Below are 115343 nucleotides of genomic sequence, written 5' to 3'. Positions count from 1 at the left end.
ACCTTTATGGGGGAAATATTGGGATGATATCTTTACCGAGGTAATATCAGCATTTATGTACCTGGAAGCTAATAAAATATTGCATAGAGACATACGGGCTGCAAATATCTTGATAGATAATGAAGAGAATGTTAAGGTTATTGACTTTGGATTTGGAAAGAAACTTGAGCCAACAGAACAAGATGGAAGAAGTGTTTTTTTAAATTGGCCTGTATCACAATTGCCTAACGAAACAGCGATAGAAGGAATATACAATCACAAGACTGAAATATATTTCATAGGTAAACTTTTTCAAAACATACTAGGGGATGAATTAGGACAATTTAAATTCAGGCATATTATTGAGAAGATGATCAAAGTAAATCCAGAAGAAAGATTTCAATCATTTAATATAGTTTCACAAGAAATCTCTAAAGGTGTTCTTGGTGAAATAGATTTTTCAGAAAAAGATAAAGGTATATATCAAAGGTTTGCTGAAGCTTTGTGCTGGAGAATTACCAGCTATATAGACAAGTATGAACCAATTAATGACACAGGTACAACGCTAAGTCGATTATCTGCAGTTATTAGGAGTAGTTCTCTTGAGGAACACGTTCAAGATAATAGTCAACTTATAAGATGCTTCATTAAAGGCGCATATACATATAAGAACAAAGTTGATATTGAAGTTGTTTATGTAATTGAATTTTATCAATTGCTACAAAGCCTCTCGCAGAATAAGCAAAAAATCGTTTTCGACAATATATATACAAGGTTAGCTAAAATAAAAGTTGTAACAGAGGAAGATGATTTACCTTTTTAACTTCTTCTTTAGAATTAGCAGATATAAAGCATTTCCTTGTGTTAGACAGTCGAAGCCTTGTAAGAAACATGGCTGGATAATGTAACATAACCGCAGCAGGTTGTGCCTGCCGGCGGCGGCGATCATCAGCGCTCGCTTGGCATGATGCTGACCGAATACGTCGGCATAGTCCGGAGCTGCTGCTCCTTCGCCGCTGGAGCCAGGTTCGCAAGCCGTCGGGTTTCCGGCTGAAGGATGCCAAGCAAGCCGCTCCCAGCCATCGCCACTCCCTCCGCAGAGCGCCAAAGAAGACAGGTCGGCCGCCGAAAAGATGTCCATGCCGCCTACAAGCGCGGCTTCGAGGGCGTTGTCCGGAGGCAGCAGCACGCGCCGCAAGCCGCGTGTCCGCGCTTCCTCGACCATGGGAAGCACGCCGGGCACGGGGCGCAGCCCGCCGTTGAGGGCGAGCTCGCCGATGACGAGCATGCCGTCGAAGGCATCGGCATCCATCTGCCCGCTGGCCGTCAGGATGGCAGCCGCGATAGCTAGATCGAAGGCGGTTCCTTCCTTGCGCAGATCGGCGGGCGCGAGGTTCACCGTCACTCGTTCCAGCGGGAATTTGAAGCCGGAATTCCGCATGGCGGCGCGGACGCGTTCCACCGATTCGCGGACGGATGGATCGGGAAGGCCGACCAGATTCACTTGAGGCAGTCCGCTGGACAGATCGACCTCCACGGTAATGCTTTTGCCGTCGACGCCGAGCACGCTCGCGCTTATGCATTTGCTGTAGGGCATGACAAAGAAACACCTCCCGAAATAAGACGGCGAAGGTGCTTCCTCACATTCCATCTGTAAACAAACTTGTTAGCTACAGGATAGGCATGCCGGCGGAATTTGTCAACATTTGGATTCATTGCCGCAAAGAGCGGCAAAATCAAAAAATATTTTACATGATAAAGATTATTTTGCAGGAAGGCTTGCTTCGATTGTGTTATAATGACAGATGTTTGTTTGATAGTTTCCCAGCTGTTCCACCTGAGTCAGAGGATTGGAGGATGTCGTGAATGAATATTCATGAGTATCAAGGCAAAGAAGTCTTGAAACAATACGGGGTAGCCGTACCTGAAGGCAAAGTGGCCTTCACGGTAGACGAGGCTGTCGAAGCCGCCAAGGAACTTGGCACTTCCGTCGTAGTTGTCAAGGCACAGATCCATGCGGGCGGCCGCGGCAAGGCAGGCGGCGTCAAGGTTGCGAAAAACCTGGACGAGGTCCGCGCATACGCGTCCGAGATTCTCGGCAAGACGCTCGTTACCCACCAGACCGGTCCGGAAGGCAAGGAAGTCAAGCGCCTCTTGATCGAGCAAGGCTGCGACATCAAGAAAGAATATTATGTCGGCGTCGTTGTCGACCGCGCTACGGGCCGCGTCGTCATGATGGCATCCGAAGAGGGCGGCACGGAGATTGAAGAAGTCGCCGAGCACTCCCCGGAGAAAATCATCAAGGAAGTCATCGATCCGGCTGTAGGCCTGCTGCCTTTCCAGGCGCAACGCCTCGCTTATGCAATCAATATCCCGAAGGAACTGGTCCGGAAGGCGGTTAAGTTCATGACAGCGCTTTATACCGCTTTCGTGGACAAGGACTGCTCCATCGCCGAGATCAATCCGCTCGTCGTTACGGGTGACGGCAACGTCATGGCCCTCGACGCCAAGCTGAACTTCGATTCCAACGCCCTGTTCCGCCACAAGGACATCCTGGCGCTGCGCGACCTCGAAGAGGAAGACGCGAAAGAAATCGAAGCTTCCAAATACGACCTGAGCTACATCGCTCTGGACGGCAACATCGGCTGCATGGTCAACGGCGCAGGCCTTGCCATGGCGACGATGGACATCATCAAGCACTACGGCGGCGACCCTGCGAACTTCCTGGACGTAGGCGGCGGCGCGACGAAGGAGAAAGTAACGGAAGCCTTCAAAATCCTGCTTTCCGACGCCAACGTCAAAGGCATCTTCGTCAATATCTTTGGCGGCATCATGCGCTGCGACGTCATCGCCGAAGGCGTTGTCGCGGCTGCGCGCGAGCTCGGTCTGGAGCGTCCGCTTGTCGTACGCCTGGAAGGCACGAACGTAGAGCTCGGCAAGAAGATTCTGAACGAATCGGGCCTGAATCTGGTCGCGGCGGACAGCATGTCCGACGGCGCTCAAAAAATCGTTGCGCTCGTAAAATAATGCCCTTGGGGCTGCAGATACGAATTCTGTTAGGGGATGTGAATTTGCGATGAGCATTTTGATCAACAAAGACACCAAAGTGATCACCCAGGGCATTACCGGCCAAACCGGTCTGTTCCATACGAAGGGCGCTCTTGAATACGGCACCCAGATGGTTGGCGGGGTAACTCCTGGCAAAGGCGGCACGACCGTCGACATCACGCTTGAAAACGGCGAGACGAAATCGCTGCCGGTCTACAATTCGGTTCGCGAAGCGGTTGCCGACACGGGCGCGACGGTATCCGTCATCTACGTGCCGCCGGCATTCGCGGCCGACTCCATCCTGGAGGCGGTAGAAGCGGAGCTGGATCTCGTCATCTGCATCACGGAAGGCATTCCGGTTCTGGACATGGTGCGCGTGAAGCGTTACATGGAAGGCAAGAAAACCCGCCTGATCGGACCTAACTGCCCAGGCGTCATTACGCCGGACGAGATCAAAATCGGCATCATGCCTGGATATATCCACAGAAAAGGCCATGTAGGCGTCGTTTCCCGTTCGGGGACGCTGACTTACGAAGCGGTTCATCAGCTGACGACCCGCGGCATCGGCCAATCGACGGCTGTAGGCATCGGCGGCGACCCGGTCAAAGGATCCGAGTTCATCGACATCCTGAACCTGTTCAATGAAGATCCGGACACCTATGCAGTCATCATGATCGGCGAGATCGGCGGCACGGCTGAGGAAGAAGCGGCCGAGTGGGTCAAAGCCAACATGAAGAAGCCGGTAGTCGGCTTCATCGGCGGCGCTACGGCTCCTCCGGGAAAACGCATGGGCCATGCAGGCGCCATCATTTCCGGCGGCAAAGGAACGGCTGCGGAAAAAATCGCGACGCTGGAAGCTTGCGGCATCAAGGTTGCTCCGACTCCGTCCGACATGGGTTCGACTCTCGTCGGCGTTCTGGAAGAGCAAGGCCTTCTGGAGAAATGCAAAACCCACTGAATCCAATCAAACTAGTTAGCTGAAGGCAGGCAGCCTTCTTCGACCCGTCAGGGGTTGGGGAAGGCTGCCTTTTGTTTTGCCGGCCCGGCTGCGCTTGCAATCTCCATTCTTGTGCCCCACAATAGGAAGGAGCGCGGAGCCGGCCGATCCTTATCGCGAGAGGACGAATCCGCCAGATGGTGACTTGGCTCCCTAATCATGACAACGAACAGGTTATCCGAACATTCATCGTAACGCTGAGCGAGACTCCAGGCATCGGCTGGGCGTCGGTCAACAAGGTTCTGATGTCCGGCATGAGCTTGAAGGAGACGATAACGGCCGACAAGCTGATCCGGCTTGGCATCAGGGCGCAGCCGGCCGAGGAATTTTGCCGGCGCTGGACCGGAAATATCAAGCCGGCATGGGAAGACGCCCTGGCCGGCCAAGGAGGCTGGAGGCTGACGCCACTCGATTCGGAATATCCGGAGCTGCTGAGACAGATCCCGCAGCCGCCATGGGTGTTGTACGGAATCGGAGATCGACGTCTGCTGAGCACTCCTTGCCTATCGGTTGTAGGCACCCGCAACCCGAGCGTCTACGGCAGGCAGGCCGCTTCAGCGCTTGCCGGAGGAATCGCGCGGCAGGGCTTTACCGTCGTCAGCGGCATGGCCAAGGGCATTGACGGCATCGTCCATCAGGCCGCCCTTGATGCCGGCTGCGGTACGATCGCCGTCCTGGGGACGCCGGTCGATACGGCATATCCGCCGGAGAACCGGCCGCTGTACAGACGGATCGCCCGCGACGGCCTGCTGCTCTCGGAATATCCGATCGGAACTCCGGTTCATCCCGGCATGTTCCCGCAGCGCAACCGCATCATTGCCGGATTGAGTCTCGGAACCGTCGTTGTGGAGGCCGCTTCGCGGAGCGGTTCCCTGATTACGGCGGAGCAGGCGCTCGAGATGAACCGGGATGTATTCGCGGTTCCGGGCCCGCTCGGCTCGACACGCAGCGTGGGCTGCAACGAGCTCATCCGCTGCGGTTATGCCCGTCTTCTCAGCGATGCGCGCCAGATCGGCGAGGAATATCCGGACAGCTGCAGACGCATGCCCGAACCGGAGCGGGACGGCGCCGCGTTGACGGCTGAAGAGGAGGCGGTTCTCCGCCTCCTGCAGGATGGACCGCGATCTGCAGACGGGTTGCTGGAAGCCTTGAACATGCCTTTTGGACTTTTGCAGGCAGTTCTGATAAATTTATCTTTAAAACATAAGATTGAACAGCAAAGCGGTTCCATATATATGGCATTGTAATTACAGCTGTGAAAGGAGGACGCCAGAATGGCCGATTCACTTGTCATTGTCGAATCACCGGCAAAAGCAAAGACGATTGGCAAATATTTGGGAAGCAAATTCATTGTGAAAGCCTCCATGGGCCACATCCGCGATTTGCCGAAAAGCCAGATCGGCGTCGAAGTCGAGAACGATTTCAACCCCAAATATATTACGATTCGCGGCAAAGGCTCCGTCCTCAAGGAACTCAAGGACGCGAGCAAAAAAGTCAAAAAAGTTTATCTGGCGGCTGACCCCGATCGCGAAGGGGAAGCGATCGCCTGGCATTTGGCGCATTATCTGGACATCAGCGAGACGGACACCTGCCGCGTCGTTTTCAACGAGATTACGAAGCAGGCCGTCAAGGACGCCTTCAAGACTCCGCGCAAAATCGATATGGATCTGGTCAACGCGCAGCAGGCGCGCCGTATTCTCGACCGTCTCGTCGGCTACAAGATCAGCCCCCTATTATGGAAGAAAGTCAAAAAAGGACTTTCCGCAGGCCGCGTCCAATCGGTAGCGGTGAAGCTGATCATCGACCGGGAGCATGAGATCGATGCCTTCATTCCCGAAGAGTACTGGTCGATTACAGCGGGCCTCGCCAAGGGCAAATCCGAATTCGAAGCGAAGTTCCACAGCCTTGCCGGCGAAAAAGGAGAGCTGCGGAGCGAAGCAGAAATGCAGCGCGTTCTGGATGCCATCGGCAGCAAGTCCTTCACGGTAGCCGAAGTGAAAGAGAAGGAGCGCCAGCGCAATCCGGCTCCGCCGTTCATTACAAGCTCGCTCCAGCAGGAAGCCGCGCGCAAGCTGAACTTCCGCGCCTCCAAGACGATGAGCGTCGCCCAGCAGCTGTACGAGGGCGTCGATCTCGGCAAGGAAGGCACAGCGGGTCTTATCACGTATATGAGAACCGATTCGACCCGGATTTCCCCGATAGCCCAAGAGGAAGCCAAGGAATATATCACATCGAAATACGGCGCGGAGTATTATCCCGAGCAGCCCAGGGTTTATCTCAAAAAGAACAGCAATGCGCAGGATGCGCATGAAGCGATTCGCCCGACTTCGATGGCCTGGGAGCCGGATGCGGTCAAAGAGTTTTTGAGCCGGGATCAGTATCGCCTGTACAAGCTTGTCTGGGAGCGCTTCGTTGCCAGCCAGATGAGCTCGGCCGTGCTGGATACGATGACGGTGGATCTCGCTGCAGGAGAAGTCGTCTTCCGGGCGGCGGGCTCCAAGGTGAAATTCCCGGGATTCATGAAGGTGTACGTCGAAGGCAACGACGATGGCACGACGGAAGAGGACAAATTCCTCCCCGCACTGTCGGTCGGAGACGCGGTGAAGACGGATTCCATGGTTCCCAAGCAGCATTTCACGCAGCCGCCTCCCCGCTACACAGAAGCGCGTCTCGTAAAAACGCTGGAAGAGCTCGGCATCGGCCGTCCGTCCACCTACGCTCCGACGCTGGAGACGATCCAGAAGCGCGGTTACGTCGCGATCGAAGAGAAGAAATTCATGCCGACCGAGCTTGGCGACCTCGTCATCCAGCTCATGGAAGAGTTTTTCCCCGAAATTCTGGATGCGGAGTTCACCGCCCATATGGAAGGCGACCTTGACCATGTCGAGGAAGGCAAGGAGGACTGGGTCAAGGTGCTCGCCCAGTTCTACGATTCCTTCGAGAAGCGTCTGGAAGTAGCCGAGGAAGAGATGAAGGAAGTCGAGCTCCAAGACGAGGTTTCGGATGAAACCTGCGAGAAATGCGGCATGCCGATGGTCTACAAAATGGGCCGCTTCGGCAAATTCCTGGCCTGCTCGGGATTCCCGGACTGCCGGAATACGAAGCCGATCGTCAAAAGCATCGGAGTCGTGTGCCCGAAATGCGAGAAAGGCCACATCATTGAACGCCGCAGCAAAAAAGGAAGAATCTTTTTCGGCTGCGATCAATATCCTGAATGTGACTATGTCTCCTGGGACCGGCCGTCCGGCAAGCCATGTCCCCAGTGCGACAGCATGCTCGTCGTGAAGCGGAACAAGACCGGAGCCCGTCTCCAATGCCCTTCCTGCGATTATACGGAAGAGCTTCCCGAAGACCAGGATCTCGATCAGCTGTAACCTATACCCACGTGGAAGCGGAAAGCCGTCTCGACATGCTTTCCGCTTCCCTGCGGTTATGAAGTCCTTTGAATGAAAGAAAGCGAGGAATAGCAAGTGTCCACACCACAGCACGTTACCGTCATTGGAGCCGGTCTGGCCGGCAGCGAAGCCGCCTGGCAGATCGCTTCCCAGGGAGTTCCGGTCCATCTGTACGAAATGCGTCCGGTTACCCGCACGCCTGCGCATCATACCGACAAATTCGCCGAGCTTGTATGCAGCAACAGCTTGCGCGCCAACGGCCTCACCAATGCCGTCGGCGTCTTGAAGGAAGAAATGAGAAGGCTCGGCTCTCTCGTTCTCGAATCGGCCGATCGCAATGCGGTGCCAGCCGGCGGCGCGCTAGCCGTTGACCGCGACGGATTCTCGGGAGATATTACGCAAACGCTGCGCAATCATCCTTTGATTACGGTAAGCAACGAAGAGATCACCTCGATTCCGGAGGACGGAATTACGGTCATCGCTACCGGCCCTCTGACGGCGCCAGCGCTCTCCGGAGCGATCAAGGACCTGATGGGAGAGGAGTATTTCTACTTCTACGACGCCGCCGCTCCGATTGTGGAGAAGGACTCCATCGACATGGAGAAGGTTTATCTGGCTTCGCGTTATGACAAAGGCGAAGCGGCCTACCTGAACTGCCCGATGACGGAAGAGGAATTCAACATCTTCCATGAAGCCTTGATTACCGCAGAGACGGCCGCCTTAAAGGAATTCGAGAAGGAAGTCTATTTCGAAGGCTGCATGCCGATCGAGGTCATGGCCCAGCGCGGCAAGCAGACGGTGCTGTTCGGTCCGATGAAGCCGGTCGGGCTCATCGATCCCCGTACGGGCAAGCTGCCGCATGCGGTCATCCAGCTGCGCCAGGACAACGCCGCCGGCACGCTCTACAATCTGGTCGGCTTCCAGACGCATCTGAAGTGGGGAGAGCAGAAGCGGGTATTCTCTCTCATCCCGGGGCTTGAAAATGCGGAATTCGTCCGTTACGGAGTCATGCACCGCAATACGTTCATCAACTCGCCGAAGCTGCTGGAGTCGACGTACCAGTTCAAGGGCCGCGAGAACCTCTTCTTTGCCGGCCAGATGACCGGGGTCGAGGGCTATGTGGAATCGGCCGCCTCCGGCCTGCTGGCGGGCCTCAACGCCGGACGGCTGGCCAAAGGGCTGGAGCCGCTCGTCCTGCCTGCAGAGACGGCTCTCGGCAGCATGGCGGGATATATAACGACGGCCGACTTCCGCCACTTCCAGCCGATGAACGCCAATTTCGGCCTATTCCCTCCGCTGGAGAAGCGGATCCGCAACAAGAAGGAAAAGAACGAGATGATCGCGGCAAGAGCGATCGAAGCGGTTGAATCCTTCAAGCGCGATGTTCTAGGAGCGGTTCCGTCCGTTTAGGAGCCAGACACGAAGGGAGACATGTTCATGGAAATGCAGTTCCACGCGACGACGATATGCGCCGTCCGCCATAATGGAAAAGGCGCCATAGCGGGCGACGGTCAAGTGACCTTCGGCAACAGCATGATCATGAAAGGCTCCGCCAAAAAAGTCCGGCGTCTGTACCGCGGCCAAGTAGCCGCGGGCTTTGCCGGCTCGGTTGCGGATGCGATTACCTTGTTCGAGAAGTTCGAAAGCAAGCTCGAGGAGCATCACGGGAACTTGCAGCGAGCTGCCGTCGAACTCGCCAAGGAGTGGAGGTCGGACCGGGTGCTTCGCCGGCTCGAGGCGATGCTTCTCGTCATGGACACCACCGGACTGCTGCTGATTTCGGGCAACGGGGAAGTCATTGAGCCGGATGACGGCATTTTGGCCATCGGCTCCGGTGGCAGCTTCGCCCTTGCTGCCGCGAGGGCATTGAAGCGGCACGCGCCTAATCTCAGCGCCAGGGAAATGGCTCAGGCAGCGCTTGAGACGGCAGCGGAGATTTGCGTATTCACCAATCACAGCATCATCGTGGAAGAAGTCTGAAGATTCCTGCCCTTAACGCGATAGCGATTATTAGTATGCAGAGGGAGTGAGCCTGTGAAGGAAGATTTGACGCCAAGGCAAATCGTTGCTGAACTGGACAAATATATCGTAGGCCAGAAGCAGGCCAAGCGCTCGGTCGCGGTCGCCTTGCGCAACCGTTACCGCCGCAGCAAGCTCGACGAAGCCTTGAGGGACGAAATCGTTCCGAAAAACATGCTGATGATCGGTCCGACCGGCGTCGGCAAAACGGAAATTGCCAGGCGTCTGGCCAAGCTTGTGGGAGCGCCGTTCGTCAAGATCGAAGCGACGAAATTCACCGAGGTCGGTTATGTCGGCCGGGACGTGGAATCGATGATCCGCGATCTCGTGGAAGTGTCGATTCGCATGGTCAAGGCCGAACGGACCGAACGGGTGAAGGACAGGGCGGAAGAGCAGGCCAACGAACGGCTCGTCGAGCTTCTTGTTCCGTCTCCGGTCAAGTCCAAGGGCGGCAAAAATCCTCTTGAAATGCTCTTCGGCAATCAAGGGTCCAAGGACGATGAGGAAGAGAAGGTGAACGATCCCGATATTCTGGGCAAAAGGCAGGCTGTCCGCGCAAAGCTTAAAGCCGGAGAGCTGGAAAACGATCTGCTGGAGCTTGATGTCGAGGATACTTCGCCGACGATGATGGATATGATGTCGGGGCAGGGCAATGAAATGATGGGCATGAACATGCAGGAGATGCTGGGACAGTTCATGCCGAAGCGGACCAAGCGCCGCAAGCTTACGGTCAAGGAAGCCCGCAAGGTATTGACGCAGGAAGAGGCGGCCAAGCTGATTGATATGGACGAGGTCATCGGCGAATCGGTGAGAAGGGCGGAGCAGTCCGGAATCGTCTTCCTGGACGAGATCGACAAGATCGCGAGTCCTTCCAAGGGGTCGGGTCCTGACGTGTCTCGTGAAGGCGTACAGCGCGACATTCTGCCGATCGTCGAAGGCTCTACCATCATGACGAAATATGGAGCGGTCAAAACCGACTACATCCTGTTCATCGCCGCAGGAGCGTTCCACGTTTCCAAACCGTCCGATCTCATCCCTGAGCTTCAGGGAAGATTCCCGATTCGGGTGGAATTGACATCGCTGACGCTGGAGGACTTCGTGCAGATTCTCAAGGAGCCCAAAAACGCTCTGACCAAACAATACACCGCGCTGTTGGCGACGGAAGGAATCGCAATCGAATTTTCGGATGAGGCGATTGCGGAGCTTGCGTCCATCGCGGCTGACGTCAACCGCAATACAGAAAACATAGGCGCGCGCAGGCTCCATACGATTCTGGAGAAGCTGCTCGAGGACTTGTCTTTCGAGGCGCCGGACCTAACGCTGGAAAGTCTGCTCATCACGCCGGAGTATGTGAAGGAAAAGCTATCCTCCATTGCGCAAGACCGGGATTTGAGCCAATATATATTGTAGGGTAGTTCGGGGGGCAAGCAGAAAGATGACATTATTGACCAAAACAAGATCGCTGAACCGGCTGCTGCAAAAAGCGGCGGGCAAGGCACTCAGCTTCAGGGAGATGGCGGAAGTTCTCAGCTCCGTCATTCAAGCCAACATTTTCGTTGTCAGCCGCAGAGGCAAGATTTTGGGCTGCGCCGCAGTCGACCGTTTCGACCATGATCAGTTCCGGAGCCTGGCAGCGGAAGCCGAGCTGCGCTTTCCTCAGGAGACAAACGGCCGATTCCTGCAAATGAGGGAGCCGGAGACCAATGTCGTTCCCGATCCCGGCATCGCGGATGTATTCCGCTTCATGAACGCCCAGGAGATGATGTGCGTCGTTCCGATCACCGGCGGCGGAGACCGGCTCGGTACCGTCGTCCTCACGCGTCTGAGCGGAGTATTCGACGATGAGGATCTCATCCTCGCCGAATACGGGTCCACGATCGTAGGCATGGAAATCCTGCGGGAGAGAGCCGAAGAAATCGCGCTTGAGGCGCGCAGCAGAGCTGTCGTCGCAGTCGCGATCGGCTCGCTGTCCTTCAGCGAGCTGGAAGCTGTCGAGCATATTTTCGAGGAGCTGGAAGGCAAGGAAGGGTTGCTCGTTGCGTCGAAGATCGCCGACCGGGTCGGTATAACCAGATCCGTGATTGTGAACGCGCTCCGCAAACTCGAGAGCGCTGGAGTTATCGAAACGCGATCTTTAGGAATGAAAGGCACTTACATCCGCATCCTGAACCATCAACTTTTGGAAGAATTAGGCAAGATGAAGAAGTAAAAGAGGTTCTTTATACCCAGGAAAGCCCTATCTTTATATAAAGATAGGGCTTTTTTCTCATTGTAATAAATATGAAATTTTAGGAAGATTATCGTACTCGGCAAATCTCGACATCGATCTCTCATTTTTTTAATTATTTTATGTCGAAGATGCAGGAATGCCTGAAGATTTGTTGAATAAGTGATAAACCATTAAGGAAGAAAGTGGTGAAACAGCATTGAATGTCTTGAACGGCGCGGATTTCAGCAGACTTGTAGGGGCAATGAGAGCCGCTGAAGCAAGGCAGCAGGTAATCTCGGATAATATTTCCAATGCTGACACGCCGCACTTCAAACGTTCGGAACTGGTATTCGAGGAGCTGCTGAATGACCAGCTGAACGGCCAGAAAAACCACGATTTAGCAGGTATAAAGACCCAAAAAATGCATATGGACATAGGTCGAAATGACCAGATTCCAACCATGCAGCTTGTCACGGATGAAAAATCTGTCATGAATAATAATGGAAACAACGTGGATCCTGATCGCGAAATGGCATTGCTTGCCAAAAATCAGCTCCGCTACAATTCCTACATTCAACAGATCAATCACGAGATCAAGATGATGCGGACTGCCATCGACGGGAGAGGGTAAGAAATGAAGCTGACCAACGGATTTGACATCAGTGCTTCCGCATTGACCGCCCAGCGGCTCCGAATGGATGTGATCTCATCCAATATCGCGAATGCCGAGACGACTCGAGCCTCCTATGTAAATGGCGAGTTCCAGCCCTATAAGCGCAAAATGGTCGTGTTGGAGCCCATGAAGGAAGGCAGCTTCGCATCGATGCTTCAAAATGAGATGGGAGAGGCGTCCAAAGGGGTTAAAGTAAGCCGGATCCAGGAGGATCGCACTCCGGACAAGCTGGTCTACAATCCGTCTCATCCCGATGCGGACAAGAACGGGTATGTGAAGATGCCGAACGTGGACGTTACGAAGGAAATGGTGGATATGATCTCGGCGTCCCGTTCCTACGAGGCGAACGTGACCGCATTGAATGCAACGAAGACGATGTTCGTCAAAGCTCTTGAAATCGGAAAATAAAAGCCGAAAGGATAGTCCACAATGATCCAGCCTATAACGCTTGCACAGGTCTCTCCTCTGAACACACCGGCTATTACGGCCAAGACGCAAGCCGCATCGCCGAGCGAAGTGACCGAAAGCTTCGGGACGATGCTCAAAAACGCCCTGGACAGTGTCAGCGCGCAAGAAAAAACCGTGCATCAGGTCAACAACCAGTACTTGGTTGGCCAAGCGGATATTTCACAAGTCATGATTGTCTCGCAGCAGGCTGAGCTCAGCCTTCAGCTGGTGACGCAGGTCCGGAACAAGGCGGTAGAGGCCTATCAGGACATCATGCGCATGCAAATTTAAAGCTGACTGCATTGCAATAGCATTCTGCGGGGTGAAGATGTGAACGAAAAGATGGCCCGCCTGCGCGATTCCGCCAAAAATTACTGGGGAGCGATGGGCAAGAAGCAAAAGATTTGGCTGGGAGCGACGATCGGGGTATTGCTGCTGACGATCATTCTGCTTACTTCGATCCTGACCAAAACGCAATACGAAACGGTGTTCAAGGATCTCGACAGCACCGATGCCCAGGCAATCATGAATTATCTGGACAGCAGCAGCATTTCTTACCGGCTTGGAGACGGCGGCAATTCAATTTCCGTTCCGAGCAGCGAAGCAGATCGCGTGCGGGTCGCAGCGGGATCGCAAGGTCTGGTCCAGAATGGATCGATCGGCTTCGCCGCGTTCAATACGGGTTCTTCACAGTTCGGCATGACCGACAACGAATTCAACGTCAAATACCGCAGCGCCCTGAACGGAGAGATCCAGCAGCTGCTCAACGGGATGCAGGGAGTCGCTTCCAGCAAAGTCGTCGTCAATCTTCCGAAGGAAAGCGTATTTGCCCAAACGGAAGAAGCCAGCGGCGCGTCGGCTTCCATCGTCATGAAATTCAAGCCGGGATTCCGGCCCAGCCAGGATGAGATCGACGGTTACTTCAATCTCGTCAAAACTTCGGTGCCGAATCTTAAAATCGCGGATATCACGATTACGAGCCCTCAAGGCGAGCTGACAGCCTCCTCCAAAATCGGCGGGACGCTGAACAACTCGGGCAGCGCGAACTCTCAATTCCAGATCCAAAAGAAATACGAGAGCGATTTGAAGAGGAATATCGAGCAGTTCCTTGGAACGATGGTAGGCGGCGATAATCTTGCCGTCAGCGTGCTGAGCAGCCTGAACTTCGATCAGGTCAGCCGCGAGGAAAGCCTGGTCAAGCCTCTCGATAACAACAACAACAACGGTCTCGTGATCAGCCAGCAGCAATCGAGCGAAAGCTCGGAAGGAACGGAAGGGAACGCCGGCGGCGTTGCCGGCACTGGAGAAACCGATGTACCCGGGTATTCCTCGACATCGAGCGGGGGCAGCAGCACGGCGGAAAAAACCTCCAGCACAACCAACTATGAGCCGAACCGCTACAAAAATACGATCATTGGCGGCCCTTACTCCGTCAAAGACCTCAGCATCAGCGTCGGCATTCCTACTTCATTATTAAACCAGGAAACAAAGGATCAAATCACCCAATATCTAACTTCTTTCGTCCGTTCCCAGCTGGTGGAATCCGGACAGGATGTTAGTAATGACGCGCTCATAGCCAAAAAGGTTTCTGTCATCGGTCAAAATTTTGCCGCAGCAGGAGCATCCGCTTCCGGCAAAGGCCTTACCGCCGGATGGATCGCCGCCATCGCTGTCGCAGCTGCCGCGCTTATCGGCGGAATCGTGCTCGCCGTTCGCCGCCGCCGCGCCAAGGAAGAGGAAATCATTGAGGAAATGGCGCCGAGAGTCGAATATCCTTCGATCAACCTGGAGAGCGTCACGAATGAGAATCAAGTGCGCAAGAATTTGGAAACACTCGCCAAGCGGAAGCCGGATGATTTCGTCAACCTTCTTCGCACCTGGCTAGTAGAGGAATAGAGGTGGCAACTCATGGTTAAAGCGCTGCAAAGCTTGAGCGGGCGCCAAAAGGCTGCCATTCTGCTGATTACGCTTGGCCCGGATGTATCGGCCCAGATCTTCAAGCATCTGAGGGAAGAGGAAATCGAGCAGCTGACTCTGGAAATCGCCAACGTGAGGAAGGTCGACAGCTCGGAGCGGGACACGATCATGAGCGAATTCTATCAGATCTGCCTTGCTCAAGAGTATATCTCCCAAGGCGGCATCGCGTACGCGAAGGATATCCTCGAGAAGGCGCTCGGCTCGCAAAAGGCTTTGGAAGTCATCAGCAGGCTTACGGCGACGCTGCAGGTGAGGCCTTTCGATTTTGCCCGCAAGGCGGAACCGACCCAGATCCTGAACTTCATCCAGAACGAAAATACCCAGACGATTGCTCTCGTGCTTTCTTACCTCCAGCCGGAGCAGGCTTCTCATATTCTGTCCTCGCTTCCCCAAGAGAAGCAGGCGGAAGTCGCCCGCAGGGTCGCGCTAATGGACAGCACCTCTCCTGAGGTCATCTCCCAGGTGGAGAGGGTGCTGGAACAGAAGCTGAGCGCTACGGTGACCCAGGACTACACGAACGCGGGAGGCATCGACTCCATCGTTCAGATTCTGAACGGCGTCGATCGCGGCACCGAGCGGACGATTCTGGATTCCCTGGAAATTCAGGACCCGGAGCTGGCGGAAGAGATCAAGAAGCGGATGTTCGTCTTCGAAGACATCGTCAGCATCGACAACCGTTCCATCCAGCGCATCATCCGCGATATCGAGAGCGCCGACCTTCAGCTTGCGCTCAAGGTGGCAAGCGAGGAAGTGCGCGAGGCGATCTTCCGGAACATGTCCAAGCGGATGGCCGAGACGTTCAAGGAAGAAATGGAATTCATGGGTCCCGTGCGGCTGCGTGACGTCGAGGAAGCCCAGACTCGCATCGTAGGAACGATCCGCAGGCTGGAGGAATCCGGCGACATCATCATCGCCCGCGGCGGAGGAGATGACATCATTGTCTAATCTGTTCAAATCCTCGCAGGTAGTCCCTCAGGAACAGCTTCAGCGGCTGGAAAGATTTTACCGGAAACCTGCCGCAGCCAGCGGTGCCGACACCGCTTCGGACGGCTTCGGCGAGCTGGCCTACCGCGGCGAGATCCGCCCGGATGCCGCTACGGAAGCTCTGCGCAGCCAGATTCTCGGCGACGCCCAGAGCGTCGCCGAGGATACGTTGGCGGATGCGGCCAGGCAGGCCCAGGAGCTGCTGGAACAGGCCCGTCAGGAAGCCGAGGATTGGTGGCATGCCAGACGGGCGGACGATGAACGAATCGCAGAAGAAGCCCGCCAGGCCGGATATGGCGAGGGCTTCAGCCAAGGCAGCCGGGATGCCGAAGCCGCGCTGCGGAAGGAATGGGAGCAAAGAATCGAGGAATCCTCCTCCATTCTTGAATCCTCCTTCCGAATGAAGGAGCAGATCATCCAGGAGGCGGAGCCGTTCCTCGTGGAGCTGAGCTGCGCCATTGCAGAGAAGCTGGTCGGCAAGCAGCTGGATCTTGAGCCCGAAATCGCCATCGAGCTTATCCGGAGCATGCTTTCCCGGCGAAGAGAGAATGGAAGCATCGTTCTGTGCGTCAGTCCCGCGCAGCTTTCATCGGTTCTCGCCGCCAGGGACGAGCTGGAGCTGTCGATCGATTCTCAGGCCGAGCTGCAGATCCTGCCCGACGCATCGGTCAAGGATCACGGCTGCGTGATCCGGACGGCATTCGGCAGCATCGACGCCCGCATCGACACGCAGCTGTCCGAAATCAAGCGGGAGCTGATGGGAATCGCTTCCCAGCGCGAAGGTCAGGAGGCGCCTGCTTCATGAGCTCCAGGGTTCCCAAGGCTTCGAGATATACGGAGCAGCTCGCCGGCATCGATCCCGTGCGCATCAACGGCAAAGTAACCCAGGTCATCGGACTTACCGTCGAAAGCGAAGGACCCGATGCCGGCATCGGGGATGTCTGCCAGATCTATCCCGGAAAAGGGGCGCCCCCGCTCCTTGCCGAAGTCGTCGGTTTCCGGGACAACAGACTGATTCTCATGCCGCTCGGAGATCTCAATGCGATCGCGCCCGGATGCGACGTTGTTGGCACAGGCAAGCCGCTTACGGTCCAGGTCGGGGCGGAGCTGCTCGGTAAAGTGCTGGACGGCCTGGGGCGGCCTCTTGACGGCAGCTTCATTCCCAGCCGCATGATCCGCTATCCGACGACCGCTCCTCCGAGCAATCCGCTCTTCAGACCGCGCGTCCAGCAGCCGCTGGGCATCGGGGTTCGCGCGATCGACGGTCTGCTTACCGTAGGACAGGGCCAGCGCGTCGGCATTTTTGCCGGATCGGGGGTCGGAAAGAGCACGCTGCTGGGCATGATCGCCCGCAATACGGCAGCCGACGTCAACGTCATTGCTCTCATCGGCGAACGGGGACGCGAGGTGCTCGAGTTCATCGAGAAGGATCTGGGACCGGAAGGACTGGCCCGTTCCGTCGTAATCGTGGCGACATCCGATCAGCCGGCTTTGATCCGCATCAAGGGCGCGGTGATCGCAACGACGATAGCGGAGTACTTCCGGGACCGGGGGATGAACGTCATGCTGATGATGGATTCCGTCACCCGGTATGCGATGGCGCAGCGGGAAGTCGGGCTGGCGGTCGGAGAGCCTCCGGCGACGAGAGGGTATACGCCGTCTGTGTTCGCCGGCCTTCCCAAGCTGCTTGAAAGAGCGGGAACGGGGCCGACGGGGTCCATAACGGCTTTTTATACCGTTCTCGTGGATGGGGACGACATGAATGAGCCGGTGGCGGATGCCGTGAGAGGCATCCTCGACGGACATATCGTCTTAAGCCGGGACTTGGCTCAGAAAGGCCATTTTCCGGCGATCGACGTGCTCGCCTCGGTGAGCCGGGTCATGAAGGAGATCATAGAGCCCGAGCATCAGGAGGCGGCTTCCGCTCTCAAAAAGATGCTCGCTGTCTATAAAGATTCGGAGGACTTGATCAATATCGGGGCGTATCAGCCCGGATCGAACAAGGAAATCGACCAGGCGATGAGCCAAATGGACGGAATTCTGGATTTCACGCAGCAACGAACGAATGAAAAAGCCCATTTTGACGAGACGCTGGACCATCTGATCCGGCAATTCAACGGGAGCTGAACAGAGACGTGACTTCATTCCGCTATGCCTATCAAAGCATTGTCAACTTGAAGCAAAGCGAGACGACGCAAGCCAAATGGGGACTCACGGCCGCGCTTGATCTGCTGCATGCGGAGGAGATGTCCCTGTCCGAGCTGAACGCGGAGCGTCTGCGCTGGGAAGGGAAGCTTGAAGAGCTCGGCATGCTAGGCAGTCCGCTCATGGAGCTGCAAGCGATCCAGCGGTTCCTCTCCCATCTGGATGCCTGCATCGGAAGCAAGCAGCAAGTCGTACAGGCGGCAGAGAACGAAGTCGAATCCTCCAGGCATCGTCTGGCCGAACGCAAGATCCAGGAGAAGATCTGGCTGAAATCCAAAGAAAAAGCCTTGAACCGATTTAAGGCTGCACAGCTTGCCGGAGAGCAGGCGGAACTCGATGAAATCGCGGTCCAACGCCATTCGCGCGCAGCGCTTTAGCAGAAGGCAAGATGAAGCAGTCGGGGACGACTCATGCCCCCGGGAGGGATGAAATGTTGGCAGAAGAACGTGAGAAACAAAGCTACAGCGGAATGGAACGCTTCCTGTTTTTTGTTACGCCGCTGCTGTTCACGCTGGTGCTTGTGCTTGTGCTTCTAGTGGTGTTCAATCCGTCGCTGCGCTCGCGGCTGATGGATACCGGCCGCAGCATACCGGTAGTCGGGTCGCTCATTCCGGAGAGCCGGAGCGCATCCGGCGCCCCTGCTCCGGACAACGGGGCTGCTCAGCGCAAGCAGATCGCCGGCCTGCAGGGAGACCTGCAGGCAGCCAAAGGGAAGCTTCAGGCCGCCGAGGCGGAGAAGGCATCCCTTGAGAAGGAAATCAACGACCTGCAGGACAAGCTCGACCAGCTGATCAAAAGCGACGAGCAGAAAAAGCTGAGCAGCAGCGAATATCAAGCCAAAATTGCGGAGCTTGGGGGAATGTTCGCCTCGATGACGCCAAGCAAAGCGGCTCCGATCATTCAGAATATGACCTTGGATGAAGCCGTTCTCGTGCTGAACTCGATGGACAGCCGAGCCCAAGGAGCGATCTTGGCCAAGATGGATCCAAAGCGGGCAGCCGAAACGGCAGCGAGACTGAAGGATTCCGTTCCGGTCCAGGATCAGCAGATTGCTGCCCTGCAATCGAGAATCCAGCAGGCTTCAAGCGCAGCTCCTGCATCCGGCTCCGCACTGCTCAGCGAAGATCAGCTCAGCAAAACGTTTGAATCGATGGATCCGGCGAAGGCGGCGCAGCTGCTGCTGTCGATGTCGGATGTGAGCCCGAGCAAAGTGCTTCGGATTCTTGGCTCGGTCAGCGATTCCAAACGCTCGTCCATCGTTCAGGAGATGTCGGGACTGGACAAAAAGCTGACGTCTCAGCTCGTGAGCAAGCTCATGGCGGGAAAATAGAATAGGAGGTGAACCATGGAGATCACGACGACTCAACCGGCTGCTGCGACCGGCTCGGGGACATCTGTCCAAGCGGCCGGAGGCAAGGCGGCCGGCGTGGCTCCGTTCAGCCAAGCCATGGCTGGAGCCTTGCAGACGGGCGTTCAGGGTCAAGCGTCCCCGAACGCGGGAACGGCGGCTCCGCAGGACGCCGTAGCGGCTGCTGCGGCATTGGCAGCCGCTATGGCGCTGAGCGCAACCGCCGCCCAGCCTGACGGCGCGGAGCCGAGCGTCCCTGCTCTGGCAGACGGAGCGCTCCCGGAAGCTCTGCAGCCAGCAGAAGCCGATCCTGCCGCTGCTTCCTCCGAGGAGCAGGCAGCCGAGCCGCTGCTTGCCAAATTGGAGGAGCTGCTGGATCAGCTATACGAAGGCAAGGAAGAGGATGGCTCCATTCCGCTCGAGGATTGGCAGCAAGCGGCCTCCGAGCTGGGAGCGCTGCTTGCGCTGCTCGGCATTCAGCCGCCTCCTGCAGGGAAGCTTGCAGGCGGCGGCCAGCAGGAGCGGGATGAGCCCGCAGCCGCTTCCGCAGCGACAGCTGCCAAAGGGGAAGTAGGAGAGCTGCTGCTGGCGCTGAGGCAGCAATTGCCCGACATTCTCGCCAAGCCATCCGGAAAGGTCGATTCCCAGTCGCTGACCCAGGCGCAGCTGACCAAGCTGCAAAGCCTGCTCGAAGCGCCCCAACCAGCCAAATCCGCTCCAGGCGGAACGATCCCGGCCGGCCGGCCTGAAGGGACTCCTTTGACAGGAATTCCGGCTTCCGGCACAACGCTGCTGGCGAAGCTTGAAGCTTCTTCAGCCCACATCCGAGCGGCGGTAAGCGCCTCTGCCGGAAGCGCTCAGGCGGACGATGCCGTGCAGCCGGCCATGCTCATGGCGGAAAGCAATGAACAGCCGTCGTCAGCCGCTGCGGTCTCAACAGGAAATGTCCAGCCGGGAGCTGCGGTTCCGGACAGTGCGGAAACGGTCGTGAAGGTGCCCGTTCATCGGTTTGCCCAGGAGGTGGCCGGGCTTGTCTTGAAAAAGCTTGATGTCTCGTCTTCATCCGGCATGACCGAAGCAAGACTGACGCTGACTCCGGAAAACTTGGGACAGGTGGACGTCAAGCTCCAAATCCACAATGGCCAATTGACGGCGCTGTTCGCAGCGGATTCGCCGGCGGCGAGGGAAGCGATCGAGAACCAGCTGGGCCAGCTCCGAATGTCCTTGCAGAACCAAGGCTTCCAGGTTGACCGGCTTGATGTATCGGCCTCGAGCCAGCTTCAGACCTCGCTTTCATTCGGCCAGCAGAGCCGGGGCGGAGGCGGGCAGGGCGGCCAGTTTGCGCGAAACGGCTCCGACCGCCTTGAAGATCAGGGCGTGCAGGAGGCTGAAGTCATCCAAACCGCCATTCGTGAGCTTGGATACGGCAGGGCAATTAACGAGACGGCATAAGCCGGCTTCAAGGGGGATCAACGATGGCAGCATCCGTGAACGCCAATTCCATTTATCCGTTCGTGAGCCAAAAGAATTCCAAGGCAGCGTCGACAAGCATGGACAACTCCACGCTCGGCAAGGATGCTTTCCTGCAGCTTCTGGTCGCACAGCTGAAATATCAGGACCCGATGAATCCGTCCGACAACACGACTTACATCGCCCAGCTCGCTCAATTCTCCTCTGTCGAGCAGCTGTCGAACATTTCCGGACAGCTCAACGTCCAGGGACAGAATCTTGGACTTACATCCGATCTCATCGGGAAGCAGGCGGAATGGGACATCTTTGATGCTGCCGGCAAGCTGACGACCGAAAGCGGCCTCGTCGATTCGGTCGTGCTCAAGGACGGCATCCAGTATATCGTCTCCAGCGGCAACTATGTTCCGATCGACGCGCTGAAGTCCATTCGATCCGATGCGGCGGAAGAGACTCCGGAACAGTTGCCGGAAGAGTCTTCCGGAGAACAGCCGGCAGGAGCCTGAACGAGCAGTATCCATCCATTTAGGAGGTTGATAGATTATGTTGAGATCTATGTATTCGGGCGTTTCCGGCATGCGGGGCTTCCAAACCAAGCTTGATGTCATCGGCAACAATATTGCGAACGTGAACACCGTCGGCTTCAAAGCGGGACGGGTCATGTTCCAGGATATTCTGAGCCAGACTGTCGCAGGAGCGACGCAGCCGGAAGACGGAGCGCGAGGCGGCAAAAACGCGCAGCAGATCGGTCTTGGCGTGACGGTGGCATCCATCGACACGGTGCACACGGCGGGCAGCGCCATGACGACCAACGTGCCGACGGATCTGCGCATCGACGGAGACGGATTTTTCGCCGTCCGTCCTGCGGGAATGGAGGACGGCTTCTACCTGACGCGTGCCGGCAATTTCTCGGTCGATGCCGCGGGACAGCTGGTCAACGCTGACGGCGCTCTCGTGCTGAGCTCCGACGGCGAACCGATTTCGCTGGCTGGAGTCAGCGCCTTCACGATCGGCAAAGACGGTTCGGTGACAGGTGTCAATGCAGACGGAACGACAGGAGATGTCATTGCCACCATAGGCGTCGTGAAAGTGACCAATCCGAACGGACTGGAAAAAATCGGCGGCAACCTTTACCGCTCTACGGTGAATTCCAATGCCGAGGAGCTGGCTATCGGAGCTCCCGGAGATCCGGAGACCGGAACAGGGAACATCGTGGCCGGCCAACTGGAGATGTCCAACGTCGACCTTACGAGCGAGTTCACGGAAATGATCGTTGCGCAGCGCGGTTTCCAGGCCAACTCCCGAATCATTACGACATCGGATGAAATTCTTCAAGAGCTCGTCAATCTGAAGAGATAATTGATCTAGCCCTGTAGAGTCTGGATCCGCCGGCCGAGCTCCGCTCGGCCGCATCGGTTCCGCCAACGGGCAGCCGCGGGAGGGTTCACATGATTGAAGTAACAAGGCTCAACGGCAGCAAGCTGATGATCAATGCCCTGCTGATCGAGCTCCTGGAAGAAACGCCGGATACGCTCGTGACGATGACCACCGGCAAAAAAATGGTCGTTGTGGAGTCGGCTGCCGTTCTGGCCGGGCGGATGACCGATTTCTACCGCTCCATCGGCCTCGCGGCTTCATCTCATAAGAGTGGATATACGGAGGAATAGGCGCTATGAAAAAAATGCTTCCCTGGCTGATCACGACGCTGCTGGCCATCTCGCTGATCGCTGTTGTGGCGGTCATCCTGTACAACTCGCTCCTGAAGGAGCCCGCAACGGCTTCGGGAGGGGATGCGGCCAAGACGACGGCGGCAGCCGCCAAGGTCAAGCCGCTTACGGCTGACGAACGGGTCGAGGTCACGTCAGAGCTCAAAGATATCAAGCGCAACCTGAAGGACGGCAACAAATTCCTGCTCGTGAGCTTCGCTTTCCAGCTGGACAAAAAGGCGACGAAGGAAGACTTCGACAAGATCAAGGATATCGTCGTGAAGCCGATCATCAACCGTACGCTTGCAGATACGGAAGCCCAGGCGCTGCAAGGCTCGGCCGGGCAGGATGCGCTCGAGGCCAAGCTGCTGAACCAAATCAATGAAGTTCTTCCCAAAGGCAAGCTGATCAAGGTTTCCATCACGGACTATACGTTGACGGAAATCTAGGACGGCCAAGTGAGATAAGCGAAGGAGGTGAGAGTGATGGTGGATGTGCTTTCCCAGAATGAGATCGACGCCCTGCTTGCCGCCTTGTCGTCAGGAGAGATGGATGCGGAGGAGCTGAAGAAGGAAGAAAGCCAGAAGAAGATCCGCGCGTACGATTTCAAGCGGGCAGTCCGTTTTTCCAAGGACCATATTCGAAGCTTGACCCGGATACATGAAAACTTCGCCCGATACTTGACGACTTATTTCTCGGCGCAGCTGAGAACGTTTGTGCAGATCAGCGTCGTGCAGGTGGAACAGCTGCCGTACGACGAATTCATCCGCTCGATTCCCAAAATGACCATTCTGAACATCTTTGAGGCGGAGCCGCTGGAAGGAAGGATGGTGCTTGAAGTCCATCCCAACGTGGCCTATTCCATGGTCGACAGGCTGCTTGGAGGCACAGGAACCGCTCCCGCCAAGATCGGGGCGCTCACGGAGATTGAAACCATGATCATGGAGAAAATCTTCAGCCGTGCCTTCGAAAGCCTGCAGGAAGCCTGGAAAACGGTGTACGACATTTCGCCGAGGCTGGATTCGCTGGAAACGAACCCGCAGTTCATGCAGATCGTTTCTCCCAACGAAACGATCGCTTTGATTTCATTGAGCACGAAAATCGGGGATACGACCGGCATGATCAACTTGTGCATTCCGCATGTGGTCATCGAGCCGATCATGCCGAGATTGTCCGTGCATCACTGGTTCGTATCCCAGAAGAAGTCGCGTGCCCCTGAAGAAGTGGAGATCCTGGAGCAGCGCGTACATAAAGCGAAGCTGCCGATCATAGCCGAGCTCGGAGAATCCTCCATTACGGTTAGAGAGTTCATGAGCCTTGCCGCAGGAGATGTCATTTCCTTGAAGAAGCCGGTCGGCGAAGGCTTGCATATCAAGGTTGGAGAAAAGCTGAAGTTCATCGGCAGCCCGGGGTCGGTCCGCGACCGCCTTGCCGTCCAGGTGGACGAGATCGTAAGCGAAGGAGCAGACGAAGATTATGACGAGTAAGGATTATTTGTCCCAGGAGGAGATCGATGCCCTGCTCCGGCAGAGCTCGGACGGTTATTCCGCCGCTCCTTCCGATACGGCAGGCGAGGCGCAGATCTCCCAATACCTGAGCTCCATCGAGCAGGATGCTCTGGGCGAGATCGGCAACATCACATTCGGAAGCGCGGCTACCGCGCTGTCCACCCTGCTGGGAAGAAAAGTGGATATCACGACTCCGCAGGTCGCCCTCATCAAGCGGGAAGACCTCGCCGACGAATTCCCCCGGCCTCATGTCGCGGTGTCGGTCAGCTATGTTGAAGGCTTTCAAGGCATCAATTCGCTCGTCATCAGGACAAAGGATGCCGGCGTCATCGCCGATCTGATGCTTGGCGGCGAAGGCGACGTCGGCCAGACGGAGCTCAATGACATCCATATCAGCGCCGTGCAGGAAGCGATGAACCAAATGATGGGTTCATCGGCGACATCGATGTCGACCATCTTCAACCGGATGGTCAACATCTCGCCTCCCGGGATCGATATCCTCGATGTGGAGCAAGGCGGAGGACTCGCCCAGCTGCCGCCGGATGACGTCTTCATCAAAGTCAGCTTCCGGCTGATGATCGGAGACTTGATCGATTCGACGATCATGCAGCTGCTGCCGGTCAACTTCGCCAAGCAGATGGTCGACACGCTGATGGGCGGAAGCGGGGATGAGGCCGCCGCAGCATCTGCCGCTCCATCGATTGAAGCGGCTTCAGCAGCCCCGCATTCGGAACCGCCGGCTCAGCAGCCCGTCCAGCAGCAGCCTGTCCACGAACAGCCCGTTCATCAACAGCCTGTGCAGCAGCAGCCTGTTTACGAACAGCCGGCGTATCAGCAGCCGATGGCCGACATGCACGCCGCGCCTGCTGTCCACAATCAAGGTCCGCAGACTTTCGGCGCTCCGGCAGGCCGCAACGTCAATGTCCAGCCGGTTCAATTTTCCGGTTTCCAGCCGGGATATCCTCAAGGAGACGAGAGCAATCTCGGCCTGCTCCTCGATATCCCGCTGAAAGTAACCGTAGAGCTTGGACGCACGCAAAAACAGATCAAGGATATTCTTGAGCTGTCGCAAGGCTCCATCATCGAGCTCGACAAGCTGGCAGGCGAGCCCGTAGACATTCTGGTGAACAACAAGCTGATTGCAAAAGGCGAAGTTGTCGTCATCGATGAGAATTTCGGGGTCCGGGTCACGGATATCGTGAGCCAGTGGGACCGCATGACCAAAATTCAATAAGTGCATCCAGGGAGGAAATGACAAATGGCAAACCGTATTCTGATCGTTGATGACGCTGCATTCATGCGAATGATGATTCGCGATATTCTGACTAAAAACGGGTACGAGGTCGTGGGCGAGGCTCAGGACGGATCGCAGGCGATTGAAAGATACAAGGAAGTCAAGCCGGATCTGATCACGATGGACATTACGATGCCGGAGATGGACGGCATTGCCGCCTTGAAGGAAATCAGGAAAATCGACCCGAACGTTAAAGTCATCATGTGCTCGGCCATGGGCCAGCAAGCGATGGTCATCGACGCCATTCAGGCCGGCGCGAAGGATTTCATCGTGAAGCCGTTCCAGGCTGACCGGGTCATCGAGGCCATCAAGAAGACGCTTGGGTAACGGAAATGCCATTGTTAGCCGGATTGGCGGCTCAGGCGGCCGCTCCTTCCGCTTCGCCGAAGCCTGATGGAACGATTGATTATGCCCTTCCTTCCGGCGGGAGCGAGGTGCCGCACTTCGCGAGCGGGGGCATGACGGGCAGCGTAGTCTGGGTGCTGGTTTCGCTTGCTCTTGTCATCGGATTGATCACCCTCCTTATTCGCTGGCTGTCCAAGCGAAGCCAGCTGATGGGGGGCGCAAGAGCTCTTGAACAGCTTGGAGGATTGACGCTCGGACCGAACAAGTCGATCCAGGTCATTGAAACAGCCGGCACCATCTATGTTGTCGGCGTCGGCGAGAATGTGACGCTTCTGGACCGGTTCCCGGCAGGGGAAGAAGCGGACAGCCTCCGCAGCCAGCTACTGGAGAAGCGCAATGCCTCAACCGGCGTTCCGCTGGGGGAGTGGATGCGGAGAATCCAAGGCAAGACAGGAGAAGGGAACCGGTCTGTTCAAGCTTCGGCCGACGGAGACAAGGAAGAGGCCAAGCGGTTCCAGAAGCTGCTGCATCAAAAGCTCGAGCAGCAATCCAGGCAGCAGGAAGAGCTTGAACAGCTGTTCCAGGAATCTAGAGACAGGGATCGGTTGAGGGACGAATGACTAGAAAACGTATGCTTTCGCTGATGACTGTCCTGGCCATGTCGCTCGCCTGGCAGAGCGCCGCTTACGCCGAGCCTCTGCCGGGCATCGATATCAACATTGGCGGGGATAGCGCCGGAGGAACGAGCGCTTTATCCATCGTATTGATGGTGACCGTTCTGACGGTTGCTCCTTCCTTCCTTATTCTTATGACCAGCTTTACCCGGATCGTCATCGTGCTTGGTTTCGTGCGTACTTCGCTCGGAACCCAGCAGATGCCTCCGAATCAGGTTCTGATCGGTCTGGCGTTGTTCCTGACGCTGTTCGTCATGTCTCCAACGCTGTCGCAAGTGAATGATACGGCTCTGCAGCCTTATATGAAGGGCGAGCTGACTCAGACGGAGGCGCTTGAAAAAGCGGCTGTGCCGATGAAGAAGTTCATGTTCCAGCATACGAGGGAAAAGGACCTGCTGCTGTTTCTGAACTACACCAAAGCGGAAAAGCCCAAAACCTATCAGGATATTCCGATTACGGTGCTGGTGCCGGCATACGCGATCAGCGAACTAAAGACAGCGTTCCAGATGGGATTCATGATCTTCATTCCCTTTTTGATTATCGACATGGTTGTTTCCAGTACGCTGATGGCGATGGGGATGATGATGCTGCCGCCGGTCATGATCTCGCTTCCTTTCAAAATTCTGCTGTTTGTCCTCGTAGACGGGTGGTATTTGGTCATCAAGTCGCTGCTGCTCAGCTTTAATCCGTCATGACCGCAGAAGAAGGAGGGGAATGCGATGAGTTCCAATTTCATCATCGGCCTGGCGGGCCAAGCGATGTTCGTCATGCTGAAAGCGAGCGCGCCCATGCTTATTCTCGGGCTTGTCGTCGGCCTGGCCGTCAGCATTTTTCAAGCGACGACCCAGATCCAGGAACAGACGCTGGCGTTCGTCCCCAAGATCGTCGCCGTATTGGCCGCGGTTCTGCTGTTCGGTCCGTGGATATTGAACACGCTGGTGGATTTCACCTACAACCTGCTGAACAACCTGCACAACTATATCGGGTAGGCAGAGGCTGATGGAACAATTTCTTAACGGTTTCCCTATTTTTTTGCTGATTTTTTGTCGAATGACCTCTTTTTTTGTAGTCGCGCCTGTCTTTTCCACTCGAACCGTGCCGGCGAGGCTCAAGATTGGCCTCGGTTTCGCCGTTTCGCTTCTTGTGTACTTCTCGTACGGAATCAAACAGACGGCCGCTGCCGATGCGGGCTTTATCCTGCTCATCATCCAGGAAATCCTGATCGGGCTCCTGCTTGGATTCATCGTCTACCTGTTTTTCACGGTCGTCCAGACGGCCGGCGCGTTCATCGATCTGCAGATGGGTCTCGCCATGTCGAACATCATCGATCCGCTGAGCGGAACCTCGGCGCCGATTACCGGCAATCTCAAGTATATGGTGCTGACGCTGCTGTTTCTGACGATGAACGGCCATCTGTATATGCTGCAGGCGCTGATGAACAGCTACAACTGGATGCCTCTCAAGCTGGGGCTGATGGAGCATGTCTCCAGCGGCTTGATCTCGGACTTTCTCGTCAGGGCGTTCTCCCAGTCTTTCCTGCTCGCCCTGCAGATCGCGGCGCCGATTGTCGTAGCCATGTTCCTGACGGATGTCGGTCTTGGCTTCCTGGCGCGGACGGCGCCTCAATACAACGTATTCGTCATCGGCGCCCCGCTCAAAATCATGCTCGGCATCCTGCTGCTGATGCTGCTGATGCCGTCTCTCGGCGTTCTGTTCGGGCATTTGTTCAGCCTGATGTTCGAGAAGCTCGGCGAGCTGTTCAACGCTGTCGGCAGCAAAGGCGGGACAGGCTCTTGAGGAGGGACACGGCCATGAGGCTCCGGTTCAAAGTCGACCTGCAGCTGTTCAACGGCGAGAAGACCGAAAAAGCGACGCCGAAGAAGCGCAGCGAAGCCCGCGACAAGGGCCAGATCGCCAAAACCCACGAGCTTCCCGGCGCTTTCATCATCCTGTTCGTCATTGGAAGCTTCCTCGTTCTCGGCGGGTATTACAAGGAACGGATCTACCGTATTTTCGGCAGCCTGTTCAACGACTGGCTCACTCTGGATCTGACCTCGGGCAACGTCATGTCGCTGTTCTATCACGTCATGATGGAGCTGCTCATGCTGCTGGCTCCGATTCTGCTGCTCGCTTTCGTGGCGGCTGCGGCATTCAACTACGTGCAGGTAGGCTTTCTGCTTACGGGGACGCCGCTCAAGCCCGACTTCAAGAAACTGAGCCCGATCAGCGGATTCAAGAACATCTTCTCGATGCGGTCGGTCGCGGAATTCTTCAAGAGCATCATCAAGCTGCTCGTAGTCGGAGTGGTCGTGTTCTACACGATCTGGGGAGAATGGGGACGCATTCTCATGCTGGGACATTCTCCCATCGAAGACATCTTCACGTTCACAGCCGGCCTGACCTTGAAGCTCGGTCTCGAATTCGCCTCGCTGATGATCGTCATCGCGGCGGCGGACTATTTCTATCAGAAATACGAGTATGAGAAAAATCTGCGAATGTCCAAGCAGGACATCAAGGATGAATACATCAAGAGCGAGGGCAATCCGCTCATCAAAGGGAAGATCAAGGAGCGGCAGCGGAAGATGGCGCTTCAGCGCATGATGCAGGAAGTGCCCAAGGCCGATGTCGTCATTACGAACCCGACCCACTTCGCCATCGCCATCCGTTACGACGGCACGCGCATGCAGGCTCCCGTCATTTTGGCGAAGGGAATGGATTACGTCGCCTTGAGGATCAAGGAAGTCGCGAAGGAGAACGGAGTCGTCACGATGGAGAACCGTCCGCTGGCGAGAGCCTTGTACGACAGGACGGAAATCGGGGACAGCATACCGCCGGATCTGTTCCAAGCGGTCGCGGAAGTGCTGGCCTATGTATACAAGCTGAAAGGCCGCAGCAAATCATCTTAATTCAGTAAGCGGAGGCATTCGTCATGAAACCGAGGGACCTGGCAATCTTGGTAGGGATTATCGGCATTGTCCTAATGATGGTCATCCCCATCCCTACTTTTCTGATGGACTTCCTGCTCGTAATCAACATATCGGTCGCTCTTATCATTCTCTTAATAGCGATGAATACAAAAGAAGCGCTGGATTTCTCCATCTTCCCGGCGCTCCTGTTGATTACGACCTTGTTCAGGCTCGCCCTCAACGTATCGACAACCCGCAACATCCTTGTCCATGCCCACGCGGGCGAGGTGGTCCAGACATTCGGAAACTGGGTTGCCGGAGGCCAGGTCGCCATCGGCTTTGTCGTGTTCCTGATCTTGGTTGTCGTGCAGTTCATCGTCATCACCAAAGGCTCCGAGAGGGTCGCGGAGGTTGCGGCAAGGTTCACGCTCGATGCCATGCCGGGCAAGCAGATGAGCATCGATGCGGATCTCAACGCAGGCATGATCAACGAGCAGCAGGCTCGGGCCCGCCGCTCCAAGATCGAGCGGGAAGCCGACTTCTACGGGTCGATGGACGGCGCGAGCAAATTCGTCAAGGGAGATGCGATCGCATCGATCATCATCCTCATCATCAACCTTCTCGGCGGCTTCATCATCGGGATGGCGGTGCATGGGATGGGCTTCACCGAAGCTCTCAACACGTATTCCATCCTGACGATCGGCGACGGTCTCGTCAGTCAGGTTCCGGCGCTGCTCATCTCTACCGCTGCCGGCCTGATTGTGACGAGAGCGGCTTCGGAAGGCAATCTGGCCCATGACCTGACCAGCCAGATTCTGCGGTATCCGCAGCTGCTGTTCGTCGTGGCCGGCACCATCGCCCTGCTGGGTCTGTTCACCCCTATCGGAATCATCCGCACGTTCCCGATCGCGGGACTGCTTGTCTACTTGGGGTGGAAGATGCAAGGCGAGCAAAGCCGAGCGATCGCAGAGCAGGAGCAGATGGTGGAGGAGAAGGAGATCGAGGAAGTGCGGAGTCCGGAAAGCGTCGTGAACCTGCTGCATGTGGATCCGATCGAATTCGAATTCGGCTACGGCCTCATCCCGCTCGCGGATACGCAGCAGGGCGGCGATCTTCTGGACCGGATCATCATGATCCGCCGCCAGTGCGCGCTCGAGCTCGGGCTTGTCGTTCCCGTGATTCGCATCCGAGACAACATCCAGCTTCGGCCGAACGAATACATCATCAAGATCAAAGGCAATACGGTCGCTCGCGGCGACCTGCTCCTGAATCATTATCTGGCGATGAGCCCGGGCTTCGAGGACGAATCCATCATCGGCATCGAGACGATGGAGCCGGCCTTCGGACTGCCGGCGTTATGGATCGACGAGGCGACCAAGGAAAGGGCCGAGATGTCGGGCTACACCGTCGTCGATCCGCCATCGGTCGTCGCCACCCATCTGACCGAGATCATCAAGCGCCATGCGCATGAGCTGCTCGGCAGGCAGGAGACCAAGGCGCTTATCGACAACATGCGGGAAGCCTACCCGGCGCTCGTGGAGGAACTCATTCCTTCCGTCATGACGATCGGGGATGTGCAGAAGGTGCTTGCCAAGCTGCTCAAAGAGAAAATCTCGATCCGGGACCTTGTCAGCATCTTCGAGACTTTGGCCGACCACGGGCTGTACTCGAAGGATACCGACATATTGACGGAGTACGCCCGCCAGGCGCTCTCCCGCCAGATTACGCAGCAGTACAGCGCAGGCGGCAACTCGATGCGGGTCATTACGGTCAGCCCGGCGCTGGAGAAGAAAATCGCCGAAGCCGTCCAGCAGTCCGAGCATGGCAGCTATCTGGCCATGGATCCGATCGCCACCCAGCAGATCTGCAATAAGGTGAGCGAGCAAGTCAATCGGCAGATCCAGTCCGGGCACCAGCCGGTCGTGCTTGCTTCGCCGACGATCCGCATGTATTTGCGGCAGATGATCGAACGGGTGATGGGTGACATTCCGGTGCTGTCCTACAGCGAGCTGGAGCCTTCCATTGAAGTTCAGAGCATAGGGACGGTGAGCTTGTGAGAGTGAAGCGCTACGTCGTGTCGTCCATGCCGGAGGCTATGGCGCTTATCCGAGGAGATTTGGGCAAGGATGCCGTCATCTTGAGCACGAAGGAAATCAAGACCGGAGGGTTCCTCGGCATGTTCGGCAAAAAAGGCATCGAGGTCGTTGCGGCGGCGGAAACCGTCAGCCCGCCGGCGCCATCCCCTGCATTTGCCGACACCCTCCAATCGTTGGCAGCAGCGGCCTCGAGGCAGTCGGCTTCGCCGGAGCCAGAGGCAGCGCCCAGGCAGCCGGCTGCGCTGTCTTCTACGGCAGCCCCGTCTGCTCCGGCTTCGCTTGCGGCGGCCAAGTACAAGTCGGTCGCTAAGCCTGCTGCCAGCCCGCCTGCATTTGCAGGCGAAGCTGCACCTGAGCCTGCTGTATCCGCCGGGAAGGCGGCCGCTTCCAACGGCTCCGCTGCCGCCGCCCCGGCAAGCGGCTTCCGCGAGCCTGCCTCTCAAGGAATGGAGCCGGATCTGCTCCGGGAAGTTCGCGACCTCAAAACCTGGATCCGCCAGCTGTCCGGCGCCCAGGCCGCCGAAACGGCGCCGGTCCATGTGTCCAGCCTGATGGAAAGGCTGGAAGCGCAGGAGGTCAAGGCCGCTTGGCGGGAAAGGCTTCTGGCCGACTTGCAGGCCAAGCCGGATTACAGTCTTCTAAGCGAAGATCCTCAAGCTCTTTGGGCGGCAGCCGCAGAGCATTTGCAAATGTGGCTGGAGCCATATATGGGAGAGAAACCGGCTGAGCATAGCCGGGTGCTGCATTTCGTCGGACCGACAGGCGTCGGCAAGACGACGACCATCGCGAAGCTGGCGGCGGATCTTACTTTGCGCCATCGCAAAGCTGTCGGCCTGATCACCGCGGATACGTACCGCATCGCCGCTGTCGACCAGCTTCGGACCTATGCGGATATATTGGGAATTCCGCTGGAAGTCGTCTTCTCCCCCGCGGAGGCGGCAAGGGCATTCCAGCAGCTGGAGCAGAAGGATGCCGTGCTCATGGATACGGCCGGCAGGAATTACCGCAGCGAGCTGCAGATCCACGAGGTCAACAGCCTGCTGAGAAGCAGCGAGGATGCGGATACGCTGCTGGTGCTCAGCCTGACCGCCCGCACGCCGGATATGGAAGCGGTAGCGCAGCCTTTCATCCGGCACGGGGTGGACAAGGTCATTTTCACCAAGCTGGATGAAACGACGGTGTACGGCGCGGCCTTCAATCTGATCATGGACCACGGGCTGAAGCCGGCTTATCTGGCCTTCGGCCAGACGGTTCCGGACGATCTCGAGCCGTTCCGGTCAGACCGTTATGTGAAGCTGCTTCTGGGGAACCAGCCGAATGAGTGACCAGGCCCAGGCGCTTCGCAACCTGATCAAGGAGCGGACGGGCGGGCAGATGGAAAAGAACGCGCGGCTGCTGACGGTGACGAGCGGGAAGGGCGGAGTCGGCAAGTCCAACTTCAGTCTGAATTTCGGACTCGCGCTGCAGTCTCTGGGCCGAAAAGTGCTCGTCATCGACGCGGATATCGGCATGGCCAATCTGGACGTGCTGATGGGCATTCCGGCGCCATACTCTCTCTATCATCTGTTCACCGGCGCCAAAAGCATCCGCGACATCATCCAGCTGGGACCGTCCGGGCTGCATTTCGTAGCCGGCGGGTCCGGATTCCGGGAGCTGCTTCATCTTACGGATCGGCAGCTTCAGGAAGCGGACGAGCAGCTCGGCATGCTCCAGGGAGAATATGACTTCATCCTGTTCGATACCGGAGCGGGATTGACACGGGAGTCGGAACGTTTCATCCAGGCGGCCCACGAAACCTTCGTCGTGACGACTCCCGAGCCGACATCCATCACGGATGCTTACGCGCTCGTCAAGATGGTTTCGGGAAGCATGCCGGATACGCGGTTCCGGGTAGTCGTCAATCGTGCCTTCGATGAGCAGGAAGGGCGCCATACGGCGGCCAAGATGGACATGGCGGCAGACCGCTTTCTCGGCATCCGCCTTCCTTACGGCGGCTACGTCGCGGACGACGGCAAGGTGGGCAAAGCGGTCCGTACGCAGAAGCCGTTTCTCATTGCTTATCCGGATTCGGACGCGGCAAGAAGCATCATGCAGATCGCCAGGCAATACCTCGATTTGCCGGCAGACAGTCTTCCTCATCGCAGCGTCAAAGGTATTCTACAGCAGTGGTTCAGTCGGAAACGTTAACCTTTGGCTTAGATGGGAGAGATGAGGAGATGGAGAAGTTCCGTATTTTGATCGTGGACGATTCCGCCTTCATGCGCGCCATAATTCGGGATTTGATCCTGAAGGACCCGGCTTTTGAGGTGGCCGGGACGGCGGCGACAGGCAAGGAAGCGCTGGAGGCCGCAAGGCTTCTCGCGCCCGATGCCATGACAATGGATCTGGAGATGCCCGAGATGAACGGACTCGAAGCTCTCGTGGCGGTCATGGAGAGCCGTCCGCTTCCGGTGATCATGTTCTCCGGCATCAGCGAGGAGCATACTTCGCTCACGATCGCCGCGCTGCAGCAGGGAGCATTCGATTTCATCCGCAAGCCTTCTCCGGCTTCGCCGCCAGGGGAGATTGAGACGATCGGACGCCTGCTGAGGGAGAAGCTGCATACCGCCCTTCAATTCCGAGGCCGGCTCATCCATCCTCGCCTTCCGGCGCGGGAGGCGGCAGGGAAGAAGGAGCTGCCTGCACGCAAGCAGGCAGGCGAAGCCGCCGGCCAGGCGAAGCCTGCATCCGCTCCAGGCCCGCGCAGCGCAGCCCGCGAGATGCCGGGCGAGACGCGCAAGACGCGGATTCCTCCCGTTGCGGATGCCAAGCGCAGATCAGCAAGTCCCAGCGAAGCTCCTCTCTCCAAGGAGCGGGCCGCACGGCCGGCTTCAGGCGCCTCGCGGCCTGCGAAGACGGGGCCGGCTTCCATTCCGCCTGTATCAGCCGAGGAATCGGCCCCCAAATCTCTGGCTTCCAGAGAAAAGTGGACGCAGATTGTCGCCATCGGCACATCGACCGGCGGCCCGCGAGCGCTCAGCGAAGTGATCGGCTCGCTGCCGGCAAGCTTGCCGGCTCCGGTGCTGGTCGTCCAGCATATGCCTCCCCGCTTCACGGCATCGCTGGCCAAACGGCTTGAAGCAGGCAGCATGATCGAGGTGACGGAAGCGGAGCAGGGCGAGCGCGTCCTTGCCGGCCGTGTCTACATCGCCCCCGGCGGAAGCCATATGGAGCTCGAGAAGGACGGATCCGGCTACCGGATCCGGCTGACCCAATCGCCGGCAGTCAGCGGGCACCGTCCTTCGGTGGACGTGCTGTTCCGCTCCATCGTTCCCTATGCGGAGCTGGAGCGCCATTGCGTTCTTCTTACCGGAATGGGCAGCGACGGAGCCAAAGGCATGCTGGAGCTCCGGGAGAGCGGTGCGGCCAGCACGATCACAGAGTCGGAGGAAACCTGCGTGGTGTACGGAATGCCTCGCAGCGCGGTTGAGCTCGGAGGCTCGCAGACGGTGCTGCCGCTTTTCCAAATTGCAGGAGAGCTTGCCCGGCGCTGCCGGTAGGGCAGGACAGCAAACTTAGTTCAGGAGGTGGACCTGTAATGGATATGAACGCTTATCTGTCTATGTTTATCGATGAATCCAATGATCATCTTCAAGCACTCAATGAAAATCTCCTGAAGCTCGAAAGCGATCCGGCCGACATCGGCATTGTCCAGATCATCTTCCGCTCGGCCCATACGCTGAAAGGAATGTCGGCGACGATGGGATTCGAGGATCTCGCTTCCCTCACCCACGAGATGGAGAATGTCCTCGATCTTGTCCGCAACGGCAAGCTGACGATGGACGCTTTCATCTTCGATGTGCTCTTCAAAGGGTTGGACGCTCTGGAGACGATGGTTGCCGACATTACGGCCGGAGGGGCCGGCAAAGCCGATGTCGCGGAGCTGCTGTCCTCCCTGAAATCCATCGTCGACGGCAGTTATCTGGCCAAGGACGCGGCGGCGGGAACTCAAGCCGCTGCCAAGAATGAGAACGGAGCCTCCGCCGATCTGGACGAATTCCAGCTGTCGGTGCTCAAGCAGTCGGTCGAAAGCGGGCTTAAAGCCGTGCGGCTCGATATCGAGCTGGAGGATTCCTGCGTGCTCAAGGCAGCGCGATCCTATATGGTCTTCAATTTCCTGGAACAGCACGGCGAAGTCATCAAATCGATTCCTTCGGTGACGGATCTCGAGCAGGAAAAGTTCGACAAGTCCTTCACCGTCATTCTCGTAACAGCCTCCGACGAGCAGGCCATTGCGGAAGGAGCCGGCAACATTTCCGAAATTGCCGCAGCCGCTGCCAGCCTTCTGGACGAAGCCGCTCTGGAAGCGCTGGCCCATCCTGAAATTCCTGAAGCCGTAAAAGCGGCGGAAGCAAGGACGGCGGACGTTCAAGCCGCGTCTTCCGCAGCCGCGGAAGCCAAGCGGCAGACGGCGGCTGCATCGGCTCCGGCTGCTCCGGCCGCATCGCGGACGATTCGGGTGGACATCGACCGGCTGGATTCGCTGATGAACCTGTTCAGCGAGCTGCTGATCGACCGGGTCCGGCTGGAGCAGCTCGCTTCCGAGATCGGGCGCACGGAGCTGAGCGAAACGGTCGAGCATCTATCCCGCATCAGCGGCGATCTGCAGAACATCGTGCTCAAGCTCCGCATGGTTCCGATCGATTCCGTCTTCAACCGGTTCCCCCGCATGGTGCGGGATCTGGCCAAAAACCTGAATAAAAAGGTTGATCTCGTCATCGTCGGCGCCGACACCGAGCTGGACCGGACGGTCATCGACGAGATCGGCGATCCTCTCGTCCATCTGCTCCGCAACTCCCTCGACCATGGCCTGGAAACGACGGATGGCCGCCTGGAAGCAGGCAAGCCGGAGACCGGCACGATATTCCTGCGGGCTTATCATAGCGGCAACCACGTCTTTATCGAGGTGGAGGAAGACGGAAGGGGCATCAATTCCGAGAAGGTCAAGGCCAAGGCTGTCGAGAACGGGGTGCTCAGCGCGCAGGAAGCGGCGCGGATGACACAGGACGAAATCAACAACCTGATCTTCGCGCCCGGCTTCAGCACGGCGGATACGATCTCGGACATTTCGGGACGCGGGGTCGGACTCGACGTCGTCCGCTCGAAAATCCTTTCCTTGGGCGGCAACGTATCGGTCGAATCCAAGGCCGGCATCGGCTCCAAATTCAGCATCCAGCTCCCGCTCACGTTGTCGATCATCACCGCGATGCTGATCAAGCTCGGCTCGGAGAAATACGCCATTCCGCTTTCTTCCATCGTGGAGACCGGCATTCTCAGCCGGGACAGCATCCTGAACGTGCATGGCAGCCGGATGATTACATACCGCAATGCGGTCATTCCGCTCGTATCTCTCGGCAGTGTGCTTGAAACAGCCGACTTCAACGAAGAAGAAGAGCTGGAGAGCGAGTATCTTGTCATCCGCAAAGGCGACAAATGGGCGGCAGTCATCGTGGACGACTTCATCGGCCAGAGCGAGATCGTGCTGAAGTCGATGGGCGGTTATCTCGGCCAGATTCCGGCCGTATCCGGAGCGACCATTCTCGGCGATGGCCAGGTCGCCCTCATCATCGATCCGAACGCCCTGTTCAAATAATCTATCGGAGGAGGCAAACGGATATGGGAGAAGAACTGAAAGTAATCGTGTTTGCGCTGGGAGAAGAAGAATACGGCATCGAGGTCGATAAAGTGAAGACGGTGGAAAGGCTCATGCCGGTCACTCGCGTGCCCAAGACGCCTGCCTTCGTGAAGGGAGTCGTCAACCTGCGCGGCGTCGTCGTTCCGGTCATCGATCTTCGGGGCCGCTTCGGGCTGGAGGAGACGGAATCGACGGACCAGACCCGCATCATCATCGTGCGCTCCGGAGAGCTGGAGGTCGGATTCGTCGTCGATCGCGCCAACGACGTGACGGACATCAACACCGACAACATCGACCTTCCGCCTGAAGTCGTCGGCGGCATCCAGGCCAAGTATTTGCGCGGAATCGCCAAGACGCCTCAGGGCAGGCTTCTCGTCATGCTCAACCTGTCGGAAGTGCTGAACAAGAACGAAATCGTGCAGCTGGAGCAAATGGAGGCTTGACCGATTTGAGCACACTCGACAAGCTGGCCGACTTCGAACTGGATGTCCTGAAGGAAGTCGGCAACATCGGCTCCGGCAACGCGGCAACGGCTCTGTCCACTTTGCTGAACAAGCCGGTCGACATGGCCGTGCCGAAGGTGAGCCTGGTGCCGTTCGAGGAGGTGGCGGAACGGGCCGGAGGCGCCGAGGAGCTGGTCATGGCGGTGTTTCTCCGCGTGGAAGGCGAGGCTCCCGGCAATCTGTTCTTTCTGATGAATCCGGTCGCGGCCAAGAAGATGCTCCGCAGGCTTGCGGCGATGGAGGTCGAAGAGGATCTCGAATACTCGGATATGGAATTGTCCGCCATCGGAGAGATCGGCAATATTCTCGCAGGCTCCTATTTATCTTCGCTGGCCGATCTCACCAAGCTGAGCCTGGCGCCCAGCGTACCTGCCGTCGCGATGGACATGGCGGGAGCCGTTCTCGTGTACGGGCTTATGCAATACGGAGAAATGGGCGACACAGCGCTGCTGATCGAGACCAAATTTCTTGACGGAGGGGAAGTTCTGGATGGCCAGTTCTTCCTGATTCCGGACCCGGAATCGTTCTCCACTATCTTCCGCTCGCTAGGAGTGCCGCTCGAATGATCCAGCAGCAAGTCGTGAAAGTCGGAATGGCCGATCTCAATATCGCTCTCGACGGCAGCGCCATCCGTACGACGGGACTCGGCTCCTGCGTCGGGCTGACGTTGTACGATGCAGAGAAGAGGATCGGCGGAATGGCCCATGTCATGCTCCCGAATTCCTCGATCGCCAGGGAAGCGGATTTCAACCGGGCCAAATACGCCGACACCGCTCTTCCCTTGTTGATTGAAGAAATGCAGAAGGCGGGTGCCCGCCTTGGCCGTCTGTCGGCCAAGATGGCCGGCGGCGCCCAAATGTTCGCGGCCTTGTCGGCCAATGATTCGCTGCGGATCGGCCCCCGCAATGTGGAAAGCTGCACGGCCGTCCTTGCCAGCTACGGCATTCCCATCCTCGCCGAGGATACGGGCGGCAGCTACGGCAGAACGATCGAGCTGGATTCGGGCACGGGCATCCTGCATGTCCGCTCCGTCCAGCAGGGCACAAAGGAGTTGTAGGCGTGATAGGTACATGGCGCATCAATGCATGGTCGGCGGCGCTCGGAGCGGTCCTGACGGCGGCGATCAACCTGGGACGCAATCCGATCGACGCCGCGGCGACCCGGGCTCTGGCGGCTGCCGCGGCCTTCTGGGCGATCGGTTACGCATTGCGGGTTCTGCTGAAGCAGACCGTCCCTCAGCCCGACCGGGAAGTCGGGGAGGAAGCGGCAGCCGGGCAGCATCTGGACCTTTCCGCGAATGGGGAGGATTTGAACGAGCTGCTCCTTCAAGGCCTGCGGCCGCCTGCCGGAGGATCGAGGCAGCCGGACGGCTCCGAAGGCGTGGACGCCTCCTCGGCTCCGGAGCAGCAGAACAGCGGCTTCCAGCCGCTGCAGCCGGCCCGGCTGAAATCGGTTCCTTCCGGCATGGAGCCGGACGAGCTTGCACAGGCTGTCCGTCATATTAGCAGAGAAGAAGAGCAGTAGCATTAGGCTGCAGGCATGCATCCTAACGGCTGGAATAACCGCGAGGTGAATCCTGAAGGAGGCTTGGAAGCCATGACAGAGCCGAAAGCGCCTCATTTGTCCAACATGGCGATGTGGGAGAAATGGAAGGAAGAGCAGGATATAGACGCGAAGAAGGCTCTGATTGAGCAGTATTTGCCGCTGGTCGATTACGTGACGAACCGAATGGCGATCGGCCTGCCCAAAAATGTATCCAAAGACGATCTTGCGAGCAACGGCGCGATGGGGCTGATTGACGCGATCGATAAATTCGATTACAAACGAGGCCTTCAATTCGAAACCTACGCTTCCTGGCGCATCAGGGGGGCCATCATCGACGGCCTCCGGCAAGGCGACTGGGTCCCCCGTTCGGTCCGCGAAAAGGCCAAGCGAATAGAGGAAGCCTATCAGCATCTGGAGCAGCAGTATTTGCGGTCCGTGTCCGATGCTGAAATCAGCACTTATCTTCAAGTATCGGAAAGGGAGTTCACGACGATGCTGCAGGAAATCGCCGTCACGACGGTCTGTTCCCTTGAGGATCCGATCCGCGAGGAGGAGAGCGAGACAAGAATGTCCTTGCTGGTGGACGAGAAAGCGAAAAATCCGGACCATAAAGTGCATGAATTTTTCCTCAAGGAATCCCTCGTGAAAGGAATCGAGCGATTGACGGAAAAAGAACGGATCGTCGTCTCTCTCTTCTATTATGAAGAGCTTTCCTTGAGCGAGATCGCCGAAGTCATGTCCCTGTCCCCCTCTCGCATCTCTCAGCTTCATTCCAAGGCGATCCTTCGCCTGAGAGGAGCGCTTTCCAAGCAGAAAGATCAACTGATGCAGAACTCCTGAAGGAGGAAAAGCGATGAACCAGCAGCTTGATTTGGAATCTTATCTCAAAGTAAGCCTGTCGCCTGACCGAATGACCGGTTACATTCATTTTCAACGCTGCGACGACGACTTTTCCGTTACGGCTCAAGAACTGGAGCGGCTTGTCCGGCAGGCCGGAATCTCCTATGGCATCCTGCCGGAAGCCCTGCAAGCGATCGCCGGCGATCCCGCGGCATGCAGCGTCAAGGAAACGGTCGTGGCCAAGGGGCTGCCTGCCAGGCAGGGCACAGATGCCCGCGTCATGTTTGCAATCGACTTGAGCGACGGCTTCAAGCCGGAGGAGAACGATAGCGGCAAGGTGGATTTCAAGGAAGTCAACCGCATCCGCAACGTGCAGCGCGGGCAGCTGGTCGCGCGCAAAATAGAGCCGGGCGACGGAGAAGCCGGCATAAATGTTGCCGGCGAGCCGGTTGCGGGCAAGCGGGGCCGCGATATGCGCCTTAAGGTCGGCAAAAATGTGGTGTGCAATCCGGAGCGCACGATGGTGTATGCCGCGCTCGACGGGGTGTTCACGCTGACCGGCAGCGAAACCATCAACGTGTTCCCGGTCTACGAGGTCAATGGAGACGTGGATTATCGAACGGGCAATATCGACTTCGTCGGCACCGTCGTCATTCGCGGCAACGTGCTGAACGGCTTCAAAGTAAGGGCTGCCGGCGATATCCGGGTCGTCGGGGGCGTGGAAGGCGCTGAGCTTGAGTCGGACGGATCGATCGAGATTACGGGCGGCATCATGGCCGGAAACAAAGGAAGCATCAAGTGCGGCAAGTCGCTCCGCTGCTCATTTGTTCAGGATGGAACCGTATCGGCGGGCGAGGATGTCCAGGTCAGCCAGAGCATCATGCACTCCCAGGTGAAAGCGGGCGAGAATGTCATTTGCCTTGGAGCGAAGGGGCTGATCGTCGGCGGATCCGTTCAAGCCGGCGAAGCGGTCAAGGCCCGGACGATCGGCAACGGGATGTCGACGGCGACTTCCATAGAAGTCGGCGTCAGGCCGGAACTGCGGCAGGAACTGCTCCATCTCCGCAAACTAATGAAAACGCACGGAGAAGCGCTCGATAAAACGGAGAAGGCACTCGCTCTTCTCGACCAGCTGGCTGCTACCGGCCAGATTTCTCCGGATAAGCTCGCGCTGCGAATCAAGCTCGGAGCGACCAAAAAGCAGACATCGGCCGAGCTGGACGAAGTCCGCGACCGGGTGCTGGAGATCGAGCGTTCGCTGGAGGATTCCAGCACGGCACGGGTCGAGGTGTCCGGAACCGTATATGGAGGGACGCGGATCGTAATCGGAAGGTATACCCGTTTCATCAAGGATCCCGCCTCTCGTGTCAGCTTCCGCTACATCGACGGGGAAATCACGATGGGCTCCATCGTGTAGGCGGCGCTGATGACGTATCGACCGGTCGACCTGCAGGTTTCCGTTCCGAAAGTTCATGAGGCAGGAACCCAGCAAGGCTATTACCAGAGCCGTCTTACCGCAGAGGCCCGCTCTCAGGAGCAGGACACGGCCAAGCGGAGCGAAAAGAACCGCAGCAGTCCGACAGAAGTGGAAACGAAGGGAAATCTGCGCACGGGCAAGGACAGCTCCGGGAACAGAGCCGGCCGTGACAAGGCGGCAAGGAATCCGGCTGGCGGCAAAGAGGATGGAGCGCAGGCAGAAGGGGTCCATCCGTTCAAGGGAAAGCATGTGGACTTCAGCTTGTAGCTGAAGCCCGGCAGCAAGGAGGACAGATCGTAGATGCAGCCATGGCAGTATATCGTTTTGCTGGGGGCGGTCGTCCTCGTATGGGCGTTTGCGGCGCCCCGCCGAGGAAAGAAGCCTTCAGCGGAGAGCGTATCCCGCGACAGCGGGCTTGAGCAGATGGAGAACGCGCTGGAGCAGTTCATGGAAAATATGGAAGAAAGCAATCGGAGCCTCGGCGAGCTGGTCAAGTCCTCCAGAGAGCAGGAACAGGCCGAGGCGAGGCTGAGGGAGCAGCGCATCGAGGAGCTGGAGAAGCAGTGCAGGCTGCTTCAGGAAGCGATCTCAGCCGGCGCCGGCTCCGCTCAGGCGGCACGACAGGAGGAGGCTGCCGGAGCTGCGCCTATGCAAGGGGAGGAAGCAGGCCGGCCTCTGCAAGCGCCGGAATCCATCCGGGCTCGCTTCAAGCAGCTGTTCGACTTGGAGCAGCAGGGGAGATCCGTGGACCAGATCGCCAAGGAGCTCGGCATCCATAAAGGAGAGGTGCTGCTTATCCAGCAGCTTGCAAGGCAGGAGGAATCGGTAAATGCGAGGTAAGAGGTCGTTTTGGATCGGACTGGGCGTCGGCATGATGGCCGGGGCTCTTTTGCTTCAATTGATGAATGCCGGCCAAGCGCAGTCGGCGACTTGGGCGGGCGTCGAATCCGGCGCATCGGATTCGGGCAGCGGCGAGGAGCGCGCGGTTTATACGCAAGAGGATGCCGATCTGCTCGTAAAAGCCGCCGTCGAGAAAGCTCTGCGGGAACGGGAAACAGAGAGCGGCCCCGAAGGCGCTTCTCCGGAAAGCGGCAATCAGCCGGCCGCGTCCCCGTCCAAGCCTGCATCGGGTACTGCCGGCGCTTCTTCGAGCCCAGGCCCGTCTCCGAGTCCGGCGGCTAAACCTTCTCCCGCCAAGCAGGACTCCTCGTCAACGAAGGCAGCGAAAAGCGGCGCGAACGGGAAAGCGGTCATCGTGAGAATTCCGCCGAATTCGGATTTGACCTCGGTCGGAAAGCTGCTGGAAAGCAGCGGAGTCGTCGAACAAGGCGAAGATTTCGTAGCCTACATGCAGAAGGGCGGCTCACCGGGCACGGTCCGGGCCGGCTATTTTTCGTTCAAGGGATCGCAGGATCTCGCCGCCGTGAAAAAAATCGTGACGGGCCAGCCTATGGACCCTGACGAGGCGAAAAAGAGAATCGGCTCCGGCGGCTAGCAGGCCATGACGGCCCGCCTGCAAAAGCAAGCATGGAAGGTTGCAAGAGGGCAGGCAGTATGCTATAGTAATTGACGGTGTTAAAAACACACGCCGGTTAATTTTGACAAGGGTGCTTCCCTATGGGGAGTCTTGCCGGAAGATGACATCGGCGGAGGACACAAATAAAAACCAATCAGGAGGTGTTGAGGATGGCAGTGATCTCCATGAAACAGCTGCTCGAGGCTGGTGTGCACTTCGGTCACCAAACTCGCCGCTGGAACCCTAAAATGGATCGCTATATCTTCACGGAACGTAACGGAATCTACATTATCGACCTGCAAAAAACAGTCAAGAAAGTGGAAGAGGCTTATAACTTCGTCCGCTCCGTGGCTGAAGACGGCGGTACGATTCTGTTCGTAGGTACCAAGAAACAAGCCCAGGACTCTGTGAAGGAAGAAGCAGAGCGTTGCGGCAACTACTACATCAACCAACGCTGGCTCGGCGGCACGCTGACCAACTTCTCCACGATCCAAAAACGGATCGACCGTCTCCGTCAACTGGAGAAATGGGAAGAGGACGGCACGTTCGAAGTCCTGCCTAAAAAAGAAGTCATCATTCTTCGCAAAGAAAAAGACCGTCTTCAAAAGTTCCTCGGCGGCATCAAAGGCATGCGCAAGCTGCCTAGCGCGCTGTTCATCATCGATCCGCGCAAAGAACGCATCGCCGTGGCTGAAGCCCGCAAGCTGGGCATTCCAATCGTCGGCATCGTAGACACCAACTGCGATCCGGACGAGATCGACTATGTCATTCCGGGCAACGACGACGCTATCCGCGCTGTCAAGCTGCTTACGGGCAAAATGGCTGATGCGATCGTAGAAGCCAACCAAGGCGAGCAAACAACCGCGTAAGGAACGGCTTAAGCTGTTCTGAGCAGGTTATCAGGATGAAGACAACAAAGGGTGGTTAGAAGGTGAAAGCCTCCTCGCCGCCCTTTTTTTGAGAGTATACACGAACATAACGCCTGACAAAGGCAATCAGGAGGAATAAATCATGGCGGTCAACGCAAGCGCAGTCAAAGAACTCCGTGAAAAAACGGGTGCAGGAATGCTCGATTGCAAAAAAGCATTGGAAGAAGCAAACGGCGATCTGACGAAAGCAGCCGAGCTGCTTCGTGAAAAAGGCCTCGCAGCCGCTGCCAACAAAGCCGGCCGCGTAGCTACGGAAGGCGTCGTTGAATCCTACATCCACGCCGGCGGCCGTATCGGCGTTCTCGTTGAAATCAACTGCGAGACGGACTTTGTTGCCAAAACGGATCAATTCCGCGAATTCTGCAGGGACATCGCGATGCAAATCGCAGCTGTAGGCGCCAAATATGTTCGCCGTGAAGAAGTCGATCCGGCTGAACTGGAAAAAGAGCGCGAAATCCTTAAAGCCCAAGCCCTCAACGAAGGCAAGCCTGCCCATATCGTCGAGAAAATGGTTGAAGGCCGCCTGAGCAAATACTATGAGGAGTTCTGCCTCATGGAGCAAGCTTTCATTAAAGATCCGGACAAGACGATCACAACGCTGCTGAACGAAAAAATCAGCACGATCGGCGAGAACATCTCCATCCGCCGCTTCGCTCGTTTCGAGCTCGGCGAAGGTCTGGAGAAAAAAGTCGACAACTTCGTTGAAGAAGTCATGGCGCAAGCCAAACTGTAAGTCGTCTCCAGGCGTTCCGTGTCCGCACGGAACGCTTTGATCAACCGAACGCAGCAGGCGGGGCGGGGCGTCCGCCCCGCCTCTTGCTTTGTCCGCGGACAAGGCTGAAGGAAAGCAAATCTGGGTATTACATGGGGGTATTGACGTTGGAGAATCCCGTCTACAAACGGATCGTCCTGAAGGTCAGCGGTGAATCGCTATCGGGGCAGGCTGGCTATGGCATCGAGGCAGAGATCATTTCGTCCATCGCGCAGCAAATCAAGGAAGTCGTGGAGCTTGGCGTCGAAGTGGCTATCGTAGTCGGAGGAGGGAATATCTGGCGCGGTATCGCAGGCACCGCCAAAGGAATCGACCGCGCGACAGCGGATTACATGGGCATGCTGGCTACAGTGATGAATTCGCTGGCTCTGCAGGATGCGCTTGAATCCATCGATGTACCGACCCGTGTCCAGACCTCGATCGCCATGCAGCAAATCGCAGAGCCGTATATCCGCCGCCGCGCGATCCGCCATCTCGAGAAGGGGCGCGTCGTCATCTTCGCGGCCGGAACCGGCAATCCGTTCTTCTCTACGGATACGACGGCTGCGCTCCGCGCGGCTGAAATCGAAGCCGAGGTCATTCTGATGGCCAAGAACAAAGTGGACGGGGTTTATTCCGCCGATCCGTTCAAGGACGAAACCGCAGAGAAGTTCGATCAGCTGTCTTACCTCGATGTGCTCAACCGCAATCTTGGCGTCATGGATTCTACATCCACTTCGCTCTGCATGGACAACAATATTCCGCTCGTCGTATTCGCCATAACGATTCCAGGCAATATTAAGCGGGTCATCCTGGGAGAGAAAATCGGAACGATCGTGAAAGGAAGTGCACAATAAGATGCCGCAAGGAATCAAAGCAGACGCATCCGAAAGAATGGAAAAGGCCATCGGAGCCTTGAAACGAGATCTCGGCACGCTTCGTGCCGGCCGTGCGAACCCGGCTCTGCTGGACCGCATTCAAGTCGAGTATTACGGGGCATTAACTCCCCTCAACCAATTGGCGAACATCAATACGCCGGATTCCCGCACGCTGTTCATTCAGCCTTGGGACAAATCGTCGCTCAGCGATATCGAGAGAGCGATCATGAAATCGGATATCGGCATGACTCCGTCCAACGACGGGTCTTCGATTCGGATCGTCGTGCCGATGCTGACCGAAGAGCGTCGCTCAGAGCTCGTCAAAATGACGAAAAAATTCGGCGAGGAAGCGAAAATCGCCATCCGCAACATCCGCCGCGATGCCAACGATGCGATCAAGAAGCTGGAAAAAACGGAAATTTCCGAAGACGAGTCCAAGCGCCATCAGGAAGATATTCAGAAAACGACGGACAAGTTCGTCGCTGAAGTCGACAAGGTGCTTGCGGTTAAAGAAAAAGACATCATGGAAGTTTAGGCCGGGAATGCCGGCACAGATCAGATCCAAGCCCCTCCGACAGGTGGGGTTTGCCTGCATCATGGCTCCTACGAGGAGCCTGCCAGCCTAAAGTCATTGCCGGCGGGGAGGAATCAGGATGATTGAGCGGTTATGGTCGAAGCGCGGCAAGGCATCTCCGCAGGTGGCGGACCCCACGAGCCTGGACAATATTCCGGAACATGTGGCCATCATAATGGACGGCAACGGAAGATGGGCCCAAAACCGGGGATTGCCGCGGATTGCCGGCCATCACTCGGGCATGAAAGCGGTCAAGAAGGTGACGATGGCCGCCGACCGGGCCGGAGTCAAATATTTGACCTTGTATGCTTTTTCGACCGAGAACTGGAAGAGGCCCAAGACAGAGGTCGATTTTTTGATGCGGCTTCCGCAGGAGTTTCTTGCGCTTGAGCTTGAAGAGCTCATCGAGAACAATGTTCAGGTCCGAATGATGGGCTACCGGGGCAATTTGCCGGACTTCACTTTGGCGGCGCTCGACGAAGCGATTGAAAAAACAAAAGCCAATACCGGATTGGTTCTCAACTTTGCCTTGAATTACGGAAGCCGCTCCGAAATGCTGGATGCGGTCAAATCGTTGGCGGAGGATGTGAGAAACGGCGGTCTGGAGCCGGGAGACATCACGGAAGAGATGATGGCGAAGCGCCTTCTCAGCAGCGGCTTGCCGGATCCTGACCTGCTCATCCGAACGAGCGGAGAGCTTCGTCTAAGCAACTTCATGCTCTGGCAGATGGCTTACAGCGAACTGTGGTTCACCGATGTTTATTGGCCGGCGTTCACGGAAGAATTGTTCCAGGAAGCCATTGCGGAATATCAGCGGCGAGCAAGGCGATTCGGCGGCATTTAACGATCCGCTTTTGAAAGAGGACCTTACCCATGAAACAACGCATCGTTACCGGAGCTTTGGCGGGAGCCTTGTTCCTGCTTCTGCTGGTCGTTGGGGGCCAAAGTTATAACGTGCTGCTGCTGCTTCTTGCCCTCATCGGCTTTTACGAATATGTTCGCTTGAACGGATTTCGTCCCCTGCACCCGGCCGGGCTGGTCGGCTATGCCGGGATGCTTTTTTTTCTGCTTCCTTGGGAGAAGATGGGACTCGACATGCCGATGGACGGGTATGCCGTATGGATTCTGATGTTCCTGCTGCTCGCGGTGACCGTCGTGAGCAAGAACGAGACGACGCTTGACGGAGCCGCCTTGCTGCTGCTCGGAGCTCTCTATGTCGGTTATGGTTTCGGTTCCATGCTTCAAGTCCGGGCGTTCCATGAACACGGCCTTTTCTTGTCCTTCCTCTGTTTCGGCTGCATATGGGCTTCCGATATCGGAGCCTACTTCATCGGCAAAGCGATCGGAAGGACGAAGCTGTGGCCGGCAATCAGCCCCAACAAAACGATCGAAGGGTCGCTTGGCGGCGTACTGGCCTCCATCGCCGTCGCAGCGGTGTTCCACTTCGCCGCTCCGGAATGGATCGGTCTCGGCCATGCGGTCTCGATCGGCCTGGTGGCGGCAGTAGCCGGGCAGTTCGGAGACCTGATCCAGTCGGCATACAAGCGTCTTCGCGGCGTGAAGGACAGCGGGCGCCTGCTGCCGGGCCACGGCGGGGTGCTCGACCGCTGCGACAGCTGGATTATCGTGTTCCCGCTTCTTGTGCTTACGGGCCTCGTTCCCGTCTGACAGCGGCGCCATTACATAAGTAGAAAGAGATGGTTCGGTGAAAAAAGTGACGCTTCTCGGATCGACCGGCTCGATCGGCACCCAGACGCTCGATGTGATTGAAACCCATCCGGATGAATACGAGCTGGAGGGCCTTGCGGCCGGTTCCAATGCCCGGCTGCTTGTCGAGCAGGCATTTAAATTCAAGCCCAAGCGGGTCTGTCTCGCCACGGAGGAAGGAGTGCGCTATGCCAGGGAAGCTCTGCCTCCAAGCGTAGAGGTGCTGTTTGGCGAAGAGGGCTTGGTTGAAATGGCGGGCGGAGGCAGCTCCGATATCGTCGTGACGGCCATTATGGGAAGCCGCGGCCTCCCGGCGACGCTTGCGGCCATTGAAGCGGGACGTACGATCGCGCTGGCCAACAAGGAAACGCTCGTTACGGCCGGGCATTTGGTCATGGATGCCGCAAAGCGGCGCGGAGTGAGCATCCTTCCCGTCGACAGCGAGCATTCGGCCTTGTTCCAATGCTTGAACGGAGAGCGGCGGGAGGATGTTCTCGGCATCACGCTGACCGCATCCGGCGGCTCGTTCCGGGACCGTACGCGGGAGCAGCTCGGCGGAGTGACGGTGGCGGAAGCCCTGAACCATCCCAACTGGTCGATGGGCGCCAAGATTACGATCGATTCCGCTACGATGGTCAACAAAGGCCTTGAAGTCATCGAAGCCCGCTGGCTGTTCGACCTGTCCTACGACGACATTTCCGTGCTGATCCATCCGGAGAGCATCATCCACTCGTATGTCGAGTTCAAGGATCATAGCATGATCGCGCAGCTTGGCATACCGGACATGAGGGTGCCGATCCAGTATGCCCTCTCCTATCCGGCGCGTCTGCCGAGCCCGTCGAAGAGGCTGGATCTGGTGCAGGCCGGCAGCCTCACCTTTCGGGAGATGGACTACGACCGCTTCCGCTGCCTGCGCATGGCGTTTGACTGCGGACGAGCGGGCGGCACGGCAACGACGGTGTTCAATGCGGCCAACGAGGTGGCGGTCGACCGTTTCCTGAAAGGCGAGATCGAATTCCTCCATATCGAGAGCATTCTCGAGAACGTCCTTGCAAGGCATGGCGTCATTGCTTTCCCTGGGTTGGAAGAGATCGCCGAGGCCGATGCCTGGGCTCGGCGCGAAGCGTCTTCAGCGGTTTAGAATCCCTCCATTGCTCCTATATTCGTTTATTCTCCCGCGGCCGCATCAGAACTGTACCGCTGGGGAGACAGGCCTCATCTGTCCGGTTCGGGGTCTTCTTGCAGAAGCTTCAGCCCGGCATTTTCCGCCGGAGCTGTTTTTTCGTCGCTGACGAGGTCTCCGGGAGCTGTTTTTTCGGTCGGCTGAGTAGGTCCGAATCGGGAGGGCGGTGGTTTGGCGGCGAGGGCGGTTCTCTTGTGTCTGCCGGGAGAATAATGATAATCTAGGTACAGGCCGTTAACCGACTGGAGGCACTGACAACTATGGGTACAATTCAGGTCATTTTCATGACCGTTCTCGTGTTTTTCGTCATTGTCACCATCCACGAATGGGGACATTATTTTTTTGCCAAGCGCGCAGGCATTCTGGTCCGTGAGTTCGCGATCGGATTCGGACCCAAGCTGTTTTCCATCAAGCGCGGGGAAACCCGTTATACGCTCCGTCTAGTCCCCGCCGGCGGATTCGTCCGCATGGCAGGCGAAGATCCCGAAATCTCGGAAGTCCAGCCCGGGCAGACCGTCGCGGTCCGTGTGAAGGATGGACGCGTGACGCGGATATATCTCGATCGGCTGGATGAGCGCAGCGGAGTCATCCGAGGCGAAGTGGAACAGATCGACCTTGAGCGCAACTTGTTCATTCAGCTGCATGTGGAAGGCGAAGCGGAACGTTACGACGTCCATCCGCAGGCGCTTATGATCGCGAAGAGCAGGGAAACCCAGATTGCCCCCATCGACCGGCAGTTCGGCAGCAAGACGGTCGGACAGAGGGCTCTGGCCATCGCAGCCGGTCCTTTCATGAACTTCATCCTGGCGTTTGTCCTGTTCGCTGTCTACATCCAGATGGCAGGCGTCGTGCAAGACAATCCCAAGCATCTGCTGATCAACAGCGTCGTGACAGGCATGCCGGCCGAGAAGGCGGGCTTGCAGAAGGGCGATGTCATCGATACGGTGGGAGGCATCGACGTCGGAACCGATTATGCCAAGATGATCGAGATCATCGGCAAGTCGGCCAACAAGCCTCTTGAGTTGAACATCATCCGCAGCGGAGAGCCTCTCTCGCTCACGCTGACCCCGGTGCCCGACAAGGAGAGCAAGGCCGGCAAGGTCGGAATCACGGCCGGATATCCGATGCGTTCCGCGACGCTCGGAGAGACGGTCACGCAATCGGCCGTCACGATGAAGGAAGTGACGGTGCAGATTTTCAAAAGCTTCGGCCAGCTCATCACGGGCAACTTCAAGCTCGACGATCTTGGAGGTCCTGTACGGACGGCTGAGGTTACCGGACAGATCGCCCGGCAAGGCCTTCCGTCGCTGACGAATTGGGCGGCCGTGCTCAGTCTCTATCTCGGCATCTTCAACCTGCTTCCGATTCCGGCGCTGGACGGCAGCCGGCTCGTCTTCATCGGGCTGGAGGGACTGCGGGGACGTCCGGTCGATCCCGCGAGGGAGAGCATGGTCCATGTCATCGGCTTCATGATGCTCATGCTGCTCATGCTTGCCGTGACTTACAACGATATTTTACGTTTAGTACGAGGGTAGAGGGGAGCCTTTATGTCGAAGGATAAGCAATTCGTATCGGAAATCACACCTCAGGGGGAAGACTTTTCCCGCTGGTATATAGACGTCATCAAAAAAGCGGAGCTGATGGACTACTCGCCTGTGCGCGGATGCATCGTATTCCGCCCCGACGGTTATGAGATCTGGGAACATATCAAGGATGAGCTGGATCGCCGCTTCAAGGAGACCGGACACCGCAACGCCTACTTCCCGCTGTTCATTCCCGAGAGCTTCTTCCAGAAGGAAAAGGAGCATGTCGAGGGCTTCAATCCGGAGCTTCCTTGGGTTACCGAAGCCGGAGGCGAGATTCTCGAGGAGAGGCTGGCGATCCGCCCGACCTCGGAGACGATGATCGGACATATGTACAGCAAGTGGATCCATTCCTACCGCGATCTGCCGGTGCTCATCAACCAGTGGGCGAACGTTGTCCGCTGGGAGAAGCGCACGCTGCCGTTCCTCCGCACGAGTGAATTCCTCTGGCAGGAAGGGCATACGGCGCATGAGAACGAGGGTGAAGCGCGCGAGGAGACGATGCGCATGCTGGAAACGTACCGTTCGTTCGTCGAGGACTACCTCGCGATTCCGGTCATCAGCGGCGAGAAGACGCCAAGCGAGCGATTCGCCGGCGCGGTCGACACGTATTCCATCGAAGCGATGATGAAGGACGGCCGTGCCGTGCAGGCAGGCACTTCCCACTACCTCGGCAACAAGTTTGCCGTCGCCTTTGACATCAAGTTTCTGGACCGCGACAACCAGCTGCAGTTCGCGCATACGACTTCGTGGGGCGTCAGCACCCGCTTGATCGGATCGCTGATCATGGTGCATGGCGACGACCGCGGGCTCGTGCTGCCGCCGAAGGTAGCCCCGACCCAGGTCATCATGATCCCCATCGGTCCTCCCAAAACGCGCGATGCCGTCATTGCGAGAGTGGACGAGCTGTACGGCGAGCTCAAGAAAGCCGGTGTCCGCGTAAGAGTGGACGACCGCTCCGACATGAGCCCGGGCTGGAAATTCAACGAGTACGAAATGCGCGGCGTGCCGATTCGTCTCGAGCTTGGACCTCGCGACATGGAGAACGGCGTCTGCGTGCTCGTCTCCCGCGTGAGCGGCGAGAAGCGCGTCGTGAACCAGAGCGATCTGACGGACGAAATCCAGTCCATGCTGGAGGAAATCCACCGCGACATGTTCGAGAAGGCGAAAAGCTTCCGCGAAGAGAACACGCATGCGGTCGACACGCTGGATGAAATGAAGGCGCTGCTCGACCAGAAGCGCGGCTTCGTCACGGCAGGCTGGTGCGGTTCGGCCGCCTGCGAGAAGCAGGTCAAGGAAGAGACCAGCGCGACGAGCCGGAACATTCCGTTCGAGCCGGCCGAGCGCAAGGCGACTTGCCTCGTCTGCGGCGAGAAGGCCGAGCATACGGTCGTCTTCGCCAGAGCCTACTAATCTTTTTGCGGCCTCGTTTTCCGCAGCATTCAACAAAGCCCCGGCATGGGGCTTTGTTTTTTTCTCTCTTTCTTGTCCCTCTATTTTTTCTCATCTCTGAGAAACTAGGCTGCTTAAAGAACGTTGGAGCCTAGCGAGCGGAATAGCCCTGCAGAAACGAAGTGTTCGCCTTTGATGCCGGATTTATACTAGAGTACATATTCATTCAAGAAATCCGGCATCAACAGCGATCGGAAGGGCTATCCGCCGGAAGGCGGTTCTCACGTTCTTCTGGGCAATCGCCATGTTTCTATGTTCTTCCCCTTTATTCGACGGTATAATAGATTCCATTGACGGTTCAAAGCTGCATTTCCAGGAGGGACTACATGAGCGCCGACAAAAGACAACGCTTCGAGCTGCTGACGAAGCAGGCCGAGCTTCCGCCGGAGCTGATCGGAACCCATTTCCAGGACGCGATCATCGAGAAGGTGCTGGTAAGCGAAAGCAACCGCGAGTGGACGTTCTGCATCCGCGTGAGCTCGCTCGTCCAGCGCGATTACTATAGTATTTTTTGCAAGACGGTCCGGGAGAAGTTCCGGCATATCGCCGAAGTATCGTTCTGCTTCACGTATGAGGACCATATTCCAAGCGACAGCCTAGGCTTGGAGTATTGGCCTCTGTTCGTGGAATGGGCGCAGCAGGAAATGGCTTCGGTCAACGGCTGGCTCGCCAAAGGACTTGCTTCGGCCGAGAACGGCGTGCTGCTGCTGCAGCTCATGGACAAGGCAGGGCTGGAGCTGGCAAAGCGCAAGAAGCTGGACGAGGCGATCGTCCGCTTCTATGAAGAGCGCTTCTCTCGCACGCTGCGCGTGAAGCTGACGGCAGGAGAAGCGGCCCGCGAGCTGTATGAAGAATTCGCCCAGCGCGTCGTGCAGGAGAACAACGACGCGGTCATGCAGATCATGACAAGCGTGGCGAGCGAGGTGCCGGAGCCGGAGGAAGGCGAAGTCCGTCTGGCTGTCGGCTACGATATCCGCGAGGAAGCCGTGCCGATGATGAACATTGTGGAGGAAGAGAAGAAAATTGCCGTACAGGGCACGGTATTTGGCCTTGAGGTCAAGGAGCTTCGCAACGGCAGCACCCTGTTCACGTTCAACGTGACGGACTTTACCGATTCCATCGCGATGAAGATGTTCGCGAAGACCAAGGAAGACGTGAAGGTGCTCTCCAAGCTGTCGAACGGCAAATGGATCAAGGCCAGGGGCCGCGTGGAGTATGACCGCTTCATGCAGGAGCCCGAGCTCGTCATGATGCCTAACGATCTGCATGAGGTCGTTGCGCCCAAGGACCGCACCGATACCGCCGAAGTGAAGCGGGTCGAGTTCCATCTCCACACGACGATGAGTACGATGGACGCCGTCACCTCGGTGGATACGTACATCAAGACGGCGGCGAAATGGGGACATGAAGCGATTGCGGTCACCGATCACGGCAACGTGCAATGTTATCCCGAAGCGTTCAAGCACGGAAAGAAAAACGGCATCAAGGTGCTGTTCGGCGTAGAGGCCAACGTCGTGAACGACGCCGTTCCGATGGTATTGAATCCGCGTCAGGAATCGCTGAAGGATGCTGAATATGTCGTTTTCGACATCGAGACCACCGGCCTCTCCATCACCAACTGCAAGATCATCGAGCTTGCCGGGGTCAAATACAAAAATGGGCAGGAGATCGGCCGCTTCGCCACCTTCATCAATCCACATGAGCGCATTCCATACCATATCGAGCAGCTGACCAACATTACGGACGATATGGTGCGGGGAGCGCCCGAGCTGGAGCCCAAGCTTCGCGAATTCGTTGATTTCGTCGGGGACTGCGTGCTTGTCGCCCATAACGCGCGTTTCGATATGGGCTTCATTCAAGCGTCATGCAAGATGATCGGCATTCCGGAGCTGAAAAACCCGGTTCTCGACACGCTGGAGCTGGCCCGCTTCCTGCATCCGGCCATGAAGAACCATCGGCTCAACACGCTGTCCGACAAATACAAGGTCGGACTCGAGAGCCATCACCGCGCGGTGGACGACTCCGTTGCGCTGGCCGGCGTGCTGTACGGCCTGATCGGGGACGCCGCCCAGCGCAGCGTGACCGGACTCCATCAGCTCAACGATTATGTAGGCATGGACCTGTCCAACAGCCGTCCGTTCCACTGCATGATCTACGCTCTCAATGCGGCGGGCAAAAAAAATCTGTTCAAGCTCATTTCGCTTTCGCATACCGAGCATTTCAAGCGCGTCGCCTGCATTCCGAAGAGCAAGCTCAAGGACATGAGGGACGGGCTGCTCATCATTTCCGGCTGCGAGAAGGGCGAGTTTTTCGAAGCCGTCCTGAACAAGACGGTGGAGGAGGCGGAGGACGTCGCCGACTTCTACGATGTGCTGGAAATTCAGCCCGTCGACTTCTACATGCATCTGGTGGACAAAGGGCTTGTCGGCAGCCGTGCCGAGATCGAGGACGCGATGCGCAAGGTTTGCCGGATCGGCGAGAAGCTCGGCAAACCCGTCATTGCCACGGGCAACGTTCATTATTTGAACCCCCGCGACAAAATGTACCGCGACATCACGATCATGGGCATTACGGGCTTCAGCCCGCTGAAGAGCCAGCGTCTGCCCGATGCCCATCTGCGGACGACCGACGAGATGCTGCAGGAATTCCGCTTCCTCGGCGAAGAACTCGCCTATCAGGTCGTCGTTACGAACACGGTGGAGCTGGCAGGAAGGTTCGAGCCGTTCGAGATGTTTCCGGACAAGCTGTTCACGCCGATCATGGAAGGGGCGGACGAGGAGATCAGGGATACCTGTTACTCCACTGCCCGCAGCATGTACGGAGAAGAGCTGCCGCAGGTCGTCATCGACCGTCTGGAGAAGGAGCTCGTGCCGATCATCAAGTTCGGCTTCTCGGCCAACTATCTCATCTCCGAGCGTCTCGTGAAGAAGTCCAATGCAGACGGCTATCTGGTCGGATCGCGGGGCTCGGTAGGCTCTTCCGTCGTCGCGACGTTCCTCGGCATATCCGAGGTCAACCCGCTTCCTCCGCATTATCTGTGCCTGAATGCAGACTGCCGGCACAGCGAATGGATTCTGGACGGCAGCGTATCCTCCGGCTTCAACCTGGCGGACAAGGACTGCCCGCATTGCGGCAACAAAATGAAAGGCGAAGGCCAGGACATTCCGTTCGAGACGTTCCTCGGCTTCAAGGGCGACAAGGTTCCCGATATCGATCTCAACTTCTCCGGCGAGTACCAGCCGATCGCGCATAATTTTACGAAGGAGATCTTCGGCGAGAAATGCGTGTTCCGCGCCGGGACGATCGGAACGGTGGCCGAAAAGACGGCATACGGCTTCGCGAAGAAATACGAAGAGGAAAAAGGCCGGAAATGGCGCGGAGCGGAGCTCAGCCGGCTGGCGTCGGGCTGCACCGGCGTCAAGCGGAGCACCGGACAGCATCCGGGCGGCATTGTCGTCGTGCCGGACTACATCGACGTCGAGGACATCACGCCGGTCCAGTATCCTGCCGACGATACGGGAGCCGAATGGAAAACGACCCATTTCGATTATCACGCCTTCGAAATGAACCTGCTCAAGCTTGATATTCTCGGCCATGACGATCCGACGATGATGCGGATGCTTCAGGATTTGACGGGCGTCGATCCCACGACGATTCCGATGAACGATCCCAAGGTGATGAGCATGTTCAACTCCACGACGGCGCTTGGAGTAGCTCCGGAGAAGATCCGCTCCAGCGTCGCCACCTATGGCGTTCCGGAGATGGGAACCAAGTTCGTCCGGCAGATGCTCGAAGAGACGCAGCCGACTTCATTTGCCGATCTGCTTCAGATTTCCGGCTTGTCGCACGGCACGGGGGTATGGCTGGGCAATGCCCAGGAGCTGATCAAGAACGGAACCTGCTCGATCAAGACCGTCATCGGCTGCCGCGACGAGATCATGCTCTATCTGATCTACAAGGCGGGCATGGATGCGGGCCTTGCCTTCAAGATCACCGAGAGCGTCCGGAAAGGCAGAGGGCTGACGCCGGAATGGATCGAGGAAATGAAGCGCTGCAAGGTGCCGCAGTGGTATATCGATTCCTGCCTCCGCATCGAGTACATGTTCCCGAAAGCGCATGCCGCGGCCTATGTCATTTCCGCTGTGCGCACGGCCTTTTTCAAGCTCTATCATCCGATCGAATTCTATGCCACCTACTTTACGGTCCGGGCGGAAGACTTCGATCTGGAGCTGCTGTGCCAAGGCTACGAGCCGATTCTGAAAAGGCTGGTGGAAATCGAGCAGAAGGGCTTCGCGGCGACTCCGAAGGAGAAGGCTTCCGTCTCCATGCTGGAAATGGCTCTGGAGATGACTGCACGAGGCTTCTCGTTCAAGCCGATCGATCTGTACCGCTCGGATGCGACGAAGTGGACGATCGAAGGGGACAGCCTGATTCCCCCGTTCGCGGCGATCGCCGGCATCGGCGAAAACGCGGCGCGCAACATCGGAGCATCGAGGGACGGCAGCGAGTTTCTCTCGATCGAGGATTTCCAGCAGCGGTCGAAGGCGACCAAGACGATTATCGAAGTGTTGACCGGAATGGGCTGCTTCCGCGGTCTGCCGGAGTCCAACCAGCTCTCGCTTTTCTAAGCCCCGCAAGGGTTTGCAGCCGTCTATGGAAAGTCTGCTAGGGAAAACAAATCTTGTCAGTGTACACGGGTTATGATATAATTTTTTTGGTAATCATGAGGATAGAGGTACTTCTGAAGAGTGGGGAAACCCACTCTTCACGTTTTGTCCACTACTTTTTCGGACTGATCGGGAGGTCAATTGGATTTGAGCACATCCAGAATCAAAGCCGTCGTGGAAGAGATGGTCGGCCCATTTCTCAGCGACAACGGATTCGAGCTTGTGGACATCGAATACGTGAAGGAAGGCAGCAATTGGTTCCTTCGCGTATTTGTTGATAAAGAAGGCGGTATTGACATCGACGAATGCGGACGCATCAGCGAGTTTCTGAGCGAGCAGCTGGATCAGAACGATCCGGTGTCGGACGCTTACTTCCTGGAAGTTTCGTCGCCGGGCGCCGAGCGCCCGCTGAAGAAGCCGGAAGATGTAAGCAAGGCGGTCGGCAAGCAGGTATTCGTCACGACGTACGAGCCGATCGACGGACTCAAGGAGTTCGAAGGACCGCTGGTCTCGTTCGACGGGGAGACCGTCGTCGTCAGCACCGGGCGCAAGAGTCATGCCATTCCATATGCGAAGGTGGCCAGCGCCAGGCTGGCTATCGTTTTCTAATCATTGAAAGGGGGATCCGTGGTTCCAATGAGCATGGATTTTATTGAAGCCTTAAACGAGATAGAGAGAGAGAAGGGGATCGCCAAGGATATTCTCCTTGAAGCGATCGAGGCCGCTCTCATCTCCAGCTACAAGCGCAACTTCAACACCGCTCAGAACGTGCGTGTGGACATCAACCGCCATACCGGCGTCATCAAGGTGTACGCGCGCAAGAACGTGGTGGAGGAAGTGCTTGATCCGCGCCTCGAGATATCGGTAGAGGCATCACGGGAGATCAATCCTCATTACCAGCTCGACGATGTCGCCGAAATCGAAGTCACGCCTCGCGACTTTGGACGGATCGCCGCCCAGACGGCCAAGCAGGTCGTTACGCAGCGGATCCGCGAAGCGGAGCGCGGCCTCATTTATAATGCGTACATCGACAAGGAAGAGGATATCGTCAACGGCATCGTCCAGCGCCAGGATACCCGCCATTTGTTCATCGATCTCGGCAAAGTCGAAGCGGTGCTGCCGCTGACCGAGCTGATGCCGACGGACAAATTCAGGCATGGCGACCGCGTGAAGTCGTTTATCACCAAGGTGGAGAATACGACCAAAGGGCCGCAGATCATCCTCTCCCGCACCCATCCCGGGCTGCTGAAGCGGCTGTTCGAGCTTGAGGTTCCGGAAATCTACGACGGCGTCGTCGAGATCCGTTCGGTAGCGAGGGAAGCGGGCTTCCGCTCCAAGATCGCCGTCCATTCCCGCAACGCGGAAGTGGATCCCGTCGGCTCCTGCGTAGGCCAGAAGGGCATGCGCGTGCAGACGATCGTGACGGAGCTGAAGGGCGAGAAGATCGATATCGTCCGCTGGTCCGACAGCGTCGAGGAATACGTAGCGAATGCTCTCAGCCCTTCCAAGGTGCTGGAAGTCATCGTCTTCGAGCAGGAGAAAATGGCTCGGGTCATCGTGCCGGATTACCAGCTGTCGCTGGCGATCGGCATCAAGGGCCAGAACGCCCGCCTTGCCGCCAAGCTGACCGGCTGGAAGATCGATATCAAGAGCGAGACGCAGGCGGAGCAGGAATACGGCCGTGAACGGACACAGGGCGCCGCGATGCACCAGGACTCCATAACGATCGACTGAGTTCCAGCCGATCGACGTCTGGATTCGCTTGAAGCACGGCTGTCTGCCGCAAGGGGGGACTACGCTTGAAACCTAGAAAGATACCGATGCGCAAATGCGTGGCAAGCCAGGAAATGCTGCCCAAGAAGGAGCTCATCCGGGTCGTCCGGACTCCGGAAGGGAATATCGTCATCGACCTGACGGGCAAAAAATCCGGAAGAGGCGCCTACTTGCGGGGGACAGCGGAATGCTTCCGCCTCGCCAAGAAGAGCCGCGCGCTCGACCGCGCGCTCAAGCAGGCGGTTCCTCCGGAGATCTACGATCAGCTCGAGCGGGAATTCATCTCCGTCGAAGAACAGTTTCTTGCCGCCAAAGAGCAGGAGGCGGATGAGGATGACGAATAAAGCTCTTTCCAATCTGGGCATGGCGATGCGTGCCGGCAAAGTCATAACCGGCGACGAGACGGTTCTCAAAGCCGTACGCCAAGGCAAAGCCCGGCTTGTGCTAGTCGCTGCCGACGCTTCCGATAATACGAAGAAGAAATATCGCGATAAATGCTCGTCCTACGGCGTGCCGTTGGCCGAAGCATTCACCCGGGACAGCCTCGGGCAGGCTCTCGGCAAGGAAGAGCGGGTCATCGTGGCCATAACCGATTCCGGGTTCGCGAACATGATTCGGGGGCAACTGAGCCAGAATACGGAGGTGGAGTATATTGACTAAACCACAGGATGGCAAAGACACCAAAGAGAAGCTGCGCGTATATGAATACGCGAAGTCCCTCAACATGAGCAGCAAGGAAATCATAACGATTCTTAAGCGTCTGGACACGCCGGTCAACAACCACATGAGCGTGATGGAAAACGACATGGTCAACAAAGTGGAAGGTTTCTTCCGCGACATCAAAGCGAACGCCGCAGCGAAGCGCGCGCAGGGCAACCCGCAGGTATCCGCCTCGGCCCCTTCCAAGCGCCCCGCCGACAAGCGGCCGGAGCAACAAGGAGTGCATACTATTCAACGTCAAGAGCAGTCTACAAACCAAAATCAGCAGGAACGACAGGTGACTATGAATACGACTTCGAATACACAAGGCAGCGGTTCGTCCGCTGGAACTCAGCAGCGTCCGGCATCTCAAGGACAAGGCGGCGGCCAAGGACGCGGACCGGGCCAAGGACGTCCGCAAGGACAGGGCGGCGGCCAAGGGCGGCCTCCAGGTCAAGGCGGCCAAGGACGTCCGCAAGGACAGGGCGGCGGCCAAGGGCGGCCTTCGGGCCAAGGCGGCCAAGGACGTCCGCAAGGACAGGGCGGCGGCCAGGGACGGCCTCCGGGCCAAGGCGGCCAAGGACGTCCGCAAGGACAAGGCGGCGGCCAAGGACGGCCTCCGGGTCAAGGCGGCGGTTACGGCGGCAGCAGGCCGCAGGGCGCCGGGCAAGCAGCGTCGTCGACCGGCCCGCGCGGCGAAAGCCGCAGCACGGCTGCCGCTCCGCGCACGTTCACGGACAACAAGCCTGCCGGCGGCACACGCGACTTCTCCCGCGGCGGCAGCGCAGGCGGAGCCGGACGCACAGGCGGTCCCGGCGGCAACAACAACCGCAGAGGCGGCGGCAAGCCCGGCCAAGGCGCGGGCGGTCGCTTCGACGATCGCGGCGGCAGCTACAAGAGCCGCGGCAGAGGCGGCAAAGGCGGCCGCGGCGGCCAGCAGCCTCAACGCGAGAAAATCGACAATACGCCGAAGAAAATCATCGTCCGCGGCAGCATGACCGTCGGCGACCTCGCCAAGCTGCTCCACAAGGACGCTTCCGAAGTCATCAAGAAGCTCATTTTCCTTGGCGTCATGGCGACGATCAATCAGGAACTGGATATCGAGACGATCCAGCTCGTCGCATCCGAGTTCAAAGTCGAGGAAGTCGAAATCAAGATTCCGGTCGAGGAAGACGATTTCGAGACGGTCGAAGAGAAGGACGAGGAAGAGAATCTCATCGCCCGCGCTCCGGTCGTGACCATCATGGGCCACGTCGACCACGGCAAAACGACGCTTCTGGACGCAATCCGCTCCACGAACGTGACCGGCGGCGAAGCCGGCGGCATCACGCAGCATATCGGCGCGTACCAGGTCGAAATCAACAATAAGAAAATTACGTTCCTCGATACTCCGGGCCACGCCGCGTTCACGATGATGCGCGCCCGCGGAGCCGAAGTGACGGACATCACGATCATCGTCGTGGCGGCCGATGACGGCGTCATGCCGCAGACGGTCGAAGCGATCAACCACGCCAAAGCGGCGAATGTCCCGATCATCGTGGCGGTCAACAAGATCGACAAGCCGGATGCGAATCCGGATACGATCAAGCAGGAGCTGACCAAATACGAGCTCGTACCGGAAGAGTGGGGGGGAGACACGATCTTCGTCAACATTTCCGCCAAGCAGCGCATCAATCTCGAAGAGCTGCTGGAAATGATCCTGCTCGTGGCCGAGGTCAACGACTACAAGGCCAACCCGAACAAACGCGCCCGCGGCACCGTGCTTGAGGCCGAGCTCGACAAGGGCAAAGGCCCGGTAGCCCGCGTGCTCGTGCAGCACGGGACGCTGAAGATCGGCGATGCATTCGTAGCCGGCAATACGTTCGGCCGCGTGCGCGCCATGATCAACGACAAGGGACGCCGCCTCAAGGAAGCCGATCCTTCGACTCCGGTCGAGATTACGGGCCTGACGGAAGTTCCGCAAGCCGGCGATCCGTTCATGGTGTTCGAGGACGAGCGCAAAGCCCGCGACATCGCGGAACGCCGTTCGATCAAGCAGCGCCAGTCGGAAATGGGAGCGAATTCCCGCGTTACGCTGGACGATCTCTACAAGCACATTACGGAAGGCGAGATCAAGGACCTCAACGTCATCATCAAAGCCGACGTTCAAGGCTCCCTGGAAGCTCTCCGCGGCTCGCTCGAGAAGATCGAAGTGGAAGGCGTCCGCGTGAAGAGCATCCACAACGGCGTCGGCGCGATTACGGAATCCGACATCACGCTGGCATCGGCCTCCAACGCCATCGTCATCGGCTTCAACGTCCGTCCTGAGACTCAGGCCGCCGTGGCTGCCGAGCAGGAGAAGGTCGACGTCCGCCTGCACAACATCATCTACAACGTCATCGAAGAAATCGAGCAGGCCATGAAGGGCATGCTGGATCCGGTCTTCAAGGAAGTCGTCATCGGCCACGCCGAAGTGCGCAACCTGTTCAAGGTGAGCAAGGTCGGCACGATCGCAGGCTGCATGGTCATCGACGGCAAGATTTCCCGTTCGGCTGAAGCCCGCATCGTCCGCAGCGGCATCGTCGTATACCAAGGCAAAATCGACACGCTCAAGCGCTTCAAGGATGATGTGAAGGATGTCGCTCAAGGCTACGAGTGCGGCATTACAGTCGAGCGCTTCAATGATCTTCAAGAGGGCGACGTTATCGAAGCCTTCGTGCAGGAAAAGGTAGAACGTTAAAGAGGTGATTCACCATGGCTAAGATCCGCGTAGGCCGGGTGGGGGAACAGATCAAGAAGGAGCTCAGCCAGATCATCCAGGCTGAGCTCAAGGATCCCCGCATCGGTTTCATCACGGTGACCGGCGTCGAAGTCACGAACGACATGTCCCAGGCGAGAGTGTACCTGAGCGTGCTCGGAAGCGACGATCAAAAGGAAGAAACATTGAAGGCGCTCGCGCGCGGCACCGGATTCATCCGTTCGGAGCTCGGCAAGCGAATCCGTCTGCGCCATACGCCGGAGCTGCTCTTCAAATTCGACAGCAGCATCGAGTACGGCAGCCGCATTGAGTCTCTGCTCACGGACATCAACCGTGACAACGGAGGCCAATGACCGGGGCGGGGCAGGATCTATACGAAGCTGCTCTGCAGTTCATGAACGAGGGAGACGACTACTTGGTTGTCTCCCATGTTCAGCCTGACGGGGATGCGGTGAGCTCCACGCTTGCTGCGGCCTGGCTGCTCGGCAAGCTGGGCAAGAAGGCTGTCTTGGCCAATGAAGACCTCGTGCCGGACAGGCTGCGCTTCATGGCCGGCTCGGAAGGCATTCTCCGCTATGGAGAAAACCAAGGGCGGAAGTTCAAGCGGATCATTGCCGTCGACTGCGCCGATTTCAAACGGATCGGACGAATTGCGGAATGGTTCGAAGACGGGTACGAGCTGCTCAATATCGATCATCATCCTACTAATAACGGATACGGAGCCGTCAATCTCGTCGTTCCCGATGCCGCGGCCACGGCACAGATTCTGTACGGGCTCGTCCGGACCGCTTGCATGCCTCTGGAGCAGCCGGCGGCGGAAATGCTCTACACCGGATTGCTTACGGATACGGGAGGCTTCCGGTATTCCAATACAGATACCAGGGTCATGCAGGCAGCATCGGAGCTTCTTGAAGCCGGGGCGGGCGGCCATGCCATCGCCGATCGGCTGCTGGAACGCATGTCGCTGCCTCAGCTGAAGCTGCTTCGGCTAGGGCTGAACCGGATGGAATTTCATTATGGCGACCGCGTCTGCACGATGCATATCTCGCCCGAAGACATGCAGGAGACAGGCGCTGCGCCGGAGGATCTGGAGGGCCTTGTCAATTATGCCCGCAATGTCGAAGGCGTAGAGGCTGGCATCCTGTTCAAAGGCTTGCGCGACGGAAGCGTCAAGGCAAGCCTGCGCTCCGGAGGCACGCTTGATGTGGCGGCAATCGCTTCCCGCTTCGGCGGAGGCGGCCATATCCGGGCGGCCGGCTGCCGCATTGACGGCCCGATAGAGGAAGCGATGAGCTCCCTGTTGGCCGTCATAAGGGAGGAACTGAAAGACTGATGGATGGAATTTTGGCAATCTGGAAGCCTGCCGGCTGGACGTCCCACGACGTGGTGGCCAAATGCCGCAGGCTGCTCCGGACCAAACGCATCGGCCACGCGGGCACGCTGGATCCTATGGTGACCGGCGTGCTTCCTTTATGCGTCGGCCAAGCGACACGCGTGGTTGAATACATGCAGGAGCTGCCCAAAGCCTACGAGGCCGTCCTGCAGCTCGGCATTTCTACGGATACGCTCGACTTGACCGGCGAGATTCTGGAGCAAGTGGACTCAGTCGCATTGAGCGAGCAGGATATAAGGCAAGCCCTGATGTCCTTCCTGGGCGAAATCATGCAGCTGCCGCCGATGTATTCGGCCGTGAAGGTTGACGGCAAGCGGCTCTATGAATTGGCGCGGGAAGGCAAGACGGCGGAGCGCAAGCCCCGTCAAGCCACGATTCATTCGCTTGATGTGCTGTCCATGGATTTGGACAGGCCGCATCCGCTCGTCCGGTTCCGGGTCGTCTGTTCCAAAGGGACGTACATTCGCACGCTGTGCGAAGATATCGGCAGCAAGCTCGGGGTGCCTGCCGCCATGGCGGAGCTGAAGCGCACGCTGTCGGCGGGCTTTTCGGAAGAGGATTGCCTGACGCTTGAACAAGCCCAGCTGTTGATGGAGCAGGGGACGCTGGAGCAGCGCCTGCTTCCTGCGGAAGCGGCGCTTGCCCACATGCCGCGCTCCAGCGCCGCCCCGCCGGCTATGCGCCAAGCTCTGCAAGGCCGCCGGATTCCGGTCGAGTGGCTGGACGAGCGTCCTGCGGAAGGAAGCCAATTCCGGCTTTATGGCCAGGACGGCTCCTTTGCCGGCGTGTTTGAAATTACGGAAGACGGAAGCATGGTGAAGCCGGTGAAGGTGTTCGCCCGGCCCGATTCGGAATAGCGGATCGCCATGCGGGCCGCAGAGCCGGGATCCGGGATTTCTCTGGAACCGGGGCTGCAGGCTTCCTGAAGATTAAAAGGAATGCGGGTGAATGGAAGTGGAGATTTACGAACTGAGCTACCCGATCAACGGCAGCAATGAACCGGCGTTTTCCCCGGCGCCGTGCTGCCTGGCTATCGGGCATTTTGACGGCGTCCATCTCGGGCACCGCCATGTGATCGACCGTGCTGTCGAAGAGGCCCGCCAATCGGGAACCCGCGCCGCGGTGATGACGTTCCACCCGCATCCCCGCGAAGTGCTCGGCATCGGCAGCGGCTTCGCCGAATGCCTGACGCCGCTCGACGCGAAGCTGGAGCTGTTCCGGGAAGCAGGGGCGGATGCCGTCTTCATCATGCAATTCGACCCTGCCTTTGCCGCCATCAGTCCCGAGATGTTCGCTAGGGAGGTGCTGGTGCCGCTCGGCGTCAGCCATGCCGTCGTCGGCTTCGACTTCACGTTCGGAAGCCGCGGCGCAGGAACCCCGCACATGCTGGCTGAGCTGGGAAGCGGAAGCTTCACGGTCGATATTGTTCCGGCCGCTCAGAGGGACGGGCTCAAAGTCAGCAGCACCTATGTGCGGGAAGCGCTGGAGGAAGGCCGCGTCGAGCTCGCGGCCGAGCTGCTGGGAAGGCCTTACCGGGTCAGCGGCATCGTCGTGCACGGCGATGCCAGGGGAAGGCTGCTCGGCTTCCCCACGGCCAACCTGAGTCCGGACCAGCCTTACGTCCTGCCTCGGCTTGGCGTCTATGCGGTCAAGGTCAGGATTCCTTCTCCCCTAGGGGGGGAGCCTGCTGTTCATGATGCGGTGCTGAACCACGGAATGAAGCCTACGTTCAACAAGGACAAGATCGTCCCCGTTCTTGAAGCCCATCTGCTTGATTTCGAGGGAGATCTGTACGGGAACAGGCTGGAGATCGACTTTGTTCATTTCCTGCGCACGGAACAGAAGTTCTCGGGAATCGACGAGCTCGTCTCCCAGCTTGGCCGAGACAAGGCTCGCGCCAGGGAATTGCTGGAGGACTGAGCGGCGCTGCGGAAGAGCTTCCGAGCGGCAGGCGTTTACTTTGTTACCCGTAGATGCTATACTGTTTAATGTTGTCCGGAATTGCTCCGGCCATCACGGCCTTGGCTTGGCCTGTCCGCTCTCACCGGCGGCGGCGAGGCTGACGGCGGCTACTCAAGCAACCTATTACGTAATTGGAGGTGAACTAGGATGGCACTTACGCAAGAACGCAAGCAAGAGCTCATCGAAGAGCACAAGACGCATGCAAGCGACACCGGCTCTCCTGAAGTTCAGGTCGCAATCCTTACTCAGAACATCGTGAACCTTACGGATCACCTGCGGACGCACAAGAAAGATCATCACTCGCGCCGCGGTCTTCTGAAAATGGTCGGTCAGCGCCGCAAGCTGCTGGCATACCTGAAAAACAAGGATGTTAGACGTTACAGCGCTCTGATCGAGAAGCTCGGTCTTCGCCGCTAAGAAGCTGTTGAAGAAGCAACCTGGTTGTCCAGCTGTCCGGGATTCCCGGAAGGGCTGCAGCCCGGTTGCTTTTTATAATCAATTCGACAAGTGTATTTTTACATATCCGGACAAGGCTTCAGGAGAAGGTCGGGCGTCCGCGCCGGGCAGGATAACCCGAGGCTGCGCCGAATATTTTTCTAGATTAGGAGGGATATCATGCACCAGGTTCAAATGACACTGGGGGGTCGCCAGCTGACCCTCGAAAGCGGCCGCCTGGCCAAGCAGGCCAATGCTGCCGTTACGGTACGATATGGCGATACCGTCGTCCTCTGCACCGTTACCGCTTCTTCGGGTCCGAAGGATCTGGACTTCTTCCCGCTTACGGTCAACTATGAGGAGCGCCTCTACGCCGTGGGCAAGATTCCTGGAGGCTTCATCAAGCGCGAAGGACGCCCGAGCGAGAAGGCTATCCTTTCGAGCCGCTTGACCGACCGTCCGATCCGTCCGCTGTTCCCGGAAGGGTTCCGCAACGATGTTCAAGTGCTGAACCTCGTCATGAGCGTGGATCAGGATTGCCCGCCTGAAATTGCCGCGATGATCGGCACAGGCGCTGCGCTGAGCATTTCCGACGTTCCGTTCAACGGACCGATCGGAGGCGTCATCGTAGGCCGGGTGGACGGCAAGTTCATCATCAACCCGACGGTCGAGCAGGAAGAAGCCAGCGATCTCAAACTCGTTGTTTCCGGCACGAAAGACGCCATCATGATGGTGGAAGCCGAAGCCAACGAGCTGACGGAGGAAGTCATGCTGGAAGCGATCATGTTCGGCCATGAAGAAATCAAGAACATCGTGGCTACGATCGACGAGCTGACGGCTCAATGCGGCAAGGAAAAGATGGAGGTTGTTCTCCATACCGTCGATTCCGAAGTCAATGACGCTGTCCGGGCGTTCGCTTCCGCACGTCTGATCGAAGCGATCCGCATCGAGGAAAAGCATGCCCGCCAGGAAGCGATCGATCTCGCGAACAGCGAAGCGGTCGCCCACTTCCAGGAAGTCTATGCGGAAACTCCGGAGCTCATGGGCGACGTGAAGGAAACGCTGTACGACATCGTCAAGGAAGAAGTGCGCCGCCTCATTACGCATGACAAGATTCGTCCGGACGGACGCGGACTCGACGAGATCCGTCCCATCGACTGCGACGTATCGGTGCTGCCCCGCACGCACGGCACAGGCCTGTTCACGCGCGGCCAGACGCAGGCGCTCAGCGTCTGCACCCTGGGAGCGCTTGGCGATGTCCAGATTCTCGACGGCATCAGCCCGGAGACGACCAAGCGCTTCATGCATCATTACAACTTCCCGCCGTTCAGCGTCGGCGAAGCACGCCCTCTGCGCGCGCCTGGACGCCGCGAGATCGGACACGGAGCCCTCGGCGAACGCGCCCTTTCCAAGGTTCTTCCTTCAGAAGCCGATTTCCCGTACACGATCCGCCTCGTATCCGAGGTGCTGGAATCCAACGGCTCCACTTCGCAAGCGAGCATCTGCGCCAGCTCCCTGGCCATGATGGACGCAGGCGTACCGATCAAGGCGCCGGTAGCCGGCGTGGCGATGGGGCTGATCAAGGACGGAGAGCATTTCTCCATCCTGACGGACATTCAAGGCATGGAAGATCATCTCGGGGACATGGACTTCAAGGTCGCCGGCACCGCTGAAGGCGTAACGGCCATCCAGATGGACATCAAGATCGACGGCATCGACCGCGCGATTCTGACCCAGGCTCTGGAGCAGGCCCGCGTAGGCCGCATGCATATCCTGGACAAGATGAACGCCACGATGAGCAAGCCGCGCGAGAGCCTGTCGGCATACGCGCCTAAGATCATGACGCTGCGCATCAATCCGGACAAGATCCGCGATGTCATCGGCGCAGGCGGCAAGATCATCAACAAGATCATCGAGGAGACGGGAGTCAAAATCGATATCGAGCAGGACGGCATGGTCTACATCGCTTCTTCCAACGAAGAGATGAACAAGCGCGCCCGCGCCATCATCGAAGGCATCGTCAAGGAAGTCGTCGTCGGCGAAATCTACACCGGCACGGTCAAGCGCGTCGAGAAGTTCGGGGCGTTCGTGGAGATTCTCCCGAACAAGGACGGATTGGTCCACATTTCCCAGCTGTCGACGGAGAGGGTAGCCAAGACGGAAGACGCCGTCAACATCGGCGACGTCATCACCGTCAAAGTCACGGAGATCGACCAGCAGGGACGCATCAATCTGTCCCGCAAAGCGGTGCTTACGGCCGAGGCTCCTTCCCAAGCCTGATTCCGGCTGGAATTGCAGCCCATCGAAAACTCAGAGCCAGAGACACTCTCTGGTTCTTTTTTATTTGCCTGCGCGGCCATGTCCGTACGCCTTTTGTTCTTGGGAACATTCCCCGACCCGCGGAGTCCAAGCCGCATAAATTGTCCCTCTTATTCATAGGAATCATGGAGAAGAGTGGAGGGATGTAGCGATGAAACTGCGGCAATGGGGCTTGTCCGCCGCCTTCGGCGCAGCCGTCGTCCTGCTTGCGGTCAGTTATGGCGGCGCCGGAGGGTACGTTCAGGCGATCAAAAGCGGTGAAATCCGGTCGGCCATGCTGCTGACAGACAACGAAGAGGCGCTGCGGACGGAAATCAAGCAGGAGGCGGAAAAGCGCTATATCCCGCCGGTGGATGCCAAGGTCGACCGTTGGTTCCGGGCGATACCGGGCTATGACGGGCGCGAAGTCGATATCGAGGCCACCTACCGGCAAGCGAAGCTTCGTCCCGATGCCCCTGTTCAATATGTGTACAAGGCGGTCAAGCCGAAGGTAAGCGTGGAGGACTATCCGCTGGAGCCGGTCTATCGGGGCAATCCCGCGAAGCCGACGGCCTCGTTCATGATCAATGTCGCGTGGGGCAATGAATATTTGGAGCCGATGCTGGCGACTCTCGACCGGTACGGAGTCAAGGCGACCTTTTTCCTGGATGGATCCTGGCTGAAAAAATATCCGGAGGAAGCGCGTAAAATCCAGGCGGCAGGCCACGAGATTTCCAATCATGCCTACTCTCATCCCGATATGAGCAAGCTCGGAATGGAGCAGCAGACGTCGCAGATCACGCGCACCGAGCAGCTGCTCAAGGATACGCTCGGCGCAAGCAACCGGCTGTTCGCCCCGCCATCGGGTAGCTACAACGCCTCGACGATCAAAGCCGCGCGCGCGCAAGGACTGAGGACGGTCATGTGGACGCTGGATACGGTGGATTGGCGCAAGCCTTCGCCGGGCTCGGTCGTCGACAAGATCGCACGAGGCATCGGGCCGGGATCGCTTATTCTGATGCATCCGACCGCAAGCTCGAGAGATGCGCTCGAAGGCATGATCAAGGCGGCAAAACGCAAAGGACTGCTGCTTGTGCCCGTCAGCGAAACGATTTCGGAGGAGCGGATCGAGGCTCCGGTTGAGGCCAAACCTTAATTTTGTTATGATGATAATCAAACTCAAGGAGGAGATCCGGTGAATATATATAGACTCAGCAACGGTCTGCGCGTTGTCGCGGAACCGATTCCCACCTGCCGTTCCGTATCGTTCGGCATTTGGGTCAAGACGGGATCCCGCAGCGAAACGCCGTCCAACAACGGTATCTCCCATTTTATCGAGCATATGCTCTTCAAAGGCACGGATACACGCAGCGCCAAGGATATCGCCGACCTGTTCGACGGCATCGGGGGCAATGTGAATGCGTTCACGGCAAAGGAATATACATGCTATTTCGCCAAGGTGCTCGACCAGCATCTGCCGCTTGCGGTCGATGCTCTCGCGGACATGTTCTTCAACTCCAGGTTCGACGAGGAAGAACTGGCGAAGGAAAAGAACGTCATCTTCGAAGAGATCGCCATGTACGAGGACACGCCGGACGACAAGGTCCATGACGAGGCTTCCCGGGCTTCCTACGGGGACCATCCGCTCGCTTATTCCATCTTGGGTTCCGAAGAGCGGCTGACTTCCATGGGGCCGGCCGACCTGCGCGGGTATATGAAGGAACAATATACGCTGGAGAACACGGTCATCAGCGTCGCGGGCAACATCGAGGAAAAGGGGCTGCTGGAGCTTCTGGAGGCCAAGTTCGGCAGCTTCTCCGACAGCGGGCTTGGACGGAGCCTGGAGGCTCCCGAGTTCAAGGGAGAGTACTTGTTCCGCCCGAAAAAAACGGAGCAGAACCATATCTGTCTCACGTTCCCGGGCTGTTCCATTTCCGACGACAACCTGTACGCGATGATCCTGCTCAACAACGCCCTCGGCGGCGGCATGAGCTCCCGGCTGTTCCAGGAAATCCGCGAGAAGCGGGGACTCGCCTATTCGGTCTATTCCTACCATACCTCCTATGCCGATTCGGGACTGTTCACCGTCTACGCCGGAACGGCTCCGCGCCAGACCGCGGATGTGCTTGACCTGACGATGGAGCTGCTCGGCGACGTCTCGGCCAAGGGCCTCACCGATGCGGAGCTGACGAGGGGCAAGGAGCAGCTCAAGGGAAGTCTGATCCTCAGCCTGGAAAGCACGAGCAGCCGGATGAACCGCAATGGCAAAAACGAGCTCATGCTCGGCCGCCACTATACGCTCGACGAGATGATCGAGCGGATCGAAGCGGTCAAAATGGAAGATATCCGCGCCGTGACGGCTTCGATGCTGAAGGTTCCGTTCGCCGTGGCTATGGTCGGCTCCGAAGAAGGGCCGGCCGCCAAGCTGAGGAGGGACCAATTTGTTTCCGGTGCAGTTTAAGCGTCTTCCCGGCAACGAGGATGTGCCTCTGCCGCTGCGGATGTCGGAAGCGGCGGCAGGCTTCGACCTGCATGCCTCTGTAGCGGATCCGTTGCTGCTTCAGCCAGGAGAGCGCGCGCTTGTTCCGACCGGCTTCGCCATGGCGATGCCGGAAACGCTGGAGGCCCAGATCCGGCCTCGGAGCGGGCTTGCGTACAAGCATGGCATTACGGTGCTTAATTCTCCGGGAACGATCGATGCCGACTACCGCGGAGAAGTGAAGGTGCTTTTGGTCAACCTGGGCCAGCAGCCGTTCACGATCAACAGGGGCGAGCGGATCGCCCAGATGGTATTCCAGGCCGTTGCGGCCGTATCCGTCTCCGAGGTCGAAGAGCTGAGCGAGACGGTTCGCGGGGCCGGGGGATTCGGACATACGGGCGTATGAAGCCGTTGTCCTAGATTTCTCATCCCGACTAAAAGGCTGTCCGGCGCCACCCATGGGGGTGGCGCCGGACAGCCTTTTGCATGTACCGGACCTCAATTTTCTCGGGCAGTCCGACCTGCCGTCCTTGCCTATGTGTCCGCTCGGGAGGAGGCGGCCGGGCACCGGGAAGGAAAGCCCGATTCCGCAGTAACCCTCGTATGCGCCGCGGCATACCATGGTCTAGACGCACGAAAGCGGCTGGAGCGGAGGCGGGGGAGCCTTTCCCAAGCTTGAGTGAGTGCAGCGGCATGGGCCGGTGCAGCCGGCCATGTGCCGCTTAAGGGCGATCAAGGTGAGAGGAAGTGACGCCAGCATGCTGACCGGCGTTCAGGTGCTGCTGATCGGCGGCGACGCAAGGCAGCTAGAGGTCATCCGCAGGCTGTCGGAACTGGATGCAGCCGTTACGGTGTCCGGATTTGACGGACTCCGAACCCTTCCGGACGGAACCGTGGACAATGAGCTTCGCGACGAGCTGTTCGACAAGGCAGACGCCATTCTTCTGCCTGCTGTAGGGACGGACGACAACGGCATTATACCCGCTGCTTTCAGCAATTCCGAACTGCGCCTGACGGATGCGCAGCTTGCGCGTGTCCCAGACCATTGCAAGGTCTATGCCGGCATGGCGAGGCCTTATTTGAAGTCGTTGTGCGCCAGCCGCGGAATCGAGCTTGTGGAGCTGTTCGAGCGGGACGACGTGGCGATATCGAATTCGATTCCGACGGCGGAAGGCGCCGTCAAAATGGCTATTGAGAATACGGACATCACCATTCACGGCTCCTCGTGCATGGTGCTCGGCCTCGGGCGGACGGGACTTACGCTTATCCGTACCCTTCAGGGCCTGGGCGCCCGGGTGCTTGCAGGAGTGCACCGTCCCGAGCATTTCGCAAGAGCGCAGGAAATGGGCGCAAAGCCTTTCTACACAAGGGATTTGCTCGATCACGCAGCCAATATCGACTTGCTTTTTAACACAATTCCAACTATGATAGTCACAGCGCAAATGATTGCTAGAATGCCCTCCCGCGCCGTTATTATCGACCTGGCCTCCAAGCCCGGCGGTACGGATTTCCGCTTTGCGGAGAAGCGCGGACTGAAGGCGATTCTTGCTCCCGGATTGCCGGGAATCGTTGCCCCTGTGACTGCCGGCCGAATCATAGCTGATTGTGTCACTCAGCTGATTATGGAAGACATCAGCGCGCGGGGGAATGAATGATGAACTGGAACGGACTAACGGTCGGTTATGCCCTGTCGGGCTCTCACTGCACGTTCGCGGAAGTCATGCCTCAGATTCAACGCTTCGTCGATGCCGGCGCCAACGTCGTGCCGATCGTCACGCAGAGCCTGATGACGACGGACACCCGCTTCGGTACAGCCCAGGAGTGGAAGAGCAAGCTGCTCGAGATTACCGGCAATGAGATCATCTCGACGATCGTCCAGGCCGAGCCGCTCGGGCCTTCCAAGCGGATCGACGTGCTGCTGATCGCTCCATGCACGGGCAATACGACGAGCAAGCTTGCGAACGCTCTGACCGACAGCGCCGTCCTGATGGCGGCCAAGGCGCAGATGCGCAACGGCAGGCCGGTCGTCATCGGAATCTCGACCAACGACGGCCTTGGGCTGAACATGGCGAACATCGCGAAGCTGATGGCGGCGAAGAGCATCTACTTCGTGCCGTTCGGCCAGGATGATCCGGTGAACAAGCCGAATTCGCTCGTCGCCAAGATGGACCTTGCCATGGAAGCATGCGAGCATGCCTTGCAAGGCAAGCAGATGCAGCCCGTCCTCATCGAGAGAAGTTAGGCATGGCGCCTTTGGAGACCGATGGAGACATCGCGGCTGCGGCGAGTGCATAAGGTTGCTAATAAGCCAGACCGTGCCGGCTCCTCCATGGAGGAGCCGGTTTCAACAAAGACAGGTGCGGAGAACCGGCTTTCAAGACAGCCGGCCGGGAATTCTCCAGCCGTTATGCGGCGCGGAACAAGAGAACGCCAGCCGGCAGCATGCTGCCGCTGGCGGCTTTTCTATGATTCAGCCATAAAGGGTTTCAACTGCATGCTATCAGGGAGAGGAGCGGCTTCAAGGAAGAAGCCGCTTCAGCGAAGGGATGTCATCCATGGGGGTACGGGTTTTAAAATTCGGCGGTACTTCGGTGGCGACCAAGCAGACCAGGGAGCTGGTCGTCCGTCATATCCAGCGCGAGCTGGGCGAAGGCCATCGTCTAGTCGTAGTCGTATCGGCGATGGGGCGCAGCGGGGATCCGTATGCGACGGATACGCTGCTGTCTCTCGCCAGTGAAGAGGGCGGAGAGATTCCGGCTCGCGAACGGGATCTGCTCATGGGCTGCGGAGAAATCATTTCGGCCGTCGTCTTGAGCACGGCTCTGGCATCCAGGGGAATTCCCTGCGTCGCCTTGACGGGCGGCCAAGCCGGAGTCGTGACCGGCAGCCAGTTCGGCGAAGCCCGCATCGAGGAAATCCGCACCGACCGCATGATCGGGCATCTGGACCGGGGAGAAGTGGTCATTGTGACCGGCTTCCAGGGACAGAACGGACAGGGAGACCTGACGACGCTCGGCCGCGGAGGAAGCGATACGTCCGCCACGGCGCTCGGGGCGGCGCTGCATGCCGAGATCGTCGATATTTATACCGACGTGAACGGGATTCTGACCGCAGATCCAAGAATTGTAAAAGACGCGAAGCCGCTTACCGTAGTCGGTTACGCCGAGATATGCAACATGGCGCGCCAAGGGGCCAAGGTGATCCATCCCCGGGCGGTCGAGATCGCCCAGCAGGCCAGAATTCCGCTCCGTGTCCGCTCAACATTCTCGGATGACGAGGGGACGCTCGTGACGGATATGCCGACGGCTCTGAGCATCGCGTCGCCGCTGCGCGACCGCCACGTGACGGGAATCGCTCATGTCCAGGGCGTCACGCAGATATCCGTCCGGACGGTTGAAGGCATAGCGGATATGCAGCTCCAGGTGTTCCAATCGATGGCCCGCAGCGGGATCAGCGTCGACTTCATCAACGTGACGCCCGCCGGAGCTCTCTATACGGTATTCGACCGTGACGCCGACAAGGCGGTCCAAGTTCTGCAAGGGCTCGGCTTCGAGCCGCAGACGGTGAACGGCTGCGCCAAGGTGTCCGTCATCGGCGGCGGAATGAACGGCGTTCCCGGCGTCATGGCGCGCATCGTCGAGGCGCTGACGGAGCAAGGCATTCCGATTCTCCAGTCGGCGGATTCCAATACGACGATCTGGGTGCTCGTCCGGGAGGAGCATATGGGCAACGCCTTGCGCGCCCTGCATGCGAAGTTCGAGCTTCATTTATAGGATAGAGTTAGGCGGGCAGGCGGCATCCGCCTGCCGCTCTTGAGAGCGAGACAGAAGCAGCGGGTCTGGCCGTCATGGTTGTCCGCTGGAACAGGGGAGGAACAGAGATGGATTATGGCAGATTGATTACGGCAATGGTAACTCCGTTCCACAATGACGGCAGCATCGACTGGAAGACGACGGGGCTGCTCATCGACCATCTTATCGAAGCGCAGGGAAGCGATTCCATCGTCGTCAGCGGTACGACCGGCGAGTCTCCGACGCTTGCCGAAGCCGAAAAGCTGGAGCTGTTCCGCTTCGCCGTCAAGCATGCGGCCGGGCGTGCCCGCATCATCGCCGGCACCGGCAGCAACGATACGGCCCATTCCGTCCACCTGACCAAGCTGGCCGAGCAGGCGGGAGTGGACGGCATTCTGCTGGTCGTGCCTTATTACAACCGGCCAAGCCAGGAGGGCATGTACCGCCACTTCAGGACGATCGCCGAAGCGACCGCGCTTCCCGTCATGCTGTACAATGTGCCTGGCCGGACCGTGGCGAGCATGGATGCGCGGACGACGATCCGGCTCGCTCGCGATGCGGCCAATATCGTTGCGACCAAGGAATGCCATTCGCTGGATCATGTTTCGGAGATCATATCCGGAGCTCCTGCCGAATTCCGTGTCTATACGGGCGACGACAGCGCGACGCTGCCGGCGATGGCGGTCGGCGCCTACGGGGTCGTCAGCGTAGCGAGCCATATCGTCGGCTCCGAGATGAAGGCGATGATCGAAGCCTATCTGGCCGGCCGTCCGGCCGAAGCCGCCGCGTCGCACCGGAAGCTGCTTCCGGTGTTCAACGGATTGTTCAAGGCTCCGAATCCCGTTCTCGTGAAGAAGGCGCTTGAGCTGAAAGGACTGCCTGTCGGCGGTGTCCGGCTGCCGCTCGTCGAAGCGGACGAAGCCGAAACTTCCGCCTTGGTCCAGCTGCTTGGCTTATAGAAGATCGTTTTCTGCAACCGATGCGCCTAGCTGCGCATCGGTTTTTTTGTCGTATTGACCGGACGCATCCTGTCTCCCTTTTCATCCGCGCTTGCAATCCCGGCTCCGGATGATGATTTGCGGCGGAGACAAATATTGCGGCTGGAATTTCCAATCGGCTTGTGTTCCATCTTTTGCATCATGTATAATATTCCTAAGTGAATGGTGCGGCAAAGTGAATATCGAGTCAAGCCCGGCCGCGTGGCGGCATTGCGGGTGGAGTCCGTGCATCTCATGGAAGAGTTTTTCTTAACCATAGATCTCATTCTATCTTCACATCACATAGGAGGTAAGAAATCCCTTGTCAAAAAAGAATACCCAGGACAAGCTGCTCATCTTCGCCCTCGGCGGCGTCGGCGAGATCGGCAAGAATATGTATGTCATCCAATACGGCAATGACATCGTAGTCGTTGACTCAGGCCTCAAGTTCCCGGAAGAGGACATGCTCGGAATCGACATCGTCATCCCGGACATCACGTATCTGACCGATAACCGCGACAAAGTCCGCGGCATCGTCATCACCCACGGACACGAAGACCACATCGGCGGCCTTCCGTACGTGCTCCGCCATCTGAACGTTCCGGTATATGGAACGAAGCTGACGCTCGGCCTGATCGAGAGCAAGCTGAAGGAAGCGGGACTGCTCGGAGAGACGAAGCGGATTCTCATCAATGCCGACTCCGAGCTTGAGCTCGGCGAGATCCGCACGACGTTCTTCAAGACGAACCACAGCATTCCGGATTCGGTCGGCGTATGCCTCGAGACGCCGGAAGGCACTGTCGTCCATACGGGCGACTTCAAGTTCGACTTTACGCCGGTCAACGACCAGTTCGCCGACCTGCAGCGCATCGCCGAGATCGGCAAGCGCGGCGTGCTCGCTCTGCTGTCGGACAGCACGAACGCGGAGCGTCCGGGCATGACCCCTTCGGAGAGCAACGTCGGCGTGGAGCTGACGGAAATTTTCCGCAAGTCCCAGCAGCGCGTCGTCGTCGCTACCTTCGCATCCAACGTGCACCGGATCCAGCAGGTGTTCAACGCCGCGATGGCGACGAAGCGCAAGGTCGCCATCGTCGGCCGCAGCATGGTCAACGTCGTGACGATTGCCGTTGAGCTCGGATACCTGATCGTGCCTGAAGGCATGATCATCGAGCCCGAAGAAGTGAACAAGATGGCTGCAGACCGCGTTGTCGTCCTCTGCACAGGCAGCCAAGGCGAGCCGATGTCGGCTCTGACCCGCATGGCGCGCTCGACGCATCGCAAGATCGACATTTTGCCGGGCGACACCGTCATCATCGCGGCGACACCGATTCCGGGCAACGAGAAGGATGTAGGCCGTACGGTGGACGAGCTGTTCCGTCTGGGCGCCAACGTCATCTACGGACCGGGCTCCGTATCGGGCGTCCACGTATCCGGCCACGGCAGCCAGGAAGAGCTGAAGCTGATGCTCAACCTGATCAAGCCGAAGTACTTCATTCCGATCCACGGCGAGTACCGGATGCTGCGCCAGCACGCCAAGCTTGGCGAGGCAGTCGGCGTCGAGCCGAACAACATCTTCCTGATCGATATCGGCGACACGGTGGAGTTCCAGAACGGCGAAGGCCGCAAGGGCTCCAAAGTTCCATCCGGCAACGTGCTCATCGACGGCCTGGGAGTCGGCGACGTAGGCAACATCGTTCTGCGAGACCGCAAGCTGCTGTCGCAAGACGGCATTCTCGTTGTCGTCGTCACGCTGAGCAAGCAGGACGGCACGATCAAGGCTGGCCCGGACATCATTTCCCGCGGTTTCGTCTACGTCCGTGAATCCGAAGGCTTGCTGGACGAGGCGAACCGGATCGTAACGACGACCCTCAACAAGCTGATGAACGACAAGGTCAACGAATGGGCCTCGCTCAAGACGAACGTCAAGGATGCTCTTGGCCGTTTCCTCTACGAGCAGACGCGCCGCCGTCCGATGATTCTTCCGATCATCATGGAAGTTTAATTCGACCCATGAGCCTGCCTCCGATTTCGGAGGCAGGCTTTTTTGCCTACAGGGCGGATTGTTCCCAATTCGGCAACTCTATCTGCAATTTTCGCCGCCAAAGTCTGTAACGCTCTCCGAAACGCTCACCGTAACGCTCTCCATGACGCCCTCTATAACGCTCACCATGACGCTCTCCATAATCCTCTCCATAATCCTCTCCATAATCCTCACCCGAACCCTCACCCGAACCCTCACCCGAACCCTCTCCGTACCTCCTCTTGAAACCGGTTGAATATCCGTATTTTCCTCTGGCTGAATGGGACAAAGGGCTGCACCCCATACTACGATGGCAGCTATTCCGGCAATCAGGAGGGGTTAAGTTGAACAAGTACGAGGAAGCGGTCGCCTCGGAGCAGGCGGAGCCGAGCGCGGCGGACAAAGCCAAGCTGGAGGCGATCCAGCAGCTGGGGCAGATGTCCGTTCCTGCCGCCGATCCATCCAACATATTCTGCATGACGATCATCGGCCAGGTCGAGGGGCATATGGTTCTGCCCCCGCAGAACAAAACGACGAAATATGAGCATCTGATTCCTCAGCTCGTGGCCGCTGAGCAAAGCAATAAGATCGAGGGGATCCTCATCGTCCTCAATACCGTCGGGGGCGACGTCGAAGCGGGGCTGGCCATCGCGGAAATGATCAGCTCCCTCAGCAAGCCGTCGGTCACGCTCGTGCTAGGCGGCGGGCATTCCATCGGCGTGCCGATCGCGGTCGCCGGCAACCGCAGCTTCATCGCGGAGACGGCTACGATGACGATTCATCCCATCCGGATGAACGGGCTTGTCATCGGCGTCCCGCAGACGTTCGAGTATTTGGAAAAAATGCAGGAGAGGGTCGTCCGCTTCGTCACTTCCCACTCCAAGGTGAAGGAGGAGACATTCAAGCAGCTGATGTTCAAGACTGGCGAATTGACTCGCGACATCGGCACGACCGTGATCGGTGAAGATGCCGTCAAGCACGGCTTGATTGATGAAGTCGGTGGTCTTGGGCAAGCTCTGCGGGAGCTGAACCGGCTGATTCAAGCAGCAAAGCCGGCTGCGGCAAACACGCTGCCGATCGCGGCTGCAGAGAGCGCGATCATGGAAGCTTCCCGAGCGGCGGATATCGGAGCGGGGGGAGGGCTGCCCCAATGACGTTGTATACGATCATGCCTCTGGAGCAGGTGCTGGAAGGAATCCGGCAGGAGCGGGCTTCAACGCTCGAAATCCAGCATGAAGGCATGCTGCTGCAGGTCGAACCGATCGCTCCCGGCGCGGGAAAGCTGATTCGAATCGTTCAGGCGGATCTGGAATGTTATTTGAATCCGGCCTATAGTCCAGGCACGCTGATTCATTACGGCTCCGGGAGCAAATAAGTAGGTTTTCCTTTTCATCGAGAAGACCGGCCTGTCGAAATCATCCCAGGCGTCTCGGGCGATAGGAACATTCCACCTCCTATGGTATAATAGTGAACCAGAGGTGAGGGATGTTGGCCAAGAAACGTCGGCGCAAAAGACGCACTTTCGGCGAAAATTTAAAATATGAAGTTTATGGAATATTGCTCATCACGGTTTCGGTAATCGCCTTATCCGGCGAAGCTACGGTCGGCAGATCGCTGTCCAAGCTGTTCGAGCTGTTGTTGGGCAAGTTTTATTTTGTGCTTGCGCTTGTCGGGATATCAGTCGGACTGTACGTGATGGTCACCCGTTCCTGGCCGACCGGCTGGACTTACCGCCGGACGGGAATTCTTCTGCTCGTGTTCGCATTCACGCTCATGAGCTCGATGTCGGAGATCGACCGCAAGCTCGGTCCGGGCGACCTCATCAGCGGATCGGCCATCATGCAGCAGCTCGGCCAGGATATTAGGGAAGGCGTGCTCATTGCGGGCGGATCAGCGGCGGCGCCCGCTGCCGGATCGATCAGCGGCGGCTATCTCGGAGCGATTCAATATTCCCTGCTCTATACGCTATTTGGCTACTTTGGAGCCAAGCTGCTTCTCATCGTCATGTTCGCCATCTCCTTAATGCTCATAACGGGACGCTCCTATGTCGATATCGGCCGCATGATCCGCATCCGGGCTGTCCATATGATCAAGCTGCTGCAGGCCAAAGCAGCGGCAAGGCCGCGCAAGCCGAGGCCTCCTGCCGCGGCTTCGCAGCCATCGGCCTCTACGGTCGGCAGGACTGCGGCTGCCGATCATCTCGCCCTCGGGCTGAACGGCGACGATGACGATGACTATGGAAGCACGACCGTGTCTCCGTCGCCCCGCAAAGGACGCTCTCTCTTTTTCAGCTGGGGGAGTCAAAACCAGGAAGGGCAAGAAGCTGATGAGGAAGGGGACTGGTTGATCGACGAAGAGCCGGCCGGCAAGCCCGCCGGCGCTCCGGCCGTCTCTATCAAAGGCAGGGAATCGAAAGAACGGGTGCTGCCCGCAGCCGATCCGCCTCCTTGGGACGATCAGGACGAAGAAGGAGAGGATTGGGAGGATGCATCCTTCCAGGGAAATGCCTTTCCCGCCGTTCCGGTTCCAGGCGCTCAGACGGGCGGCCTGGATGCAGAAGCCGATGGAACGGACTCCGGCGAATGGCTGGCGGAAGACGATTTCCCCGCTCCAGCGCCTTCCCGCCATCCTGCCGAGATATCGGAGGCATTGGCAGGTCCCGAAGGAGATGGGGAGCCATCGCCAGCAGCGGCTTCAGCAGCGCGGGAAACGAAGCCATACCGGCTGCCGCCGCTTTCCTTGCTGGCTAAACCCGCCAGCTCGGGCAGAGGCGCCGATACCGGCGATCTGAACGACTCGCGCCGCAAGCTCGAGGCGACGCTTGAGAGCTTCGGGGTCCGGGCCAAGGTGCTGGATGTCGTGCCTGGACCTGCGGTCACGAGATACGAGGTCCAGCCCGCGACAGGGGTCAAAGTAAGCCGGATCGTCAGCCTTACCGATGACATCGCGCTCGCGCTGGCTGCCAAGGATATCCGGATGGAAGCGCCGATTCCGGGCAAATCCGCCATTGGAATCGAGGTTCCGAATGCCGAAGTCGCAGTCGTGACCATGCGCGAAGTCATGGAGACGCCGACGTTTTCCAGCGCGGCGTCCAAGCTGTCGATCGCTTTCGGCCGGGACATCGCCGGTCAGTCCATCGTCGGCAATCTGGCCAAGATGCCCCATTTGCTTGTCGCGGGAGCTACCGGATCGGGCAAGTCGGTCTGCATCAACGGCATCATCACGAGCATCTTGTACAAAGCCGCTCCGGACGAAGTGAAGTTCATGATGATCGATCCCAAAATGGTCGAGCTGAACATGTACAACGGCATTCCGCATCTGCTTGCTCCCGTCGTCACCGATCCGAGGCGAGCTTCGCTGGCGCTCAAGAAGATCGTCGTGGAGATGGAGAAGCGGTACGAGCTGTTCTCGAAGTCGGGCACCCGCAACATAGAAGGCTACAACGGACTGATGAAGGACAACCCTGCCGCCGTGCTGCCTTACATCGTCGTCATCGTCGACGAGCTGGCGGATCTGATGATGGTCGCGGCCAAGGATGTCGAGGATTCGATCACTCGACTCGCCCAGATGGCAAGGGCGGCCGGCATCCATCTCATCATCGCGACCCAGCGTCCGTCCGTGGACGTCATCACAGGCGTGATCAAGGCCAATATTCCTTCCCGGATCGCTTTCGGCGTCTCGTCGCAGGTCGATTCCCGGACGATTCTCGACATGGTCGGAGCGGAGAAGCTGCTGGGACGGGGGGACATGCTGTTCCTGCCTGTCGGCATGTCCAAGCCGATCCGGGTTCAAGGGGCGTTCCTGTCCGATTCCGAGGTGGAAGCCGTCGTCGATTACGCAAGATCCCAGGCCGCGGCGGAATACAAGGAGGACCTCGTGCCTGAGCTGGACGACAGCGACGCTGCGGGAGACGGAGAAGTGCTGGACGAGCTGTTCGATCAGGCGATGCAGATCGTCGTCGATGCCCAGCAAGCTTCCGTATCGCTCCTGCAGAGGCGCATGCGGGTAGGCTATACACGGGCCGCCAGGCTTGTGGATCAGCTTGAAGCCAAAGGCGTCGTCGGCCCTTACGAGGGCAGCAAGCCGCGCGAGGTGCTGATGACGGCGGACCAGTTCCAGGCGAGCCAGAAACATGCATAGAAGGAGACCTGCTTTCTCATACTAGGGACTGTCAAACGCTTTGGCGAAGCGGACGCAAGGCCGTGCATCGCTTAAGGCGCATCCCGCTAGAGAAAGGCAGATCCCGACTATGAAGATACGTTTGATCGTCATGACGATCGCGGCCATGCTGCTGGTGCTCAGCCTTTATACGCTCAAGGACGAGCTGCCCGGCAGGTCAAGCGAAACGTTCAGCAGCGCCACCATCCGTCAGGGCTCATCGGGCAAGGATGTCGTGGAGCTTCAAGGACGTCTCCGATATCTAGGCTATTACGAGGGCAAGATCGACGGAAGCTTCGGACCGAAGACGAAAAACTCCGTCACCTGGTTCCAATGGAAGTTCGGCATGAAATCCGACGGAGTCGTCGGAGCGAAGACCAAGCTCAAGCTGTGGGAAGCGACGAAAAACTGGAAGCCGACGGCAGCCGATTTTCCGGGCGGAGAATCCGGCACTGCCGCCGGCGGCAACGCTGGGAACACTGGAAACGCAGGCAATTCCGGCGGAGACATCGGCAAGTCGAACAAGCTCAACCTGTCGGCCAACGACATCAAGATCATGGCCAATGCCGTATACGGGGAATCCCGCGGCGAACCTTATGAAGGCCAGGTTGCAGTAGCGGCTGTCATCCTCAACCGTCTCAAGTCGCCTGAATTCCCGAACTCGATATCCGGCGTCATCTTCCAGAACCTCGCTTTCACCGCAGTCGCGGACGGCCAGATCTGGCTGACGCCGAACGAGCGGGCCAAGAAGGCCGTTGAGGACGCCATCAACGGCTGGGATCCTTCGGACGGCTGCCTGTACTATTTCAATCCGGAAACCGCCACCTCCAAATGGATCTGGTCGCGTCAGCAAGTGAAGACGATCGGCAAGCATATTTTCTGCATGTAAAGCTCGGAAGCAGCCGGCCAGGGCAAGCCTGACCCCGGTTGCTTCTTCTGTTTAGGCTGAGATAGAATGGAATGGCATACAATATGGAACAGATTACCTATCGCCAACATGGCGCGGAAAGGGGTTCGGATATGGCGTTTCAGCAAGGGAGCCACGGCCGCATCCGGCTGCATGTGCTGCCGACCAAAAGGTTCAAAACCTTCGCCGTCTCTTTATTCGCGGGCATTCCGCTGCAAGAATCCACCGTCACGGAAACCGCGCTCGCTCCGTTCGTGCTGCGGCGCGGCACGGCCTCGCATCCGGAGACGATCCAGTTCCGGGAGCAGCTGGACAACTTGTACGGCGCCGGCTTTGGTTTCGATATTTACAAGCGGGGCAATTCCCAGATCGTCCAATTCCGGATGGATGTCATCAACGACCGCTTCGTCGCCGCGGAGCAGTCGCTGCTCGCCGCTTCCATGAAGCTGCTTGGAGAAGCGGTCACTCAGCCGGCTCTGGACAACGGAGCCTTCCGGAGCAAGTATGTCGACAGCGAAAAGGTTACGCTCACCAAAAAGCTGGAGAGCATCATCAACGATAAAATCCGCTATGCGGCGGAGCGCTGCATGGAAATCATGTGCGCCAACGAGCCCTACCGGCTGCATGCCCTCGGGCGCATCGCCGACGTGGGAGCCATCACTCCGCAATCGCTGTACGATTCCTACCGCCGCTGGCTGGAGACGGCCGTTTTCGACCTATATGTCGTCGGCGATACGACGCTTGAGGAAGTGAAGGAGCTCGCAGCGGCTTCGTTCAAGCTTCCCGATACCGCTCCCTCGAAGTACGGAAGCCCGGATATCCGTTTCCCTCAAGACGGGGTGAAGAATGTCGTCGAACGGCTTGAAGTGGCTCAGGGAAAGCTGAATCTCGGCCTGCGCACGGGAGTCGCCTACGGCGATGACGACTATGCCGCCGCATTGATGTACAACGGCATTCTGGGAGGCTATCCGCATTCCAAGCTGTTCATGAACGTAAGGGAAAAAGAAAGCCTGGCTTACTACGCCTCCTCGAGGCTGGACGGCCATAAAGGGCTGTGCACGATTCAGTCCGGCATTGAAATCGCCAACTACGACAAAGCGGTCGCCATCATCCAGGAGCAGCTGGAGAGCATGAAGCGCGGCGAGCTGTCGGAGCTGGAGATCAGCCAGACCAAAGCCATGCTGACGAATTCCTTGCGGGAGCTCCAGGATTCCGCCTACGAGATGATTTCGTATGATTTCAACAGCGTTCTTTCCGGCAAGGAGAGGACAGCCGGCCAGCTGCTCGAAGAAGTGCGGGCCGTAACGCCTGAAGACATCGTGAGGGTTGCGGAAGGCGTCAAGCTGGATACGATCTACTTCCTGCGCGACAAGAAGGAGGCCTGACAACATGCAGAAGCTCAGTTATCCCGGCGTCGAAGAAACGCTTTACCACGAACAGCTGCCCAACGGGCTGCAGGTTTACGTGCTGCCCAAGGAAGGGTTCCAGAAAACGTACGCGACCTTTTCCACCCGCTACGGCTCGGTAGACAATCATTTCGGCATCGGCGACGGACCGCTTGCCCGCGTGCCGGATGGCATCGCCCATTTTCTCGAGCACAAAATGTTCGAGGAGCCGACCGGAGACATTTTCGCGACGTTCGCCTCGCAAGGCGCTTCCGCCAATGCGTTCACGAGCTTCGACCGGACGGTCTACCTGTTCTCGGCGACGGAGCAGATCGAGGCCAATCTGACGACGCTGATCAATTTTGTCCAGAATCCATACTTTACGGACCAGAACGTCGACAAGGAAAAAGGAATCATCGCGCAGGAAATCAACATGTACAGCGACAATCCGGACTGGCGCGTCTACTACGGCTTGATCGAGGCGCTGTATCAGGTGCATCCGGTCCATATCGACATTGCCGGAACGGTGGAATCGATCTACAAGATCGACAAGGAAATGCTGTACCGCTGCTACGAGACCTTCTACCACCCGTCCAACATGCTGCTGTTCATCGTCGGCGGCGTCGATGCGGAGCAGGTATTCGAGCTGGTGCGGTCCAACCAGGCTGCGAAGACATATGAGCCTCTAGGCGAAATCAAGCGTTTCTTCGAGCCCGAGCCGCAAGGCGTGAATACGCCGCGAAAAGCGATCCAGCTTCAGGTTTCTCTGCCGAAGTGCCTGTTCGGCTTCAAGGAGAAAACCAACGGCCTGGACAGCGCTGCGCTGCTGCGCCGGGACGTCACGACCAAGCTGATGCTGGAAACCATTCTTGGATCCAGCTCCCCGACCTATCAGCAGCTGTACGACGACAATCTCATCTCCGATTCATTCGGATATGAATACAACTGCAGCACCGATTACGGCTTCTCTATCATCGGAGGCGATACCAAGGACCCGGACGCTCTCGTCGCGCGGGTCAAGGAAGCGGTAGCGTCGTTGCAGCAGAGCGGGCTTGATGCCGAAGCTTTCGAGAGAACGAAGCGCAAGCGCATCGGAAGCTACCTGAGGATGCTCAATTCTCCCGAGTCGATCGCAGGCGAATTCACCCGCTACAAATTCCGCGGACAGGATCTGTTCGAGCTGCTGCCGGCTTATGAGAGCATCACGCTTGACGATGCCAATGCCCGGCTGAGAGAGCATTTCGACTTCGGCCAGCTGGCCGTGTCCGTCGTGCTGCCTCCGGCGGAAGCTTGAAAAGCTTGCAGGAGATGACCGTCCTCATTACCGGGGGAAGCCGGGGCATAGGCGCCGCCATCGCGCGGCGCTTTTCCGCGGAAGGAATGAATGTGGTCATCCATTATTTGAATTCGCATGAACGCGCCAATGAAACGGCCCGGGAATGCATCGCTCTCGGCGGCGGCAGGGTCATGACGGTTTCCGCCGACGTGCGATCCAGGGAGAGTCTGGGCAGAATGAAGGAGAAGCTGGAAGCGGCAGGGCTGCTTCCGGATATTCTCGTCAACAACGCGGGCATCTCGCATTACGGCATGCTGGCGGACCTCACCGAGCAGGAATGGGACGACGTGACCGCGGTCAATCTCAAGGGATTGTTTCTCTGCACGCAGCTGTTCATGACTCGGATGGTGAGCGCGCGCTGGGGGAGAATCATCAATGTATCCTCCGTGTGGGGCATCTCCGGGGCATCCTGCGAGGTGCTGTATTCCGCGACCAAAGGCGGGGTCAATGCGTTCACGAAATCGCTGGCCAAGGAGCTGGCGCCGTCCGGAGTAACGGTCAACGCGGTCGCTCCGGGAGCGGTCGACACGGAAATGAACAGCCATCTCGATCAAGGCGAGCTTCAGGCGCTGGAAGAGGAAATTCCGGCCGGAAGGCTGGCCCATCCGGATGAGATCGCTTCGCTGGTCTATTTCCTTTCCTTGCCGGAATCATCCTACATAACCGGTCAAGTCATCAGTCCGAACGGCGGCTGGATCACATGAGTGGTCCGGCCGCAACTTTTTTCCAGCCCTGGTCGTCGTATAGGGAAGATGGCCTCCGCACACAATAGGGTCGTTGATGATTTCTTTCTCTATTCGACCAAGGAGGCGACGAAGCATGTCTACTGTACTTTCGAGCTTTGAAGGATGGAAGGAATTCCTGTCCGACCGCGTTGAGCAGGGCAAAAAGATGGGTCTTACCGAGGAAACCCTCGGCAACCTCGCTTATGAGATCGGATCTTTTCTCGATGAGAAGGTCGATCCGAAAAACGAAGAGCAGCGCGTGCTGAAGGAGATCTGGGACGTCGGAGACGAGGAAGAGCGCAAGACGATTGCCCGCCTCATGGTGAAGCTGGTCAATCACGGTTAATCATCGACTTTTGGCGGAGAGCTCCCATTCGGGGGCTTTTCTACTTGGCTGCGGACATCAAGATTCCGCCGCCCAAAAAACGTCGGCATGATCATTGCGGTTTCTTGCCGAATCATGTAGAATGTAGGCTTATAATGAAGGGCATAAAGACAGCTCATTACCTCAGGACGGTGTGATTAATGGAATCCAAACAGTGGTATATGGAGTACAAAATACATAAGAACCGGCCTGGCCTGCTTGGGGATATCGCCTCCCTGCTCGGCATGCTCAACGTCAACATCATTACGATCAACGGGGTGGAGGACCGCACCCGCGGCATGCTGCTTCAGACCAACGACGACGAAAAAATCGAGATTCTCGGCAAGATGCTTGCCAAGGTAGAGAACATCACCGTCAACAAGCTGCGTCCTCCGAGCCTGGTGGATCGGCTTGCTGTGCGTCACGGACGTTATATCGAACGGGATTCGGATGATCGCAAGACGTTCCGCTTCACGCGGGACGAGCTGGGACTGCTCGTCGATTTCCTCGGCGAAATCTTCAAGCGGGACGGCAACCAGGTCATCGGACTGCGCGGCATGCCGAGGGTCGGCAAGACGGAATCCATCATCGCCGGAAGCGTCTGCTCCAACAAGCGCTGGACGTTCGTTTCTTCCACGCTGCTCCGCCAGACGGTGCGCAGCCAGCTGTCGAGCGAGGAAATGAATCCCGACAATATCTTCATCATCGACGGCATCGTCAGCACGATCCGCTCCAACGAGCGCCATCACGCCCTTCTCCAGGAAATCATGGAGATGCCCTCGACCAAGGTCATCGAGCATCCGGACATCTTTATCCGTGAATCCAATTATGATTACAGCACTTTTACGACTATTATCGAGCTTCGCAATACGCCGGACGAAGAAATCTCCTATGATTCCTTCACCGTCAATTATAACGATTTTTAATTTGAGAGGAGGCATGGCCAACCATGTCTGAATTGGGCCAAACCCTGCGCACGGCAAGGGAAGAAATGGGACTCTCCCTGGACCAGGTGCAGGAGATGACCAAGATCCGCAAGCATTACCTGACCGCGATCGAAGAAGGCAATTACGCCGCGCTTCCAGGCAGCTTTTATGCGCGTGCATTCGTCAAGAACTACGCGGAGGCGGTCGGTCTCAACGCCGACGAGCTTCTGAACTATTACAAGAACGAGCTTCCTGCGGCGCCGGCGGCTTCGGCGGTAGAGCCGGCCGCTGCCCCGCAGCCGCCGCGCAAGGCATCGACCTCGAGGGCGACCTCCGAACGGGTCGGCAAGCTGGGGTTTTCCGTGCTGATGTGGGCTTTTCTGGCGCTGATCGTCGTCTTGATCTGGATTTTCGTCATCAAGCCGGACCGGCAGACGCCCACCGCGGACGAAACGCCGATCACGACGAATACGCCCGGACCTGGACAATCGCCGTCTCCGGGAGATGCTGCCGGAGGGGCGAGCCCGTCGCCCAGCCTGACTCCGTCGCCGACTCCTACGCCGACCCCGACTCCGGAAGGGGCCGTGACGTTCGACCGCAAGTCGGGCAAGATTGATTACTACAAGACCAACGGCGCCGTCACCATTGAACTGAGCTTTACCGGCACCGCATGGATCGAAGTTCGCAAAGGCGGTCCAAAAGGCGAATTCCTGTACAACAAAGCGGCCGAAGCCGGCGACACTCTGTCCGTACCGGTGGATGACGTCATTTATCTCAATACCGGACGCGCGGACAATACCGAGATTACGGTCGGCGGCCAGCTGATCGACGACGGAGACCGTCCAAGCTCGAAGAAGATCCAGTTCGAGCCGGCATCCGGAGGAGATGCAGCATCCGGCGGCGATGCCGATTCGGCCGGAACAACCGACGGCACGAGCGGCTCGGATTCCGAAAACAGCCAATAGCAGCACGAAAAGGCATCCCTGTGCGGGATGCCTTTTTCGATTGCACGATCCTAAGAGGCTGGAACGTAAAGATCGGCGGTTGAAAGGGAGGCCGATGGTGACGGCCTTGCTGCCTGTATTCGATTCGATGGGATAGATGCGCAGAGCCGCAGGCTTGTCCCGCGGAAATGCATCGGCGTCCCCGCCGGTTATACTTTCGCAGCCGGATGTTTTATAATAAGAGGAATGCCATGTAAGGAGGATTTGCCATGAGTTCCGAAAATTCGTTTGATATCGTATCGAAGGTCGATCTGCAGGAGCTGAACAACGCGATTGTCCAAGCGGAGAAGGAAATCGAGAACCGCTTTGATTTTAAAGGAAGCAAGAGCAGCATCAAGCTGGAGAAGGAAGAGCTGGTCGTCCAGTCGGACGACGAGTACAAGCTCAAGAGCGTCATCGACATTCTCCAGACCAAGATGATCAAGAGGAACGTCCCGATCAAGAATATGGACTTCGGCAAGATTGAAGCCGCCTCGCTCGGCACCGTGCGCCAGCGCATCAAGCTGAAGCAGGGGATCGGCCAGGACGACGCCAAGAAGATCAATATCCTTATCCGCGACTCCAAGCTGAAAGTGAAGAGCCAGATCCAGGGAGACCAGCTGCGCGTGACCGGCAAGAGCCGCGACGACCTGCAGGCCGTCATGGCTTTGCTCCGCGGCGCGAACCTGGAGCTGGAGCTGCAGTACACGAATTTCCGGTAACAATTTTGACAGCGGGTTTTCGGTTCGTTTATACTTTTATCGTATAGGGACCGGCTATGTCCGTTCTTTTGAGAATGGCCTCCCGGGTAGCGTACATACTTTAGGTTAGAGTTTTGTCAGGGAGGGGAACCCGCGTGAATTTGGCCAACAAGATCACGCTTGCGCGTATTTTTCTCGTGCCTGTAATCATGTTCTTTTTGCTGATCCGTCTTGATCTGGGATCCATTAAGCTCGGGGACTATCAAATTACGTACACGCAGATGATCGCCACGCTGATATTCATTATTGCAGCCAGCACGGATGGCTTGGACGGATATTTGGCCCGCAAGAACAAGATGGTGACCAATCTGGGCAAGCTGCTCGATCCGCTCGCCGACAAGCTGCTCGTCGCTGCCGTGCTTATTTCGCTGGTCGAGATGGATAAGCTGAGCGCTTTGTTCGCTATCGTCATCATCAGCCGCGAATTCGCCGTGACCGGCCTCCGGCAGATCGCTCTGCTGGAAGGCTCCGTACTGGCTGCAAGCACTTGGGGCAAATGGAAGACCGGCGTTCAGATCGCCATGATCATCGTGCTGCTGCTCAACAATTTCCCGGGAGCATTCCTGGACCTGCCTCTGGATCTGATCCTGAGCTGGGCTGCCGCATTGATTACGGTATGGTCGGGCATCGACTACTTCATCAAAAACCGCAATCTCATCCCGGTTGAATAACCGGCTGGACAAGGCCATCGATCCCCGCCGGGATCGGGGGCCTTTCTTGTACGCTGGAAGGATGGCGCCGCCGGCACCATCCTTCCATTTGCCTTGGAACGCCTGACCGTCATCGAGGAATCTGTGCACGGGCGCGTTCCCGCCGATTGTCCCATTATCAATCATCGCGACAAACCCAATCCCGGAGGAGAAATGCCAACATGAAAGCCGAAATCATTGCGGTCGGAACCGAGCTGCTGCTTGGCCAAATCGTCAACACCAACGCGCGCTACTTGTCCCAAGGGCTGGCAGCCCTGGGCATCGACGTGTTTTTCCAGACGGTCGTCGGCGACAACGCCTCCCGGCTGAAAGAAGCCATTGCAATCGCTTCTTCCCGGGCCGATCTGCTCGTCTTCACGGGAGGCCTGGGGCCGACAATGGACGATCTCACCAAGGATGTGCTTGCCGACATGCTCGGACGCAAGCTGGTCATCCACGAGCCTTCCTTGGCGAGAATGAAATCCTTCTTCGCGAGCCGCGGCGCCCATATGGTGGAGAGCAACCTGAGGCAGGCGAATTCGATCGAGGGAAGCGCCGCACTGGACAACGAAGCGGGACTCGCCGTCGGCAACGCCCTTGAACAGGACGGCATCCGCTATATTCTGCTGCCCGGACCACCGATGGAGATGAAGCCGATGTTCGAAGGCCCCGCGACAAGCTGGATCCTTCAGGAATACGGCCGTGGAGCGGCGCTTCACTCCCGCATTCTCCGATTTGCCGGCATCGGCGAATCCAAGCTGGAGCATGAGCTGATCGATCTTATCGAAGCCCAGACCGATCCGACGATCGCTCCTTATGCCAAGGAGGGAGAGGTGACGATCCGCCTGTCGTCCAAATCGCCGGATGAAGCGGAGGCTCTGAAGCGGATCGACGATATGGCCGCGACGATCCAGTCCAGGGTCGGCAGCTACCTGTATGCGCAGGAGGATATCCCGCTGGAGGAAGCCGTTCTGCGGCTTCTGCGCGACCGCAGGCACAGGCTCAGCAGCGCCGAGAGCTGCACGGGCGGGCTGTTCGCCGAGCTGATCACCTCGAGGCCCGGCAGCAGCGGAGAGTTCCTGGGAGGCATCGTCACGTACACCAATGCGCTCAAGCATCGGCTGCTCGGCATTCCGTTGGAGATGCTGGAAGGCGCGGGAGCGCCAGGGGCGGTAAGCGAGGCGACGGCAGCCTTGATGGCCCAGCGGGTGTCCGAGACGACCGGCAGCGACTGGGGCGTATCCATAACGGGCGTGGCGGGTCCGGGAGAGTCCGAGGGCAAGCCGGTCGGACTTGTCTACATCGGCATCTCGCGCAAGGGCATGGAAGCTTCCGTATACACGCTGCAAGCCGGCGGCAGCCGGGAAATGGTGCGGCTGCGCGCAGCCAAGCACGCCTTGTACCGGCTGTGGACGCTGCTCAAGGAATCCTGATCCGCCGGGCGTCCGGATGAACATGCCGGCCGCAGCGCCCGCTCGGCTCCGGCTGCATTCCGGGTGCTCTTGTCTGGGCATCGGGAATGGTCTACAATGGAGACAGTTAACGGAAGAACCGTAGCTTGCATTTCGCAGCTACGGTTCTTTTTTGTCCGGACGCCGCTGCGGATACGGAGGTGGCGCCGCGGACAAAAAAAGCGAATGTATGTTCGAAAAAAAGCTTGGCAAACGAATGCAAACAGGCTATGATAGAACTATAAAATGATGAATGAAGGATGTGGATCTCTTGTCAGATCGCCGCGCAGCTTTAGATATGGCTCTCCGCCAAATCGAGAAACAATTCGGAAAAGGCTCCATTATGAAACTAGGCGAGTCCACGCATATGACCGTTGAGACGGTTTCCAGCGGTTCCCTCGCATTAGATATCGCACTCGGCATCGGCGGATTTCCGCGGGGCCGCGTCATTGAAGTATACGGTCCGGAATCCTCCGGCAAGACGACGGTCGCTCTCCATGCGATCGCGGAAGTGCAGCGCACGGGCGGACAAGCCGCCTTCATCGATGCGGAGCATGCGCTCGATCCGCTTTATGCGAGCAAGCTCGGCGTCAACATCGACGAGCTGCTGCTGTCCCAGCCGGACACCGGCGAGCAGGCTCTCGAGATTGCCGAGGCACTCGTGCGCAGCGGCGCGGTAGACGTCATCGTCATCGACTCCGTCGCCGCTCTCGTGCCGAAGGCCGAGATCGAAGGCGAGATGGGCGATTCCCACGTCGGCCTTCAGGCGCGCCTCATGTCGCAGGCGCTGCGCAAGCTGTCCGGCGCCATCAGCAAGTCGAAGACGATCGCGATCTTCATCAACCAGCTTCGCGAGAAGGTCGGCGTCATGTTCGGCAACCCGGAGACGACTCCCGGCGGCCGCGCCCTGAAGTTCTACTCCAGCGTTCGTCTCGACGTGCGCCGCATCGAGAGCATCAAGCAAGGCAATGATGTCGTGGGCAACCGCACGCGGATCAAAGTCGTGAAGAACAAGGTGGCGCCTCCGTTCAAGCAGGCGGAGATCGACATCATGTACGGAGAAGGGATTTCCCGTCAAGGCAGCATCATCGACATCGGCGTCGAGATGGACATCGTCAACAAGAGCGGCGCTTGGTTCAGCTACAACGGCGACCGCCTTGGTCAAGGCCGCGAGAATGCCAAGCAGTTCCTCAAGGACAACCCTGCCGTAGCGGATACGATCGATGCCAAAATCCGCGAGGCGCATAACCTCAATGCGGCCGCCGAACGGGCAGCCGCCGGAATCAATCCTCCTGCAGAGGAAGATGAAGAGCTGGACGAGCTGGAGCTGGACGTTTAAGCCGTCCGGCGAGCATTCCGGGCCAATTTTACATTGAATAGACCGGCCTGACAGGGAAGCACCTCTGAATCGTTCAGAGGTGCTTTTTTGCTCAAGCCATCCGATCGTGGATCAGGGAGGAGGCATCATATGCAGGACAGCAGCGAGAAAGTCGTGACCAAGGTAGAACCCGATTCCCGCAAACGTTCCTATTACTGGATCTGCCTGGATGGGAATGAAGAGCCGGAGTTTTCCGTCCACGAGGATATACTCGTCAAGTATAGATTGCTGAAAGGAAGCGTGCTCAGCAGCGGGGAGCTGGAGGCGATCCAGTCGGAGGGAGACCGGTATAAGGCTTATGCCTCCGGGCTGTATTATGCCGGATTCAAAATGAGGACGGCCAAGGAAATGGCGGATTATCTGAAACGCAAGGAATATATGGAACCGGATATCCGCTATGCGATCGACCGGCTGCAGCAGGAAAAAGTCATCGATGACCGCGATTATGCGAGAATGTACGCCGCCCAGAAGGTGAAGAGCAGCCAGAAAGGGCGCCGGCTGATCCGTCAGGAGCTGGAGCAGCGCGGGGTGTCCAAGCTGACCGCTGGAGAGACGATCGAGGCGCTCGATGCCGGGGCTGAGCGGGAAGCGGCTTTCAAGGCCGCAGCCAAGAAATGGCGGAGCCTCAAAGGAGAGGATCGCGATAAGCGGCTGAAGCTGACGGGATTTTTGCTGCGCCGCGGTTTCCAGGGCGATCTGGTCCGGGAGGCCGTGCGGCATGTGTCGTCAGGAGAGGAACTGGAGACGGAAGCGCTCTGGCTTGACAATTGAAATTGCGTAAAGCTACAATAATAGTGCATCCGCGAGTGAAAGGGATGTATTTCCTTTCGTAAATGGATTCAAGTTTATAAGTCTCCATTCTACAGTCTTAGACACGGTTTGGAACCGAATCGCAACAACTGAATATCATTCCCGGCTTATTTTCTGCCTTGGTGAATGCAACGAGGAGGTGAACAAGATGAGCCCCGTTATTTGGTGGATCTTGATCGTTCTCGTTGTTGGCGCGATTACCTTTGGGATTGGTTACTTCGTCCGAAAGTCGATTGCCGAGGCTAAGATTTCCAGTGCAGAGCAGGCTGCCGTCCAGATCGTCGAACAGGCGAAGAAGGAAGCGGATGCCCTGAAGAAGGAAACGGTGCTGGAAGCGAAAGACGAAATCCATAAACTCCGTTCTGAAGCGGATAAAGACATTCGGGAGAGACGCAATGAGAATCAGCGTCTCGAAAGACGGCTGCTGCAAAAAGAGGAGTCACTGGATAAAAAACTAGAAGCACTCGAACGCAAAGAAGAATTGGTAGCCAACAAGGAGAAACGAATCGAAGAAACACAGGATCAGATCGACTCCATCTACAGACAGCAACAGAGCGAGCTCGAACGGATCTCCGGCCTGACCACGGAGGATGCCAAGACCATCATCTTCACCAACGTGGAACAGGAAGTCCGCCACGAAACTGCCCAGATGATCAAGGAAATCGAGCAGCAGGCAAAAGAAGAGGCGGACAAGAAGGCGCGAGACATCATCTCGCTGGCTATCCAGCGTTGCGCCGCCGACCATGTGGCGGAGACGACTGTATCGGTCGTCACGCTGCCGAACGAAGAAATGAAGGGCCGGATCATCGGCCGCGAAGGCCGCAACATCCGCGCGCTGGAAACTTTGACGGGTATCGACCTTATCATCGACGATACGCCGGAAGCGGTCATCTTGTCCGGCTTCGATCCCATTCGGCGTGAAATCGCCCGCACCGCACTCGAGAAGCTCGTTGCGGACGGACGGATTCACCCGGCCCGCATTGAAGAGATGGTGGAGAAATCCCGCCGCGAGGTGGACGAGCGGATTCGCGAGTATGGAGAGCAGGCCACTTTCGAAGTGGGCGTGCACGCCATCCACCCGGATCTCATCAAGATTCTCGGCCGCCTGAAGTACCGGACGAGCTACGGCCAGAACGTGCTCAAGCACTCCATGGAAGTCGCTTACCTGACCGGGTTGATGGCCGCCGAGCTTGGCGAGGACATCACGCTGGCCAAGCGCGCCGGACTGCTGCATGACATCGGCAAGGCTCTTGACCACGAAGTGGAAGGCTCCCACGTCGAGATCGGCGTCGAGCTGGCCCGCAAGTACAAGGAGCATCCGGTCGTCATCAACAGCATCGCGTCCCATCATGGCGACTGCGAAGCGACCTCCGTCATCGCAATGCTGGTCGGAGCGGCAGACGCCTTGTCTGCAGCGCGCCCAGGCGCACGCCGCGAGACGCTGGAGACGTACATCAAGCGTCTGGAGAAGCTGGAGGCCATCTCCGAATCGTTCGACGGCGTCGAGAAATCGTACGCGATCCAGGCCGGACGCGAAGTCCGCGTCATGGTGCAGCCGGAGAAAGTCGACGATACCGAGGCGTTCCGCCTTGCCAGAGACATCACGAAAAAGATCGAAGGCGAGCTCGATTATCCGGGACATATCAAGGTCACGGTCATTCGGGAAACCCGCGCGGTCGAATACGCCAAGTAATACCGTGGATCATCCCGCTCTCCGGAGCGGGATTTTCTTTGTAATCCGAAGGAGGCAAGTCATGCTGAAAGTCATGTTCATCGGAGATATCGTCGGCAACGTCGGCCGTACGGCGCTGCGCAAGGCGCTGCCCGCTCTCCGGTCCAAATATAATCCCGACATCATTATCGTGAACGGCGAGAATGCAGCGGCCGGCAGGGGAATTACGGCCGCGATCGCCAAGGAGTTTTTTGACTGGGGCGTCAACGGCATTACGATGGGCAACCACACCTGGGACAACCGGGACATCTTCGAGTGGATCGACGATGAGGAGCGGATCGTCCGTCCGGCCAACTTCTCGCCTCAATCGCCCGGCCGCGGAGCGGCGGTCATCAAGGCGAACGGCAAGAAGCTCGGCATCCTGAACCTGCAGGGCAGGACATTCCTGCCGCCCAATGACGATCCGTTCCGCGTGGCGGACGAGCAGCTGGAGCTGCTGCAAGAAGAAACCCGCTGCATCATGGTCGACTTCCACGCGGAGGCGACTTCCGAGAAGATCGCGATGGGCTGGTATCTTGACGGCAGAGCGAGTCTCGTCGTCGGTACGCATACCCATGTGCAGACGAACGATGACCGGATCCTTCCGGGCGGCACCGCCTATCTGACCGATGTCGGCATGACCGGGCCGATGGACGGCATCCTCGGCATGGAGCGGGGCGCTGTGCTGCATAAGTTCCTGACCGGCCTTCCGTCGAGATTTGTCGTCGATGAAGGCGACTGGCATCTGCACGGACTGCTCGTCCAGATGGACGAAACGACCGGGCAGGCTGCAAAGCTGGAGAAAATTCGATTGACCGAGACCTCTCTAGCGATGTACTGATAAGAACGGTGGCGAATCCTGGAGACGGCTATCGGAATGGAAGCAGGAATTTTTTGTCCCCTCTCGAATAGGTATGGAAGTAGTGTAGAGCCGCAGCTACCCATCATTCCCGAGGAGGTACTTTCCATGGAAGTATTAAAAGTTTCCGCTAAGTCCAATCCAAATTCCGTCGCAGGGGCACTGGCTGGAGTTCTAAGGGAACGTGGAGCTGCTGAGCTGCAGGCGATCGGGGCTGGAGCCATCAATCAGGCGATCAAGGCGGTCGCGATCGCCCGAGGCTTCGTCGCTCCCGGCGGGGTGGACCTCATCTGCATTCCCGCTTTCACCGATATCGTCATCGATGGCGAAGACCGCACAGCGATCAAGCTGATCGTAGAGCCGCGCTGAAGACCGGACAACTTATTCGATTCGACCTGTTTACGGTGTAAGCAGGTTTTTTTGCGTCCATTTACAGCCATGGATTCATATCATGCAAGAGCAAGAAACGGAACAGGAGGCTGCAGCGCCATGAAACACCCTGTACTCGGAGTCGCGGATCTGCATTGCGACGTGCTCAGCAAGCTGCTGAGTCATCCGGAGCTCGACGTCTGCCAAGCGGCTGGCGGCTCCGGCAGCCGGCAGCTCGACGTGACGCTTGACCGACAGCTGGCAGCGGGTTATATGCTTCAGGCCTACGCGATCTATTTGACGGAAAGCAGGCCGAAGACATTCGACGCCGTTCTCAGAAGCATCGACCTCTTTTACGAAAAGATCGTCTCCAATGATGCCTACCGGTTCGTCGCGAGCAGGCAGGATCTTGAGCGCAGCCTTGCCGAACGCCGGATCGCCGCCCTCCTGACGCTGGAAGGAGCGGACGGGCTGGAAGGAGACTTCGCGATGCTTCGCATTGCGCGCAGGCTGGGAGTCCGCTTGCTTGGCCTGACCTGGAACTATGGGAACTGGGCGGCCGACGGAGTCATGGAAGAACGACAAGGCGGACTCACGGAGAAGGGACGGCAGCTGATCCGGCATTGCAACGAGCTCGGCATCATTTTGGATGTGTCGCATTTGACGGAGACAGGGTTTTGGGAACTGGCGGACCGGACCGAGAGGCCGTTCATCGCCTCGCATTCCAACGCGAAGTCTGTCTGCGCCCACCCGAGAAATCTGACCGACGATCAGATTCGGGCGCTCATTGCGATGGGAGGAAGGATCGGCATGACCTACGTGCCTTATTTCGTCAGCAGCGCGGAGCAGGTGCATATTGACGACATCCTTCGCCATATCGAGCATATATGCGCTTTGGGAGGAGAGAAGCACATCATGCTCGGTTCCGACTTCGACGGCATCGAGCTTTACGTGGAGGGTCTTCGGCATCCCGGCGACGTCCGCTCGCTGCGATCCGCTCTCGTAAGCGAGTTCGGAGCGCGGCAAGCCGCGGCTTTTATGAATGGAAACGCGATTTCCTTCCTTCTGAGCGAGCTGCCGGGGGACTGAGGCATCGGGCAACTATCAGTATCTGTTATAGGTTCCATCGGATTCCTGTATGAGAACTTTTCTCGATAATGCCTTGCATTTTTAAAGGTGGAGGCATAAAATTTATGGAGATTGTGAAAAAGGTCTCATAGCAGATGAGGAGTTGGACGCAAGTGATCAGTCAGCTGTCTTGGAAAATAGGAGGCCAGCAGGGCGAAGGCGTGGAGAGCACCGACCGGATTTTCTCCACCGCTCTGAACCGCCTCGGCTATTATTTATACGGGTACCGTCATTTCTCCTCGCGGATCAAGGGCGGACATACCAATAACAAAATCCGCATCAGCACATCTCCCATCCGGGCCATCTCGGATGATCTCGATATTCTTGTCGCGTTCGACCAGGAAAGCATCGATCTCAACGCGCCCGAGCTCCGTCCCGGCGGCGTTGTCGTGGCGGACGCGAAATTCAATCCCGCCTTGCCGGAAGGAAGCGACGCGCGCCTGTTCGCCGTGCCGATCACATCGATTGCCGAAGATCTGGGCACCTCGCTCATGAAAAACATGGTGGCCTCCGGCGCATCCTGGGCGCTGCTCGGCCTTCCGCTCGAGGTGTTCAACAAAGCGGTCGAAGAAGAATTCGGCCGCAAAGGCCCGGCGATCGTCGAGAAGAACGTCGAAGCCGTGAAGCGCGGCGCCGAATTCGTGCTGGAGCAGGCGGGAGGTCCGCTCGAGGAGTTCGCTCTCGAGCCGGCCGACGGCAAGCAGAAGCTGTTCATGATCGGCAATGAAGCGATCGGCCTCGGCTCGGTTGCCGCGGGCTGCAGGCTCATGAGCGCTTATCCCATCACTCCGGCATCCGAAATCATGGAATACCTGATCAAGAAGCTGCCAAAGTTCGGCGGCACGGTAGTCCAGACGGAAGACGAGATCGCGGCCGTGACGATGGCGATCGGCGCCAATTATGCCGGCGTGCGCACGATGACGGCATCCGCCGGACCGGGCTTGTCCCTCATGATGGAGGCGATCGGCCTCGCCGGAATGACCGAGCAGCCGCTCGTCATCGTCGATACGCAGCGCGGAGGACCTTCGACGGGACTGCCGACGAAGCAGGAGCAGTCCGACCTCAACGCCATGGTCTACGGCACGCATGGCGAGATTCCGAAGGTCGTCATCGCGCCTGCCTCGATCGAAGACTGCTTCTACGACATGGTGGAGGCCTTCAACATCTCGGAAGAATACCAGGTGCCGGTCATCGTCATGACGGATCTGCAGCTGTCCCTCGGCAAGCAAAGCTGCGAGCCGATCGACTACGACCGCATCGAGATCCGCCGCGGCAAGCTGCAGCGCGAGCTGCCGGAGCTGGAGCAGCATCAGCTGTTCAAGCGTTACGAGCTTACCGAGGACGGCGTATCTCCGCGCTCGCTGCCTGGCGACAAAGGCGGCCTGCATCATGTGACCGGCGTCGAGCATGACGAGACGGGAAGGCCGTCGGAGAGCGCCGTGAACCGCAAGAACATGATGGACAAACGTCTGGGCAAGCTGGCCTCCCTGCAGATTCCGGAAGCCATCCGCGTCGACGCTCCCCATGAGAAGCCGCGCCTGCTGATCGTCGGCATGGGGTCTACGGGCGGAACGATCGATGAAGCCCGCTCGCGCCTGGAGAAGGACGGCATCACGTCCAACCATGTGCAGGTGCGCCAGATCCATCCGTTCCCGACGGAGCAGCTCGCTCCCTATCTGGACCAGGCATCCCAGGTCATCGTCCTGGAGAACAACGCCACGGCCCAGCTGGCTTCGCAAATCAAGCTGCACTGCGGATACGCGGACAAAATTCGCAGCGTGCTCAAATACGACGGCAATCCATTCCTGCCGTCCGAAGTGTACGAAGCATCTAAAAAGGAGTTGACCCCCGTTGGCAACATTTAAAGAGTTCCGCAACAACGTCAAGCCGAACTGGTGCCCGGGCTGCGGCGACTTCTCCATCCAGGCTGCGATTCAGCGCGCTGCCGCCAACGTCGGCTTGGAGCCGGAGCAGCTGGCCGTCATTTCCGGCATCGGCTGCTCGGGCCGGATCTCGGGCTACATCAACGCTTACGGCCTGCACGGCATCCATGGCCGGGCGCTCCCGATCGCGCAAGGCGTCAAGCTGGCCAACCGCGAGCTGACCGTCATCGCTTCGGGCGGCGACGGCGACGGATTTGCGATCGGCATGGGGCATACGGTCCATGCGATCCGCCGCAACGTCAACATGACGTACATCGTCATGGACAACCAGATCTACGGCTTGACGAAGGGGCAGACGTCGCCCCGCAGCGCCGAAGGCTTCAAGACGAAATCGACGCCGGAAGGCTCCATCGAATCCGTTCTGTCGCCGCTCGAAATCGCCCTGTCGGCAGGCGCGACATTCGTCGCCCAGTCGTTCTCCAGCGATCTCAAGCAGCTGACCGCGCTCATCGAAGCCGGCATCAAGCATGAAGGCTTCTCGCTCATCAACGTGTTCAGCCCATGCGTAACCTTCAACAAAGTCAACACCTACGACTGGTTCAAGGAGAACATCGTCAACCTGGACGGAACCGCCGGAGAAGGATACGATCCTTCCAACCGCCTCGCCGCCATGACCAAAATCATGGAGACGAACGGTTTGGTTACCGGCCTCATCTACCAGGATACGAAGCGCCGCTCGTACGAGAACCTCGTCAGCGGATTCCAGGAGCAGGGTCTTGCGAATCAGGACCTCAAGCTCTCCCGCGAGCAGTTCGACAAGCTTTTGAAGGACTTTGTCTAGGCTTGTCCGTCATCGTTCAGCCCGGCCGTTTCCCCATTGGGGAAGCGGCCGGGCTTTTTCAGCATTTTTACTCTTATCGGTATGGCTGCCTCAGTCAGCGGGTTGATCCCGGCATACCCTAATGTAAAAAGGACGGTTGCCTGAAGCATGAAGCGATCCGGAAAAAAACGTTCCCTCAAAGCGGATGAACGGAGGCAAAGACAGCTTCAAAATCAGCTGATCCGAAAAACCGTCCGTCAAGTCATGAAGTCGATGAGGTCGAAGGCGCACGCATTTGCAGCCCCTGTCCGCCCAAGCCGGCTCCAGGGTTCAAGCCAGCTCCAGAGCCCAAGCCTGCTCCAAGGCCCAGCCCCGGTACAAGGCCCAAGCCTGACCCGATACCCGCGTTTTTCGATGTCCCCGCCGGATTATAAATCCATGAGAGTTCTCCTCGTGTCCATGCTGCCTGCCGACCTATGGAGGGTGGAGCCTCTGCTCGCCGAGCATGTGCGCCTGTTCGCCAAAGAAGTCATACCAATGAAATATTCTGAAAAGGATTTTTGCGCCCAAATCGTGGACTACCAGCCCGATGTGCTGATCATGGCCGGCAGCGAACAGACGCTCACTCCGCTAGCAGCGACTTTTTTGAGGGGAAGCGACATCAAGAAGGTATGGTGGATGACGTCAATCGAAGCCGCGAGTCACGCCGATCAAAGGCTGCTCCAGGCTTTCTCCGCAATCTTTGTCCCGCAGGTTGAAGATGCGGAGGCACTGTCCAGGCTTGGAACAAAAGCCGGGGTGCTTCCCTTTGGCGCGGATCCAGCGCGGTTTTACCAACGCCATGTGGACGAACGGCATGCATCCGGGCTGCTCCTGGTAGGTCAGTCAACGCCGGCAAGACGGCAATGCCTCTCCGCTATCCGCCAGGGTCCATTGGAAGGCGGCAGAATTCTCGCTATGGGCAAAGGCTGGGAAGGCTGTCCGGGCGGTCGAAACCGCGGATTCCGGAGTTCCATCGGAGCTTTATTATAACGGAGCCGCCGCGGCAATCAACTGGGAGGAAGACACCGCAACGATGCTGGAGATGGCGGCTTGCGGCACGCCGCAATTCATCTGGCTTCCGGATGCCGCTTCTTCCGTGATGGCGCCCGGAGTAGACATGATTCCATTCGCCAAGGAGGAAGAGCTGCCGCGGCTGATCCATCATTACTGGCACAATCCCGACAAGAGACGAGCGGTAGCTACCGCTGCTCTGGAACGGAGCCGGTATGAATATTCGTATGTGCAAATATCCCTGAAGCTGCTCAAAGCCGCGTATCAGGCTTAGGAGGATCGTACAGGTGAAGCTGATTGCCTATCTGCTTCCTCAATTCCATCCTATTCCGGAGAACGACCGGAGCTGGGGAAAAGGGTTCACCGAATGGACCAATACGCGTAAAGCCAAACCGCTTTACGCCGGACATGAGCAACCCAGGGAGCCGCTGCATGATTATTATTATGACCTGACCTCCCCTGAAGCGAGGGAGTGGCAAGCTAGCCTGGCGGCGAGGTTCGGCATTTACGGCTTTTGCTATTATCATTACTGGTTCAAGGGGAAAAAGCTGCTGCAGCAGCCGATGGAAGAAATTTTATCGATGGGCACGCCGAATTTCCCTTTTTGCTTTTCCTGGGCGAACGAATCCTGGACGAAGAAATGGGACGGCGGCGACAAGGATATCATCGTGGAGCAGCAATACGGGACCGAATCGGATTGGAAGGAACATTTCAACTATTTGTTGAACTTCTTTCTCGATCCGAGATATATCCGAATAGACGGCAAGCCGGTCTTTCTCATTTACCGTCCTGGAAATATGCCTTGCTGGGAGGAGATGCGCCGTTGCTGGAACCGGTGGGCAGAGGAAAGCGGGCTCCCAGGCTTGTACTGGATTCGTACGCTGGGCGGATTCCCGGTGCCGAAGCAGCACGGATTCGACGCCAGCGTCGAGTTCGAGCCCCATTATACCTTTGCCACCAGCCCGAACAACATCCAGTGGAGAAAATTCGACATCAATAACGGCTATCATCATGTCTTCGACTACGACCAGGTCTGGAATCTGATCTTGAACAGGTCGCGCCTCAGGGAAGGGGAGCCGATCATGCCGGGAGCCTTCGTCGGATGGGACAACACGCCCCGTTTGAAGTCCGGAGGCCAAAGCTGCGTGGGCGGAAGTCCGGAGAAGTTCGGCTGGTACTTGAGTCGTCAGATCAGACGGGCTGCCGAAGTGTACAAGAGCGATTTCCTGTTCATCAATGCATGGAACGAATGGGCGGAGGGAACCTATCTGGAGCCGGATAAGCGCCATGGCGATCTCTATCTCCAGGAACTCCGCAAGGCGGCGGAGGAGGCGGGATCGCAGGGCAGCGGCCCGCGGATCTATAACCGCTGAATTCCGAGCGCCGGCACGGCGCCCGATACGTCGACGAACAGGACATAGACGGATCCGTCCGATCCGGGAAGCACAAGGCCGGGCTGAGCTGCGGAGCCGGAGCTGTAATAGTTGACGGCCGTCGGGGAGGAAGCGATGCCTGGAGCGGAAGGAAGAGCATCGATGATGAGACGGCTGAATACCGACACCGTACCGCCGATCGCAGCGGATCCCTCTACATCCAAGTGGTTCAGGATGGTCTGGCTACCGTTGACTTGAAGGCCCTGGGCTATCGTCTGGTTGCCGTCTACCTGCAGGTCGTTCTGGACGGTCTGATTGCCGCCTACCAGCAGGGCGCCCTGCACGGTGCAGCTGCCGGTCACCTGGACGCTGTCAAACGTTGGCATCTGTCTTCACTCCTAATCTATCGGATGCTCTATTCTATGAATGGCCGTATAGATAGGATCGTGCCGTTCGCCCAATGTTGCGCAAATTGTAAAAAAGGTCATTCGACACGGCTTCCGCCGATCCGTATAATGAAATCAGCGACGTCAGGCATACGCTCCTTCGTGAGCCGTATGCCTTTTCGCTTGAGCTTGCCCCATGAGTGGTAACGCCCTATATAGAGAACCTCCGGAAAGGATGAGACGATCATGAGCAAAACCGTACCTGTAGGCGTCTCCGCGCGCCATATCCACTTATCCCAGGAGCATGTCGAGGCTTTGTTCGGCCAAGGCTACCAGCTCACCGAATTCAAGCCGCTGTCTCAGCCCGGCCAGTTCGCGGCCAACGAAACGGTCGCGGTCAGCGGCCCGAAGGGCTCGTTCCCGAAGGTCCGCATTTTGGGACCCGCCCGCAAGGCGACCCAGCTGGAAATTTCCCGTACGGATGCTTTTGCGACAGGAATCAAGGCTCCCGTGCGCGAGTCCGGCAACATCAGCGGCTCCGCCGGCGTGACGATTACCGGGCCTGCCGGTGAAGTGACAATCGAGGAAGGCGTCATCGTTGCGGCGCGCCACATCCACTTCCATACCGACGACGCCGAGAAATGGGGCATCCAGGACCAGCAGCAGCTGAAGGTGCGGGTAGGAGGAGAGCGGGGACTCGTGTTTGAAAACGTGATCGCCCGTGTATCTCCGAGCTTCGCCCTGGACATGCATATCGATACCGATGAAGCGAACGCAAGCGGCGCCCAGACAGGCGATGCCGCCGAAATCATCGGCTAGAAGGAAGAAGCTGCGGCTGCCCGTGAGGGCAGTCGTTTTTTAGTGCCGACTTTGGTATAATAAAACCTTGGAATAACCTGCACGGGGGACCATAATTCTCTGGCCGCAAGGCGGATGAGACAGGAGCGATTGGCAATGGCAGAGCAGAACAGCACCGCGCCTTCAATGGCGGGAGTCAAGCATTCCAGCATTCACGATCACGGGCCGAACTGCCCGGTTGAAGTGTACGATACCCGGGATTTGCTCGTACGGGACGATATCATGAACAAGGCCCGCGAATTGGCGGGATTGATTTATTCTTCGGAGGAAGTCCAGGTGTTCCGCCGCGCGGAGAAGCAGATCCAGGGCAACGACCGGGTCCAGTCTCTGATGGCCGGCCTCAAGAAGAAGCAAAAGGAGCTTGTCGCTTTCGAGCAGACGTTCAAGAATTCGACCATGGTCCAGAAGATCGAAACCGAAATGGATCAGCTGCAGGACGAGCTGGACGGGATTCCGATTGTCGGCGAATTCCAGCAAAGCCAGGCCGATATCAACTACCTGCTTCAGATGGTCGTATCGATCATCCAGGATACGGTTGCCGAGAAGATCGCCCTCGACGGCGCGAAGCCCGAGGATCCCGAAAGCTGCGACGAATAGAAAGGAGACGATATCAATGAGGAATTTTGTCTACCATAATCCCACCCGGCTGTACTTCGGAGAAGGCCAGCTCCAGCAGATGGCCAAGGAAGCGGCTCAATTGGGCCCTAACGTGCTTCTCGTCTATGGCGGAGGCAGCATCAAGAAAAACGGCCTGTACGACGAGATCATGACCGTGCTCGGCGAAGCCGGCTGCAAGGTCACCGAGCTTGCCGGAGTCGAGCCCAACCCGAGGCTGTCGACCGTCCACCGCGGTGCCGAGCTGTGCCGGACGAACGGCATCGACTGGGTGCTGGCAGCAGGCGGAGGCAGTACGCTGGATTGCGGCAAGGCGATCGCGGCCGCGGCCAAATACGACGGCAGCTTCTGGGATATCGTCAGCCGCAAGGCTCAAGTTCAGGACGCCCTGCCGCTAGGCACGGTTCTGACGCTTGCCGCTACCGGCTCGGAAATGAACAGCGGCTCCGTCATCACCAACGAGGAAACCGAGGAGAAGCACGGCTGGGGCAGCCCGCATGTGTTCCCCCGCTTCTCCGTGCTGGATCCGGCCTACACGGCTACGGCTCCCAAGGATCACACCGTATACGGCATCGTCGACATGATGTCCCATGTGTTCGAGCAGTATTTCCATCACGATCCGCTCACGCCGGTCCAGGACGGCTTCTGCGAATCCGTTCTGCGGGCTGTCGTGGGCACTGCTCCCAAGCTGGTCGGAGACCTCGGCAATCTGGAGCATCGGGCGACGATTCTCTACAGCGGCACGATGGCTTTGAACGGCGTGCTCGGCATGGGTACGCTCGGAGACTGGGCGAACCATGACATGGAGCATGCGCTGTCTGCGGTTTACGACATTCCGCATGGCGGCGGGCTCGCCATTCTGTTCCCGAACTGGATGACCTATGTGCTGGACGACAACGTCGGCCGGTTCCGTCAGTTCGCCGTCAATGTGTTCGGCGTGGAGCCGGATGGCAGAAGCGACAAGGAGATCGCCGAAGAAGGCATCTCCAGGCTGCGGGAGTTCTGGACTTCCCTCGGAGCTCCGTCCAAGCTGGCCGATTACGGCATCGGAGAAGAGCGTCTGGAGGAAATGGCGGCCAAGGCGGCGCCAGGCCGTCAGATCGGCAACTTCCGCAAGCTGGACAAGCAGGACGTCCTGAATATTTACCGGTTGTCCCTTTAAGCCTATAAATGCAAAGAGCCGCGCTGGATGCGCGGCTCTTTGCATTTGTCCGGGTCCGGACGGGGGCTGCGGGATATGCCGGTCGTCAGGCCGCCTTGCCGGCTGAAAAGGCGCGGGAGCGGGACTTCAGCCGCATGACGGGCAAATAGGAGCGCAGAGCGACGGTAATAGCGGCAGCGGCGACATTTTTAAGCAGATCGGGCAGCAGGAACGGATAACAGCCGACCGCCATCGCTTTATCAAAAGAGAAGCCCGTGACATGCATCATCCATGGGATGCCGCCTACATAGACGAACAGCGAGCCGAACGTTTCCATGACGACGAGAATGAGCGCGAACGCTGCGACAGGATGGCGCCCCGCCTTGCTGCGAAGAATGGCCGTCACGAGCAGGCCGATGATCAGCGCCGAGATCGGAAAGAACCAGATGAAGCCGCCGGTAGGTCCGGTCATATGCGCCAGTCCCCCTTGCGCCCGGTACAGGGGCAAGCCCGCCAGGGCGAGCAGGTTGACGAGCAGGATGCTCAGAAAGCCGTCCTTGCCTCCGAGGAACGCGCCGATGAGGGCGACGGCCATCGTCTGCAGGGTGAACGGAACGAGCGAGGACACTCCGGTGCTGATGGTGATGGAATTGAACACGACGAACAGGGCTCCGAACAGGGCGATGAATACGGCCCGACGCAGCGATTGGGATGACGACATCATAAACATTTCACTCCTCAAATCGGTGGAATCAAGTTATAATGTTAACCATGAACGAAGCGCAGAAGGTTAACAAAACGGATTTTAGCACAGCTTGCCTTCGTTGGGAAGGGAAATTTGGGAAGGCGGGAAATGATGAGCAGGGCATCCGAAGAAATGGCCGTGCCGGCAGAGGCCGGCAAACGGGAACCGGAGAGGGTTCATCGAGAGCAGACAGCCGGGCTCTTGAGAGAAGGCGATGGAAGGAGCGAAACGCTCCAGGGCGCAGAAGGGAGAACGCTCCTGTCTGTCGCCGATCTCGTCGTCTACCCCGAGGCTCCCGAGCAGCGGGAGCCGCTCCTGCAAGGCATTACGATGAAGATCAGGCAAGGGGAATGGGTACATATCGTAGGGGCCAACGGAAGCGGAAAATCGACTTTGCTGCGCACCCTCGCCGGCCTCGGCAGAAACCCGCAGGCGGAGCAGAGCATCACCCGCATGCTGCCTTCGCCGTTTGATGCCAGGCCGCTGCCCGTCGTCCTCCAGCAGCCAGATGCCGCCATAACGGGCTCCACGCCATGGGAAGACCTCGTCATGGCTCTGGAATATGCAGGAATGAACGGTGCCGATATCATTCCGAGGGCGGAGGAGGCGCTGGCCGAGCTTGGCCTGTCCGCCTTGATGCACGCTCCCGTGTCCACCCTCTCGGGAGGGCAGAAGCAGCTGCTCGCGGCAGCCGGAGCGCTTGCAGCCGGATCCCCGGCCATGCTGTTCGACGAAGCGGCATCGATGCTGGACAACGACTCGGCCCGCCTGCTGATGAAGCATGCCCGCGCCATGCAGCGGCGAGGCATCGCGATCGTATGGGTGACGCAGAACATGGACGAGCTCGAAGCCGGAGACCGGGTTTTTGCGCTCAAGGACGGACGAATGGTATGGGAAGGAAGCTCGGAACGCTTTTTCAGTCCGCTCGCTTCCGGGGAACCGCCTTGTCGTCTTGCGGGTCTGGAAGCTCCTTTCGCCGCGCGGACGGCCATGGAATTGAACGCGCTCGGCTTCGGCATGGGCGTCATGCCGTTGAACGCGGAAGAGCTCGCGGAACGGTGGAGCACGCATGGAACGGCTTCTCATGCCTTCCGAGCTGCTCCCCCTGCCGTCTCCCCGGAGATTTTTTCCTCGCTGGAACAGCTGAAGCCGCGGTCCGTTCCCCGGGACTTGATTCTCAGCGAAGCCGTTCCGAGAATTGCCGGAGCGGACGGAAGCCGCAGCTTCTCGGCCTGTTTTCGCGGAGGCAGGCTGACGCTGCTGGTCGGAGGCAACGGTTCGGGTAAATCGACGCTGCTGGAAACCTCCGGAGGTGTCAGGCCGCTGGCGTCAGGGGTCGTTCAGCTCGGAGAAGAGCCGCTCTGGAGCGGCCGGCGTCCGAACCGCGACGTCCTGCTGTCGCTCGGGATTGCCCTCCAGCAGGCCGAGACGCAGTGGTTCGCCAAAAGCGTGGTGGAGGAGCTTCATTATTCCGCGAAGCCCTACAGGCTTGCCGGAGAGGAAAGGAGCTCGAGGATCAGGGAAGCGATGGAGGCGGCCGGTCTGGACATGGAGCTGCTGGAGAGGGATCCTTGGACTCTCAGCGGCGGGCAGCAGCGTAGGCTGGCGCTCGCCTGCATTGTTGCAGGAAGGCCGGAGTGGCTGCTGCTGGACGAGCCATCGGCCGGGCTGGATGCCGAGGGCACGGAGCGGCTGTGCTCCATCCTGCAGGCGCACCGCGCCGCAGGAGGCGGCGCCGTCGTTGCCGCCCACAGCCTCGACGCGCTGCTGCCGATCGCGGACGAGGTCGCCATCATGGACGGCGGCGTTGTCTGCGAGGTCATGGAGGCATCCCGCTATGCCCGGTCGATCGCCCGGGAAGCCGGAGCTCCGCAGGCTTTGCAGGCGGCCGCCTGCTTCGGGCTGCTGGAAGCCGACGCCGTTCCCTGGCTCAGCCCGTCGGAGCTGGCCGGCCGGCTTGCTTCCGACAATCCTGCAGTTGCTCCGGGGAGAGCTTCCGAGCGGAAGAGAGAGAGCAGGCAAGGTACAGATCTGTCGGGCACTCGGGAAGATCAAGCGGGAGATCAAGCCGCGGGATGTATCGCCGATCGGGAAGAGGCCGGGAAAAAAGCTCGAACCGAGATTTGGAAAGCGGATCAAGAGAGGAAAGGCAAGGACATAGGGAAATGGATTGATCCGCGCGCTCTCATCGCCTCCTATCTGATGGTCGCCGCAGGCGTCCTTTCCCAGAAAAGCTGGCTTGGAATCGGGGTGTCCCTGGCAATTGCGCTGGCCATCCTAGTTCCGCTGCGTTCCTCGCTCCGAATCTACGCGGGAGCCGTGAAAGGGTACGGAGTGTTCGTGCTGACGCTGGCAGCCGTCGCGGGCATCGGCCTCGCGCCGCTTCATTTCCAATGGGAGCCTGCAGCGGACATGCTGCTGAGAATGCTGCGGCTCATGCTGGTCATGCTGCTCGGCTTGCCGCTGCTGGCCCTGCTGCCGCCGTTCCGGCTGCAGAAGGCCGCGGACCAGCTGCTGGCTCCGCTGGCCAAGGCCGGCTTGCCTGCAGCCCGGATCACCCTTCCGATCAGCCTGCTGTTCCGTTTCATTCCGATGCTGGCCGAGGAATGGCAGCGCTATGCGATGATCGGGGCCGCCAGAGGGAAGTTCGCAAGCCGTCCCGGCCGCGTGCCTCCTTCCATGCTGTACCGGGCAGCCGTGCCGTACATGCTGTCGGTCCTCAGGCTTGGGGACAGAGCTGCGGATGCGCTGGAGGCCAAAGGGTTCGGGGCGGGAGACGGCATCAAAAGATCCGCCTTCAAGCTGCGGCTGTCGATGCGGGACGCACTGGCATTGGCGGCTGGCGCCGTCCTGTGGGGGGGACTCCGTTTCATCGCCCGGATATAGGAAAAACGCCTCTGAAAGGGGTGTACACCCGACCACAGATCGCGGATAATGGAGCATAATGGCAGAGGCGCTTCATCGCCTCCGTCCGGCATCCGAGAGAGAAGCGAAGGTGTGCATCGTGGAAGAAAAAGGGCGAAGTTCAAGAGCCCGCCTATTGAAGTTCGGCATGGTCATGAGTCCGCGCGTCTGGCTGAATGCCCGGATCGACCTTACCGCAGCCTGCCTGTTCAGCCTGTTCAATGTCGTCATGAACCAGTTTTACCTGCTGTTCGCCCTCAAGCAGGGAGCATCCGATCTTCAAGCCGGCTTGCTGGCCGCCGCTCCGGCGATCGGTCTAGTGTTCTCCCCGTTATGGGCTTCCCTCGTCGAGAGAAGCGGCCGGCCGATGCCTTTCGTCGTGCTGCCCAACCTGATCGGCAGGCTGCTGCTGTTTCTTCCTGCCTTGTTCCCGGAGCCTGGCGTATACGTCGCGGCGGCTGTGATCTTCCAGCTGCTCATGGGCATCCAGGCGCCGGCCTACGCCTCCCTCATCTCGCAGGTCTATCCTTCCGAGCTGAGAGGCCGGCTGATGGGGTACGTCCGAATGGCTGCAGGCGCGGTCACCATTCCGCTGGCCTATCTCGTCGGCATCTGGGCGGATGCGTCGGGGCCAGCCGGCCCGCTTATGGCCGCTTCCGTCATGGGCGTATCGTCCATCCTGCTCTTCAAGACGATGAAGCTGCGCAAGCAGCCTCCAAGAGTGGTGCCTACGGCGCGCTTCAGCTTCCGCTCCCAGTGGGATCTTGTGCGCTCGAACCGTCCGCTGGCCGTCTTCCTGCTCGCGACAACGTTTGCCGGCTTCGGCAACATGCTGGCCAATCCGCTGTACCAGATCGTGCAGGTTCAGGTGCTGAATCTGACGAGCACCGAAGCGGGCTATGCGCGGGTCGCGTATTTTGCAGCGCTGCTGCTCACCTATTTGATCGCCGGCCGGGTGCTGGACCGGTTCGATATCCGCCACACGCTGTTATGCGGCATATGCGCATACGCGGTCGTTCCGATGCTTTACGGCTTATGGGGCACGTACGAGGCGGTCATCGTCGGCAACGCCGTGCAGGGAATCGGGGAAGCGATCTGGGATATCGGCATTCTCGCTTTCGTATTCCGGCTGGCTCCCGGACGCGAAGGAACCGTATTCGGCCTCCATCTCATGCTGTTCGGCATCCGGGGGTCGATCGGACCGCTGCTCGGCACCGCCTTCTCGGGCCAGCTCACGCTCATGCTGCTGATCGCTTCCGCATGCGGATGGATCGGCACGCTGCTCTTCTTTGCCGGCAGCCGCGACAAGGCCGGTCCGGGTTTGCCGCTCTCCGCCAGCCTCCGCGGCTGAATGGCGGATGGCCTCAAGGCCGATCGGCCGCTTCATTCCGTTGTTCCGCCGCGCGCTGACGCGGCTTTTTTTATCGGACAAAAAGCCAGATTCCGTCAGACGGCCATCTTGTTCCCGATCCATGCCTTCGATTCAGAGGCCGGGGAACGGGCCGTCGGTCCTGATCGAAGAAACTTTCGGGGCCGCCCTGTCGTCAATGAATCAGATTCTATCGCTTGCCGCCGGCCTGCGGGCATAACGGCAAGCCCGGAAGGAGAACCGATATGCCTGACGTTCCGTCCGTTCCCCAGGGCGATCTGCGGCCGCCCGGCAAGCGCCGGCGCGTGGCCGAGATGCTCCTGACGCTCCTGACGGCAGCTCTTGCCTCGCTGCTGCTCCAGCAGTTCGCTTTTGCGCAGACCGAAGTGCGCAACATCAGCATGCAGACGACTCTTACGGAAGGCGAAAGGCTGGTCGAGAACAAGCTGGCCTATGTGTTCGGGAACCCCCAGCGAGGGGATATCGTCATCATCTATGGACCGGAAAGCCCGCTCAGGCTCGTGAAAAGGGTAATCGGACTGCCCGGCGACCGTCTTGATTTCCGGGATGGAACCGTCTATCTCAACGAGGCCGCGCTGACGGAGCCTTACGCCAAGGGGGCGACCTTCCCGGAAGGCCTGAGGCTTCCGTTCACGGTGCCGGAAGGGACGGTATTCGTCATGGGAGACAATCGCGAGCATAGCGAGGACAGCAGGGATCTGGGGCCGATCCGCATGAGCAGCCTGGAGGGCAAGATCGTATTCCGGCTGTGGCCGCTCGGCAAGGCAGGACCTTTGGACTGAAGCCTGAGCCGATGCTTGTCAAAAAGGAAAGAGGAGCAATGATTCATCCGCTATCACCGAAGGGAGGCGCTCATGCCGTTCACTTTTTCCCATCCGCTCTACGCCGCGCCGCTGCGCCGGCTTGCGCCCGCCTTGAGCTTGAGCGGGCTCGTTCTCGGCAGCATGATTCCGGACATGGAATATTTTATCGCCATGAACTCCTACCGGAGCATCGGACATTCGCTGACCGGATTCATTGGGATGGGCATACCGTTGAGCCTGGCTTTCTTATCGGCTTGGGAGAACATCCTGAAGCCTGTCCTGCCGAAGCTTCTGCCGTCGCTGGGCGGCGTCGACCGATATGCCGAAACGCTGCTTGGACGCCGTGACAACACGCCGGCAAGCGCCGCGGGCTGGGCGCTCCTTCTTGTCTCCCTGTTCATCGGCTTCTGGTCGCATCTCTTCGTCGACGGGATGACGCATACGAACGGATGGCTGGTAGCGAGGCATCACTCGCTGTACCGGATCGAAGCGGGGCTTCCCTTGTATAAATGGCTGCAGTACGGGCTGTCCTTGCTCGGCTTGCTGCTGCCCGGCGTTTGGCTGCTCGGGGATTACATCCGCTGGTACATGAAGGAAGGGCGCCGCCGCAAGAGAAGCAAGCCGGCTCCGAAATGGGGGGCGGCAGCGGCCGCCGCCTTCGCCGGATTTCTGCTCCTGGCAGGCAAGATTCTCTTCGAGCCGAACGCCGACAATATCGTCCTGTGGCTCGTAGCCGGCTGTTCTGCGGCGCTCTTCGGCTGGTTCGTCGCAGGAGTGCTGTCTGCCGGAGCGCAAAGGAAGCGCCTGCCAGCCGCCATGATGGGGCTGCTGCTGCTGGCTGTCTTGATTGCCGCCTTCAAGGGCTATCGGATGGCCGCGGAGTTGAGTTACGGCATCCAGGGGCAAGGCACGGCCGCTTGGCTGCTGTACATTTGGCTATTCTCCCTGGGGGTATGGCTGCTGTCCAGAATCGGAGGGAGCGGCATGGCCCGCGCCGATCACAGCGGCGGCATCCGCATGTTTCGATAGGCCATGAAATGAATTCGCCGGGAGCTGCTCCCGGCTTTTTGCGGTTCTATTCTTCGTTCATAATGGGATGTATCCAAGCCATAGTTTATAATTTTGTAAGAAATGGTACCCTAATGGTTTAGATCTATCCTTTAGAATGGACATTGAAGCTGCCGCAGACGGCGCTCGGAGGGAGGAGCACCATGTCGATCCGTTTCAAGCTGCTGCTGTCCTACATCGCCATGGCTGCCGTTCCTCTCGTGCTGGTGACTGCGGCCATGTCATTCATGGTGTATATGATGGGCTACCAGGATATGCGGGATTTCTTTGAAAAGAACCGGGACAAGGAGTACGGGCAGGCCGTCCAGTTCGGCGAGCTGTGGTATGTGCTCCAGCATGATTCCGGCAAGCTGCTGGACGATGCCTATCTCAAGCAGATCGACAGTCGGATGAACGAGGTCCGCAGCGGCTTCGTCCTGGAGAAGGACGGAGCCATCGCTTATTCCTCGTCGCTTGCCTTGGACAGCGGGCAGCCGGAGAAGCTGCTCAGCCAGAAAGGCAATATTCGCGATCCTTTAACGATCGGTTCTTTCAGCTATGAAGTGTTCCATGCCGGGTTCACTTATCCGGACGGAACTCCCGGCAAGGCGGCGATGTTCAGGCTCAGCGAAGCCATACCGGTCTATCTGAGGCCGCTGATCACGATGCTGCTGCTGCTGGCCGTCGGCCTGATGAGCGCCTTTATGGCGCTGATCGTATCCCGCTCCATCACCAGGCCGCTGTCGCGGCTCAAAAATGCGGCTTTGTCGCTCAAGGAAGGTAATCTGGAGCCTGTTCCGCTGCCGTCCGGCAATAACGAAATCGGCCAGGTCGGGACTGCTTTCGAGGAGATGCGAAGCCGCCTGAAGCTGACGATCGAGCAGATGCAGCAGTATGAGGAGAACCGCAAGATGCTGCTGTCCCACATCTCCCATGATCTAAAGACCCCGATTACGGCCGTCAGAGGGTATGTGGAGGGAATGCTCGACGGAGTCGCCGACACGCCGGAGAAGCAGGAGAGATATCTCCGGACCGTATTCCGCAAAGCGAAGGATATGGACAGGCTGATCGACGAGCTCTTCCTCTATTCCAAGCTGGACCTGCACAAGGAGGAATTTCTGTTCCGGCGAATCGACCTCAAGGCTTTTCTGCGGCATTACCTGGAGGAAAAAAGCTTCGAGCTCGAGAAATCGGGCATCCTGCTCTCGGCCCATATCGCCGGCGGGCCCAGTCCGATGCATGCGATGGCCGATCCGGAAAAGCTCGGCAGAGCGCTGGACAATATGCTGGACAACAGCGCCAAGTACATGTCGCTGGCAAGCTCGGATGAGCGAAAGGTCGTCTTGAGGCTCGAAGCGGCTGCTGAGGCTGCCGAAATCATTATCGAGGATACCGGACCCGGAATCGACGAGGAGGCGCTGCCCTTCGTGTTCGACCGCTTCTACCGCGCGGAGATGTCCCGCAATCCGGAAACGGGCGGCAGCGGCCTCGGGCTTGCTATCGTCAGGCAGATCGCAGAAGGACACGGAGGCTCCGTCGCGGCGCGCAACAGGGCGGAGGGAGGAGCGGCGTTCATGATGCGGCTGCCTCTGGAAACCGCCGGTCCCAAGGAGGCGAAACCATGAAACGCGTGTTGATCATCGAAGACGAAAGCTCCATTGCGGAATTGCAGCGCGATTATCTGGAGAGCCACGGATTCGAGGCGGATATCGAGCAGCGGGGAGACACCGGTCTCGCACGCGCGCTCCAGCATCCCTACGATCTCGTCATTTTGGACCTGATGCTTCCGTTTGCGGACGGGTTCGAAATATGCCGCAGGCTGCGCAAGGAAAAGGATGTCCCTATCCTCATGATTTCCGCCAAGAAAGAGGATATTGATAAAATCCGCGGCCTCGGGCTCGGAGCGGACGATTATATGACCAAGCCGTTCAGCCCCGGCGAAATGGTGGCAAGGGTGCAGGCCCATCTGTCCCGCTACGACCGGCTGACCGGCAAGGCGACGGCCGCCGAGGGAGAGAGGCTGCGCATCCGCGGGCTGCTCATCGACAAGTCCGCCCGCCAGGTGTTCGTCAATGGAGAAGAGGCGGCTCTGACGAACAAGGAATATGAGCTGCTCCTGCTGCTCGCTTCCCATCCGGGCCGGGTATTCGGCAAGGAGGAGCTGTTCGAGAGAGTGTGGGGCCTTGACTCCATCGGGGACATCGCCACCTTGACGGTGCATGTCCGCAGGCTGCGGGAGAAGATCGAGGAGGTCCCCTCCGAGCCCAAATTCATCGAGACGGTGTGGGGCATCGGCTACAGGCTGAGGGCGTAACGCGGCTGGCTGCCGCTGTACCGCATAGAGAGAAATCATACGATAGAGGAGTGAAGTCAGGTTGAAGAGCATAATCCGATTTTCGATCAACAACAAATTCGCGCTGTGGCTGATGACGCTGATCGTGGTGTTCGGCGGGGTCTACGCCGGGACCAACATGAAGATGGAGACGCTGCCCGACATTACGGTGCCGATCGTCAGCGTTACGACGGTCTATCCGGGCGCCTCGCCGGAGGAAGTGCTTGAATCCGTTACGAAACCGGTCGAGCAGGCGACCCGCAATCTCGATGGAGTGAAGGAGGTCAGCTCCACTTCCTACGAGAACGCTTCTTCCATCGTCATCGAGTACGGTTTCGGCAAAGACATGGAGAAGGCGCAGCAGGAAGTGCGCGAGGCTCTGGGCAGCCTGAAGCTCAAGGACGGCGTCCAGGATCCTTCCGTATCGAGGCTGAGCCTCAATGCATTCCCTGTCACATCCCTCAGCATCTCGAGCAGCAAAGAAAATCTGGCCGCGCTGACCAAAACGGTCGAGGACGATATCGTTCCGGAGCTCAAAGGCTTGGAAGGCGTCGCCTCCGTCCAAATCTCCGGCCAGCATGTCGAAGACGCGGAGCTCAGCTATAAAACGGAGGAGCTGGCCAAGTACGGCCTGACGCCGGAATCGGTCCAGAATGCAATCAAAGCGGCTGCCGTGAACGTTCCGCTCGGCATCTTCACCTTCGGCAGCTCGGAGAAGTCGATCGTCGTCGACGGCCAGATCATGACGGCGGACGATCTCTTGAACATCGAAATTCCGTTGATTCCTTCGGCAGCAGGCGCCGGAGCAGGAGCCGGTGCAGGAGCAGGAGCAGGTGCAGGAGCTGGCGCCGCAGCCGGCGGCGCGGGCCAAGCCGTACCGGACCTAGGCGCCGGAGCTTCCCAAGGCGGAGCGGCTGCGGCGGGGGGGGGGCC

General features: G+C 58.3%; 111 protein-coding genes (1 of these 111 cut by a window edge). 108 read left to right on the top strand and 3 right to left on the bottom strand.

Annotated elements, in window-relative coordinates:
- Positions 1 to 802, top strand: the 3' portion of a protein-coding gene (locus VE23_RS05920) for a protein kinase family protein (RefSeq protein ID WP_049867545.1). Its footprint begins 323 nt before the window's first position; 802 of the gene's 1125 nt are visible here — the last part of the coding sequence; its start codon lies beyond the left edge, outside the window; the stop codon is at positions 800 to 802.
- Here the strand turns inward: VE23_RS05920 and VE23_RS05915 are convergent.
- Complete coding sequence (locus VE23_RS05915) at positions 791 to 1576, bottom strand: magnesium chelatase domain-containing protein (protein WP_049867544.1); 786 nt, start codon at positions 1574 to 1576, stop codon at positions 791 to 793. The genes VE23_RS05920 and VE23_RS05915 overlap by 12 nt on opposite strands.
- A gap of 269 nt (positions 1577 to 1845) precedes the next feature.
- Between VE23_RS05915 and sucC the strand changes: the two genes are divergently transcribed.
- From sucC to VE23_RS05430, 97 genes are all read left to right on the top strand, one after another.
- On the top strand, positions 1846 to 3006 hold the full coding sequence (sucC, locus tag VE23_RS05910) for an ADP-forming succinate--CoA ligase subunit beta (RefSeq protein WP_049867543.1): 1161 nt from the start codon (positions 1846 to 1848) through the stop codon (positions 3004 to 3006).
- A gap of 49 nt (positions 3007 to 3055) precedes the next feature.
- A complete protein-coding gene (gene sucD, locus VE23_RS05905) occupies positions 3056 to 3985 on the top strand; it encodes a succinate--CoA ligase subunit alpha (RefSeq protein ID WP_048746489.1) in 930 nt (309 codons plus the stop codon).
- A 176-nt stretch (positions 3986 to 4161) separates the two neighbouring features.
- Complete coding sequence (gene dprA, locus VE23_RS05900) at positions 4162 to 5271, top strand: DNA-processing protein DprA (protein ID WP_048746487.1); 1110 nt, start codon at positions 4162 to 4164, stop codon at positions 5269 to 5271.
- A gap of 27 nt (positions 5272 to 5298) precedes the next feature.
- Positions 5299 to 7398: a type I DNA topoisomerase gene (gene topA, locus VE23_RS05895; protein WP_021879144.1), complete on the top strand. Its 2100-nt coding sequence runs from the start codon at positions 5299 to 5301 to the stop codon at positions 7396 to 7398.
- A gap of 96 nt (positions 7399 to 7494) precedes the next feature.
- Positions 7495 to 8829, top strand: a complete 1335-nt coding sequence (gene trmFO, locus VE23_RS05890) for an FADH(2)-oxidizing methylenetetrahydrofolate--tRNA-(uracil(54)-C(5))-methyltransferase TrmFO (RefSeq protein ID WP_021879145.1) — start codon at positions 7495 to 7497, stop codon at positions 8827 to 8829.
- A 27-nt stretch (positions 8830 to 8856) separates the two neighbouring features.
- Positions 8857 to 9399, top strand: a complete 543-nt coding sequence (gene hslV / locus VE23_RS05885) for an ATP-dependent protease subunit HslV (protein ID WP_048746485.1) — start codon at positions 8857 to 8859, stop codon at positions 9397 to 9399.
- A gap of 54 nt (positions 9400 to 9453) precedes the next feature.
- Positions 9454 to 10848 carry an ATP-dependent protease ATPase subunit HslU gene (gene hslU / locus VE23_RS05880; protein WP_021881391.1) on the top strand — a complete coding sequence of 465 codons (1395 nt, stop codon included), beginning with the start codon at positions 9454 to 9456 and terminating at the stop codon, positions 10846 to 10848.
- A gap of 25 nt (positions 10849 to 10873) precedes the next feature.
- Complete coding sequence (codY, locus tag VE23_RS05875; protein ID WP_049867542.1) at positions 10874 to 11647, top strand: GTP-sensing pleiotropic transcriptional regulator CodY; 774 nt, start codon at positions 10874 to 10876, stop codon at positions 11645 to 11647.
- Positions 11648 to 11909: 262 nt separating this feature from the next.
- Positions 11910 to 12278, top strand: a complete 369-nt coding sequence (gene flgB / locus VE23_RS05870) for a flagellar basal body rod protein FlgB (RefSeq protein WP_127507871.1) — start codon at positions 11910 to 11912, stop codon at positions 12276 to 12278.
- Positions 12279 to 12281: 3 nt separating this feature from the next.
- A complete protein-coding gene (flgC, locus tag VE23_RS05865; protein ID WP_021881388.1) occupies positions 12282 to 12728 on the top strand; it encodes a flagellar basal body rod protein FlgC in 447 nt (148 codons plus the stop codon).
- Between the two features lie 21 nt (positions 12729 to 12749).
- Complete coding sequence (gene fliE / locus VE23_RS05860) at positions 12750 to 13058, top strand: flagellar hook-basal body complex protein FliE (RefSeq protein WP_021881387.1); 309 nt, start codon at positions 12750 to 12752, stop codon at positions 13056 to 13058.
- Positions 13059 to 13097: 39 nt separating this feature from the next.
- Positions 13098 to 14663 (top strand): flagellar basal-body MS-ring/collar protein FliF, encoded by a 1566-nt coding sequence (gene fliF, locus VE23_RS05855; protein WP_049867541.1) that lies wholly within the window; start codon positions 13098 to 13100, stop codon positions 14661 to 14663.
- A gap of 12 nt (positions 14664 to 14675) precedes the next feature.
- Complete coding sequence (fliG, locus tag VE23_RS05850) at positions 14676 to 15689, top strand: flagellar motor switch protein FliG (protein ID WP_049867540.1); 1014 nt, start codon at positions 14676 to 14678, stop codon at positions 15687 to 15689.
- Positions 15682 to 16533, top strand: coding sequence for a FliH/SctL family protein (locus VE23_RS05845; RefSeq protein ID WP_048746478.1), 852 nt, complete (start codon positions 15682 to 15684; stop codon positions 16531 to 16533). The genes fliG and VE23_RS05845 overlap by 8 nt, the downstream gene beginning before the upstream one ends.
- A complete protein-coding gene (gene fliI / locus VE23_RS05840) occupies positions 16530 to 17855 on the top strand; it encodes a flagellar protein export ATPase FliI (RefSeq protein ID WP_048746477.1) in 1326 nt (441 codons plus the stop codon). Before VE23_RS05845 ends, fliI begins: the two co-directional genes overlap by 4 nt.
- An 8-nt stretch (positions 17856 to 17863) precedes the next feature.
- Entirely contained in the window at positions 17864 to 18310 is a 447-nt protein-coding gene (gene fliJ, locus VE23_RS05835; RefSeq protein ID WP_021882259.1) for a flagellar export protein FliJ, read from the top strand.
- 53 nt (positions 18311 to 18363) lie between these two features.
- Positions 18364 to 19263: a MotE family protein gene (locus VE23_RS05830; RefSeq protein WP_048746475.1), complete on the top strand. Its 900-nt coding sequence runs from the start codon at positions 18364 to 18366 to the stop codon at positions 19261 to 19263.
- A gap of 15 nt (positions 19264 to 19278) precedes the next feature.
- On the top strand, positions 19279 to 20733 hold the full coding sequence (locus VE23_RS05825) for a flagellar hook-length control protein FliK (protein WP_049867539.1): 1455 nt from the start codon (positions 19279 to 19281) through the stop codon (positions 20731 to 20733).
- Positions 20734 to 20756: 23 nt separating this feature from the next.
- On the top strand, positions 20757 to 21254 hold the full coding sequence (locus VE23_RS05820; RefSeq protein WP_048745250.1) for a flagellar hook capping FlgD N-terminal domain-containing protein: 498 nt from the start codon (positions 20757 to 20759) through the stop codon (positions 21252 to 21254).
- A gap of 37 nt (positions 21255 to 21291) precedes the next feature.
- A complete protein-coding gene (gene flgG, locus VE23_RS05815; RefSeq protein WP_048745249.1) occupies positions 21292 to 22107 on the top strand; it encodes a flagellar basal body rod protein FlgG in 816 nt (271 codons plus the stop codon).
- An 89-nt stretch (positions 22108 to 22196) separates the two neighbouring features.
- Positions 22197 to 22415, top strand: a complete 219-nt coding sequence (locus tag VE23_RS05810; RefSeq protein WP_021879168.1) for a flagellar FlbD family protein — start codon at positions 22197 to 22199, stop codon at positions 22413 to 22415.
- A 5-nt stretch (positions 22416 to 22420) separates the two neighbouring features.
- Positions 22421 to 22903, top strand: a complete 483-nt coding sequence (locus tag VE23_RS05805; RefSeq protein ID WP_021879167.1) for a flagellar basal body-associated FliL family protein — start codon at positions 22421 to 22423, stop codon at positions 22901 to 22903.
- Between the two features lie 36 nt (positions 22904 to 22939).
- Positions 22940 to 23941 carry a flagellar motor switch protein FliM gene (gene fliM / locus VE23_RS05800; RefSeq protein WP_048745248.1) on the top strand — a complete coding sequence of 334 codons (1002 nt, stop codon included), beginning with the start codon at positions 22940 to 22942 and terminating at the stop codon, positions 23939 to 23941.
- The gene (gene fliY, locus VE23_RS05795) at positions 23931 to 25196 is read left to right on the top strand and encodes a flagellar motor switch phosphatase FliY (RefSeq protein ID WP_048745247.1); all 1266 of its coding nucleotides are present in this window, start codon (positions 23931 to 23933) and stop codon (positions 25194 to 25196) included. The genes fliM and fliY overlap by 11 nt, the downstream gene beginning before the upstream one ends.
- A gap of 24 nt (positions 25197 to 25220) precedes the next feature.
- The gene (locus tag VE23_RS05790; protein WP_021879164.1) at positions 25221 to 25583 is read left to right on the top strand and encodes a response regulator; all 363 of its coding nucleotides are present in this window, start codon (positions 25221 to 25223) and stop codon (positions 25581 to 25583) included.
- A gap of 5 nt (positions 25584 to 25588) precedes the next feature.
- A complete protein-coding gene (locus VE23_RS05785; protein WP_084781319.1) occupies positions 25589 to 26221 on the top strand; it encodes a FliO/MopB family protein in 633 nt (210 codons plus the stop codon).
- A 23-nt stretch (positions 26222 to 26244) separates the two neighbouring features.
- Positions 26245 to 26970 (top strand): flagellar type III secretion system pore protein FliP, encoded by a 726-nt coding sequence (gene fliP / locus VE23_RS05780; RefSeq protein WP_373864538.1) that lies wholly within the window; start codon positions 26245 to 26247, stop codon positions 26968 to 26970.
- A 24-nt stretch (positions 26971 to 26994) separates the two neighbouring features.
- A complete protein-coding gene (fliQ, locus tag VE23_RS05775) occupies positions 26995 to 27264 on the top strand; it encodes a flagellar biosynthesis protein FliQ (RefSeq protein WP_021879160.1) in 270 nt (89 codons plus the stop codon).
- Between the two features lie 10 nt (positions 27265 to 27274).
- Complete coding sequence (fliR, locus tag VE23_RS05770; protein WP_048745245.1) at positions 27275 to 28072, top strand: flagellar biosynthetic protein FliR; 798 nt, start codon at positions 27275 to 27277, stop codon at positions 28070 to 28072.
- A 14-nt stretch (positions 28073 to 28086) separates the two neighbouring features.
- Positions 28087 to 29181 (top strand): flagellar biosynthesis protein FlhB, encoded by a 1095-nt coding sequence (gene flhB / locus VE23_RS05765; protein ID WP_048745244.1) that lies wholly within the window; start codon positions 28087 to 28089, stop codon positions 29179 to 29181.
- Positions 29182 to 29204: 23 nt separating this feature from the next.
- Positions 29205 to 31238, top strand: coding sequence for a flagellar biosynthesis protein FlhA (flhA, locus tag VE23_RS05760; protein ID WP_021879157.1), 2034 nt, complete (start codon positions 29205 to 29207; stop codon positions 31236 to 31238).
- Entirely contained in the window at positions 31235 to 32602 is a 1368-nt protein-coding gene (gene flhF / locus VE23_RS05755; protein ID WP_069202431.1) for a flagellar biosynthesis protein FlhF, read from the top strand. Before flhA ends, flhF begins: the two co-directional genes overlap by 4 nt.
- The gene (locus VE23_RS05750; protein WP_021879155.1) at positions 32595 to 33464 is read left to right on the top strand and encodes a MinD/ParA family protein; all 870 of its coding nucleotides are present in this window, start codon (positions 32595 to 32597) and stop codon (positions 33462 to 33464) included. Before flhF ends, VE23_RS05750 begins: the two co-directional genes overlap by 8 nt.
- Before the next feature lie 29 nt (positions 33465 to 33493).
- Positions 33494 to 34816 carry a protein-glutamate methylesterase/protein-glutamine glutaminase gene (locus VE23_RS05745; protein ID WP_049867537.1) on the top strand — a complete coding sequence of 441 codons (1323 nt, stop codon included), beginning with the start codon at positions 33494 to 33496 and terminating at the stop codon, positions 34814 to 34816.
- Between the two features lie 38 nt (positions 34817 to 34854).
- Complete coding sequence (locus tag VE23_RS05740; RefSeq protein ID WP_048750065.1) at positions 34855 to 36909, top strand: chemotaxis protein CheA; 2055 nt, start codon at positions 34855 to 34857, stop codon at positions 36907 to 36909.
- Between the two features lie 23 nt (positions 36910 to 36932).
- Entirely contained in the window at positions 36933 to 37394 is a 462-nt protein-coding gene (locus tag VE23_RS05735) for a chemotaxis protein CheW (RefSeq protein WP_048750064.1), read from the top strand.
- 5 nt (positions 37395 to 37399) lie between these two features.
- Positions 37400 to 38020, top strand: coding sequence for a chemotaxis protein CheC (locus VE23_RS05730; RefSeq protein WP_048750058.1), 621 nt, complete (start codon positions 37400 to 37402; stop codon positions 38018 to 38020).
- Positions 38017 to 38511, top strand: coding sequence for a chemotaxis protein CheD (locus VE23_RS05725; protein WP_048750056.1), 495 nt, complete (start codon positions 38017 to 38019; stop codon positions 38509 to 38511). Before VE23_RS05730 ends, VE23_RS05725 begins: the two co-directional genes overlap by 4 nt.
- A gap of 2 nt (positions 38512 to 38513) precedes the next feature.
- The gene (locus VE23_RS05720; protein WP_021879151.1) at positions 38514 to 38978 is read left to right on the top strand and encodes a hypothetical protein; all 465 of its coding nucleotides are present in this window, start codon (positions 38514 to 38516) and stop codon (positions 38976 to 38978) included.
- 72 nt (positions 38979 to 39050) lie between these two features.
- Positions 39051 to 39839: a FliA/WhiG family RNA polymerase sigma factor gene (locus tag VE23_RS05715; protein ID WP_048747526.1), complete on the top strand. Its 789-nt coding sequence runs from the start codon at positions 39051 to 39053 to the stop codon at positions 39837 to 39839.
- Between the two features lie 13 nt (positions 39840 to 39852).
- Positions 39853 to 41256: a DUF342 domain-containing protein gene (locus VE23_RS05710; RefSeq protein WP_048747529.1), complete on the top strand. Its 1404-nt coding sequence runs from the start codon at positions 39853 to 39855 to the stop codon at positions 41254 to 41256.
- A 9-nt stretch (positions 41257 to 41265) separates the two neighbouring features.
- The gene (locus tag VE23_RS05705) at positions 41266 to 41583 is read left to right on the top strand and encodes a hypothetical protein (RefSeq protein WP_049867536.1); all 318 of its coding nucleotides are present in this window, start codon (positions 41266 to 41268) and stop codon (positions 41581 to 41583) included.
- A gap of 33 nt (positions 41584 to 41616) precedes the next feature.
- On the top strand, positions 41617 to 42156 hold the full coding sequence (locus tag VE23_RS05700) for a hypothetical protein (RefSeq protein WP_048747531.1): 540 nt from the start codon (positions 41617 to 41619) through the stop codon (positions 42154 to 42156).
- Complete coding sequence (locus VE23_RS05695; protein ID WP_049867535.1) at positions 42146 to 42811, top strand: hypothetical protein; 666 nt, start codon at positions 42146 to 42148, stop codon at positions 42809 to 42811. Before VE23_RS05700 ends, VE23_RS05695 begins: the two co-directional genes overlap by 11 nt.
- Before the next feature lie 191 nt (positions 42812 to 43002).
- Entirely contained in the window at positions 43003 to 43701 is a 699-nt protein-coding gene (rpsB, locus tag VE23_RS05690) for a 30S ribosomal protein S2 (protein ID WP_048747535.1), read from the top strand.
- A 142-nt stretch (positions 43702 to 43843) separates the two neighbouring features.
- Positions 43844 to 44494, top strand: a complete 651-nt coding sequence (tsf, locus tag VE23_RS05685; protein WP_048747537.1) for a translation elongation factor Ts — start codon at positions 43844 to 43846, stop codon at positions 44492 to 44494.
- Between the two features lie 146 nt (positions 44495 to 44640).
- Positions 44641 to 45369 carry a UMP kinase gene (pyrH, locus tag VE23_RS05680; RefSeq protein WP_048747540.1) on the top strand — a complete coding sequence of 243 codons (729 nt, stop codon included), beginning with the start codon at positions 44641 to 44643 and terminating at the stop codon, positions 45367 to 45369.
- A gap of 1 nt (position 45370) precedes the next feature.
- Complete coding sequence (frr, locus tag VE23_RS05675) at positions 45371 to 45925, top strand: ribosome recycling factor (protein ID WP_048747542.1); 555 nt, start codon at positions 45371 to 45373, stop codon at positions 45923 to 45925.
- Positions 45926 to 46043: 118 nt separating this feature from the next.
- The gene (locus tag VE23_RS05670; RefSeq protein ID WP_049867534.1) at positions 46044 to 46808 is read left to right on the top strand and encodes an isoprenyl transferase; all 765 of its coding nucleotides are present in this window, start codon (positions 46044 to 46046) and stop codon (positions 46806 to 46808) included.
- A gap of 29 nt (positions 46809 to 46837) precedes the next feature.
- Positions 46838 to 47632, top strand: coding sequence for a phosphatidate cytidylyltransferase (locus VE23_RS05665; RefSeq protein WP_021879649.1), 795 nt, complete (start codon positions 46838 to 46840; stop codon positions 47630 to 47632).
- A gap of 37 nt (positions 47633 to 47669) precedes the next feature.
- Positions 47670 to 48812, top strand: coding sequence for a 1-deoxy-D-xylulose-5-phosphate reductoisomerase (locus VE23_RS05660; RefSeq protein WP_049867533.1), 1143 nt, complete (start codon positions 47670 to 47672; stop codon positions 48810 to 48812).
- 302 nt (positions 48813 to 49114) lie between these two features.
- A complete protein-coding gene (rseP, locus tag VE23_RS05655; protein ID WP_048747544.1) occupies positions 49115 to 50389 on the top strand; it encodes an RIP metalloprotease RseP in 1275 nt (424 codons plus the stop codon).
- Between the two features lie 12 nt (positions 50390 to 50401).
- Positions 50402 to 51850 carry a proline--tRNA ligase gene (proS, locus tag VE23_RS05650; protein ID WP_021879646.1) on the top strand — a complete coding sequence of 483 codons (1449 nt, stop codon included), beginning with the start codon at positions 50402 to 50404 and terminating at the stop codon, positions 51848 to 51850.
- Between the two features lie 365 nt (positions 51851 to 52215).
- A complete protein-coding gene (locus VE23_RS05645) occupies positions 52216 to 56517 on the top strand; it encodes a PolC-type DNA polymerase III (protein ID WP_049867532.1) in 4302 nt (1433 codons plus the stop codon).
- 186 nt (positions 56518 to 56703) lie between these two features.
- Positions 56704 to 57165, top strand: a complete 462-nt coding sequence (gene rimP, locus VE23_RS05640) for a ribosome maturation factor RimP (protein WP_048747549.1) — start codon at positions 56704 to 56706, stop codon at positions 57163 to 57165.
- Positions 57166 to 57192: 27 nt separating this feature from the next.
- Positions 57193 to 58290 carry a transcription termination factor NusA gene (gene nusA, locus VE23_RS05635; RefSeq protein ID WP_048747551.1) on the top strand — a complete coding sequence of 366 codons (1098 nt, stop codon included), beginning with the start codon at positions 57193 to 57195 and terminating at the stop codon, positions 58288 to 58290.
- Positions 58291 to 58355: 65 nt separating this feature from the next.
- A complete protein-coding gene (gene rnpM / locus VE23_RS05630; protein WP_021879641.1) occupies positions 58356 to 58673 on the top strand; it encodes an RNase P modulator RnpM in 318 nt (105 codons plus the stop codon).
- Positions 58663 to 58989 (top strand): YlxQ family RNA-binding protein, encoded by a 327-nt coding sequence (locus VE23_RS05625; protein WP_021879640.1) that lies wholly within the window; start codon positions 58663 to 58665, stop codon positions 58987 to 58989. The genes rnpM and VE23_RS05625 overlap by 11 nt, the downstream gene beginning before the upstream one ends.
- A complete protein-coding gene (gene infB / locus VE23_RS05620) occupies positions 58982 to 61747 on the top strand; it encodes a translation initiation factor IF-2 (RefSeq protein WP_049867531.1) in 2766 nt (921 codons plus the stop codon). Before VE23_RS05625 ends, infB begins: the two co-directional genes overlap by 8 nt.
- A 14-nt stretch (positions 61748 to 61761) precedes the next feature.
- Entirely contained in the window at positions 61762 to 62118 is a 357-nt protein-coding gene (rbfA, locus tag VE23_RS05615) for a 30S ribosome-binding factor RbfA (protein WP_048745314.1), read from the top strand.
- A complete protein-coding gene (locus tag VE23_RS05610) occupies positions 62115 to 63098 on the top strand; it encodes a DHH family phosphoesterase (protein ID WP_021878682.1) in 984 nt (327 codons plus the stop codon). Before rbfA ends, VE23_RS05610 begins: the two co-directional genes overlap by 4 nt.
- Complete coding sequence (gene truB / locus VE23_RS05605; protein WP_049867530.1) at positions 63098 to 64015, top strand: tRNA pseudouridine(55) synthase TruB; 918 nt, start codon at positions 63098 to 63100, stop codon at positions 64013 to 64015. The genes VE23_RS05610 and truB overlap by 1 nt, the downstream gene beginning before the upstream one ends.
- A 91-nt stretch (positions 64016 to 64106) precedes the next feature.
- Positions 64107 to 65078 (top strand): bifunctional riboflavin kinase/FAD synthetase, encoded by a 972-nt coding sequence (locus VE23_RS05600; protein WP_049867529.1) that lies wholly within the window; start codon positions 64107 to 64109, stop codon positions 65076 to 65078.
- A 189-nt stretch (positions 65079 to 65267) separates the two neighbouring features.
- Positions 65268 to 65537 (top strand): 30S ribosomal protein S15, encoded by a 270-nt coding sequence (rpsO, locus tag VE23_RS05595; RefSeq protein WP_021878678.1) that lies wholly within the window; start codon positions 65268 to 65270, stop codon positions 65535 to 65537.
- Positions 65538 to 65735: 198 nt separating this feature from the next.
- Complete coding sequence (gene pnp / locus VE23_RS05590) at positions 65736 to 67835, top strand: polyribonucleotide nucleotidyltransferase (RefSeq protein ID WP_048748594.1); 2100 nt, start codon at positions 65736 to 65738, stop codon at positions 67833 to 67835.
- Positions 67836 to 68025: 190 nt separating this feature from the next.
- On the top strand, positions 68026 to 69009 hold the full coding sequence (locus VE23_RS05585; RefSeq protein WP_048748595.1) for a polysaccharide deacetylase family protein: 984 nt from the start codon (positions 68026 to 68028) through the stop codon (positions 69007 to 69009).
- Between the two features lie 39 nt (positions 69010 to 69048).
- A complete protein-coding gene (locus tag VE23_RS05580) occupies positions 69049 to 70314 on the top strand; it encodes a M16 family metallopeptidase (protein WP_021878674.1) in 1266 nt (421 codons plus the stop codon).
- Entirely contained in the window at positions 70295 to 70738 is a 444-nt protein-coding gene (dut, locus tag VE23_RS05575; RefSeq protein ID WP_021878673.1) for a dUTP diphosphatase, read from the top strand. Before VE23_RS05580 ends, dut begins: the two co-directional genes overlap by 20 nt.
- Positions 70739 to 71090: 352 nt before the next feature.
- Complete coding sequence (dpsA, locus tag VE23_RS05570) at positions 71091 to 71987, top strand: dipicolinate synthase subunit DpsA (protein WP_048748596.1); 897 nt, start codon at positions 71091 to 71093, stop codon at positions 71985 to 71987.
- Positions 71987 to 72574, top strand: coding sequence for a dipicolinate synthase subunit B (locus VE23_RS05565; RefSeq protein ID WP_049867528.1), 588 nt, complete (start codon positions 71987 to 71989; stop codon positions 72572 to 72574). Before dpsA ends, VE23_RS05565 begins: the two co-directional genes overlap by 1 nt.
- A gap of 313 nt (positions 72575 to 72887) precedes the next feature.
- Positions 72888 to 74105: an aspartate kinase gene (gene dapG, locus VE23_RS05560; protein WP_048748598.1), complete on the top strand. Its 1218-nt coding sequence runs from the start codon at positions 72888 to 72890 to the stop codon at positions 74103 to 74105.
- 107 nt (positions 74106 to 74212) lie between these two features.
- On the top strand, positions 74213 to 75082 hold the full coding sequence (gene dapA / locus VE23_RS05555; RefSeq protein ID WP_048748599.1) for a 4-hydroxy-tetrahydrodipicolinate synthase: 870 nt from the start codon (positions 74213 to 74215) through the stop codon (positions 75080 to 75082).
- A gap of 340 nt (positions 75083 to 75422) precedes the next feature.
- Positions 75423 to 77102 (top strand): ribonuclease J, encoded by a 1680-nt coding sequence (locus VE23_RS05550; protein ID WP_048748600.1) that lies wholly within the window; start codon positions 75423 to 75425, stop codon positions 77100 to 77102.
- Positions 77103 to 77464: 362 nt separating this feature from the next.
- Entirely contained in the window at positions 77465 to 78274 is an 810-nt protein-coding gene (locus tag VE23_RS05545; RefSeq protein WP_232316816.1) for a ClpP family protease, read from the top strand.
- Positions 78271 to 78495, top strand: coding sequence for a YlzJ-like family protein (locus VE23_RS05540; RefSeq protein WP_021878665.1), 225 nt, complete (start codon positions 78271 to 78273; stop codon positions 78493 to 78495). The genes VE23_RS05545 and VE23_RS05540 overlap by 4 nt, the downstream gene beginning before the upstream one ends.
- A 110-nt stretch (positions 78496 to 78605) precedes the next feature.
- Entirely contained in the window at positions 78606 to 81260 is a 2655-nt protein-coding gene (locus tag VE23_RS05535) for a DNA translocase FtsK (protein WP_157053913.1), read from the top strand.
- Between the two features lie 109 nt (positions 81261 to 81369).
- On the top strand, positions 81370 to 82167 hold the full coding sequence (gene sleB, locus VE23_RS05530) for a spore cortex-lytic enzyme (protein ID WP_048748601.1): 798 nt from the start codon (positions 81370 to 81372) through the stop codon (positions 82165 to 82167).
- 131 nt (positions 82168 to 82298) lie between these two features.
- Positions 82299 to 83570 (top strand): EF-P 5-aminopentanol modification-associated protein YfmF, encoded by a 1272-nt coding sequence (gene yfmF / locus VE23_RS05525; protein ID WP_048748602.1) that lies wholly within the window; start codon positions 82299 to 82301, stop codon positions 83568 to 83570.
- A gap of 4 nt (positions 83571 to 83574) precedes the next feature.
- Positions 83575 to 84864 carry an EF-P 5-aminopentanol modification-associated protein YfmH gene (gene yfmH / locus VE23_RS05520; protein ID WP_049867527.1) on the top strand — a complete coding sequence of 430 codons (1290 nt, stop codon included), beginning with the start codon at positions 83575 to 83577 and terminating at the stop codon, positions 84862 to 84864.
- A gap of 14 nt (positions 84865 to 84878) precedes the next feature.
- Complete coding sequence (ymfI, locus tag VE23_RS05515; RefSeq protein WP_048750013.1) at positions 84879 to 85610, top strand: elongation factor P 5-aminopentanone reductase; 732 nt, start codon at positions 84879 to 84881, stop codon at positions 85608 to 85610.
- A 115-nt stretch (positions 85611 to 85725) separates the two neighbouring features.
- The gene (locus VE23_RS05510) at positions 85726 to 85977 is read left to right on the top strand and encodes a DUF3243 domain-containing protein (RefSeq protein ID WP_048750011.1); all 252 of its coding nucleotides are present in this window, start codon (positions 85726 to 85728) and stop codon (positions 85975 to 85977) included.
- Positions 85978 to 86156: 179 nt separating this feature from the next.
- Positions 86157 to 86921, top strand: a complete 765-nt coding sequence (locus VE23_RS05505; RefSeq protein WP_048750012.1) for a DUF3388 domain-containing protein — start codon at positions 86157 to 86159, stop codon at positions 86919 to 86921.
- Positions 86922 to 86944: 23 nt separating this feature from the next.
- Positions 86945 to 87886, top strand: a complete 942-nt coding sequence (locus VE23_RS05500) for a helix-turn-helix domain-containing protein (RefSeq protein WP_049867526.1) — start codon at positions 86945 to 86947, stop codon at positions 87884 to 87886.
- Between the two features lie 248 nt (positions 87887 to 88134).
- Complete coding sequence (locus VE23_RS05495; RefSeq protein ID WP_021879390.1) at positions 88135 to 88626, top strand: YajQ family cyclic di-GMP-binding protein; 492 nt, start codon at positions 88135 to 88137, stop codon at positions 88624 to 88626.
- Positions 88627 to 88760: 134 nt separating this feature from the next.
- Positions 88761 to 89336: a CDP-diacylglycerol--glycerol-3-phosphate 3-phosphatidyltransferase gene (pgsA, locus tag VE23_RS05490; protein ID WP_048746444.1), complete on the top strand. Its 576-nt coding sequence runs from the start codon at positions 88761 to 88763 to the stop codon at positions 89334 to 89336.
- A 200-nt stretch (positions 89337 to 89536) separates the two neighbouring features.
- Positions 89537 to 90787, top strand: coding sequence for a competence/damage-inducible protein A (locus VE23_RS05485; protein WP_049867525.1), 1251 nt, complete (start codon positions 89537 to 89539; stop codon positions 90785 to 90787).
- Positions 90788 to 91076: 289 nt separating this feature from the next.
- A complete protein-coding gene (gene recA / locus VE23_RS05480; protein ID WP_048746440.1) occupies positions 91077 to 92144 on the top strand; it encodes a recombinase RecA in 1068 nt (355 codons plus the stop codon).
- A 129-nt stretch (positions 92145 to 92273) separates the two neighbouring features.
- Complete coding sequence (locus VE23_RS05475) at positions 92274 to 92954, top strand: RecX family transcriptional regulator (RefSeq protein WP_048746438.1); 681 nt, start codon at positions 92274 to 92276, stop codon at positions 92952 to 92954.
- Between the two features lie 187 nt (positions 92955 to 93141).
- Positions 93142 to 94686: a ribonuclease Y gene (gene rny, locus VE23_RS05470; RefSeq protein WP_048746436.1), complete on the top strand. Its 1545-nt coding sequence runs from the start codon at positions 93142 to 93144 to the stop codon at positions 94684 to 94686.
- Positions 94687 to 94750: 64 nt separating this feature from the next.
- Positions 94751 to 95545 carry a TIGR00282 family metallophosphoesterase gene (locus VE23_RS05465; protein WP_174806375.1) on the top strand — a complete coding sequence of 265 codons (795 nt, stop codon included), beginning with the start codon at positions 94751 to 94753 and terminating at the stop codon, positions 95543 to 95545.
- A 126-nt stretch (positions 95546 to 95671) separates the two neighbouring features.
- Entirely contained in the window at positions 95672 to 95932 is a 261-nt protein-coding gene (locus tag VE23_RS05460; RefSeq protein ID WP_048746433.1) for a stage V sporulation protein S, read from the top strand.
- Positions 95933 to 96052: 120 nt separating this feature from the next.
- Positions 96053 to 97021 carry a dipeptidase gene (locus tag VE23_RS05455; RefSeq protein ID WP_048746431.1) on the top strand — a complete coding sequence of 323 codons (969 nt, stop codon included), beginning with the start codon at positions 96053 to 96055 and terminating at the stop codon, positions 97019 to 97021.
- 152 nt (positions 97022 to 97173) lie between these two features.
- The gene (locus VE23_RS05450) at positions 97174 to 98925 is read left to right on the top strand and encodes a 2-oxoacid:acceptor oxidoreductase subunit alpha (RefSeq protein ID WP_049867524.1); all 1752 of its coding nucleotides are present in this window, start codon (positions 97174 to 97176) and stop codon (positions 98923 to 98925) included.
- On the top strand, positions 98912 to 99784 hold the full coding sequence (locus VE23_RS05445) for a 2-oxoacid:ferredoxin oxidoreductase subunit beta (RefSeq protein WP_049867523.1): 873 nt from the start codon (positions 98912 to 98914) through the stop codon (positions 99782 to 99784). The genes VE23_RS05450 and VE23_RS05445 overlap by 14 nt, the downstream gene beginning before the upstream one ends.
- A gap of 432 nt (positions 99785 to 100216) precedes the next feature.
- Entirely contained in the window at positions 100217 to 100795 is a 579-nt protein-coding gene (locus VE23_RS05440) for a hypothetical protein (protein WP_157053912.1), read from the top strand.
- A 43-nt stretch (positions 100796 to 100838) separates the two neighbouring features.
- The gene (locus VE23_RS05435) at positions 100839 to 101090 is read left to right on the top strand and encodes a glycosyltransferase (RefSeq protein ID WP_049867521.1); all 252 of its coding nucleotides are present in this window, start codon (positions 100839 to 100841) and stop codon (positions 101088 to 101090) included.
- Positions 101091 to 101103: 13 nt separating this feature from the next.
- Positions 101104 to 102189, top strand: coding sequence for a glycosyltransferase WbsX family protein (locus VE23_RS05430; protein WP_049867520.1), 1086 nt, complete (start codon positions 101104 to 101106; stop codon positions 102187 to 102189).
- Here the strand turns inward: VE23_RS05430 and VE23_RS05425 are convergent.
- Positions 102177 to 102575 (bottom strand): hypothetical protein, encoded by a 399-nt coding sequence (locus tag VE23_RS05425; RefSeq protein ID WP_021879375.1) that lies wholly within the window; start codon positions 102573 to 102575, stop codon positions 102177 to 102179. The two genes, VE23_RS05430 and VE23_RS05425, sit on opposite strands and share 13 nt — an antisense overlap.
- 246 nt (positions 102576 to 102821) lie before the next feature.
- Here VE23_RS05425 and pduL point away from each other — a divergent pair, with 246 nt between their 5' ends.
- The 3 genes from pduL to VE23_RS05410 all read left to right on the top strand — a co-directional run bounded on the left by pduL (position 102822) and on the right by VE23_RS05410 (position 105210).
- A complete protein-coding gene (gene pduL, locus VE23_RS05420) occupies positions 102822 to 103394 on the top strand; it encodes a phosphate propanoyltransferase (RefSeq protein WP_049867519.1) in 573 nt (190 codons plus the stop codon).
- A 135-nt stretch (positions 103395 to 103529) separates the two neighbouring features.
- Positions 103530 to 104030, top strand: a complete 501-nt coding sequence (locus VE23_RS05415) for a RicAFT regulatory complex protein RicA family protein (protein WP_048746421.1) — start codon at positions 103530 to 103532, stop codon at positions 104028 to 104030.
- A gap of 16 nt (positions 104031 to 104046) precedes the next feature.
- Positions 104047 to 105210, top strand: a complete 1164-nt coding sequence (locus VE23_RS05410; protein ID WP_048746419.1) for an iron-containing alcohol dehydrogenase — start codon at positions 104047 to 104049, stop codon at positions 105208 to 105210.
- 85 nt (positions 105211 to 105295) lie between these two features.
- On the opposite strand, the gene VE23_RS05405 is transcribed toward VE23_RS05410, so the two are convergent.
- A complete protein-coding gene (locus tag VE23_RS05405) occupies positions 105296 to 105913 on the bottom strand; it encodes a biotin transporter BioY (RefSeq protein ID WP_232316814.1) in 618 nt (205 codons plus the stop codon).
- Between the two features lie 129 nt (positions 105914 to 106042).
- Between VE23_RS05405 and VE23_RS05400 the strand changes: the two genes are divergently transcribed.
- The 7 genes from VE23_RS05400 to VE23_RS26955 all read left to right on the top strand — a co-directional run.
- Positions 106043 to 108820 (top strand): ATP-binding cassette domain-containing protein, encoded by a 2778-nt coding sequence (locus tag VE23_RS05400; protein ID WP_049867518.1) that lies wholly within the window; start codon positions 106043 to 106045, stop codon positions 108818 to 108820.
- Between the two features lie 58 nt (positions 108821 to 108878).
- On the top strand, positions 108879 to 110189 hold the full coding sequence (locus VE23_RS05395) for an MFS transporter (protein ID WP_084781317.1): 1311 nt from the start codon (positions 108879 to 108881) through the stop codon (positions 110187 to 110189).
- Between the two features lie 263 nt (positions 110190 to 110452).
- On the top strand, positions 110453 to 111010 hold the full coding sequence (lepB, locus tag VE23_RS05390) for a signal peptidase I (RefSeq protein ID WP_048749784.1): 558 nt from the start codon (positions 110453 to 110455) through the stop codon (positions 111008 to 111010).
- A 72-nt stretch (positions 111011 to 111082) separates the two neighbouring features.
- Positions 111083 to 112060: a DUF4184 family protein gene (locus tag VE23_RS05385; protein ID WP_049867517.1), complete on the top strand. Its 978-nt coding sequence runs from the start codon at positions 111083 to 111085 to the stop codon at positions 112058 to 112060.
- A 182-nt stretch (positions 112061 to 112242) separates the two neighbouring features.
- Positions 112243 to 113703 carry a sensor histidine kinase gene (locus tag VE23_RS05380; RefSeq protein ID WP_049867516.1) on the top strand — a complete coding sequence of 487 codons (1461 nt, stop codon included), beginning with the start codon at positions 112243 to 112245 and terminating at the stop codon, positions 113701 to 113703.
- The gene (locus VE23_RS05375; RefSeq protein WP_021880049.1) at positions 113700 to 114392 is read left to right on the top strand and encodes a response regulator transcription factor; all 693 of its coding nucleotides are present in this window, start codon (positions 113700 to 113702) and stop codon (positions 114390 to 114392) included. The genes VE23_RS05380 and VE23_RS05375 overlap by 4 nt, the downstream gene beginning before the upstream one ends.
- Before the next feature lie 61 nt (positions 114393 to 114453).
- The coding region (locus tag VE23_RS26955) for an efflux RND transporter permease subunit (RefSeq protein ID WP_198156137.1) at positions 114454 to 115343 on the top strand (890 nt) is incomplete at its 3' end.

The organism is Paenibacillus sp. D9, from assembly GCF_001188365.1.
Taxonomy (GTDB): domain Bacteria; phylum Bacillota; class Bacilli; order Paenibacillales; family Paenibacillaceae; genus Paenibacillus_O; species Paenibacillus_O humicus.
The sequence above is the reverse complement of the archived record's forward strand: the minus strand, read 5'-3'. Positions and strand labels throughout refer to the sequence as shown.

Excerpts from the sequence above, each read along its gene's own strand:
- VE23_RS05750 (WP_021879155.1), top strand. The coding sequence starts at position 32,595 with ATGAGTGACCAGGCCCAGGCGCTTCGCAACCTGATCAAGGAGCGGACG.
- VE23_RS05715 (WP_048747526.1), top strand. The coding sequence starts at position 39,051 with ATGACAGAGCCGAAAGCGCCTCATTTGTCCAACATGGCGATGTGGGAG.
- VE23_RS05410 (WP_048746419.1), top strand. The coding sequence starts at position 104,047 with ATGAGGAATTTTGTCTACCATAATCCCACCCGGCTGTACTTCGGAGAA.
- rny (WP_048746436.1), top strand. The coding sequence starts at position 93,142 with ATGAGCCCCGTTATTTGGTGGATCTTGATCGTTCTCGTTGTTGGCGCG.
- rpsB (WP_048747535.1), top strand. The coding sequence starts at position 43,003 with ATGGCAGTGATCTCCATGAAACAGCTGCTCGAGGCTGGTGTGCACTTC.
- VE23_RS05785 (WP_084781319.1), top strand. The coding sequence starts at position 25,589 with ATGCCATTGTTAGCCGGATTGGCGGCTCAGGCGGCCGCTCCTTCCGCT.
- VE23_RS05455 (WP_048746431.1), top strand. The coding sequence starts at position 96,053 with ATGAAACACCCTGTACTCGGAGTCGCGGATCTGCATTGCGACGTGCTC.
- sleB (WP_048748601.1), top strand. The coding sequence starts at position 81,370 with ATGAAGATACGTTTGATCGTCATGACGATCGCGGCCATGCTGCTGGTG.
- yfmF (WP_048748602.1), top strand. The coding sequence starts at position 82,299 with ATGGCGTTTCAGCAAGGGAGCCACGGCCGCATCCGGCTGCATGTGCTG.
- VE23_RS05405 (WP_232316814.1), bottom strand. The coding sequence starts at position 105,913 with ATGATGTCGTCATCCCAATCGCTGCGTCGGGCCGTATTCATCGCCCTG.
- VE23_RS05695 (WP_049867535.1), top strand. The coding sequence starts at position 42,146 with ATGCGAGGTAAGAGGTCGTTTTGGATCGGACTGGGCGTCGGCATGATG.
- fliQ (WP_021879160.1), top strand. The coding sequence starts at position 26,995 with ATGAGTTCCAATTTCATCATCGGCCTGGCGGGCCAAGCGATGTTCGTC.
- VE23_RS05460 (WP_048746433.1), top strand. The coding sequence starts at position 95,672 with ATGGAAGTATTAAAAGTTTCCGCTAAGTCCAATCCAAATTCCGTCGCA.
- dpsA (WP_048748596.1), top strand. The coding sequence starts at position 71,091 with ATGCTGACCGGCGTTCAGGTGCTGCTGATCGGCGGCGACGCAAGGCAG.
- VE23_RS05700 (WP_048747531.1), top strand. The coding sequence starts at position 41,617 with ATGCAGCCATGGCAGTATATCGTTTTGCTGGGGGCGGTCGTCCTCGTA.
- fliG (WP_049867540.1), top strand. The coding sequence starts at position 14,676 with ATGGTTAAAGCGCTGCAAAGCTTGAGCGGGCGCCAAAAGGCTGCCATT.
- pnp (WP_048748594.1), top strand. The coding sequence starts at position 65,736 with ATGCACCAGGTTCAAATGACACTGGGGGGTCGCCAGCTGACCCTCGAA.
- tsf (WP_048747537.1), top strand. The coding sequence starts at position 43,844 with ATGGCGGTCAACGCAAGCGCAGTCAAAGAACTCCGTGAAAAAACGGGT.
- fliR (WP_048745245.1), top strand. The coding sequence starts at position 27,275 with ATGGAACAATTTCTTAACGGTTTCCCTATTTTTTTGCTGATTTTTTGT.
- VE23_RS05790 (WP_021879164.1), top strand. The coding sequence starts at position 25,221 with ATGGCAAACCGTATTCTGATCGTTGATGACGCTGCATTCATGCGAATG.
- VE23_RS05475 (WP_048746438.1), top strand. The coding sequence starts at position 92,274 with ATGCAGGACAGCAGCGAGAAAGTCGTGACCAAGGTAGAACCCGATTCC.
- VE23_RS05825 (WP_049867539.1), top strand. The coding sequence starts at position 19,279 with ATGGAGATCACGACGACTCAACCGGCTGCTGCGACCGGCTCGGGGACA.
- hslV (WP_048746485.1), top strand. The coding sequence starts at position 8,857 with ATGGAAATGCAGTTCCACGCGACGACGATATGCGCCGTCCGCCATAAT.
- VE23_RS05805 (WP_021879167.1), top strand. The coding sequence starts at position 22,421 with ATGAAAAAAATGCTTCCCTGGCTGATCACGACGCTGCTGGCCATCTCG.
- ymfI (WP_048750013.1), top strand. The coding sequence starts at position 84,879 with ATGACCGTCCTCATTACCGGGGGAAGCCGGGGCATAGGCGCCGCCATC.
- VE23_RS05385 (WP_049867517.1), top strand. The coding sequence starts at position 111,083 with ATGCCGTTCACTTTTTCCCATCCGCTCTACGCCGCGCCGCTGCGCCGG.
- VE23_RS05610 (WP_021878682.1), top strand. The coding sequence starts at position 62,115 with ATGACCGGGGCGGGGCAGGATCTATACGAAGCTGCTCTGCAGTTCATG.
- VE23_RS05375 (WP_021880049.1), top strand. The coding sequence starts at position 113,700 with ATGAAACGCGTGTTGATCATCGAAGACGAAAGCTCCATTGCGGAATTG.
- flhA (WP_021879157.1), top strand. The coding sequence starts at position 29,205 with ATGAAACCGAGGGACCTGGCAATCTTGGTAGGGATTATCGGCATTGTC.
- VE23_RS05625 (WP_021879640.1), top strand. The coding sequence starts at position 58,663 with ATGACGAATAAAGCTCTTTCCAATCTGGGCATGGCGATGCGTGCCGGC.
- truB (WP_049867530.1), top strand. The coding sequence starts at position 63,098 with ATGGATGGAATTTTGGCAATCTGGAAGCCTGCCGGCTGGACGTCCCAC.
- VE23_RS05645 (WP_049867532.1), top strand. The coding sequence starts at position 52,216 with ATGAGCGCCGACAAAAGACAACGCTTCGAGCTGCTGACGAAGCAGGCC.
- VE23_RS05710 (WP_048747529.1), top strand. The coding sequence starts at position 39,853 with ATGAACCAGCAGCTTGATTTGGAATCTTATCTCAAAGTAAGCCTGTCG.
- topA (WP_021879144.1), top strand. The coding sequence starts at position 5,299 with ATGGCCGATTCACTTGTCATTGTCGAATCACCGGCAAAAGCAAAGACG.
- proS (WP_021879646.1), top strand. The coding sequence starts at position 50,402 with ATGTCGAAGGATAAGCAATTCGTATCGGAAATCACACCTCAGGGGGAA.
- VE23_RS05665 (WP_021879649.1), top strand. The coding sequence starts at position 46,838 with ATGAAACAACGCATCGTTACCGGAGCTTTGGCGGGAGCCTTGTTCCTG.
- VE23_RS05810 (WP_021879168.1), top strand. The coding sequence starts at position 22,197 with ATGATTGAAGTAACAAGGCTCAACGGCAGCAAGCTGATGATCAATGCC.
- VE23_RS05380 (WP_049867516.1), top strand. The coding sequence starts at position 112,243 with ATGTCGATCCGTTTCAAGCTGCTGCTGTCCTACATCGCCATGGCTGCC.
- flgC (WP_021881388.1), top strand. The coding sequence starts at position 12,282 with ATGAAGCTGACCAACGGATTTGACATCAGTGCTTCCGCATTGACCGCC.
- VE23_RS05600 (WP_049867529.1), top strand. The coding sequence starts at position 64,107 with ATGGAAGTGGAGATTTACGAACTGAGCTACCCGATCAACGGCAGCAAT.
- VE23_RS05510 (WP_048750011.1), top strand. The coding sequence starts at position 85,726 with ATGTCTACTGTACTTTCGAGCTTTGAAGGATGGAAGGAATTCCTGTCC.
- VE23_RS05495 (WP_021879390.1), top strand. The coding sequence starts at position 88,135 with ATGAGTTCCGAAAATTCGTTTGATATCGTATCGAAGGTCGATCTGCAG.
- VE23_RS05500 (WP_049867526.1), top strand. The coding sequence starts at position 86,945 with ATGTCTGAATTGGGCCAAACCCTGCGCACGGCAAGGGAAGAAATGGGA.
- VE23_RS05485 (WP_049867525.1), top strand. The coding sequence starts at position 89,537 with ATGAAAGCCGAAATCATTGCGGTCGGAACCGAGCTGCTGCTTGGCCAA.
- VE23_RS05705 (WP_049867536.1), top strand. The coding sequence starts at position 41,266 with ATGACGTATCGACCGGTCGACCTGCAGGTTTCCGTTCCGAAAGTTCAT.
- VE23_RS05415 (WP_048746421.1), top strand. The coding sequence starts at position 103,530 with ATGGCAGAGCAGAACAGCACCGCGCCTTCAATGGCGGGAGTCAAGCAT.
- VE23_RS05585 (WP_048748595.1), top strand. The coding sequence starts at position 68,026 with ATGAAACTGCGGCAATGGGGCTTGTCCGCCGCCTTCGGCGCAGCCGTC.
- VE23_RS05395 (WP_084781317.1), top strand. The coding sequence starts at position 108,879 with ATGGCAGAGGCGCTTCATCGCCTCCGTCCGGCATCCGAGAGAGAAGCG.
- VE23_RS05830 (WP_048746475.1), top strand. The coding sequence starts at position 18,364 with ATGTTGGCAGAAGAACGTGAGAAACAAAGCTACAGCGGAATGGAACGC.
- sucD (WP_048746489.1), top strand. The coding sequence starts at position 3,056 with ATGAGCATTTTGATCAACAAAGACACCAAAGTGATCACCCAGGGCATT.
- VE23_RS05425 (WP_021879375.1), bottom strand. The coding sequence starts at position 102,575 with ATGCCAACGTTTGACAGCGTCCAGGTGACCGGCAGCTGCACCGTGCAG.
- flgB (WP_127507871.1), top strand. The coding sequence starts at position 11,910 with ATGAGAGCCGCTGAAGCAAGGCAGCAGGTAATCTCGGATAATATTTCC.
- nusA (WP_048747551.1), top strand. The coding sequence starts at position 57,193 with ATGAGCATGGATTTTATTGAAGCCTTAAACGAGATAGAGAGAGAGAAG.
- dapA (WP_048748599.1), top strand. The coding sequence starts at position 74,213 with ATGGATTATGGCAGATTGATTACGGCAATGGTAACTCCGTTCCACAAT.
- VE23_RS05820 (WP_048745250.1), top strand. The coding sequence starts at position 20,757 with ATGGCAGCATCCGTGAACGCCAATTCCATTTATCCGTTCGTGAGCCAA.
- VE23_RS05670 (WP_049867534.1), top strand. The coding sequence starts at position 46,044 with ATGATTGAGCGGTTATGGTCGAAGCGCGGCAAGGCATCTCCGCAGGTG.
- VE23_RS05740 (WP_048750065.1), top strand. The coding sequence starts at position 34,855 with ATGGATATGAACGCTTATCTGTCTATGTTTATCGATGAATCCAATGAT.
- yfmH (WP_049867527.1), top strand. The coding sequence starts at position 83,575 with ATGCAGAAGCTCAGTTATCCCGGCGTCGAAGAAACGCTTTACCACGAA.
- flgG (WP_048745249.1), top strand. The coding sequence starts at position 21,292 with ATGTTGAGATCTATGTATTCGGGCGTTTCCGGCATGCGGGGCTTCCAA.
- VE23_RS05540 (WP_021878665.1), top strand. The coding sequence starts at position 78,271 with ATGACGTTGTATACGATCATGCCTCTGGAGCAGGTGCTGGAAGGAATC.
- fliE (WP_021881387.1), top strand. The coding sequence starts at position 12,750 with ATGATCCAGCCTATAACGCTTGCACAGGTCTCTCCTCTGAACACACCG.
- fliP (WP_373864538.1), top strand. The coding sequence starts at position 26,245 with ATGACTGTCCTGGCCATGTCGCTCGCCTGGCAGAGCGCCGCTTACGCC.
- dapG (WP_048748598.1), top strand. The coding sequence starts at position 72,888 with ATGGGGGTACGGGTTTTAAAATTCGGCGGTACTTCGGTGGCGACCAAG.
- VE23_RS05400 (WP_049867518.1), top strand. The coding sequence starts at position 106,043 with ATGATGAGCAGGGCATCCGAAGAAATGGCCGTGCCGGCAGAGGCCGGC.
- fliM (WP_048745248.1), top strand. The coding sequence starts at position 22,940 with ATGGTGGATGTGCTTTCCCAGAATGAGATCGACGCCCTGCTTGCCGCC.
- pduL (WP_049867519.1), top strand. The coding sequence starts at position 102,822 with ATGAGCAAAACCGTACCTGTAGGCGTCTCCGCGCGCCATATCCACTTA.
- VE23_RS05735 (WP_048750064.1), top strand. The coding sequence starts at position 36,933 with ATGGGAGAAGAACTGAAAGTAATCGTGTTTGCGCTGGGAGAAGAAGAA.
- lepB (WP_048749784.1), top strand. The coding sequence starts at position 110,453 with ATGCCTGACGTTCCGTCCGTTCCCCAGGGCGATCTGCGGCCGCCCGGC.
- rseP (WP_048747544.1), top strand. The coding sequence starts at position 49,115 with ATGGGTACAATTCAGGTCATTTTCATGACCGTTCTCGTGTTTTTCGTC.
- VE23_RS05565 (WP_049867528.1), top strand. The coding sequence starts at position 71,987 with ATGAACTGGAACGGACTAACGGTCGGTTATGCCCTGTCGGGCTCTCAC.
- VE23_RS05535 (WP_157053913.1), top strand. The coding sequence starts at position 78,606 with ATGTTGGCCAAGAAACGTCGGCGCAAAAGACGCACTTTCGGCGAAAAT.
- sucC (WP_049867543.1), top strand. The coding sequence starts at position 1,846 with ATGAATATTCATGAGTATCAAGGCAAAGAAGTCTTGAAACAATACGGG.
- flhB (WP_048745244.1), top strand. The coding sequence starts at position 28,087 with ATGAGGCTCCGGTTCAAAGTCGACCTGCAGCTGTTCAACGGCGAGAAG.
- VE23_RS05505 (WP_048750012.1), top strand. The coding sequence starts at position 86,157 with ATGGAATCCAAACAGTGGTATATGGAGTACAAAATACATAAGAACCGG.
- fliI (WP_048746477.1), top strand. The coding sequence starts at position 16,530 with ATGAGCTCCAGGGTTCCCAAGGCTTCGAGATATACGGAGCAGCTCGCC.
- codY (WP_049867542.1), top strand. The coding sequence starts at position 10,874 with ATGACATTATTGACCAAAACAAGATCGCTGAACCGGCTGCTGCAAAAA.
- frr (WP_048747542.1), top strand. The coding sequence starts at position 45,371 with ATGCCGCAAGGAATCAAAGCAGACGCATCCGAAAGAATGGAAAAGGCC.
- VE23_RS05435 (WP_049867521.1), top strand. The coding sequence starts at position 100,839 with ATGCTGGAGATGGCGGCTTGCGGCACGCCGCAATTCATCTGGCTTCCG.
- dprA (WP_048746487.1), top strand. The coding sequence starts at position 4,162 with ATGGTGACTTGGCTCCCTAATCATGACAACGAACAGGTTATCCGAACA.
- VE23_RS05915 (WP_049867544.1), bottom strand. The coding sequence starts at position 1,576 with ATGCCCTACAGCAAATGCATAAGCGCGAGCGTGCTCGGCGTCGACGGC.
- rpsO (WP_021878678.1), top strand. The coding sequence starts at position 65,268 with ATGGCACTTACGCAAGAACGCAAGCAAGAGCTCATCGAAGAGCACAAG.
- VE23_RS05725 (WP_048750056.1), top strand. The coding sequence starts at position 38,017 with ATGATCCAGCAGCAAGTCGTGAAAGTCGGAATGGCCGATCTCAATATC.
- VE23_RS05745 (WP_049867537.1), top strand. The coding sequence starts at position 33,494 with ATGGAGAAGTTCCGTATTTTGATCGTGGACGATTCCGCCTTCATGCGC.
- fliY (WP_048745247.1), top strand. The coding sequence starts at position 23,931 with ATGACGAGTAAGGATTATTTGTCCCAGGAGGAGATCGATGCCCTGCTC.
- rbfA (WP_048745314.1), top strand. The coding sequence starts at position 61,762 with ATGGCTAAGATCCGCGTAGGCCGGGTGGGGGAACAGATCAAGAAGGAG.